Here is a 114745-nt window from a genome sequence, read left to right as displayed (position 1 = left end):
GTCCGTCAGCAGGGCTGCCTGCTCAGGTTGCTGCCGGGCGTGCTCGGGGGAGGGAGTCAGCATCACGACCACCTTGCCGAGGCGTGAGGCGCAGGCCTGCTGAACGATTCTGCGCAGCATGCGCGAGTAGAGGCGTGCCGCCCCCTCGGGACCGAGGGCAGGGATCAGCCGCGTCTTGCATTGTCCGGCCAGTGGCAGGCGGCCGAAGATGATGAGCGTCGGGCGCATGTCATACGCGGTCGTGTCGGTTTCCCTGTCAGCAAGCGAGGCTTCAGGCATGAGGCAAGCCACGCTGTTCACAGGCCTGAGCGGCGGCACCATAACCATAGAGACGCGCCAGACGGACAGGAGATACGCCACCCCAAGCTGCCAGGCGCAGCCCCCACATCTTGAGGATGGTGCGACAGACGCCATGGGTTTCCCAGCGTCTTCCACTGGTAGTGACTCTGGCGGAGAGGTTCAGCGGCGAGGTCAGTCGCTTGAGCCTGACGCTCAGCTGGATGTCCTCCATCAGGGGCACGGCGGGAAAGCCCTCGATGGCCTCGAAGGTGGAGCGTCGTACGAACTGGGTCTGATCACCTGTGCTGATGCTGGTCAGGCGTGAGCGCAGATTCATCAGCGTGGCGATCACGGGCAGCAGCGGAGAATCCCCTTCGATGTCGACATCGAAGCGACCCCAGTCGCACTCGCGATGCTCGGCGAGGGTCTCTGACAGTACCGAGAGGACATGTGCCGGCAGGCGCGTGTCAGCATGCAGGAACAGCAGCCATTGGCCACGAGCCTGAGAGGCACCGGCGTTCATCTGCGTTGCCCGGCCCGGATCACTGCTCAGGCAGCGATCGCACAGCGGCGTTGCCAGCTCGCGGATAGTATCCGTGGAGCCGCCATCGACCACGATGACCTCGCAATCCCCGCTCGCGCGCATTGGGCTCAAGGCGATCAAGGCCGAGACGATACCGGATGCCTCGTTGTGGACTGGCATGATGATGCTCAGCCACGGGGGGCGCGTCAGGGCGCTGCCCGAACGGACAGCCCCGGGGGTAGGGCTGGCAACTGGCGAGAAGATGGAGGGCTTTGTCATGGCGCAGGCTCCGGCGATGGCGTCGTCCTGAGAGCATACGCATGTGATCACCCCATGGATGCAGAGCGTCGAGACGCTCGCTCAACGCTTGGGCGAAGAATCAACGCGTGAGCCGCCGTGTCGAGTCAGAGGCGGCTGGAGGTCACTGAGAGAAGGTGATCCGATAGAGTCCTGAGGCTCCGGTATCGCTGGTCAGGTAGAGGCTGCCATCCTTGCCGAATGCTACATCCAGTGGGCGTATCCAGCGCTCGCCGCTGGCCGCATCCTGCAGGCCGGTCAGTACCGGCACTAGGTGTGCTTCAGTGTCTGGCGTCGCCAGCTTGAGGCCCAGCAGGCGAGGCTCACGACGACTGGCGGGGGCTCCCCACGCCTTGCCGGAGGGTGCCGTGCCCCAGCTGCCGTGGACTGCCACCACGACATCCATGTCAGCAGCCAATGGATGCCCAGGCGGCACCACCGCGATACCCATCGGCGCACTGCGAGCGGGGATCTCGGCCAGTGGCGGTGCAATCTCGTCACGTTCGCGCGGTGAATCGCTCGTGATGCAATCATCTGCCTGCCAGCGGCCATCGATCCACTGATACCAGGGCATGCCATGGAAGCTGCCTTCGCGGGCAGCGACCACCAGCTCGCGAGGATGCTCGTAGCCCCAGTGGTCCGGTCCGTTGTTGGTGGCCAGCAGGCGCGTCTCTCCTGTCGCCTGTGCCTGCCAGGTCAGGCCGACGGGGTTGCGCAGACCACTCGCCCACGCACGCCACTCGGGAGGCTCGCCACTTTCCTCAAGGCGCATCACTCCCCCACGGCGCTGTTGCTGTGGATAGCGAGGCGAGGTGCCCGCCAGATATTGATCGGAGCAGTTACCCTGGATCCCCAGCGCCAGATACAGGCCATTGTCGGGGCCCAGGCTCAGCGTACGCGAGTTGTGGCCACCGCCGCCGGGAATCGCGATCACGCGCTGGAAGTCGCTCGGGGCAAGGGAGATCCCGGGATGGTAGTCCGCGACCAGCAGGGCGTCCGTGGTCGCGACATACAGGCGCGCATCGCGGACGACGACAGAGTGGGGATAGCCTTCCAGCTCGACCAGCACTTCCATGCGCTTGAGGCTGCCATCATCGGCCAGCTGGCCTCGATAGAGCTTGCCGGCCCGCGAGCCAATCAAGACCTCATCGTGAGCGGTGAGGTGCAGCATGCGAGGTGCCTGAATCGATGCCAGCCGAGTCATGCCGGCCCCTGGTGGCAGCCTCAGGGAGGGGGCGTCCTCAGGAACCGAGCTTGCCGCCTGCAATGCCAGAGCCGGGGCATGAGCAGAGGTCTCGCCATCGAGGGTGTCGTTGCTCCTTGCCTCGCTCCAGGCAGGAGAGGACGCGCAGAGACAGCCGATGAGTGCCGTCCCCATCAGCTGTCTGATGCTTGCGCATCCACGGATTTCCTGTTGGCGCTTGCTCATGTGCTCCACTGCCTCCCTGGCCTGTCGCCGCTACCTCGGCAAGTCGACTGGCATCGCTCGCCGCCGTGCAGGAAAGTCTGGAAGCTTGTGCCGGTTTGCGCCAGTGCTGCCCTGTCCCTGGAGAGTCAGGAGCGCTTCGCGTTGCGGCGGCGGTACTTGAGGTGGCGGCGCCAGCCCTTGAGGGAAAGCCAGGAATCGTCCCGGGGATAGAAGCGCTTCTCACGCCAGCCCGGCTGCTCGTCCAGTTCTTCCGGGCTCTTGCGCCAGCGCTTGTATTCCCATTGATACTGCGCGGGCGCCAGGGCGATCGCGGCTTCCACTGAGGCATTCACTCCCCGCGCCGAGATGACCTCGTCTTCGGCGTAGACCGCCTCATCCGCCGCAAGGAAGTGGATGGCGAAGCCATGGCCATCTTCCAGGCGTTGAGCGACACCGGTCACCACGCGGGCGTCGGTTCTCGCCACCAGCTTGGGGAGCAGAGTGGCGGTGTAGGCGGGGCGGCCGTAGAAGTCGGCGAAGACACCGCTGCCGCGTCCCGGTTCCTGGTCCGGCAGGATGCCGATCGCCTCGGCGCGCTTGAGCGCCTTCAGCAACGCTGCCACGCCGCGGGAGTTGGTAGGCACCAGTCTCGCCCCCATGCGCTCACGCCCGTTGCGAATGATCGGGTCGAGCCGCTCGAACTTGGGCGGCTCGTACATGGCAGTGAAGGGGAAATGGCTCGAGAGCCAGAAATTGAGCACTTCCCAGTTGCCGAAGTGCGGCGCCAGCACGATCACGCCACGTCCCTCGGCACGGGCTTCGTCGAGCAGATTGCGACCGTGCACCTCGAGAATCGAATCGCGCACCGCGTCTTCATCGCCCAGCCATACCTTGCCCAGCTCCAGCATGGTGGCGGTGGAGTGCGCGAGGCTCTCGGTCACGAGGCGTGCGCGTGCCTCACGCGGCTGATGAGGGAAGGCCTGGCCAAGATTTCTGCGCGTGACGCGCCGTTCCCGCGGATTGAGCAGTTGCACGAGACGCGCGACCGGGCGCGCCATCCACCACAGCTGGCGGGTGGTCAGGCCCGAGAGTCGCTGCCATAGCCAGGCGACGGCATTGGCCTTGAGGGGTAAAAGGCGTTGTTCCAGGGCCTTTTCAAAACGCTTGAGAGTCTTTTCCATCGTCACACATGAAGTTCCGGTGGTCTGGCGTGAGATACCGCACTGGTCAGAGGGCGAGTCCTGCGCTGCCCGTCGCGCCCCATTGTGCCAGAGGGGCGAACGTCATGCAGGTTCGAGGCATCGGGGGGCACGCACTGACCTTCGTCGTGTGTGGCACGGGGCGTGCGGCCCGTTTCCTCTGCCAGTATCATGCTGGCATCGGCACATCCGGGGTCACGTCGCTGGCGTGGTCCCGAGGCGCTCTGTCAGACAGTCAGACCACGGCACTGCCCGAGCGGTTCTCGTGTGCCGTGCTTTCCAGTAGTGCTTTGCCTGATGCGCTTTCCCTGATGTGCTCGTCCTGTCATGTCTTGTGCCTGTCGTGTCCCTTGCCCTGTGCGGAGCCCTGATGTCATCTTCCCCCATTGCCCCCGAGTCCCCGGCACAGGCATTGCCTGAATCCGACCATCAATGCCCGTTATGCGCGACGCATGACAGTCAACCGGTGCTTCATCTGGTGCAACGACGCAAGCCATGTCCGCAGACCGGTCAGCGTCCGCCTGCCGACGAGCGTGATTACCTGCGGTGTGGCGAATGCCATCTGCTGTATCTCGCACCCTCTCAACGACTGGATGCCCGCGCAGAGCAGGACATCTACGACCAGCATCAGAATGACCCAGCAGACCCGCGCTATCGCACCTTCCTGTCCAGGCTGTTCACGCCGATGTGCGAGCGGCTGGCGGCCGGTGCCAGCGGGCTCGATTTCGGTTGTGGGCCGGGGCCAGCCCTGGCACGGATGTTCGAGGAAGTCGGCCACCCGATGGCATTGCATGATCTGTATTACCACCCGAACCCGGCAGCGCTCGCCCGTCAGCATGATTTCATCGTCAGTACCGAGGTGATCGAGCATCTCTACGCGCCCGGCGATGTCTTCCGTCAGTGGCTTGGGTGTCTCAAACCCGGTGGCCTGCTGGGGATCATGACGCAACCCGCCGCGGATGATCTGGATGCGCTCAAGCGTTGGCACTATCTGCGTGACCCGACCCATGTCTGCCTGTTCAGCCCGACGACCTTCGCCTGGCTGGCGCGGACCCATGGCCTGGCCTTCGAGCAGATTGCGAGCGATAGCGTCATCTTCCGTGTTCCGATGTCCTGAAGGGCTCGCGTGGCAGGTGTGGAGGGAGGATGCCTCGCTACCGAGGCATGATCCAGCCGCCCCACGCGTGTGCGCCTGACCGGGCTGGCCGCGAGATTCGGGGCGAGACAATGAACGATGTCGCGAAATGACGTGAAGCTGACGCAAAAACACTTGGATTTGGCGCAGACTGTCACTATATTGCCCGCGCCTTGCGAGATTCCTGCAGGGCGCTTCCCTCTCCCGTAGCTCTCCGCACCTTGCGGCATTGGCCGAACGCAGTCCTGCGCCTGGCCGAGGAACTGGTCATGCCCCGTCATCTGTTGTTGATGTCTCTCGCGCCCTTGCTGGGCCTTGCCTTGCTGGGGATCGGCAATGCCATGCTGACTTCGCTGGTCCCCCTGCGGCTGTCTGCCGCCGGTGTCTCGAGCGAGGCGATCGGCCTGATCAGCTCCGCCTACTATCTGGGGCTTGGACTGGGAGCGCTGGTCAACGACCGCCTGCTGCTGCGCATCGGACACATCCGAGCCTACGCCGGCTTCGCCTCGCTGGTGGCAGTCGCCGCCCTGGCCATGGGACTGGGAGATCATCCCGTGGTGTGGTTCCTGCTGCGCATGATGATCGGCTGGTCGCTGGTCGGCGTCTATCTGGTCATCGAGAGCTGGCTGCTGAGTGCCGCCGACCCTGCCGTACGCGGACGCCTGCTGGCGCTCTACATGATCGTGCTTTATGGCGCGGGCGTGCTGGGGCAGCTGCTGCTGGGAGTAACCGCCATGCTGAGTCTCGAGGCGGCCTTCATGCTGGTGGCGATGCTGGCGGCGGCGTCCGTATTGCCGCTGGTGCTGCTGCCGCGCGTATCACCGCTGATCGAGCAATCCGAGCCGTTGAGTCCCTGGCGTCTGATTCGCATCACACCGACCGGCGTGTTCGGCTGCCTGGCTTCGGGGCTGGTGGTGGCAGTGCTCTACAGCCTGCTGCCCTTGGCATTGGGGGAGGGCGGCGTGCTGGACACCGCGGAGATCGGGCAGCGCATGGCGCTGGTGATTCTCGGCGGCATGCTGCTGCAGTATCCCATCGGGCGCTGGTCTGACAGTCATGATCGTCAGCAGGTATTGATCATCCTGTCGGTGGCCATCATCGGGTTCGCCGCCTTGCTGATGGGGCCGGCACGCGAAGGCATCGCGCAGTTGACGGTGTTGTTCCTGCTCGGCGGCGCGGCCTTCACGCTCTATCCGGTCGCGGTCAGCCATGCGGCAGACCGTGCCCCCGCCGGGGCGCTGGTGCGCATGAGTCAGGGATTGTTGCTGATCAATGCCGTGGGCTCGACCCTGTCACCGCCGGCCGTATCACTGCCGATGGCCGAGATGGGTGCCATGCCCGGCATGGCGCTGAGTCTGGCGGTGATGGGCGGTGGCATGCTGGCCTTCTTCGTCTGGCGACGCGTGATGCGTCCGGCGCCGCAGCCGCTGGCCCCCTTCGAGACCCATGCGCCACAGACGCCCCTGGGAACGGAGCTTGCCGTCGGGCCGGAACTGGTCGAGGCCGCCGAGGAGCACCTGCGGGATGCCGAGGTCAATGACCCGCTGGTCGAGGTGACTCGCGAGCTGGCCGTCGACATGCCGGAGCTGATCACCGAGGCGTCCCTGGATAGTCTCGAGGAGATCGAGACTCATGAGGGTGAAAGCCTGCGCCAGACGCCCCACCATGGCGAGGCATCCGACGGGCGCAACGCAGATTGAGGCCTTGTGTGAGCGGCATGCCTCACATACGTCGCAAGGGGGGAGGTGAGGGTAGAGGAGTAGGTCGCACTAGCGGGAGGGGTCGACCAGGTTGCCCTGCGAGGCGTTGCGGCGGAACCAGCCGGTCACGCTGGCGCGCGCCTGTTTCGTCGGCAGCACCTCGTGGGGGATCCGTTCGGAAAGAAAGCACACGAAGGTCCCGGCCTCGGGGGTGACACGCCGGATTTCACGGCTGTCATCTTCGGGGTCGTAGAGCACGATCTCGCCACCGGCGTCCGCCGGCCAGTCGGCATTGAGATAGAGCACGCTGGAAATCAGGCGATTGCCACGCCCGCGGAAGCTGTCCAGGTGCTTGCGATAGAAGCTGCCGACCGGATAGTGGGCAAAATGCGCCTCGTACTCGAACAGCCCCAGATAGAGGGCACGGTTGAGTTCATCCTTGAGGACATTCATCGCCTCCAGGTAGGCACGCTGGGCACGCGAATCGCGATCCAGCCAGCGAATCGCATCCCCGCGGATGTCCGGGCGAAGGTCATGCTCTCGCCCGCGTCCGATTCCCGCAGCCGTCAGTCGCTGATGGCTTTCCAGCGCCCGCAACTCGTCATTGAGATGGCGGATCAGGTGTACCGGCAGAAAGTCCGGGCGCACGCTGTAGCCATGCTCGACCAGTTCATCGATCAGCAGGTTGAGCGCGGTGGGGTCCAGCAGTGGGGCGGGTGCAGCGGGCATCGGGCGCTCCGGAAAAAGGGCAGAAGGCATCAAGGCGCAGTGTTATAGAGCAGCACGCGCAGGGGCGCAATGCCTTGAGTGAAGGCCTGGCAATCCTCAGCCCGCGAGACATGCGTCAATCACGCCAGAGGCTCATGCCCGTGGTGCATGGGGGCGAGGTGGCAGGTGGCGCAACGGAGCCCCGGGCGGTGGCGGGGAGGACAGGCTGATGGTGTGTCCGAACCCGATGGCCATCATCTCCACCAGCATCATCGCGGAAAGCCCCCACAGCAGCTGCCCGGCCACCTGATAGCCGGGCACGTACCAGGTGTCATCGCCCACGCGGATGACGTCGGTGTGGGCGCGTTCATCGCGCAGCAGCATGCTCAGTGGCATCTCGAAGATATGCGCTATCTCGCCGGGGTCGGCGCGCAGCGGCAGGTCGGGAGCGATGCGTCCCACGAAAGGCGTCACGGTCATGCCGTGCAGCGAGATCACATCGCTCAGTTGCCCGTATATCTCCACTTCGCCGGAGGGCAGGGCCACTTCCTCCTCGGCCTCACGCAGCGCCGTGGCCAGCAGACTGATATCCTCCGGCTCCGCCTTGCCACCGGGGAAGGCGACCTGGCCGGCATGCTGACTCAGGTGACTGGCGCGTTGCGTGAGCAGCAGCGTCGGTTCCGGGCGGTCGATCAACGCGATGAGTACCGCAGCGCGTGGCTGGTCGTTGCTCACGATACGGGGGTGATGGGATTGCAGGCGCTGGCGCAGAGCTTCTAGCATGTCGGGTCCTCGTTGACCTTCATCTTGTGGCGTGGGATGTGAGGCGGTCAAGATGTGAGGTGACAGCCGGCCGAGTCAGCGGCACCATTTCCAGAAGCCGAGCCCGGGCATCGGCGTTCAAGAGTTTCACGGGAGAGCGAATGAACTACTGCAGCCATTGTGGTGAGACCGTGCGTCTGGCGGTGCCACAAGGAGATGATCGACTGCGCTACCTGTGTGATAGCTGCGGCACCATCCATTATCAGAATCCACGCATCATCGCCGGTACCCTGCCGATACGCGATGGCAAGGTGCTGCTGTGTCGCCGCGCCATCGAACCGCGCCTGGGGTACTGGACACTGCCGGCCGGTTTCATGGAGAACGCGGAGACCACCAGTGAGGCCGCTGCCCGCGAGACGCGTGAGGAAGCGGGGGCCGAGGTCAATCTCCAGGGCCTCTACACCCTGATTGATCTGCCACACATCAATCAGGTCTACATGCTGTTTCGCGCCGAATTGACCAGTGATTTCTCCGCGGGTATCGAGAGTCTCGAGGTGGCGCTGTTCGCCGAAGAGGAGATTCCCTGGCAGTCACTGGCCTTCCCGACCATGGAAGTGACGCTGAGGCGCTATTTCGAGGACCGTCGTGCCCGCCAGGGAGAAGGCGAATTCCCGTTGCATCTGGAACAGATCGATCTCGAGACGCGCGAGCGCTTCTTCAAGACGACACATCTGCCCAAGCACTGAGCGGGCCGTGGTCAGGCTTCACCCCGGGACCTGCCGTCGCTTGACGGCGTGACCGGGGTGGGCATCGCACCTTCAGAAGCTTTCCAGTCGCCAGCAGTCAATCGGCACTTCCTCGTAGGGGTGCGCCTCGCGCAGTGCGGCCACTGCCGTGCGAATCAGCGCGTCCTCACACACCATCTCGACCTTGACCTCCTCGACACGTTCCAGCGTGCCGCGTTCGCCGATATGCGGATTGGCACCGGCCAGCGGACGAAACTGCCCCGTGCCGCGCGTCTCGAAGCAGCAGGCCTCGTACTCGCCCATGCGTCCGGCACCCGTGGCGAAAAGCGCTTCCTTGACACCTTCCAGTGCTTCGTGTGGAACGAAGAATGCCAGTTTGTACATGGTGGGCCTCCTTGAGGGACGTGACGGGCGATGAGCGCCAGGGCGCCAATCGCCCCGAGGAAAGACGTGCGCTGGCGAGGACGCAGTCAAGCGTGGCAGAGCCTGCGCGGCGTCCCCTGATGATGGCATAATGCCCGCTGCAACGGCCAAGGACACTGCCATGCTCAAATGGATCAATATCTCACTGCTGCTACTGCTGGCTCTGCTCCAGTACCGGCTGTGGTGGGGCGAAAATGGCGTCACCGAATTGTTCGACATCCGTGCCCGCGTGCAGCAGCTCTCCAAGGAAGCGGCGCAGCTGGACAACCGCAATCAACGCCTGGGCGCTGAAGTGGTCGACCTCAAGAATGGTCTGGCGGCCATCGAGGAGCGTGCGCGCAACGATCTCGGCATGGTGCGCAAGGATGAGCAGTTCCTGTGGGTGCCCAACGTCGAGGTACCCAAGCGCCAGGTCTCGTCCGCGGATGAAGTGGCGGAAGGGGCGCTGGAAGGCAAGGGACTGGAAGAGGGCCTGCCCAAGGTGCTCAACCCATGACTCGCATGAATGATGCCCCGGCGCCGCGTCTCTGGTATCTGGTACCCGCCGCAGGCGTGGGCAGCCGCATGCAGGCTGACCGTCCCAAGCAGTATCTGGAACTGACGCCCGGCGGCAGTGTCCTGGAGGCGACCCTCACCACCCTCAGGCGCGCATTGCCCGAGGCCGGGTTGTGTCTGGTGCTGGGCGCGGAGGATGCCTATTTCACGCCGACGATGGTGCCATGGCAGGAGTGGCTGCGCGCCGATGGTGGCAGCGAGCGTGCCGACAGCGTGCTGGCGGGACTCGAGTGTCTGAGCCGAGTGGCGAGTGATGATGACCTCGTGCTGGTACACGATGTGGCGCGTCCCTGTGTCCGCGAGAGCGACATTCTGGCGCTGGTCGAGGCGGCACGCGAGAGTGATGACGGCGCCATCCTGGCCGCTCCCGCCAGTGACACCATGAAGCGGGCCGCTGCGCTGAGCCATGGCGTGGAACGTACCGAGGGCTCAGCGCAGCGCATCGCGCATACCGAATCCCGGACAGGGCTGTGGCATGCCTTCACGCCCCAGGCATTTCCGCTGGGCCTGTTGCGCACGGCGCTGCGTGCCGCCCTCGCGGAGCAGCCCGAGCGCATCACCGATGAGGCCTCGGCACTCGAGGCCTGTGGACGATCCCCCGTGCTGGTGCCCGCGGCGCGCGACAATCTCAAGATCACCCATCCGGAAGACCTCGCCATGGCGCGCCTGTTGCTGGCGGCCCGCGAGGATCACGCCGACAGACCCCGGACACCTGCCTGACATGATGGATCATCCCGTGACCCCCGACACTTCGAGTTCCACGACCTCCCCCGCGACCTCCGGGCATGTCCCGATGTCACTGCGCATCGGGCATGGCTTCGATGTCCACCGTTTCGGCGACGGCGATCATCTGATGATCGGCGGCGTGAAGATCCCCTACGAACACGGTTTCGTGGCGCATTCCGATGGCGATGTATTGCTGCATGCGTTGTGCGATGCGCTGCTCGGGGCCTGCGGGATGGGCGACATCGGCAAGCATTTCCCGGATACCGACAGCGAGTGGTCCGGGGCGGACAGTCGCGGCCTGCTGCGCCACGTCGTCGGGCTGATCAATGCCGCTGGTTTCGGGGTCGGCAATGTCGATCTCACCGTGATGGCGCAGGCCCCCAAGATGGCGCCGCACATCCAGGCGATGCGTGAGGTGATCGCCGAGGACCTGCGTGTGCCGGTGGCGGTCGTCAACGTCAAGGCCACCACTACCGAGCGTCTCGGTTTCACCGGTCGCAAGGAAGGCATCGCCGCCGAAGCCGTGGCGGTGCTTGGCAGGCTGCCCGCCGCGGGTGGAGCCGAGCATGTCTGAAGTGAATGCCATGTCTGAGCCGCCCGAGTCCGATGCGCTGTCTGTCGCGGCGCGAACGGCACTGGAAGCCGCCGGCAGCGAGCCATGGGTCAAGGAAGCCGAGCTGATGCAGCGCTGGCCGCATGCCCATGGGGGCCCGCTGGGCGCAGGTGACTTCCGACACACGCCGGAAGACTTTCGCGTCACGGAATTGATGGACTTCGTGCCCGAAGGTCACGGGGAGCACCAGTGGCTCTGGATCGAGAAGCGCGGTCTGACCACTGACGAGCTGTGCCGCGAACTGGCAGGTCTTTGCGACGTGGCACCGCGTGACATCGGCGTGGCGGGACTCAAGGACAAGCAGGCGATTACCCAACAGTGGGTCTCGGTATGGTTGCCGGGGCGTGAAGCCCCTGAGCATCTGAGTGAGGCCTTGGCCGAGAAGGGGGCCCGCGTGCTGGCCAGCGTGCGGCACCCGCGCAAGCTCAAGCGTGGCGTGCATCGCGGCAATCGCTTTGCGCTGCGAGTGAGCGGCGAGGCCGTGGCCCATCCGGATTTCGAGACTCGCTGGCAGACATTGATACGCGATGGGGTGCCCAACTATTTCGGTCCGCAGCGTTTCGGGCACCAGGGGCATAATCTGGGGCGTGCACGCGCCGTACTGATACGTGGCTGGCGCAAGCGTGATGATCGCAGCGGCATGCTGCTGTCCACCGCGCGCAGCTTCCTGTTCAACGAAGTGCTGGCCGCGCGCCTCAAGGCTGGCTGCTGGGCGACGGCGTTGAGCGGTGAGGTGTTCGCGCTCGACGGGACGGGATCGCGCTTCGTCACCGATGGCAGCGAAGCTGTCGAGACGCTGACCCGGCGCCTTGCCGACGGGGATATCCACCCCACGGGCCCGCTGTGGGGCACCGGCCGTGGCGAGTCCCATGCGCAGGTCGCGGCGCTTGAGCAGGTGCTGGCGTCCAGCTGGCCCCAGCTCTGTGACGGCCTCGAGAAGGCTGGCGTGAAGGCCGAGCGTCGGCCACTGCGCCTGATGCCTGCCAATGCCCGCCTGGAGTGGGCCATCACGCCGACCCAGGCCGATGCCGAGGCGACTGCGGCCAGTGCGTGGCTGCATTTCGATCTTCCGCGCGGCAGCTTCGCCACCGGCCTGTTGCGTGAGCTGATTGCCCACCCGCTGCTGTAGCGGCCTGCCCAGCGTGCGCCACGACATGACACCGCGATGAACATGAACAGGTGAGACGATGCGCAAGATTCTGCTTTCCAATGATGATGGGGTACATGCCCCCGGGCTCAAGGCCCTGCATGATGCGCTGTGTGATCACGCGCGAATTCGCGTGGTGGCACCGGACCGTGATCGTTCGGGTGCCAGCAACTCCCTGACCCTGAGTCGCCCGCTGATGCTGTCCGCGATGGACAACGGTTTCTACAGTGTCGACGGCACCCCTGCCGATTGCGTCTATCTGGGGGTCAACGGTGTCTGGGACGAGAAACCGGATATCGTGATCTCCGGCATCAACCACGGTGCCAACCTGGGAGACGATGTGCTGTATTCCGGCACTGTGGCAGCGGCGATGGAAGGCCGCTCGCTGGGCATGTCGGCGATCGCGATGTCGCTGTGTGGCAAGACCCATTTCGAGACGGCAGGGCGTGTAGCGGCGAGTCTGGTCGGCGCGGCCGAGACGCTGGCCTTGCCGCCGCGTTCGCTGCTCAACGTCAATGTGCCGGATGTTCCCTGGCACGAGATCCGCGGATTTCGCGTCACGCGTCAGGGGCATCGTGGTCCGGCGGGCGCACCGATCGCCGTGCAGGACCCTCGCGGGCGCACCCGGTACTGGATCGCGCTGGCCGGGGACGGAGTCGACGATGGTGAGGACACCGATTTCGCGGCCATCGCGGCCGGCTATGTGTCCATCACGCCGTTGATGACCGACCTGACCTCCCATGCGGCGCGTCAGGATGTGGAGCAGTGGCTGGAAGCACTGAGTTGACCTCGCGCGCCACCGCCTGGCGGTCAGGGGGGTCGGGGATCGATCAGCAAGCCGGCGCAGGCGCGTCGGTCGACAGGATGTAATTCGATGTCATGAAGGACGTGTATCAGAACGGTTTTCCCGCCGCGCAGTCTGAGAGTGGGCAAGCCATGGCGGATTCGTCGGCCACTCGAACCTCATCGCCACCGGTGCCCATGCGCCTGGAGCGCCCGAATGCCGCGCAGTTGAGCGGTATCGGCATGACCTCTCAACGAACGCGTGATCGCATGGCCACGCGATTGGAAGAGGCTGGCATCCAGGACGAGCGGGTACTGGATCTGATGGCGGCGGAACCGCGCCATCTGTTTCTCGATGAGGCGCTGGCGCATCGCGCCTATGAGGATACCGCCCTGCCGCTGGGGCAGGGGCAGACATTGTCGCAGCCCTACATGCATGCCCGCATGACGGAGCTGGCTCTGGCCTCGGCACCGCGCCCGCGCGAGCAGTGTCGAGTGCTGGAGGTCGGCACCGGTTCGGGCTACCAGACCCTGCTGCTGGCGCGGCTGTTCGGTCAGGTGGCCTCGCTGGAGCGCATCGCCTTGTTGCATCTGCGTGCCCGGCAGCGGCTTGAGTGGTTCGGGCTGGACAATGTCCAGCTGCGTCACGCCGATGGCGGGCACGGCTGGCAGACCACGGCGCGTGAGACGGCCGCACAGGAGTCGGTGACCCTGCCGGGGTTTGATCTGGTGGTGGTGACGGCATGTGCCTCGCACTTGCCACAGGCATTGCTCCAGCAGCTGGCACCGGAGGGAGTGATGATCGTGCCATTGGCGGAAGACGGCAGTGATCGTCAATGGCTGACACGAGTGCGCCACGTCGGCGACACTCAGGATATTCAGCGGCTCGAGGCTGTGCGCTTCGTGCCGTTGCTCGAGGGAGTGATCAGGTGAAACGAGCATTGAGCGTGTTCTTCAAGGGGGCGGGCATGGGCGCTGCCGATGCCGTGCCCGGCGTCTCGGGAGGCACGATAGCCTTCGTGACGGGCATCTATGAAGAATTGATCGAAACCATCAAGCGCTTCGGACCTTCCGCCATCGGTGTCTGGCGTCAACAGGGCGTCAAGGCGTTGTGGCAGCACTTGAATCTGGCGTTCTTGCTACCGCTTGCCGCCGGCATTCTCGCCAGCCTGATCAGCGTGGCGCACCTCGTCACCTGGCTGATGGAGGCGCAGCCGCTGCTGCTCAATGCCTTCTTCTTCGGTCTGGTGGTGTGTTCCGGTGTGGTCGTGGCGCGGCGCATTACCGGCTTCAGGGTCGGGTATCTGGTGTGGCTGGTGCTGGGGCTGGTACTGGCCAGTCAGCTGCCCAGCCTTCTGCCAGCGGGCACTGATGCGCCCTGGGTCATCGTCGCCGGGGGGGCCATCGCCATCAGTGCCATGTTGCTGCCGGGTGTTTCCGGCAGCTTCCTGCTGTTGACCATGGGCCTCTACGGCACCGTGATGACAGGCATCAAGAGCTTCGATCTGACGCTGATCCTGTTGTTCGGAAGTGGCTGCGCCATCGGACTGTTCACCTTCTCGCGTGTACTGTCATGGTTGTTTCGTCACCATCACACCGCGACACTGATGCTGCTGGTCGGCTTCATCCTCGGCTCGCTGCCGGTGCTGTGGCCCTGGCGCACGATCACCGATTATCGACTGGGGCCCAAGGGGGAGCAGGTACCGCTAGATTATCAATTCATGATGCCGGAGACCTATACCAGCGTGACAGGTGAGCCTGCCCAGTTGTGGGCGGCGCTTGCCCTGATGCTGGCAGGTATCCTGCTGGTCTGGTTCGCGGGTGAGCGCTCAGGACCGGATGATTCTTCCAGTGATTCCCGCAAGGAGCAGGAACATGCCTGACATGATGGACAAGGGATTCAAGCTGGCGCTGGCGGGTCTGGCGCTGGGCGCTCTGACGGCGTGCAGTACCGCCACGACGCGTCCGCAGATCCAGGATCTCAGTGGTGGCACGACACGCATCACTGCAGACAGCTATACGGTCCAGCGCGGTGACACGCTCTATGGCATCGCCTGGCAGAGTGGCCAGGACTTCCGTGACGTGGCGCGCATGAATGGCCTGCGCCCGCCCTACACCTTGCAGCCCGGGCAGACTCTGCGCCTCGACCCTCAGGCACCGTTGCCCGCGAATGCCGGCAACTCCCGTACGGCCGGCACGGCATCGGGGTCGGCATCAGGCACGGGCGTGGTGGCGACCGGGCTTGGCGGCAGCGACGACGCCATCGCCAGCGGCGGCGAGGTGCCGGACTGGCTGGCTCCGGATGAGTCGGCCATTGCTCAGCAGAAGCAGCGTGCTTCCCAGGCGCAGTCCCTGACCACCGGTAGCGGCGGCGTCGCGGCGGCTGCCACGGGCGCGGCCGCTGCTGCGGGCGTCGGCCCGGGGCCCGTGTATCAGGAAGGCAGTGAAGAGGCGCTGGCGGAGTCTGCGCGTGCACAGGCCGCGGACGATGCTTCCCGAGCCGGCGAGGCACTGGAGAGTGCCGGCAGCAATGCCCAGGCCAGGGCGAGTGAGGCCGAGGCTGCTGCTCGCAAGGCGGCGCAGGAGACGGCGGATCGCGAGAAGGCCGAGCAGCTGGCAGCGGCCAAGGCCGAGCGTGACAAGGCGGCGGCAAACGTGAAAAGTGCCTCCGACAAGGTTGAAAAGGGGACCAACGTTGCGGGCGCCACACCCGAGGCGGCACCGGCCAAGAAAACCTATGTGCCGGTAAAAAACGTTGACTGGCAGTGGCCTACGCAAGGCGAGATCATCGGCAAATTCGGTGAGTCCGAGAGTGTGACGGGCGGCATTGATATCGCTGGTCAAAAGGGGCAACCTGTCAAGGCAGCAGGGCCGGGGATTGTGGTCTACGCGGGGAGTGGAGTGCGCGGTTACGGCAACCTCATCATCCTCAAGCACAATGACCGTTACCTGAGTGCCTACGCCCACAACGACAGCCTCCGCGTCTCGGAGAACGATGTTGTCGAGGCCGGACAGGTAATCGCCACTCTGGGAGCCACTGACGCCGAACGTGCGCAGCTGCATTTCGAGATCCGCGAGGATGGGCAGCCGAAGGATCCCTTGAAGTTCCTGCCCAAGCGCTGACGTCCACCGCTGCCACAACAAGAAGTTCCTGGCACCAGACCAGAGACAACGGGGTATCGACATGAGCATGCTGGAAAAGGATATCGATCAGGCCGAGGTGGAGCTGTCCCTCGATGATGTCGAGGAAGACGATACGCTTGAGGCTGAAGCGGAAGAGGCGGCATTCGAACGCGCCCTGAACCGTGAAGAGCGCAAGCACTACCAGAGCCTGGATGCAACGCAGATCTACCTCAACGAGATCGGCTTCTCGCCATTGCTCAAACCCGAAGAGGAAGTCTATTTCGGGCGACTGGCGCAGGCGGGAGACCCTGCCGGTCGGCAGCGCATGATCGAATCCAACCTGCGTCTGGTGGTCAAGATCGCACGGCGCTATCTGAATCGCGGATTGTCACTGCTCGACCTGATCGAGGAGGGCAATCTGGGCCTGATACGCGCGGTGGAGAAATTCGACCCCGAGCGCGGTTTCCGCTTCTCGACCTACGCCACCTGGTGGATCCGTCAGACCATCGAGCGCGCGTTGATGAATCAGACGCGCACCATCCGGTTGCCGATTCATGTCGTGAAGGAGCTCAACATCTATCTGCGCGCTGCTCGCCAGTTGACGCAGAAGCTTGACCACGAGGCGACGGCCGAGGAAATCGCCGATTTCCTCGACAAGCCGGTGGAGACGGTCAAGAAGATGCTGGGGCTCAATGAGCGAGTGTCCTCGGTGGACTATCCGATGGGCGGCGAGAGTGACAAGCCGTTGATCGAGACGATCGCCGATGAAAATGACACCAGCCCCGAGTCCAGTCTGGTCGATGTCGACGTCAAGGCACATGTCGATGAGTGGCTGGCGGAGCTGACCGACAAGCAGATGGAAGTGGTGGTACGCCGCTTCGGGCTGCGGGGTCACGAAGCCGCCACGCTGGAGGAGGTCGGCGAGGAGATCGGTCTGACGCGTGAGCGAGTGCGTCAGATTCAGGTCGAGGCGCTCAAGAAACTGCGTCGCATGCTCGAGAAACAGGGCCTGTCGCTGGAATCCATCTTCGAATGATTCGCTGACATGTCATCGACGGGACTGGCAGCTGTCATCGTCTGGCCCGATATCCGTGACATCCTGCTGGATAGTGGACGCAACACGACATGAAAACGGCCCCCCGCTTGCGGGCGGGCCGTTTTCATATTTTCTGAGCATTGGTTTGGCAGGCTATGGGGTTGGCAGAAAGATGACGGTGCATATGATTCGACACCGGGGCCGTGTTGCATTGTTGCTGGGATGGAAACGCTGTAAGGCAAATGAAGTTAGCCAACTAACTGGACGCCTTGCAAGGCGACGATTAGACTGAGTCCTTTTTCCACGACCCGCCCCCGAAGGGGCTGATGCCGTCATCAGCCGGCCCGTGAAACGACCTTATCTCCCCTTGCCTTGGTGCCTTTGGCGCATCATGCAGGTCACGACTGACTGTTACCGATCAGGAATACGCATACATGGCCAACATACGCATACTGCCTCTGGTGCTGGCGATGGGTTTCGCGACCCAGGCCCAGGCTGCCGATCTGCTCGACATTACCCGTGATGCGCTGACCCACAATGCCAGCCTGTCGTCCTCTCGCTCTCTGTATCAGAGCGTCGAGGACAACGAGCGGATCGAGCTTTCGGATCTGCTGCCACAGATCTCGGCCACCGGCACCGTGTCACGCACCGATGTCACGGGCAATTCCCAGAGCGGTGTGGAAGGGGATTACACCGACAGCAACATCGTGCTCAACGTGAATCAGCAGCTGTTCGACGCTGCCGACTGGTATGAGCTGGCGACCAGCAAGGACAGTACCGAGCAGCAGAAACTGCTGCTGGATTCCGATCAGCAGCAGCTGTTGTACGATGTGGCTTCCGCATACTTCACCATCCTCAACAACCGGGATGTGCTGGATGCGCGCATCGCGCAGGAGAAGGCCTTTTCCCGTCAGCTGGATCAGGCCAATCAGCAGTTCGAGGTCGGGCTGATCGCGATCACCGATGTCCAGGAGGCCAGAGCGTCCTTTGATGACGCACGCGCCCAGCGGATTGCCGCGGAAGCCGACCTGCAGGTCAGCTTCGAGGCACTTCAGCAATTGACCGGCCAGCAATACGATTCCATCGATGGGCTGGAAGAGGATCTCGCCATCGAAGCGCCGGTGCCCGCCAGTCGTGGCAAGTGGGTCGAGATGGCGTTGGTCAACAATCCCTTGATCGGTGCCGCGCAGAAGGGTGTCGATGTCGCCAAGGGTGACGTCAAGACCTCGCGTGCCGGTCATCTGCCGGAAGTCGGTGCCTTCGCGACCTACTCCTATGATGAAACCGACGTCGCATCCTCCGGGGGATATCAGGAATACAACCAGATCGGTATCCAGGCGTCATTGCCGATCTATACCGGTGGTCGCACATCCGCGCAGGTACGCCAGAGCACGCACCTGCTGGAGCAGAGCCAGTACGACCTGCTGGACCAGCAGCGTTCCACCACCCAGAGCGTGCGTTCGCTCTACAGTCAGGTCCGCAGCGACGTCCTGACGGTCAAGGCGCGCAAGCAGGCCATCGTCTCCAGCCGCAGCGCGCTGGAAGCCACGCGCTCGGGGTATGAAGTCGGTACCCGTAACATCGTCGATGTGCTGGATGCCGAGCAGGCGCTCTATCAGGCCCTGGCGGACTATGCCTCCTCGCGTTACACCTACGTGCTGGATCTGCTCAACCTGCGCCAGGCGGCGGGCATCATCGACGTCAACACCGTGCGCGATCTGAACGAGAGCCTCAAGCGCGATCGTCAGGTATCACTGGTTCTGCAGGACGAAGACGATACCGAGCTGGATGGCCCGGCCCAGTGATCTGATACTGGCCTGACCGGCTTCTCCTGACACCCCCATCGGCCATTGCCGGTGGGGGTGTTCGCGTATCGGGGGGCAGAAATCTCGCCGTGAAGCGTGAATGACAACAGCTGTGATGCTTGTCTGGAGGAATATGCCATTGATTTGATGAAAACCAGAGATAACGTCAAGAAGTTGGCTTGATGTTTGGTGGTTTTCACCGTGACCTTGGCGCGATGATGGAAAATAATTGATGGCTGGAGAACGCCTGCTCCGGTTGGCCGCCTCCTTTTCATGGTGCGTGCCTTGCTCGCTCGTTGGCAGGTCCCAACTTGCTGCGTCACCCGTGCGTGATTCGTCGTGTCTGTCCCTCTTTCTCATTGTCTGGAGTTGCCTCATGTCCCGCCCGTTGCGTGCTGATATTGATCTGGATGCCCTGCGCCACAATTATCAGCTGGCCTGTGAGCTGGCGCCGAATTCCCGCTCGCTCGCCGTGATCAAGGCTGACGCCTATGGCCACGGGGCCGTGGCATGTGCCCGTGCGTTGGCAGATCTGGCACCGGCATTTGCCGTCGCGACCATCGAAGAAGCGCTCGCGCTGCGGGAAGGCGGTATCACGCATCCGGTGGTATTGCTCGAAGGTGTCTTCGAGGCATCGGAATACCAGCTGGCGGCGCAGCATGACTTCTGGTGTGCCATCCACAGTGAATGGCAGCTGGCCGCCCTGGAGGCGGCAACGCTCCCCGGGCCGATATCCTGCTGGATCAAGTTCGATTCCGGCATGCATCGTCTCGGCTTCGATGCCGAGCAGGCCAGGGCGGTCAAGGAACGCCTGGTGGCGAGTGGCAAGGCGCAGGACCTTCACCTGATGACGCATTTCGCCACGGCCGACAGCCTGACGCCCGATTATTTCCAGCATCAGATGGCGGCAGTGGAAGCGCTGGCCGCTGAGCTTGCCCTGCCACTCTGTCTGGCCAACTCCCCGGCGACGCTTGCCTGGCCGCAATCGCATGCCGCCTGGAATCGTCCCGGCATCATGCTGTACGGCGCGGACCCGCTGGAAGGGGCCAATGATGCCAGCCGCCGTCTGAAGCCGGTGATGACCCTGTCTTCCGCCATCATTGCCGTACGCGAGATCGCCATCGGCGAGCCGGTGGGCTATGCCGGACGTTTCGTGGCGACGCGTCCGACACGTATCGGTGTCGTCGCCTGTGGCTATGGGGATGGCTACGATCGCCATGCGGTGGACGGGACCCCCGTACTGGTCGATGGCCAGGAAACCGTGCTGGCCGGCAAGGTGTCGATGGACATGCTGACGGTGGATATCACCGACCTGCCGGAAGCGGGCGTCGGTTCTCGCGTGGTGCTGTGGGGCGAGGGGTTGGAGGTCAATCGCGTGGCCGCCAGTTGTGACACCATCAGCTATACCCTGCTGACAGGGATCCTGCCGCGTGTTCCCAAGCATTATCACGGTGGTCAGGCACGCGAGGCGGGCCCGATGGCCTCTCAGGCAGTGGATACGTGCGCCTGACCTGACGGCAGGGCTCGGGCGGTCTACAATGGCCGCCGTTGCCCGTTGAACGAGAGAGTCATGGCCAAGAAGACCTACCCCGAGAGTTTTGCGCATCCCCGTTACTGGCCGGCCTGGCTGGGAATCGGGGCCATGAAGGCCTCGGCCTTCCTGCCCTGGTGCGCCAAGCTGTGGCTGGGGCGCGGCATCGGTGAGCTGGCATGGCGTTTCGGCAAGCGTCGTCGCCATATCACGGACACCAATCTCAAGCTGTGCTTCCCCGAATGGAGCGAAGCGGAGCGTGCGCGTCAGGTACGCAAGACCTTCCATGCCAACGGTATCGGCATCTTCGAGACCGCCACGGGGTGGTGTCGAGACCCGGAGCACATGCGCGACCGCGTGACCTTCAAGGGTCAGGAGCACATGGAGCGCGCCATGGCGCAGGGCAAGGGCGCGCTCATCGTGGGCATCCATTTCTCGACACTGGATCTCGGTGGCGCACTGCACTCGCTGTTCTTCCCGGCCGATGTCGTCTATCGCCCGCATGACAACCCGCTGTTCGAGCGTTTCATGACGCGCGCGCGCAATGGCATCTTCGGCACCGCCATCGACCGTCATGACCTGCGGGGTGTGGTGCGCCGCATCAAGAGCGGGCATGGCGTGTGGTATTCGCCGGATCAGGATTTCGGTCGGGACGTCAGCGTCTTCGCGCCGTTCTTCGGTATCGATGCCGCCTCCATCAAGCTGACGGCCAAGATCGCCCGCATGACAGGGGCGCCGGTGATGCCCTTGATGTTCCATCGCAATCCGGACAATCGTACCTATACGCTGGAGTATCTCCCGGCACTCGACAACTTCCCGAGTGGCGATGATGTCGCGGATGCCACGCGCATCAATGCCTTCATCGAGGGGGCGATCCGCAAGCATCCCGAGCAGTACCTGTGGTTGCATCGCCGTTTCAAGACTCGTCCAGAGAAATCCGATCCGTCCCTGTATTGAGGTGAACCATGAGCAATGACACGTCTTCTCTCGCCACTCTGGCCGATGTCGAAGCACGCCTGGCGGCCGGCGATACCTTCGTCCTCAATCAGATTGCGCAGTGGTGCCCGGACTGCACCGTGCGTCAGCGTCCGGCGCTGCCGGCCTTCGAGGCGGCCCTGGCGCGAGGTGGTCTGCCGCTGGTGAGTCTGTGCGTGCAGGAGACTCGCGGAGTCTATCTGAGTGAGGCACATGCGCAGCTGAGCGAGCGCATCGGTGGGGCGGGCTATCCGCGTACGCTGCTGGTGAAGGAAGGGCGGCCTGCCAGCGTGGACAGTGGCCTGAATCGGGTCGAGGTCATGAGCGAGCCGGAGCTCATCGCCTATGCCGAGGCCATGATCGCGGCGTTGTAAACGTCACTTGAGCCCATGTGTGAGCCGACGAGATCTGCCGTGACGCGACACGCATGGGCATCATCGAAAACGCCCCGCCAGGAACTTCCTGGCGGGGCGTTTTCGATGGAGATCAGGCGGCACCCGACAAGCAGCGCCACTTGTCCGAGCTGCATGCGTGCGGCCAACCGGATGCCGCCTGCCGTGTGCCTGAAAATAGACCTGCGGATGATGAGGGAGGCTTTCAACCCGCGCGGGAAAATCTTTTACCGATTCGAGACATGGCCTTGACTTTACTTGTATTGATTACCATCTTCACATGGACAAGGTGATCAAGCGGTCTGTCGTGACTCCGCCCTCTGGCAATCACGTCAGCAGCCACACCTGATGAGCGAAGGGCGAGCGCGTCGAATGAGGCGCCACATGCAGAGGCAGTCGTCGTGCCGCTGCGGTCGTCGCCCACTACCGGTTCTCCATGACATAAGGAATTGCCATGCTCAACTATGCCATCATCTTTCTGATCGTTGCCGTGATTGCCGCCGTACTCGGCTTTGGCGGTATCGCGGGTACTGCGGCCACCATCGCCAAGGTACTGTTCGTCGTCTTCCTGGTGCTGTTCCTGGTGTCGTTCTTCAAGGGGCGTCGCAAGCCCTGATACGGACGGCTTTCATCACGACGCAAACGCCCGCAGACGGTAGCGACCGCTGCGGGCGTTTGCGTGTTCATCAGGCCATCAGGCCTTCAGGTCAGCAAGCCATCAAGTCATCAGGCCAGCAGCAAGTCATCAGGCCAGCAAGTTACCACGGGGTACCTGGCAGCGTCAGACGATGATGCCCGGCCTTGAGGCCCTGCTCGATGAAGCGCCTGTCCACCTCGAACTGTGCCTGGGCAAGGATGGCCTCCACCACCTTGTCGGCATGTTGTTGCAGCAATGCCAGTTGCGCGTCATCGCTGCCCAGCAGTGACAGTGTCTTGAGCAGCGAGAGCAGCGCCAGACAGATCGAGAGGTCATCACGACCATAGTGCAGGATGGGGGAGATGCTGCGGTAGAGCAGACTGTCGAAGCTCTCCATCTCCCAGCTGACCCGTATGTGGTCTTCCTCATCCACGCAGCAGTTGCACAGGGGCAGCTGCATGCGCTCACTGAGCAGTTCGGTGAGTTGATGCAGGCACAGGCGTGCGGTGCCCGGATCATTGATGCCGGGGGACAGCGCCTTGATGGCGACTTCCATCAGCTGGGTCAGGCCGTGCTCGTGAAGGTCATCGACGGATTCCCCATCCAGATAGCCCAGTGCCGCGCGCAGCTTCTTGATCAGTTCTGCCTGATGATGCTCATCGAGCTCATCACCCGCCGAGACGCCTTCGGGCAGGCCCGCAGGCCATTCGATGCGCATCAGCGGCATGCCACTGACGATGAAGGCCCCGAGCGCGAAGTCCAGGTGCACGATCATGTCGTGGTCGATGGCCAGCTGGCGAAGGGCCGCGAAATCGACCTGCTGCACATAGCCGCGTCGCTTTGCTCTCAGCAGCTGGCAGCGTGACGTGTCGCGAGTGATCTGGCGCTCGCCGAAACCGTCGTGGCGATTGCGCTCTCGCAGTCGTTCAAGCGAGACCCGCGTGCGCCCGGACAGGCGGCGAGCCACGGCATTGATCTGCACGGACTGTGATGCCTGGTGGATGAAGTAGATGAACATCCCCAGGCAATTGACCATCATCAACACGCCCAGATAGACCGCGATGGAGCGCCATAGCGTTGGCGAATCGCCGGTATTGGGTACCATCAGGTTGATGAGCAGGAACAGCAGACTGCCCAGATAATGTCCCAGCACCAGCTGATGGTGACGCTCGGTCACCAGCCCCAGCAGCAGCTTGTGGGAGAACTGTGCGCCCGCCTGGGTCAGCACGCTCATCACCATGGTGAAACTGAAGACCATCAGCGAAATGAGCCCCCCGACCAGTGCCGCCAGCAGGGTGCGCGGCGTGTCGTGCTCCTTGAAGGTCAGGGCATTCAGCATCTCGCTGGCTGGCAGTTCATGTGGCTCGGGGAGGCCGGAAGGCAGCACCGAGATCAAGCCAAGCAGGATATAGAGCGTCGCCAGCAGGCTTGGCAGATAGGCTATGCTGGTGGTGAAGGTGCGTAACCACATCAGCGGCTGTTGCAGCCAGCGATTCATGGGCAATTCCTGATCCTGTGAGTGGCGCGACGGCGTGTGCGACGGACGGCCGTGAGTGACGGCAAGCATTCGCTCCGTTATCTCCCGTGTTCGGCCTGACTGCAAGTGCCAGAGGCGAAGCGGGAGCGCCCTTGTGAGGCTTGCCTCAAACGCAGGACGCCCTTGCGGCGTCAGCGGCAAGGGCGTCCTGGTCAATCCAGCGGTTCAGATCACCGGATCAGGCATCGATACGCTTGTACTTCATGCGCTTGGGCGCATCGTTGCCGACACGCGCATGGTAATCCTCTTCGTACTCGCTGTAGCTGCCCTCGAAGAACACCACGTTGGAGTCCCCTTCGTAGGCGAGGATGTGGGTCGCGATGCGATCCAGGAACCAGCGGTCGTGCGAGATGACCAGTGCACAGCCCGGGAAGGCGAGCAGCGCCTCTTCCAGTGCACGCAGGGTCTCGATGTCCAGATCGTTGGACGGCTCATCCAGCAGCAGCACGTTGGCGGCCTGCTTGAGCGTCTGCGCCAGCTGCAGACGACCACGCTCACCACCGGACAGATCAGACAGACGCTTCTGCTGATCCGTGCCCTTGAAGTTGAAGCGGCCGACATAGGCGCGCGAGGAGACTTCATGGCCATTGATGTTGAGCATGTCCTGGCCGCCGGAGACGGCTTCCCAGACAGTCTGATTGTCTTCCAGGCCATCACGCAGCTGCTCGACGTAGGCGATCTTGACGGTCTCGCCCAGCACCACTTCGCCGCTGTCCGGGGTTTCCTTGCCGGTCACCAGCTTGAACAGCGTGGACTTGCCCGCACCGTTGCCGCCGACGATACCGACGATGGCACCCTGGGGAATGGTGAAGGACAGGTCGTCGAACAGCAGCTTGTCCTCGAAACGCTTGGTGACGTTGTGCAGCTCGATGACCTTGTCGCCCAGACGCGGTCCCGGCGGAATGTAGATCTCGTTGGTCTCGTTGCGCTTCTGGAAATCACCGGACTGCATTTCCTCGAAGCGGTTGAGACGCGCCTTGCTCTTGGCCTGACGACCCTTGGGATTCTGGCGAACCCACTCGAGCTCCTGCTGGATGGCCTTGTTGCGTGAGGCTTCCTGCTTGGCTTCCTGCTGCAGGCGAGCGTCCTTCTGCTCCAGCCACGAGGAATAGTTGCCTTCGAAGGGAATGCCCTGGCCACGGTCGAGCTCGAGAATCCAGCCCGCGACATTGTCGAGGAAGTAACGGTCGTGGGTGATGGCGACCACGGTGCCGGCGTAATCGTGCAGGAAGCGCTCCAGCCAGGCGACGGACTCGGCGTCCAGGTGGTTGGTCGGCTCATCCAGCAGCAGCATGTCCGGGCTCGAGAGCAGCAGACGGCAGAGGGCGACACGGCGACGCTCACCACCGGACAGCACGCCGACATTGGCATCCCACGGCGGCAGGCGCAGCGCTTCGGCGGCCACTTCCAGCTTGCGCTCGAGGTTGTGGGCGTCGGAGGCCTGGATCAGGTCCTCGAGCTTGGCCTGACGCGCGGCGAGGGCGTCGAAGTCGGCGTCCGGCTCGGCGTAGGCGGCATAGACTTCATCCAGCTCCGCCTGGGCATTCTTGATGTGGGCCAGAGATTCCTCGACGCACTCGCGCACGTTCTTGGAATCATCGAGCTCCGGCTCCTGGGGCAGGTAGCCGACATTGAGGCCCGGCATGGGACGCGCTTCGCCGTTGTAGTCCTGATCCACGCCGGCCATGATGCGCAGCAGCGAGGACTTGCCCGAGCCGTTGAGACCGAGCACACCGATCTTGGCACCCGGGAAGAAGGACAGCGAGATGTCCTTGAGAATCTCGCGCTTCGGGGGGACGACCTTGCCCACCCGGTTCATGGTATAGACGTATTGCGCCATGGAATCCCAATTTGGTTGGAGAATGGAATGACGCGCTGATGATAGTGCCCGTGGTCACGCTTGACCAGTCAGGGCCATCGTTGGCGTGACGGCGGCCATTCCATGGCCGGTTCGCTGACGGGGCCGCAACCCCCTGGTCTTCATCGAGAAGCGGTGTGGCGAACCTTCCCTGAAGGGGCATCTCGAGGCCAGCCCCGGCCTCATCGCGAGGCGCTCACTCCTCCTCTCCCCAGTCACTGGCGTCCAGCAGGTCATCATCATCCGCTTCATCGTCCCAGCCTTCACGGATGGAGCGTGCCAGCGCACGTTCTTCCAGCAGGGCTTCGAGGCGCTGGCGCGAGTCGCTGCGCTGGGGTCTGGCGGGGGTGGAGCTGGAAGACAGTTCGAAGTCCACGTCGTTGGTGGCTTCCTCCGCCAGGGCGGTAGCATCGATATCGTCGAGGAATTGTTCGCGGGCCATGGGCGGACCTCCCGATCATGAATCAGTCTGCCAGACGCGAGGCGTCAGACACCGCCTGCGGCGACCTGCCGAAGGCTCCTTCGCTATATAGCGCTGGAGAAGTTCGATGACAAGTCCTGTGTGCGTGGAAGCATGCTCTGGTGGGTCGCGGGGAAGTTTTCGTCTGCGCACGAACGCCAACGCCCACCGGGTGGTGGGCGTTGGAGAGTCGTTCATGACCGAAAGGAGGGGAGCGTGTCAGTGGTCACTCGACATCGCTCTTGCGGGCTTCCCGCAGGCGCTCCAGCTCCTCATGCGCGGTCATCAGGCTGGTGACATCCTTCTGGACTCCGACGAAGTACTGGAGATTGTCGTGCTCGTCGAAGACCGGTGTCATGGAGAGTTCGTTCCAGAACAGGCTGCCATCCTTGCGATAGTTGCGCAGTATCTCGCGGCACGGGCGCTTGTCGCGCAGCGCGGCACGGATGTTGTCCAGCTGTGGCTGGTCACGGTCGTCATTCTGCAGAAAACGGCAATCGCGGTAGAGAATCTCGTCGGCGCTGTAACCGGTAAGGCGCTCGAAGCCCTGATTCACGTAGATCAGGATGTTCTCGTCACCTTCCTGTTCGGCCACCACGATGCCATCGTCCGAGGCATTCACCACTCTCTCGAGCAGCTCGGGGCTGATCATGTGGGGTCTTTTCATCTGGCACTGATCCTTGCGGCTAAAGAACCCGGCCCTTGTGACCGAGCCCGAGAGTACGGGTATCGGGTGCCTGTCCGTGTGCCCGGACATTCCAGCACCATCATCGGTTTCACTATGGCGGGGAGACGCGGCTTATGCAATCGCAGCCGCTAATGTGTCGGGGGCCAGCGCCTGTCCCGGGCCCCCGTCGCGAGGTTTGGCAGACCGCTCTGTCCGGTATCAGTCGTCTTCCACTTCCGGCAGACGTTGCGCACACAGGGCGGCCGCCGTGGCGACACCGGCCAGAATCAGCAGCAGCCACTCGCTACCCAGCCATTGGGCCAGACCGCCGATGGCCAGACCCAGCACCAGCATCAGCACGCCGGTGAGGGTGTTGGACAGAGCCACGTAGAGCGCGCGATTGTCAGCGCTGGCGAGATCCACCACGTAAGTCTTGCGTCCCAGGCGGATGCCGGAATGTGCGATCACCAGCAGCCCGTAGACCACGGCATAACTCCAGACGCTGTCGGAAAGCGCTCCGGGCCACCACACCATGCTGCCGGCCAGCGCGCAGCACACGGCGGCACCGGCGCCGGCGTTGCGCATCACGCGCCGACTCGAGGTATCGGCAAGCTTGCCCCAGATGGGGCTGGCGACCATGCCCGCCAGGCCTGACACGACCACCAGTACCCCGAGTCCGCCGAGGCTTTCGCCACTCTGCTGCTGGCCCAGCAGCGCGATGTAGGGGAGGGCCAGGGCACTTGAGAGCAACAGCGCACGCGCCAGATTGAAATTGCGGAAGGCGGCGTCATGGCGCAGCTGGCTGAACCCCTGGCGCACGGTGTCCCAGGCATTGGCACCGCCGCTGGTGGCGCCGCGATCTTCCTTGATCTGCGCCGCGCAGAAAGCATTCAGACTCCAGCCCAGTGCCGCGATCGCCATCAGGGTGGCAAGCACCTGTTGACCGGGCTGCTCGCCCAGCAGCATCAGAACACCCCCCGCGAGCAACGTCATGGCGCCGGCCAGGCTGCCACTCCATCCCATCAGGCGGCCACGGCGCTGCTTGGCGATCGTCTTGCCCAGCACGTCCTTGGTGGCGATGGAGGCCACGCCACGCCCCAGTGACAGCACGACCAGACACCCCAGCACCAGGCCACCGGCCAGGCTGCCGCCCAGGCCACTGTCACCGTCGCCTCGAGAGAGCAGCGTGATGATCACCAGGCTGAAGGCCATCAGCGCTTGCAGCACGGACCCCGCGACCCAGACCCATTTGCGCCGCGGGAGCGGGCGGATGAAGCCCGCCACCACCAGTTGCGGCAGCAGGGCGCCGGCTTCACGAATCGGCACCAGCAGCCCCACCATCCACACCGGGGCGCCGATCAATCCCAGCAGCCAGGGCAGCACCAGGCGTGCACTCGCCAGTTCGTCGGCCAGCTTGGTCCCCAGCGAGGCCAGCAGGTGACGCCAGACATTGCCGGGCTGCTGATGGCAGGCATCCTCGGAGATATCCTTGCACATGCGCGAGTCTTCATCGCCGGTCATGCGCTCGAAGAAGCGGCTCTGGGCGCCGCTGGTGGTGTCCTTGACCTGGTCCTGCTCCGGGCGTTGTCCCGTGGCGTGCTCCTTCTGGGGGCCAGGCGTCCCTGTCGTCGTGGCCTCCGTCGAGGCATCTGACGAGGGCCTTGAGGCCGAGCGCGAGGAGGGAGACGATGGGGACGAGGACGATGACGGGTCTGACATGCATGGCTCCGAAGGTCGGCGGCTGAATCCTCATTATTCCGTGCCCGTGCGGGGATGCCCAGTGCCAGTTGTCGACGCTCTCATCCCTGCACGCATTTCGGCATTGACCCGAACGCCTCGCTGCAGTGAAGTGGGAACGGCAACTCTTCACTCACGATTGGAACGCTCGCTCTCATGGATCAACCGTCCACGCTCAAGATTCGCATTCACTACTGCACCGGCTGCAACTGGCTGCTGCGCGCGGCCTGGTATGCCCAGGAACTGCTCTCCACCTTCGGGGAAGCGTTGGATGAGGTCGCTCTCGCGCCCAGTCACGGCGGGCACTTCGAGGTGCTCTGCCAGCCTGCGCCTGACGCCGAATGGCAGGTGCTCTGGGAGCGCAAGCGGGATGGCGGCTTCCCGGACAGCCGTGACCTCAAGCAACGCGTGCGTGATGTGCTCGACCCGGAGCGCGATCTCGGCCATATCGACCGCGCCAGCCGCGAACAGGGCACTCCGACACCGTGACGAGTGCCCCGATCCGCGTCACCACCATTTCTTGCGCTTGAGCAGCCACATCTGCATCGCGACCACCCCAAGCGTCATGCCGACGAACAGCGTGAAGCCCCATGGGCTCTCGCTGCCGGGAATCCCGCCGACATTGACGCCCAGCAGGCCGGTGAGGAAGCCCAGCGGCAGGAAGACGGCGGTGATGACCGACAGCAGATACATGCGCTGGTTGAGCTGCTCGTTGTGCTCGCTCATGCGCTGCTCGTGAAGGATCAGGGCGCGTTCCTGCATGGCTTGAAAGTCCTCCACGTAACGCGACAGCTGGTTGGCGATCTCGCGCAGGTCCAGTCGCGCCTGCTCATCGATCCACAAGGGCCCCTGAGCCAGCTGGGCCAGGCAGTCGCGCTGAGGCCCCATGAAGCGCCGCAGGGTGATCAACGGGCGGCGCAGCCGCGTGATGTCGTCGGGATCGATCTCCACGTCATTGAGCTGATCCTCCTCGAGGATCGCCAGTTGATCGTCAAGGCGGTGGCTGAGCTCGGCGACGCGATCGACCAGCGCATCGCTGATCATCGCCAGCAGCCAGGAGATGTTTTCGGCTCCCTGGCCGGCTTCCAGCTGCTCGCGTACCTGGGTGATCGACTGGAAGGGGCGTCGGCGCAGGGTGATCAGGCGAGTCGGGCTCATCCACAGGCGCAGTGACAGCAGGTCTTCCGGCGCGGCACCCGGGTTGAGATTGATGCCGCGCAGGGTGGTGACGATGCCGCCGCCGAAACGTGCGACGCGTGGGCGTGTGTCCAGCTCGGTGAGGGCCTCGATGCTGGGATCATCCAGCTGCGCGATGCCGGCGAGATAATCATTGACGTCGCCTCGCGTGTAATCGAGGTGCATCCAGATCAAGGCCTCCGGCTCCTGCCAGGCCTGGCGCAGCTCATCATCGCTCAAGAGGGCCGCGCTGCCCTTGCCGTCGAGACGGTAGGCGCTGACCAGCGCCGTGGAGGGGGGATCGGGCTGCGGGTTGGCGTGCGGTAGCTGCGAGGAGGGGCTGGTCGTCATCGTAAGGCGTCCTTTGCGTACACGGGCTTGCAGCTGCACGCCACGCGCGCGATGCTCAAGCCTGCGACGCGCATGGCGGGCATGGGCGTCAGGTCGACACCGCCAGGATGGCGGTGTCCGAATTGCGAGGAAGCATGCCATGAGTCAGGACAGGGAGGCCATGCTCTATGGTCTGGGAGCGGTCGGGTTGTGGTCGACCGTGGCAACGGCCTTCAAGCTGGCGCTGGCGCAGATGTCGCCGCTGGAGCTGGTGTGGCTGGCAGCGCTGGTCTCCTGGCTGTTGATCGGCGTGCTGATGTGGCGTCAGGGTCGGCTGCGCGAGGCGCTCGCCAGCGGCTGGAAAGGCGGCTGGCGGACAGCGGCCTGGGCCGGACTGATGAACCCGGTCGGCTATTATCTGGTGCTGTTCGGCGCCTATGCACGTCTGCCGGGGCAGGAGGCCATGGCGCTCAACTATACCTGGGCACTGGCGATGGCCTTTCTTGCCGTGCCGATCCTCGCGCAGCGCCTGACGCGCATCGATGTCGCGGCAGGGCTGATCGCCTACGCCGGGGTGTGGACCATCGCCACCCGCGGGCAGGTGTTCGATGTCGCCTTCGCCGACCCCCTCGGCGTCGGACTGGCGCTGGGCTCGACCCTGCTGTGGGCCCTCTACTGGCTGCTGAACGCGCGGGATGCCCGCGCCCCGCTGGTCGCCCAGTGGCAGAACTTCAGCGTCGCCTTGCCGGTCCTGACCTTGCTGGTGGCCATCGGGCCGGGGTTTGGCAACTTCATCGGGGAAGACGCCAATCCTCAGGCGCTGATGGCCGGGCTCTATGTCGGTCTGTGCGAGATGGGCATCGCCTTCGTGCTCTGGCAGCTGGCGGTCCACAAGGTGTCGCGTACCGCCAAGGTCTCCAATCTGATCTTCCTGTCTCCCCCCGTGTCGTTGACGCTGCTGCACTTCATCGTCGGCGAGCCGATCCTGACCTCGACACTCGCGGGGCTGGTGCTGATTCTGGCAGGCCTGGGCCTGCAGCAGCTGCAGAAGGCGCCGGAGGCACTGTCACACACGACATGAGCGCGCTCCGCCCGCGTCTGCATCCTCAGGGCGTGCTAGCCCGTGGGCAGGATCAGACGGCCGGCATCCACCACGATCAATGGGTCCGGTGTGCCGATCAGCCGTGTGTCCTTGCCGGGGTAGTCGAGCTGGCTGAGCACATGGCGCAGTGCGCCGATGCGAGCACGACGCTTGTCATCGGAGCGAATCAGCGTCCAGGGCGCGTGGCGACTGTGGGTACGCGCGAACATCGCCTCGGCCGCGGTGGTGTAGTCGTCCCACTTCTCCTGGGCCACGGCGTCCATCGGTGACAGTTTCCAGCGCGTCAGCGGGTCGGCGGCGCGCTTGGCGAAACGATTGGACTGCTCTTCCCGGGAGACCGAGAAATAGAGCTTGACCAGATGCAGGCCATCCTCGACCCACAGGCGCTCCTGCTGTGGCACCTGGATGAGAAAACGCTCGACCTCGTCAGGGCTGGCGAAGCCCATCACCGCCTCGACTCCTGCACGGTTGTACCAGCTGCGATCGAACAGCACGACTTCACCACTGGTGGGAAAGCGCGAGACGTAGCGCTGGAAGTACCACTGTCCCTTCTCCGTCTCGTTGGGCTTGTCCAGTGCCACGATGCGCGCGAAACGCGGGTTGAGGTATTCCATGAAGCGCTTGATGGTGCCGCCCTTGCCGGCGGCGTCACGCCCCTCGAACACGATGGCCAGCCGCTCGCCACTGTCACGCAGCCAATGCTGGACCTTGAGCAGCTCGATCTGCAGGGCCCGCTTCTCGGCCTCGTAGACCTTGCGCTTGAGCCGCTTGTCGTAAGGGTAGGCGTCGCTGGAGACCGGCCCGAGCGTCATGTGGGGAGTCTCGGGGGCCGACGGGGGCTGCCCGGTTGCCGCATGCGCGGGTGTCGCTGTGGGGGCGGACTTGCCGGGGACTGCCTTGCGGGACTGGCTCATGGTGGAATCCTCAGTGCTCTGAAGGGCGAGGCGCCCCGGGCGGGGCACGATGGACGAGCGTGATGAAAAGCGTGGCGGCAGGGCATGACAAGAGGGCTTGTCGGGAGGGCTTGTCGAGAGGGCGTATCGAGAGGACACGCCTTTCGGGAAGCCACCGTCACCTTTGATTCTGACCGGGATGCCCCATGTCATGTTCAGGCAAGGTAGACACGTGCAGGGTCATTGTGTGGCAGGTAGCGCGAGCGGCTCGAGCGTCGGCCAGATGTTGTCCAGCAACCTCGGCTGGGCCTTGGCCGTCGGGTGGATACGGTCCTGTTGCATCAGTTTCTGGCCGGCCGGTGCCGTGGCGATGCCCTCGAGAATGAAGGGCACCAACGGCACGGAGTATTCGTCGGCCAGCGCCCGATAGACCTGGCGGAAGGCGTCGGTATAGGCCGGGCCATAGTTGGGCGGGATCTCGATCCCCAGCAGCACGGGCTGGGCGCCGGCATCTTCCACGGCATCGATCATGCTGGCCAGATTGGATTGCATGCGCGCAGGCGGAAGGCCGCGCAGGCCATCGTTGCCGCCCAGTTCGATCATCACCAGCGAAGGGTCGTGTCGGTCGAGCAGTGCCGGCAGGCGATTCAGGCCGCCTTCGGTGGTATCGCCGCTGATGCTGGCATTGATGACCTCAGGCGCATCGTTGCCCAGGGTGTCCTCGAGGCGCTCGTCGAGCAACGCGACCCAACCCCGGCTGCTGTCGATGCCGTAGCCGGCCGAGAGGGAGTCGCCGACCACCAGCCAGGGAGCCGGCGCCTCTGCCAGCGCCACCTGAGGCGCCAGCACGGCCACAAGGGTCAGTGCCGTACTGGCAAGCGCATTGCGCAGCCGCGTGAGTCCGGCAGTCTTGCGCGTGACGCGCGGTTCGGCGACTCGGGACAGACGTTGCGTTTCACGGCGATTCACCAGCCATCTCTGCATTCCTCATCTCCATCATCTGCACACGTTTCACATCCGTTTCGGGGACTGGCGTTCATGGCCATCCCGTTCACTACCATAAGCGAGCAGACACGATGTCACATAACGCCTCCATTAACGACGCCCCCTTTGCGTCGGATCAAGCGTCAGTCGCGGCACCGTCAGCAGCGAATCCGCAGGCGCCGACGGCAGTCCTCAATGTCACGGGTCTGACCCAGCGTGTCGCCAGCGGTGACGGCCAGTTGACCATTCTTGAAGATCTAGAGCTTGCCGTGGCAGCCGGCGAGAGCGTGGCGATCATCGGGGCCAGCGGTTCCGGAAAATCCACGCTGCTGGGGTTGCTGGCGGGGCTGGACAGTCCGACCCAGGGCGATATTCGCCTGTTCGGCACCTCGCTTGCCGGATTGGATGAAGACGGGCGTGCAGCGCTGCGCGCGGGGCAGGTGGGCTTCGTGTTCCAGAACTTCCAGCTGCTGCCGACGCTGACGGCGCTGGAGAACGTGCTGATGCCGCTGGAGCTGGCGCCCCGGGGCGATATCGAGGCCAGGGCACGTGATTGGCTGGCGCGAGTGGGGCTGGCGGAGCGTCTTGATCACCTGCCGCGTCATCTGTCCGGTGGCGAGCAGCAGCGGGTGGCGATCGCCCGCGCCTTCGTGGCGGGACCGGGGCTGGTGTTCGCCGATGAGCCCACCGGCAATCTGGATACCGCTACCGGTGATCGCATCGCGGAGCTGCTGTTCACCCTCAACCGTGAGCGCGGCACCACGCTGATTCTGGTCACCCATGATCTGACCCTGGCCAGACGCTGTGATCGCTGTCTGACGCTGGAAGCCGGCAAGCTGGTCGAATGGCGGGACGATGCCTCGGCACCTGCGGTGGCCACACCGCAAGGAGGGCAGCATGACTGATGCCAGCATGACATCTGACGCGCGATCGCCGCGCGGGGGCGCCATGCGTCTGCCGCTTGCGTTACGTGGCCTGCTGCGGGACCTGCGTGCCAGTGATGTGCGGGCGCTGTTTCTGGCGTTGATGCTGGCGGTGGCCGCGACCACCATGATCGGCTTCTTTCTGGATCGTCTGGATCGTGGCCTCACGCGCCAGGCGGGACAGCTGCTGGGGGGAGATCTGGTGCTGGAGTCCAGCAACCCACTGGACCCGCGTTTCCGACAGGCCTTCGAGGAGGCCGGGCTCGAGATGTCGCCGCAGCTGGGCATGGTCTCGATGGCCTCGCATGGCGACAGCTTCGTGCTCTCGAGCCTCAAGGCAGTCTCGCCGGGGTATCCGCTGATGGGGCAGGTCGAGCTTGCCTCCGATACGCCCGAGACCCGAATCGCGGGGGCGGACGGCAAGCCTGCCGACGACGGGTCGGCTGATGGCGAGAGAGCCGCCACGCGCCCCGCCATCCCGCCACCCGGGGAGGCCTGGCTGGTGCCACGCCTGGCCACGGCGCTGGGAGTGTCGCCGGGGGATACCCTCACCGTGGGACGCAAGACCCTGACCCTGACCGGCCTGATCACTCGTGAGCCGGACCAGCAGGGCGGTTTTTCCGAATTCAGCCCGCGCCTGATGTTCAACATGGCGGATCTCGAGGCGACCGGTCTGATCCAGCCCGGTTCACGCATGGAATATCGCCTGCTGGCCGCTGGCGATCCGGCGGCGGTGCAGCAGGCGCGCGATGCCATCGCGCCGCTGCTGGCGAGTGCCGACAATGCCGAGGTGCGCCTCAAGGACGTGCGCGAGGATCGCCCGCGACTGGGGCGCTCACTGGAGCGTGCCGACAAGTATCTGAGTCTGGCCGGGCTGGTGGCGGTGCTGCTGGCCGGGGTCGCGGTGGCGATGTCGACGCGCCGCTATGTGGAACGCCATCTGGACAGTGCCGCGCTATGGCGCTGCTTCGGGGCTTCCCAGCGTCAGCTGTCACGGTTGTTTGCCGCTCAGCTTGGCTGGCTGGCGCTGCTGGCCAGCACCCTGGGGGCCGTGTTGGGGCTGCTGGGGCAGATGGGGCTGGTGGCACTGCTGGAGCGCTTCCTGCCGCTGGAGCTGCCGGCGCCGGGCCCCTTGCCGCTGGCATTGGGGATTCTGACGGCACTGGCGGTGCTGGCCGGCTTCGCCGGTCCGATGCTGCTGCGCCTGCGTCAGGTCAGTGCGCTCAAGGTGCTGCGGCGTGAACTGGCCCCGCTGCCGGCCTCGGCGTGGGTGGTGGTGGCGATGGCCAGTCTGGTGTTCGGCGCCTTGATGTGGCTCTACTCGGGCGATCTCATGCTGGCGGCCGGGTTGCTGGTCGGCGGCATCACCGGGCTGGGTCTGTTGCTGGTGGTGGGGCAGCTGCTGCTGTCACTGATGGTCAAGGTGGTGGCGCGTACGCGGGGACAGGGCGGCTGGAGTCGGCCGGTCCGTCTGGCGGGCGGGCTGCTGGCGCGGCGTCGCGGCGCCAGTCTCGGTCAGCTGGTGGCCTTCGCCGTCACCTTCGCGGCCGTGGCACTGATCGCGCTGGTGCGTGGTGATCTGATCAGCCGCTGGCAGGCGCAGATTCCGGCCAATGCCCCCAACCACTTCGCCATCAACATCCAGCCGGGCCAGCAGCAGGCCTTCGGCGAGGAGCTGTCGGCCATCGTGGAGGCGCAAGGGGCGGAGTCGCCCCAAGACGGCCTGAGTGAGCTCTATCCGATGGTGCGGGGGCGCATCACCGCCCTGAAAGGCGAATCCTTGCTGGGTCGCTCACAGCAGCGGGCGCTGGAAAATGCCGCTACCCGTGAACGTCAGCCGGACACGGAACAGGCGGCCGGTGGCATGCAGGAAGGCACCGGGGAGGCTGAATCCTCACGCGGCGTGCCCCAGCGCGAGCTCAATCTCACCTGGCATCGTGATCTGCCTGATCACAATCGCGTGACGGCAGGTGACTGGGCGCCGCTCGAGGACTTCGCGGATGCCGAACCCTCGCGGCGTCAGGCCATCGCCGAGGCGCAGGGGGTGCCGGTCTCGATGGAGGAAGACCTGGCGCAGCGCATGGGACTGTCCATCGGCGATAGCCTGTCGTTCACCATCGGCAGCGAGACCCTCAAGGCGCAGGTGGTCAATCTGCGCCATGTGGACTGGGATAGCTTCATGCCCAACTTCTATGTGATCTTCCCGCCCGGGGCGCTCGAGAGCTTCGCCCACAGCTACATGACGGCGTTTCATCTCGAGGAGGAGGGAGCGCTGGCACCGCTGGTGCGCGATTACCCCAGCGTGTCCCTGATCAACATCGACGCGATTCTCACGCGGGTGCAGGAGCTTATCGCCCAGGTCTCGCGGGCCGTCGAGCTGATTCTCGGTCTGGTACTGCTGGCCGGAGCCAGCGTGCTCTACGCGGCCCTGGTGGCCAGCCGCCCCGCACGAGAACACGAAGGCGCGCTCTACAAGGTATTCGGTGCCGGGCAGAGCCTGCTGGCCCGCCTGCAGGCTGCCGAGTTCGTACTGCTGGGGGCGTTGAGCGGTCTGCTGGGTGCGATGCTGGCGGAAGGCGCGGCGGTCGGGCTCTATTCCGGCTGGCTGGGCCTGCCGGTGGTGCTGCATCCGTGGCTGTGGCTCGGCCTGCCGCTGATCGGCGCTGTGCTGGTCGGCGGGCTGGGCTTCTGGCTGTCGCGGGAAGTGCGCCGCCAGCCGCCCATGGCGGGGCTGCGCGCCCTGCAGTGAGCACGGAAAGGCAGCGTCAGCGCAGTGCATGACGCCGCCGCAGGATGGCCTCGGGATCGTCGTGTCGATCGTGAGGCCATCTTGCGTTAACAATGATGCTGATTCATGTGAATCGGACCGCCGGCTGAGGTATCATGCTGGTCCTGATCTTACCCCTAGATGGCGATCCGGCCGCGCCGGAATTCGCTGTCGTCATCACCCTTCAGGCGAGGACACCCGATGTTCACCCGTGACATGCAGATTGCCGGTTTTGATGATGCGCTCCTGAGCGCCATGGACGACGAAGTCGTTCGCCAGGAAGCTCACATCGAGCTGATCGCCTCCGAGAACTACGCCAGCCCCCGCGTCATGCAGGCGCAAGGCTCCCAGCTGACCAACAAGTACGCGGAAGGCTACCCGGGCAAGCGTTACTACGGCGGTTGCGAGTTCGTCGACAAGGTCGAGCAGCTGGCCATCGATCGTGCCTGCGAACTGTTCGGTGCCACCTACGCCAACGTTCAGCCGCACGCCGGTTCCCAGGCCAACAGTGCCGTCTTCCAGGCGCTGGTCTCGCCGGGCGACACCATTCTGGGCATGAGCCTGGACGCGGGTGGTCACCTGACTCACGGTGCACGTCCGAACTTCTCCGGCAAGCACTACAATGCCGTGCAGTACGGTCTGGGCGAGAACGGCCTGATCGACTACGCCGAAGTCGCGCGTCTGGCGCGTGAGCACAAGCCGAAGATGATCATCGCTGGCTTCTCCGCCTACTCCCAGATCATCGACTGGGCCGAGTTCCGCAAGATCGCCGACGAAGTCGGTGCCTACCTGCTGGTTGACATGGCCCACGTGGCCGGTCTGGTCGCCGCCGGTGTCTACCCGAGCCCGCTGCCCCACGCCCATGTCGTCACCACCACCACGCACAAGACCCTGCGCGGTCCGCGTGGCGGCCTGATCCTGTCTGCCGAAGGCAATGCCGACATCGAGAAGAAGCTGAACTCCGCCGTCTTCCCGGGTGGCCAGGGTGGCCCGCTGATGCACGTCATCGCGGCCAAGGCGATCTGCTTCAAGGAAGCGATGGATCCGTCCTTCAAGACCTACCAGCAGCAGGTCGTCAAGAACGCCCAGGCCATGGCGTCCGTGTTCCTGGAGCGTGGCTTCGAAGTCGTCTCCGGCGGCACCGAGGATCACCTGTTCCTGCTGTCACTGGTCAAGCAGGGCCTGACCGGCAAGGACGCTGACGCGGCACTGGGTCGTGCCCACATCACCGTCAACAAGAATGCCGTGCCGGGTGACCCGCAGTCGCCGTTCGTCACCTCCGGTCTGCGTATCGGCACCCCGGCTGTCACCACGCGCGGCTTCAAGGAGCAGGAGTGTCTGGATCTGGCGGGCTGGATCTGCGACATCCTCGAGGCGATGGTCGCCGGCGATTCCGCCGCTGCCGAAGCCGAGGTACAGGCCAAGGTCTCCGAGGTCTGTGCACGTCTGCCGGTCTACGCCTGAGTTCCTGACGGATGGCGCTCGCCGACACATGATGTTCGCATCATGAGGGAGCTGGCCACCGGTTCGGAGTGAGGTGCTCGAGAACGCCTGTCGCGAAAGCGGCAGGCGTTTTTTTGTGCCCGGCTCACGTCCAGATGGGGCGACATGTCGTTGATCCGTGGTCCACAAGCGCTCAGAAAGATCAGTCCTGATGCTCGCGGGGACACGCTAGGCTTCTTGATGCGTGATCCATCTCGTGGTGAGGAGACTTTCATGGCCGTGAAGACGCACGACGTTATGCACCATGCCTTCCTGATTCTGGTCGAGCACAGTGGCAATACCTCGCTGAGCAGCCAGGGGAGCGGGGAGATGCGACTCTCCGTCGCCACACTGGGCTCGCTCAAGGCGGCCGAGCGACTGGTCAGTGAGCTGATCGCCCAGGGGGTCAGTCAGATCGAGCTCTCGGCAAGCTTCGGCGCGGCAGGTGAGGCCGCGGTGAGAACGGTGGTGGCCGACAGCGGCGCCGAGCGAACGGTGATGATCGGTCGTGTCCGGTTCGCGATGTGAGCGAAGATGGCGCGAAGTCTGGTGAAGTTGAATAATCCTTGCGCAACATGGAGTTGCGTAAAGGTGTGACCAAAGTCGGGTCTCACCCTTGGTCTAAGGTGTCTTGTTGGCATGTCTGACATGGGCTATTCCTTGACGGACAAGAGCGCACCGCGACCCATCCTGCGAGGGAGGTGAGCGAGCCACAATTGACGCGCCACGCCATCAAGGAACGTTCGATCATGCCCACGCCACCCAGGAGTGCTGCAGGCGGCCACCCGCGCGCCAGCACGTCATCCCCAACGTCAGCGACCGCCAGTGAATCGTCGACCACCGCCCGTGTCGATGTGGCGGAATGGCTGGCGCAGGCCATCTTCGAGAATCGGTATCCGCCGGGCAGTCTGATCCCTCGTGAGCTGGATCTCTGCGATCAGCACGCCCAGAGCCGCGCCACCGTACGCACCGCGATCCAGAGTCTGGTCAATGCCGGCATCCTGACCCGCACCACCGGGCAGGGCACGCGCGTCAATCCGCTCAGCGAGTGGCATCTGCTCGACCCACGCGTCACCGGCTGGATGACACGCTATGCGATGCCGCATCCGCAGCTGGCACGGGATATCTACGCCTTCCGCATTTCCATCGAACCCTTCGTTGCCGCACTGGCGGCCACCGAGGCCACCGCCCAGGACCTGTCCGCCATCGAGCAGGCCTACGACGGCATGGCGGCGGCGGTGCATGGCGGCAGCGCCATGGAGGAGTTCGATCGCGCCGATATCGCCTTCCATGACGCCATCTTCGCCGCGACCCACAACGTCATCTGGGCGCAGCTCGGCCATGTGCTCAAGCCCTCGATCAGCCTGCTGGTGGCGACCTCCAACCACAACGCCTCGGAGCTGGGCGACAGTCTCGGTCGCCATCGTGCGGTGATGGAGGCGATTCGTCTGCGCCAGCCGGAGGCGGCCCATGCCGCAACCCTGCATGTGCTGGATCGCACCGGGCGCGATCTCGGGCTCGCCATGCCCGAGGTGGCCGATGGGCCGCACGGTGTCGGGCGCGCCCAGGAGCCGCTGGAGCTGCTGCGTCGTTTCGGTCAGCTGCCCAGTCTCTCCGCCCCCCTGTCAAGAGAGTGACCCGCGCCCTGGGCGTCGCCACGCCGGGAAGTGTCTGCACGTCTTCCCTCCGCCAAAGAACGTCATAACACGTCATAACAACACGCCAGGAGTTCCACCATGCCGCATTCCACCACGTCCCACCGTCCGTCCCTCGCCTCCGGGCGTTTCGCGCTCAAGGCGCTTGCCCTTTCCACGGCGCTGGCCGCCAGTGCGATGGCCGCGCCCAGCTGGGCGGCCGAGTACGAATGGACCTTCCAGACCTCGGAAACGGCCGGTGAGCCGCAGTTCGAGGTCAAGAAGGCCTGGGCCGAGAACATCAAGACCATGTCGGATGGGCGTATCGCCATCGAGATCCTGCCGGTCAATGCCGTGGTACAGGCCAACCAGACGCTGGACGCCGTCAGCGCCGGCATCCTGCAGGGCCACCTGACGGACCCGTCCTACTTCTCGGGCCAGAATCCGGCCTTCGGCATGCTGGGCAACCTGGTGGGTGCCTGGGGGGATCCACTGGAATATCTCGAGTACATGCAGCACGGCGGTGGTGAGGCGCTCTACAACGAGCTGGTCGAGCCCTACGGCGTGCATCTGATCGGCGCAGGCGCCACCGGGCTTGAGTCCTTCGTCTCCAAGAAGCCGGTGCGTACCGTCGATGATCTCAAGGGCCTCAAGGTGCGTGCGCCGGAAGGCATGGTCTACAACATCTTCCAGAAGGCCGGTGCAGCCCCCGTCAACCTGCCGGGCTCCGAGGTCTACACCGGTCTCGAGAAGGGCGTGATCGACGCGGCGGATTACACCGTGTTCGCCACCAATGATGACCAGGGCCTGCACAGCTTCGCCAAGTACCCGTCCTATCCGGGCTTCCACTCGCTGCCGATGGTGGCGGTGTCGATGAACAAGGACATCTGGGACGGCCTGCCGGCGGATCTCAAGGCGATCATGGAGACCGCGACTGACTCGATGGCCTACGACATGGTCTTCACCCTCAAGGCGCGTGACCTCAAGGCGGTGAGCGCGGCGCGAGCCAATCCGGATATCGAGGTGATCGACATGGCGCCGGAAGAACGCGCCAAGTTCCGTCGCATCGCCCAGCAGGAATGGAAGGTATGGGCCGAGAAGAACGAGCTGACCGGCAAGGTCTACGAGTCCGTGGTCACCTTCCTCACCGACCGCAACCTGATGTAAGCGTCCACTCGCTGTCATCGGCCGCGTGACAAGAGTCGCCGGGGCGAGACGTCGACAGGATCAAGACGATCAGGAAAGACGCGGGAGATGATGATCGGCGTGCTCACTGGGCGCGCCGATCCTCCTTGAGCAAGCCAGTTAGCAAGGAATTCGATATGGCAGAACATGATGTGGCGTCGCCGGGCCTGCCGGAGGCGTCGGATGACCACGACCCGAATCTGGGCACGCGCACGCCGCTGGACCGACTGGTCGGCAAGGGCACGCGCGCTGCGGCGTGGCTGGTATTGCTGGCGATGGCGATCAGCGTGTTCGAGGTGGTGATGCGCTATGGCCTCGACTCGCCGACCTCCTGGGTCCACGAGACGGTGATCTTTCTGGTCGCGACCAGCTTCGCGCTGGGCGGGCCGGCGGCGCTGGCCAACAACCGCCATATTCGCGTGCGTGTGCTCTACGACCTGGTCGGCACGCGCTTTCGCTACGTGCTGGACTGCTTCAATGACGTGATGACGCTCGTGTTCTGCATGGCGATGAGTTACGCAGGCTGGGTGATGTTCTGGCGCGCCTCGCACAGCCCGCTGGGCGAATGGCAGCTGGAGCGCTCCGGTACCTCGTGGAACCCGCCGTTTCCAGCGCTGACCAAGGGCGTGATCCTGTTCGCGCTGGCGGTGATGACCCTGCAGGCGCTGTGGCATCTCTACCAGACCTTCTTCTCTCCCCGTCCGCCCGAAGGGGAAAGTGACGCCGCTGCCCACACGGCACAAGAGACGCGTACCACGTCAGACAAGGAGCAGCGCTGATGGATATCGCAACGGCTACCATGCTGCTGGTCGGCGGCATCTTCGCGCTGCTGGTCACGGGCCTGCCGCTGGCCTTCGTCACCGGGCTGGTGGCATTGGCCTACACCTTCGGCTGGTTCGGCCCGATGGCGCTGCCGCTGGTCACCAGTCGTGTCTATGGCTTCGTCACCGAGTATTCGCTGGTGGCGGTGCCGATGTTCGTGTTGATGGCCTCGCTGCTGGATCGCTCCGGCATCGCCAAGGACCTGTTCAATGCCATGCGCGTGATGGCCGGACGCCTGCCGGGTGGTGTGGCGATCCAGACCATCGTGGTGGCGTTCTTCCTGGCGGCGATGTCCGGCATCATCGGCGGCGAGATCGTGCTGCTGGGGATTCTGGCGCTGCCGCAGATGCTCCGGCTCGGCTATGACAAGCACATCGCCATCGGCGTGGTGTGTGCCGGGGGCTCGCTGGGCACCATGATGCCGCCCTCCATCGTGCTGATCATCTATGGCCTGATCGCCAACCAGTCGATTGCCGATCTGTTCACCGCGGCGATCACCCCGGCCATCGTGCTGATGGCAAGCTATATCCTCTATGTGCTGATCCGCTGCCTGCGCAATCCCGCGCTGGGGCCGGTGATGCCCGAGGAGGAACGGCGTGCCAGCTTCCAGAGCAAGCGTGAGCTGCTCAAGGCCGTCGGCGTGCCGGCAATCATCGCGGGACTGGTGCTGGGTTCCATCTATGGCGGGGTGGCCTCGGTGACGGAGGCAGCGGCGATGGGCAGCTTCGGCGTGCTGGTGGCGGTGATGCTGCGGGGTGAATTCTCCATCACCCTGATGCAGCGTGCGCTGTCCCAGACCATGAACACCTGCGGCATGATCATCTGGATCGGTATCGGGGCGGCGGCGCTGGTCGGGGTCTACAACCTGATGGGCGGCAACCGCTTCGTGTCGAGCATGATTCTCGGCCTCGATATCCCGCCGCTGGCGATCATCATGGTGATGATGGCGATCCTGCTGCTGCTGGGGCTGTTCCTCGACTGGATCGGCATCGCGATGCTGACCCTGCCGATCTTCGTGCCGATCATCATCCAACTTGGCTATGACCCGGTATGGTTCGGCGTGCTGTTCGCGGTCAACATGCAGGTGTCCTTCCTGTCGCCTCCCTTCGGGCCTGCCGCCTTCTATCTGAAAGGCGTGGCACCGGAAGGCATCAGTCTCAAGGATATCTTCGTCTCGCTGCTGCCGTTCATCGCCATCCAGCTGTGCGTGCTGGCGATGTTGCTGCTGTGGCCGCAACTGTCACTGTGGCTGGTCTAGTCTCAACAGATGTTGCTGATGGCCGAAGACTCGACGCCCTCGCAGATGCGAGGGCGTCGTCGTTCGTGACGACAGGTCTGCGCTGCAATGTGGCGACGCGACATGCATCAGGGGATTTGTGCTCATTGTTGGTGCAAGCAAGCCGGCAGTGAATCAGAGTTGAGAGTTGAGAGGCCAGACTGTCATTGCGACTGCACCATCTTGGCACATTCCCTGCAATGCTCTTGGCAGGCTTGCCTGGCGCAACGAGACCGCACCGCGGGGATGCCTGGCACGCTGCAGCACTTCATGAGGAGAGTTCACATGTCAGAGACTCAAGCACCGCTGTTGTTGCTGACCGACCTGGATGGCTCGCTGCTGGACCATCACGATTACTCGCCGGGTCCGGCGCGCAGCTGGCTGACCCGCCTGCGTGCTCGCGGCGCCTGGGTCGTGCCCAATACCTCCAAGACCGCGGCTGAACTCACGCCCTTGATGCGCTCGCTGGGGCTGGCGGGTCAGCCCTGGATCGCCGAGAACGGAGGCGTCGTGGCGCTGCCGGCCTCCTGGCTCAGTGCCTATCCACTGGAGGAGGCCAGTGCCCCGGATGCGCACGGCCTGTGCCGTATCGCGGTGGCCATGCCGCGCCGCGCGATTCTCGAGGTGCTGGAGGGATTGAGGGAGGAGTTCGCCTTTGAAGGCTTTGCCGCGATGTCGGTGGCAAGAATCAGCGAGCTGACGGGGCTGGGGGAGGCGGATGCGGCGCTGGCGGGGGAGCGTGATGCCAGTGAACCGCTGGTATGGCAGGACGCGCCGGAGCGCCTCGAGGAATTCCGCACGCGCCTGGCCAGCTATGGCCTCAAGCTGACGCGGGGCGGGCGTTTCCATCATGTGACGGGCGACACTGACAAGGGGGTGGCGGCGCGCTATCTGATCGCGCGCTACCGGCTCTGTGAGCGGGTGCGTCCCTGGACACTGGGCTTCGGTGATGGCGCCAATGACCTGCCACTGCTGGCCGCGGTCGACAACGCTGTCCTGATCCCCGGCGTCGGTGATACCTCACAGCGCGATCGGGAGCTTGCCGAGTATCCGCTACTGGCGGATGAACGCCGCTGTTTTCGCGCCAATCACCCCGGGCCGCAGGGATGGGTCGAGGGATTGCGTCACTGGCTGGCCAATGGCCAGCCGGAAGAATGGACATCCAGAGGCCTGCGCGCCTGACGCCTGCCTGATGCGTGTCTTCGGTATGACAAGGAGCTGACATGAGCGATTTTTACCAGAATGGCATCATCACCAACTTCCATAACCTGACCGACCGTCCGGTGGAGGACCTTGAAGCGGATCTGATGCGCTTCTCCCGCAAGCGGCCGATGAGCCTGATTCTGCCGTCGCTGTATTCCGAGCTGGAAGGCCCCGCGCTCAAGCACATCGTCGATGAGCTGGCGCAGGTGCCGTATCTCAGCGAGATCGTGATCGGGCTGGATCGTGCCGACCGCGACCAGTTCGAGCATGCCAAGGAGTTCTTCTCTCACCTGCCACAGCATCACCGTATCCTGTGGAACGACGGGCCGCGCCTGCGTGCACTAGATGAAGAGCTGACCGAGCATGGTCTGGCACCGATGGAGGCCGGCAAGGGGCGCAACGTCTGGTATTGCTCCGGTTACGTGCAGTCATCAGGCATCGCCGAGGCGGTGGCACTGCATGACTGCGATATCGTCACCTATGATCGCGGCCTGCTAGCGCGCCTGATCTACCCGGTCGCCCATCCGCAGTTCAACTACGAATTCTGCAAGGGCTACTATTCGCGCATCGCTCAGGGCAAGCTCAATGGGCGCGTGGCACGTCTGATGGTCACGCCGTTGATCCGAGCGCTCAAGAAGGTCTATGGCCCGCTGCCGTATCTGGATTATCTCGACAGCTATCGTTATCCGCTGTCCGGTGAGTTCTCGATGCGCACCGACGTGCTGGCGGACATTCGCATCCCCAGCGACTGGGGGCTGGAGATCGGCGTGCTTTCCGAGGTGCATCGCAACTATTCCACCAAGCGTCTGTGTCAGGTGGACATCGCCGATGCCTATGATCACAAGCATCAGCCGCTGTCCGAGGAAGATGCGCTGGGCGGCCTCAATCGCATGAGTCTGGATATCGCCAAGGCCATGTATCGCAAGCTGGCGACGCTGGGGGTCGAGATTCACGGCGAGACTTTCCGCACCATCAAGGCGACCTACTATCGTATCGCGCTGGATCTGATCGAGACCTATTACAACGACGCCGTCATGAATGGCCTGACGGTGGATCGTCACAGCGAGGAAGCGGCAGTGGAGCTGTTCGCCGCCAACATCATGGATGCCGGCAGCGCCTTCCTCGACAACCCGCGTGACAAGCCCTTCATTCCGAGCTGGAACCGGGTGCAGTCCGCGGTGCCGGACCTGCTCGAGCGCATGCATGAAGCGGTGGAGCTGGACAACCAGTAACGACACCTTTCACCAACCGCTCACGTGGGTCACGCACGTTGCGGCAGACACGGGAAGGTAAAACGACAACGGGGCTGCCACTGGCAGCCCCGTTGTCGTTGGCGGGCACGTCGTCAGGTCAGACGACCTCGATGGCCGGTGGGCGCACCGACTGCTCCATCAGCCAGGCTGCCTGATAGGGGCGGCGCGCCATGGCGGGGTCGAAGGCCTTGTCATGACACAGGTGGTCGGTCAATGCGAGGCCCTGCCAGCTTTCCGGCAAGGGCAGCACACGCGGCTGATCGGTGACATTGAGAGCGAACAGCAGGCGGCGTCCCTCGTGGGTGACGCGCTCGAAGACGAAGAAGTCCGGCCCCAGGTCGAACACCTGCTGATGGGCATCGGGGTGAAAGCACGGCTCCTCGCGGCGCAGCGTCATGCGACGCTTCAAGGCATGGAAGACCTCATGGGTCGCGGTGTTGGGGCTGGACAGCAGGGCTTCCAGTTCATCGCGCTGCCACTTGCGGCGGTTGATGGCGCGCAGATGCCCGTCGCGTTCGACCCCTTCCTGGTGATTGGGGGTGGCGGTCAGTGAATGAAGATAGAGGCCGGGAATGCCCTGCAGGCTCAGCATCAGGGTCTGACTGGCGATGAAGCGCTCGATCTGCCACGGGTCCCGTCCACGCCGCGTGCCCTTGAGGGCATCGAAATAGCTGATGTTCAGCTCATAGGGGGTGTCGGCGCGTCCCGGGTTGGCGCGCATGCTGACGTAGCCACCGAAGTCGTGCACCAGTCGCACGAGGGTATCGCGCTCATGGTCCGGCAGCAGGCCTTCCAGCGCACGCACGCCGATGCCATCGTGGCTGGCCGTGAAGTTGAAGTAGCTGCATCCCGCCGGCAGAGAGGGCAGGCTGGCGGCCCACTCGGTCAGTGCACTGGCATCTCCGGAGGTCAGGGTATGCAGAGTCAGCGGCGGCAGCGTGAACTGATAGATCATGTGGGCTTCATCGGCCTGGGCGCTGCCCTCGAGGGAGGTCAGGTCCTGCTCGGAAAGGCGGTCGAGGCCGAAATACGACATGTTCTCGGCGTGGGGCACGTTGGTTTCCGTGATCAGCAGGCTGCCGGGGGCCAGATGATCTACGATGGCGCGCAGCAGGCGGACCACGGCATGCGTCTCCGGCAGATGCACGCAGGAGGTGCCCAGACGCTTCCACAGGAAGGCCACGGCATCGAGGCGGATCATGCGCGCGCCCTGCTCGAGGTAATAGAGCAGGATACCGATGAACTCCAGCAGGACGTCGGGGTTGGCGAAGTTGAGGTCGATCTGGTCATCCGAGAAGGTTGCCCACAGATGACGCAGGCCACGACGGGTATGCACCGGCGTGAGCAGGGCCGAGGGGCGTGGTCGCACCACGCTGGAGACGTCCGTTTCCGGGTCCATCTCGATGAAGTAATCGCGGCCGGGTTGCACGCCGGCCAGATAATCGGCGAACCACAGCGATTCCCGCGAGCAGTGGTTGATGACGAGGTCCGCCATCAGGTCACGTTGCTCGCTCAGACGCTGGATGTCCTGCCAGTCGCCGAGGGCCGGATTGACCTCACGGTAGTGGATGACGCTGAAGCCGTCGTCGCTGCTCCAGGGGAAGAAGGGCAGGACGTGCACCCCGGAGAGGCAGTCACCCAGACGGCTCGCGAGGAAGTCATTCAGGGTGGCCAGCGGAGCCTCGCCTTCCTGTTGCACGCTGTCGCCGTAGGTGATCAGCCACTGATCGCGTTCGCTCCACAGCGGTTCGCCCTCGGGAACCCGGGGGGCAAGACGCGAACGATGCAGCTCCATCAGTGTCTCGAGACGCCGCAGCACCTCATCCTTGCGCTCGGGATAGATCACCGCCAGCAGCGTCTCGGCGTGGCGGGCGAAGGCATCGTTCGAGAGCGGGTGTGACAGGGAGCGTGGGCCCGGTCGAGCGGCGTGTGAGGAAGAGGTGGAAGGATCGGGAGGTGGCATGTCGGGCATGAGCGGTCCTCGAAGTCATCAGTGCATGTGACTTGACCATGCAAGACGACGGCCAGCCCACTGGTGCAGGCTGGCCGTCGTCGAGTCATGGCGGGTGAAACCGGCGGGGAAAGCCATGTGATCAGCTCCTGTCAGGCCATGGAGCCGATCAGGCCCACCCGCACTGCTAGCGAAGTGCTCGCGAATCGCTCGCGAAGTGCCTGCGAAGTGCCTGCGAGCGGGTCGCGGGCTACCTGCGAACGACTCGATACAGGATCAGCAGGATGATGGCACCGAGCACGGCGATGACGAAGCTTGCCAGATTGAAGCCGGTGACATCTCCGAAGCCGAGCTGCGTGCCGATCCATCCCCCTACCACGGCACCCAGGATGCCGATGATGCTGGTGACGATGATGCCACCGGGGTCCTTGCCGGGCATGATGACCTTGGCGATGATGCCGGCGATCAGTCCGAAGATGATCCAGGCGATGATTCCCATGTCGCGTCTCCTTGCGTCATTAGTAAGCACTTGGTCGTGAAGATCATTCACTCATGTGGCGAGCATCCTTGTGGGAGTTTCTCGCCGGCCTCGGTTCTCGGGAGTCTATGCGGATTCCTCTTCCGCTCCTCAAGGCTAACGCAGATAGGATCTGACTGACATAGGCTCCCGTGCACGAGTCTTAACGGTTACAATGGCGCCCATTCCATGTCTTTCGGCTGTGCTGCCGTGGCCCGACGCTGCTCGGCAGTACCGGAAGCCGAAGTACGCAACGCCGCCACCTCGCACTCAAGCAGGCTCCCAACAATGCACTGTCCCTTCTGTGGAACTCATGAAACCAAGGTCACGGATTCCCGGCTGGTGGTCGAGGGTGACCAGGTGCGTCGTCGTCGCCAGTGCGCGGCCTGCGGCGAGCGTTTCACGACCTACGAGACGGCAGAGCTGGTCATGCCGCGAGTGGTCAAGGGTGACGGTTCCCGTGAGAGCTTCGATGAGCACAAGCTGCGGGCAGGCATGTTGCGCGCGCTGGAGAAGCGTCCTGTCTCCTCGGAGCTGATCGAGGCGGCTGTCGAGCGTATCCGTCAGCGTCTGCGCGCCACGGGGGAACGTGAGATCGAGGCGCGCCGGATCGGCGACGAAGTGATGCAGCAGCTCAAGCGGCTGGATCAGGTCGCCTATATCCGCTTTGCCTCCGTCTATCGCCGGTTTCAGGATCTGGACGAATTCCGTGCCGAGATCGACCGCCTCGCCCAGGAGCCCAGTTTCCTGCCCGGCGAGGAAGACAGCCGCTCCTGATCCGCGCATCGCCCGACCGTCCTGCGGTCCGACTGTCGGGGCGGTCCATGTTGTCGTCACACGCCGATAGGTATTGCATGTCCCTCACCTCTCATGACACCGCAGTCGGCCAGGAGCCTGGTCGCGATATTCGCCACATGGCGCATGCCTTGCGCCTTGCGCGTCTGGGAAGCTACACCACCCATCCCAATCCACGGGTCGGGTGCGTGCTGGTCGACCCCGTCACTGACAAGGTGATCGCCACCGGCTTTCATGTGCGCGCCGGGGAAGGGCATGCCGAGGTCAACGCCTTGGCCGCCGCCGGTGAGCAAGCCTTGGGCTGCGTGGCCTACGTGACGCTGGAGCCCTGCTCGCACACCGGGCGAACCGGACCATGCTCACGCGCCTTGATCGCGGCGGGCATCTCGCGGGTGGTGATCGCCATGCGGGACCCGAATCCGCAGGTGGCCGGGCGTGGCATCGCCATGCTTCAGGGCGCTGGCATCGCCGTGACGGTGGGCGTGCTGGAGCAGGAGGCGCGTGCGCTCAATCCCGGCTTCCTGTCGCGCATGGAGCGCGGGCGCCCCTTCGTGCGTCTCAAGCAGGCCATGAGTCTGGACGGTCGCACCGCGATGGCCTCCGGTGAATCCCAGTGGATCACTGGCCCGGAAGCGCGCAGCGCCGTTCAGCGACTGCGCGCACGCTCCAGCGTGGTGATGAGCGGTATCGAGTCGGTCATCTTCGATGATTCGCGCCTCAACGTGCGCGCCGAGCAGCTGGGGCTGGAGGCGCATCCGCTGGGGCTCGAGGCGCTGGTGGCGCGTCAGCCGTTGCGCGTGGTGGTGGATACGCATCTGCGCCTGCCACTGGCGGCGCGAATCCTTGAGCAGGACGGCAGAACCCTGGTGGTCTGTGTCGCGGATGAGACAGCGGCTCAGGCAGAACGGCGCAGACTGTTGGAAGCGGCCGGCGCCGAGGTGCTGGCGTTGCCGGCGGGCCCGGAGGGTCGTGTGGATCTCGAGGCGCTGTTGCGCCATCTGGCCGAGCATGAGCAGGCCAATGAGGTCCTGCTGGAGACCGGTGCGGTGCTTGCCGGTGCCATGCTCAGCGCCGGGCTGGTGGATGAGATGCAGCTGTTCATGGCGCCGACGCTGCTGGGCGGGGAGGCGCGTCCGTTGCTGGCCCTGCCCGGACTCGAGCACATGGCGCAGCAGCGGCGGGTCGAGATCCGCGAGATTCGTGCCGTGGGGCGCGACTGGCGCATCACGGCAGTGCCCGACAACGGCGAGCCTGTCGGCTGAACTGACTGAGAGAAATTGCCTGCCAGCGCAAGGACTTGCCGCTGTCTGGCGACAGTGGCGTCGCGGGGCGCTGGCGCAAAACCGGGTGGCGGGGTACCCTGACGCCCGACTTTTTGATAACACGCGTGGGCCGGGCAACCGTCGGCGCGGTCCGAAATGTGGAGCAAGCATGGCGCTATCAGGCATCGCAGCACTCGTCGAGGATATCCGGCAGGGCAAGATGGTCATCCTCATGGATGACGAGGATCGTGAGAACGAAGGCGACATCATCATCGCCGCGGAAGCCGTGACAGCCGAGCACATCAACTTCATGGCGCGTCATGCGCGTGGCTTGATCTGCATGCCGATGTCGCGTGAGCATTGCGAGCAGCTCCAGCTGCCCTTGATGGTGCAGGCCAACGGTTCCGGCTTCGGTACCAAGTTCACGCTCTCCATCGAAGCCACCGAAGGCGTCACCACCGGTATCTCCGCTGCTGATCGCGCACGTACCGTGCAGGCGGCTGCCGCCCGCAACGCCCGTCCGCAGGATATCGTCCAGCCGGGGCATATCTTCCCGCTGATGGCGGAACCGGGTGGCGTGCTGCGTCGTGCCGGCCACACCGAGGCGGCCTGTGATCTGGCCTCCATGGCGGGCTTTGGCGCGACCGGCGTGATCTGTGAGGTCATGAACGACGATGGCAGCATGGCGCGTCGTGAGGAGCTCGAGCGCTTTGCCGCCGAGCATGATCTCAAGGTCGGCACTATCGCGGACCTGATCGAATACCGCATCCACAACGAACAGACCGTGGAAGTGCTGGACAGCGAGCAGGTCGAGACGGCCTTCGGCGAGCTGACGCTGCACTGCTTCAGCGATCGCATCCAGGGCCGTCATCATCTGGCGCTGGTCAAGGGCACGCCGACGCCTGACGCCTTGACCACCGTGCGTGTGCATGTGGAGGACCCGATGCGTGACCTCCTGACCCTGCGTCAGCCGGGCAGCAGCAGCTGGGCGCTCCATGATGCACTGTCACAGGTCGCTGCCGCTGATGCGGGCGTGCTGGTGCTGCTGGACACCGGCAGTGATTCACAGGATTACAAGGAACGTCTCGATGTCTTCCTCGGACGACGTCGTACGCCGCGCACCAACGAATCCGATGGTGCGGGCAACTATCTGACTACCGGTACCGGTGCTCAGATCCTCAGGGATCTCGGCGTCGGCCGGATGCGTCTGCTCAGCTCGCCGTGGAAGTTCTCTGCGCTGTCCGGTTTCGGCCTCGAAGTGGTCGAGCTGATCGGCAGTGATGACGCGGCCAGTGGCACAGACACCGTGGGTGCATAAGGCCCCGGCACTACCCAAATGGCGGGAGTGGGGACCAGTCGCGGTCGTCGCTCCCGGTATGATTGATATCTCCGCCCCGGTTCGCCGGGGCGCTAGCATTGTGGACTGACCATGCAACCGATTGCTCAACTCGAAGGCACCTTCACCAATGTCGATGGCCGTTACGTCATCGTCGTCGGGCGTTTCAACCACCACGTCGTCGATAGCCTGGTGGAAGGCGCGGTCGATTCCCTCGTACGCCACGGCGTCGATGAGGAAAACATCGACCTGATCCACGTGCCGGGCGCCTGGGAAATCCCGCTGGCCGTCAAGGCCGTGCTGGCCAAGGTCAAGCCGCACGCCGTCATCACGCTGGGCGCGGTGATTCGTGGTGGCACGCCGCACTTTGAATATGTCGCCGGTGAATGCAACTCCGCCCTGTCTCGTCTGCAGCTCGAGTTCGACACGCCGGTGGCCAATGGCGTGCTGACGGTCAACTCCATCGAGCAGGCCATCGAGCGTGCGGGCACCAAGGCCGGCAACAAGGGCACTGAAGCCGCGATGGCCGCCATGGAAATGGTCTCGCTGCTCAAGGCCATGGGAGGTGATGCATGAGCGAACGTCAGCAACGTTCCGAGCGTGAGCCGTCCAAGCAGCAGCAGGCACGCCGTGCCGCGCGCGAGCTGGCGGTCCAGGGCATCTACCAGTGGCAGATGACCGGCAAGAGCATGACCACCATCGAAGCCGAGTTTCGCGGTCAGCAGGTCGATGACGATGTCGAGCTGCACGAGAACTGGGTCGAGGTGATGCGCATCGCTGACCAGGCGCTGTTCCATGAGCTGCTGCACAACGTGCCGCGTTTCCAGAAAGAGCTGGATGCCAGCATCAGCCCGCTGCTGGATCGTCGTCTTCAGGATCTCGACGAGATCGAGCTGGCCATCCTGCGTCTGGGCGCCTACGAGCTCTCCAAGCGCATGGAAGTGCCGTACCGTGTCGCCATCAACGAAGGGGTCGAGCTGGCCAAGACCTTCGGTGCCACCGATGGTCACAAGTACGTCAACGGGATCCTCGACAAGCTGGCAGTCAAGCTGCGCAGCGCCGAGGTGACCCAGGCCCGCCTGCGCTGACATGCCGGGCGAATTCGAGTTGATCGCCCGCTACTTCCAGCGCGATCTGTCCGGGGCTCCGGGCGTGCTGCTGGGGCCGGGTGACGACTGTGCGCTCCTCGCCGCCGGTGATGGCATGCAGCTGGCGATCAGTGTCGATACCTCCGTGGCGGGCGTTCACTTCCCGCCGGATGCTCCGGCGTCCTCGATCGGGCATCGCGCCCTGGCGGTCAATCTTTCCGATCTGGCCGCCATGGGTGCGACGCCGCGCTGGGCGTTGCTGGCCTTGACGCTGCCGGAGGTCGACGAGGACTGGCTGCATGGCTTCGCTGCCGGCTTCCATGCGCTGGCCGAACGTCATGGCATCGCCCTGGTCGGGGGCGATGTCACACGCGGCCCGCTCTCCATCACGATCACCGTGCATGGCGAGCTGCCGCTGGTGCTGGAGGATGCAGTCCATCCGGATAGCGTATCCCGCCCCATCCTGCGACGTGATGGTGCCCGTGAAGGCGACCTGGTGGTCATCACGGGCGCACCGGGAATGGCGCATGCCGGTCTGAAGGCATGGCAGTCCGGCACGCGGGATGTGCTGGACCCGTGTCTGGCCGCCTATCTGCGTCCGGAGCCGCGTGTGGAGGCGGGCCTCGCACTGCGCCAGCTGGCCAGTGCGGGCCTGGATGTCTCCGATGGCGTGATGGGTGACCTGGCACACATCTGTCGTGCCAGTCAGCTGTCGGCGGCGCTGGAGCTTGGCGAACTGCCGCTGGCGCCGGAGCTGATGGCGGCGCTGGGCGAGCAGGGCGCGCGCGAGGCGGTCCTCAATGGCGGTGATGATTACGAGCTGCTGTTGACGATGCCGGAAGAGCATCTCGAGAGCGCCATCAACGCGCTGCGCCCCCTGAATCTGTCCTTGAGCGTCATCGGGCGCATGCAGGCAGTGGAGGGAAGCGAGCCGCGTGTCATCCTCGAGCAGGAAGGGGTCGAGCAGGCCGCCGCGGGACGCAGCTGGCAGCACTTCCCACCGGCGGATGCCACGGAGGTGAGCTCATGAATCGTGCACCTGCCAGTGTCTGGCGTCGTCCCGTCCATTTCCTGGCCTTCGGGCTCGGCAGTGGCACGGCGCCCTTTGCGCCCGGCACCTTCGGCACCCTGGCCGCCATTCCGTTCTATTGGATGATGGCGGGACTGGGGCTCTGGCCCTACATCGCCATCGTGGTGGCCGCCTCCGTTCTCGGGATCTGGATCTGTGATCGCACCTCGAAGGATCTGGGCGTCCACGATCATTCCGGCATCGTCTGGGATGAATTCGTCGGCTACTGGATCACCATGGTCGCCGTGCCGTTTTCATGGCAGGCTGCCCTCTGGGGGTTCGTGGTCTTCCGGGTCTTCGACATTCTCAAGCCATGGCCGATCCGCTGGGCTGACCGTCGTGTGGCGGGGGGATTCGGCATCATGCTCGATGACATCTTCGCCGGCATCTTCGCCTGGTCGACCATGCATCTATGGCTGTGGCTGCATTGAACAGGAAGCGAGGCACTGCGTGGTGGGTGTGACGCTTCAACAATGATAAACAAGGGATAACAACGATGGGCAAGGGACTCGTAACTGCGGCGGCTGTCGTCGTCATCGGTGCTGCCGGCTATGTCGGTGGCGTGGCGTATTCCAGTCAGCGTTTCGAAGACGAGATGGCGCGAATGGTGGCGGAGCTCGACAGCAGCGCCGACATCAAGGCCAGCCGCGATGACGTGCAGAGCGGCTGGTTCGACTCGAGCGGTCGACTCAAGATGGAGCTTGCCACGGGGGAGCAGCAAGGGCCCGTGCGTGTCGTGCTGCCTTATGAAGCCGGTCATGGCCTGCTCTCCACCAGCATGAAGGGCAACATCAAGCTGCAGTACGGTACACCGGCCCGCGATGTGCTTTCCGAGGTCATCGGGGATGGAAAGGCCATCGCCTTCGATGGCAGCGTCGACAATTTCAGCGGTGCCAGTGATACCACGGTGACACTGCCTGTCTTTGAATGGCAGGACCCGGAAAGCGGCACGCGCTTCGACTTCAAGGGCGGCGAGCTGACGGCGTCACATGATGGCGGTGATACTCCCGAGATCACCGTCGACGGCGAGGTCTCTCCCTTCGAGATCACCAATGGTGACGAGAAGATCAGCGTCGGTACCCTGAGCCTGAACGGTCTTTATCGTGGTGCGGACAACGACTTCCGCCAGGATGACAAGATCGAGCTGGATACGTTGACCATCGACAATGGCATGGGGCAGCCGCCGGTGGTGGCGACCGATATCAGCTATTCCGGCGAGACGCGGCTCGACCCGACCGAGCTTCGCTATCTGATGAAGCTGGCCGTGCAGGACGTGAGTGCCGGTGATCAGCAGATGGCCAGCGGCAGTCTGGCGCTGTCGATCGACCGTCTTCAGGGCGCGGCGGTCTATGATTTCATCACTCAGCTGCAGGGCCTGCTGGAAGAGGCCGGCAAGCCGTTTGAAGAGCTGACGGAAGATCAGCAGGTCGCCATGCTCGAGAAGGTCGAGGCGCCGCTGTTCACCATGCTGAGCACGTCTCCTCGTCTGACGCTGGAGTCCCTCAAGGCGCGCAGCGAAGTCTTCGGTGTCGACATGCAGGGTGAGGGGCAGCTGATTCTCGATGGGGCCGGCATGACCGATCTGAGCATCGCCGAACTGCAGACCATCGAAGGGCAGCGTGCCTTCCTGGATCGCATGAGTGGACGTTTCGAGTTCCGCAATGTGCCGCCGATGCTGGCGATGATGGCGGGCATCCCGCCGGACTCCGCTGACAAGAACCTGGTGCTGACCATCGATGGGGATGCGCTGCTCGTCAATGGCAAGCCGATCTATTGAGCCAGCCTGACTGAGCCGGTCAGATTGAGTCGGTCTGACTGAGCCGGACTGACTGAGCCGGCCTGTCTTTCACAGGTGGCTGAGCCACCTTCGGATCTGACCGTCCCCTTCTGTCTGCCATCGTGCTGGACAGCTGACAAGGCCCGCCTTCTGGCGGGCCTTGTCGTATCCGTCGGCAGGTGGCGAACCGGTGCCGATAGACAGGCATCCCGTCAGACAAGTGCCCGACAGTACTTGATAAAGTGCCCGACAGACCACATTGGTGAAGATGATCGCCTCAACCGAGGCCCGGTTTCACGAGGGTTGCATGTCACGTCACGAAGATACCTCCGATCACGACAACGTTCTGTCCGGTTTTGAAGATGCCAGTCAGGAAGAGCCTGAGCATTCCCCGGGGGCTGGTGGGCTGGTACCCAGTGGTGATCAGCTGCCTGAGCGCCTTTACCTGCTGCCGATCCACAATCGTCCCTTCTTTCCGGCTCAGGTCCAGCCGCTGGTCATCAACAAGCAGCGCTGGGCAGAGACCATGGAGCGGGTCGGCAACACGCCACACCATGCAGTGGGGCTGGCCTTCGTCGGTGATGTCGAAGTCGACGAGATGGGGGCTGAGCATTTTCCCGAGATCGGTTCGGCAGTGCGTGTCCACAAGCCCGAAGATGGCCAGGATCAGGTCCAGTTCATCGCTCAAGGGTTGCGCCGCTTCCGGATCACCCGCTGGTTGTCACGCAAGCCGCCCTATCTGGTCGAGGTGACCTATCCGCGCGAGCCGGTGGATGCCGAGAGCGACGAGGCGCGTGCCTACGCGATGGCGATGATCAATGGCATCAAGGAGCTGCTGCCGATCAATCCGCTGTACGGCGAAGAGCTCAAGCAGTACCTCAATCGCTTCAGCCCGCATGAACCCGGCCCGCTGACCGACTTTGCCGCTGCCATCACCTCGGCCAAGGGGCCGGAGTTGCAGGAGGTGCTGGAATCGTTGCCGGTGATGGAGCGCATGCAGAAGGTACTGCCGCTGCTGCGCAAGGAGATCGAGGTCGCCCAGCTGCAGACCGAGATCTCCCAGCAGGTCAACGCGCAGATGGAAAAGCATCAGCGTGAATTCTTCCTGCGTGAGCAGCTCAAGGTCATCCAGCGTGAACTGGGCATCTCCAAGGATGATCGCGAGAATGATGTGGATACCTTCCGCGGACGCCTCGATGAGCTCAAGGTTCCCGAACGGGTGCAATCGCGCATCGACGACGAACTCGACAAGCTCTCGGTGCTGGAGACCGGCTCGCCGGAGTACGGCACCACGCGCAACTATCTGGACTGGCTGACCTCGCTTCCCTGGGGCATCACCTCCACCGACCAGCTGGATCTCGCCCATGCGCGCAAGGTGCTCAATCGCGACCATGACGGGCTGGATGACGTGAAATCACGCATCATCGAGTTCCTGGCCGAAGGCACCTTCAAGGGCGATGTCGGTGGCTCGATCCTGCTGCTGGTGGGCCCGCCCGGTGTGGGCAAGACCTCGATCGGGCGCTCCATCGCTCAGGCACTGGGGCGCGAGTTCTACCGCTTCTCGGTCGGCGGCATGCGCGATGAATCGGAGATCAAGGGCCATCGCCGTACCTACGTGGGTGCCATGCCCGGCAAGCTGGTGCAGGCACTCAAGGAGGTCAAGGTTGAGAACCCGGTGATCATGCTGGATGAGATCGACAAGCTGGGGCAGTCCTTCCAGGGCGATCCGGCCTCGGCGCTGCTCGAGGTGCTGGACCCGGAGCAGAACGTCGACTTCCTCGATCACTACCTCGACGTGCGTCTCGATCTGTCCAAGGTGCTGTTCGTATGTACCGCCAACACGCTGGATAGCATCCCGGGGCCGCTGCTGGACCGCATGGAGCAGATACGCCTCTCCGGTTACATCGCCGAAGAGAAGATGGCGATCGCCAAGCATCACCTGTGGCCGAAGCTGCTGACACGCGACAACATTCCCAAGAAGCGCATCAATCTGAGTGACGCCGCGCTGCGTCAGGTGATCGAGGGCTATGCTCGCGAGGCGGGCGTACGTCAGCTGGAGAAGCAGCTGCACCGCATCGTGCGCAAGGCGGCGGTCAAGCTGCTCGAGGAGGACCTGCCGACGGTCAAGGTCTCGGTCAAGAATCTCGAGGAATTCCTGGGGGCGCCAATCTTCCGTCGCGAGAAGGTCCTAGCCGGCGAAGGCGTGGTGACCGGGCTTGCCTGGACCAGCATGGGCGGCGCGACCCTGCCCATCGAGGCCACACGTGTGCACGGCCTGACGCGTGGCTTGAAGCTGACCGGCAAGCTTGGGGAAGTGATGCAGGAATCGGCCAATATCGCCTATTCCTATACCCTGGCGAATCTTGAGGCCTACGATGCCGAGGCTGACTTCTTCAATGAATCCTTCATTCACCTGCACGTGCCGGAAGGGGCGACGCCCAAGGATGGCCCGAGCGCTGGCGTGACCATGACCACGGCGTTGATGTCGTTGGCCAGGCATCAGGCGCCGCGCAAGGGACTGGCGATGACCGGTGAGCTGACATTGACCGGGCAGGTGCTGCCGGTGGGCGGTATCCGTGAGAAGGTCATTGCCGCACGCCGCAGTGACATCTTCGAACTGATCCTGCCACAGGCCAATCAGCGGGATTATGATGAGCTGCCGGACTATCTGAAGGAGGGCATGATCGTCCACTTCGCGGCCCGCTACGCGGATGTGGCACGAGTGGTCTTTGACAGCGACAACGCGCAGCGCCACTGACAACGCACGGCGCAGAATGGATGGCGACATCCGACGAAAAGCAGAAGCCCCGCCAATCGGCGGGGCTTCTGCTTTTCCGTGGGGCGTCGTGTGCATGCAGACGTCACGCTCGCGGGCATTCAGGCGGTATCGAGCTGTTCCAGCACGGCGGCTTCCGGTGCATTGCGTCCGACACTGGCAATGCCGTTGTCGCGGCCGGATTCCGACTTGTACATCTGGCTGCGGCCGATCTGCTGGCTGTTGGCGGCCAGCAGCGTGAAATAGAAGCGACCATCCTTGGCGACTTCCTTCGTGAAGCGTTTTTCCTCGGCGGCGTTCTTGCGCACGGATTCCACGCCGTTCAGGCAGCCGCGCTTGTCGGCATAGCCTTGGCTCTGGAGGATCTTTTCACCGTTGCCGGCCTTGAGCGCAAAATAGAACTTGCTGTCCTTGCCGCGGGTGATGACGAATTTTCCGGCCATGGGTGACTCCTGTTCCTTGAGGGATGTCTGACACTGCCTGATATGTCGTCTTCCAGTGTAAACAGCGCCTCTCGGGGGAAACCCACGCTAGGAGTTGCGGCATTCAACGTTCGGGAGCCATCGCGGCGTCTTTCACGCTGCCGCCGCGTACATGCGATGCTATCTGGTAGGCAAGCAGGGGCGGGACATGACAGAATTGAGCTCAGGCAGATAGCGGTGGCTCACATGTCCCGCATCTCCACTGGACACCAGGTCTGCGTCTTTTCACAAGCGAAGCGCAGCCTGATCAAAACAGAAGCCACTCCCGTGCGAAGGATCACCCGGACAAGCCCCGCGCTAGGGGATGTTCTCCGTCGATCGTTCTGCACAGGAGAGTGGCCAAGCATCATTGACGAGGACACCATGCCAGAGTATCGCTCCCGTACGACCACCGCAGGTCGTAACATGGCCGGCGCCCGCGCCCTGTGGCGCGCCACCGGCATGAAAGATGGTGACTTCCAGAAGCCGATCATCGCCGTTGCCAACTCCTTCACCCAGTTCGTGCCCGGCCACGTCCACCTCAAGGACATGGGGCAGCTGGTAGCGCGCGAAATCGAGAAGGCCGGCGGTGTCGCCAAGGAATTCAACACCATCGCGGTGGACGATGGCATCGCGATGGGGCACGACGGCATGCTGTATTCGCTGCCGTCGCGTGACCTGATCGCCGACAGCGTCGAATACATGGTCAATGCCCACTGTGCGGATGCGCTGGTGTGCATCTCCAACTGCGACAAGATCACCCCCGGGATGCTGATGGCCGCCATGCGCCTCAACATCCCGGTCATCTTCGTCTCCGGCGGCCCGATGGAAGCCGGCAAGACCAAGCTGCTGGACCACGGTCTCGACCTGGTCGATGCGATGGTCATCGCGGCCGATGACAGCGTCGACGACGAGACGGTCGCCGAGATCGAGCGCAGCGCCTGCCCGACCTGTGGCAGCTGCTCGGGCATGTTCACGGCCAACTCCATGAACTGCCTGATGGAAGCGCTGGGTCTGGCGTTGCCGGGCAACGGTACGGTGCTGGCGACTCACTCCGATCGTCGTCGCCTGTTCGAGAACGCCGGGCATCGTATCGTCGAGCTGGCACGCCGTTACTACGAAGGCAACGAAGAGCACCTGTTGCCGCGTGCCATCGGTTCACGGGCGGCGTTTGCCAACGCGATGACGCTGGATATCGCCATGGGGGGCTCGACCAACACCATCCTGCACCTGCTGGCCGCCGCTCAGGAGGCCGGTGTCGACTTCACCATGTCCGACATCGACAAGCTGTCCCACAGCGTGCCGCAGATGTGCAAGGTGGCGCCGAACACCCAGAAGTATCACATCGAGGATGTCCATCGTGCCGGTGGCATCATGGGGATTCTGGGCGAGCTGGACCGCGCCGGCGTGCTGGATACCTCGGTGCCGACCGTCTATGGCGACTCGTTGTCTGCGGCGCTGGAAGAGTGGGACATCATGCGCTCGCCCACCGATGAGGTGATCGAGTTCTATCGTGCAGGTCCGGGGGGGATCCCGACCCAGACCGCCTTCTCCCAGAGCGCGCGCTGGCCGAGCCTGGATGGTGACCGCGCCCAGGGCTGCATCCGCGATTACGATCACTGCTTCTCCACCCAGGGCGGCCTGGCTGTGCTCTACGGCAATATTGCGCTGGATGGTTGCGTGGTGAAGACGGCAGGCGTCGATGACTCCATCCTCGTCTTCGAAGGCCGTGCCTATGTCTGCGAATCTCAGGATCAGGCGGTGGAAGACATCCTGGCCGACAAGGTCAAGGAAGGCGATGTCGTGATCATCCGCTACGAAGGGCCGAAGGGCGGTCCGGGCATGCAGGAAATGCTCTACCCGACGTCCTATCTCAAGTCCAAGGGACTGGGCAAGGCGTGCGCGCTGCTCACCGATGGTCGTTTCTCCGGCGGCACCTCTGGCCTGTCCATCGGCCATGCGTCTCCGGAAGCGGCGGCGGGTGGCGCCATCGGCCTGGTCGAGCATGGTGACACCATCCTGATCGACATCCCCAATCGCACCATCAATGTCCAGCTGAGCGATAGCGAGCTACATGCGCGTCGTGAAGCGATGGATGCGCGCGGCAAGGATGCCTGGAAGCCGAGCATCCAGCGCAATCGTCGTGTCTCCGCCGCGCTCAAGGCCTATGCCTTGCTGGCGACCTCGGCTGACAAGGGCGCCGTGCGTGATCTGAGCAAGCTGGATTGATCCCGTCCGCTCCGTCCGCCAGTGCCGTCGTGAAGGTGCTGGCGGTCAGTGCCTGTTGAAGACCGGCAGCACTGATTCACCAGGCAGGACGCCAATGACATGCAAACGGCCACCCCGAGGGGTGGCCGTTTGCATGTCTGGCATTCGAAGTGGTTGCCGTGCATTTCAGCCTCCTCGGGCCCTGAGTCAGTCAGTACCGGCAGGCTTTGGCGGCAGGTTGGTCAGTGTACCGGCGTCAAGCGGCATGACCGGGTCTGGGTCGAGAAACCGTACCCGGTTGCATCCCTGGCGCTGGGCTTTCTTGAGCGCCTGCTGGGCACGGTCCATCAACTCGAGTCGATTGGCCAGTCTCATGGTATCGGGGGCCGGATGATAGCCGGTCAGGCCGACACTGCAGGTGATCGGCCGATCCAGCCCTGACAGTTCGGCGGCGGCATGGCGGACGCGTTCGGCAAGGATGATCGCGCCGCTGGCATCGGTACTGGTGAGGATCGCCATCAAGGAGTTGTCCTCACGCATGCACAGGAGATCGCTCTTGCGGCTGGCGTTGCGCAGGATGGATGCCACCTGCTGCAGAGGGCGTTCTCCCGCCACGTGGCCATATTCGCGCGTGTAATCCTCAAGGTCATCCACGCTGAGGATCAGGATGCACAATGGCTGGCCATGGCGTGCACTGCGCGCGATCTCGTTGTCCAGCTGTTGCTCGATCAATTCGAACGGCATCAGCTTGTCGAGTGTCGAGCCGGGGAGTCGGCCAGCGGCAGGTGAGCGAGTTTCCAGTTGGTGGCGCAGCTTGGTCAGGCTCGCTTCATGAGCACGGCGCTCGCTGATGTCTTCATGCTGGGAGAGAATGATCCCGGCGCGACTGTCGATCACCTTCAGCTCCAGCATCACGTCGATCATCTGGCCATGACGCCCGAGATAACGGTGTGGCTGCCGATATTCGCTGATGTCGCCCGTCCGCATGGCGCTCAATGCCTCGCGGCACGTCAGCATGTCCTGTGGGTGCGAGATGTCTTCCAGGGCACTGCATGTCAGTTCCTTTGGCTCCATGCCCAGCAGTCGGGAAAAGGCCGGATTCATGCGGGTCCAGTGGCCATGAAAGTCCATCAGGGCCATGGGCAGGCTGCAATGGGAGAACAGTCCTTCCATTTTCTGGTAGGCGAGACGCAGGTTGTCGAGCTCACTGCGTGTGCGCTCTTTCGCGCGCTGGACATCCAGCAGCTGGCCCAGTGCCGTGGCAAGCGTTTCCACCAGGGCTCGCTCACTGGCGGTGAAGTCCTGTTGGCGCGGTGTTTCATCGCCGAAGCACAGCGTGCCGGTCAGGCGACCTTCAGACCAGAGTGGCGCTGCCACATAGCTTTCAAAGGGCATGCAGGAATAGGCAGCGTGGGCGCGAGTGTCTTCTTCAGCGCTGATGTGGCGATGAGCCACGCAGGCAGCCTGCGCGATGACGCTGGAACACCAGGTCTCTTCCAGTGGGCATTCGCCTCCGACTTCTCGCCCAGCAGGGGGATTGACCGCCGCCATGATCTCATAGCGACTGGATTCTGCATGTCCGAGGATGGCGGTGGTCATGCCAAGCAGACGGCAACCGGCATCCAGATGGGCTTCCACGTGGCGTTCGTGGGAGGGCTCAGGTGTCAGGCTGAGCGCCAGCAGTGCCTGCAGGTGCTCTGGCAGCAGGGAATCATGGGGGTGTCCGGCGTTGCCCGAAGGCAAGGGCACGGCAGAGAATGAGCTTGGCATCATGCGATATCCTTATCTGACATGCTGCAGGAGAGGGAGGCTTTCCATACCACACCTCAATATACGACTTGCCGTGAGACGTGACAGGCGAGGAAATCGATTGTCTCAACCTTTCGCAAACGCAGCGGGCAGTCTTTACAGGCTGACAAGGGCAGAGCCCCTCAGCGAGGGTCTCGATGAGGGGCTCCGAAATGAGGGCTCCTTGCCTTCGCCATGGGTTGGCGTGTCTTCGCAAGGACGTCGATGGCGGTCTGCTGGTACTGCTCACGAGTCGTGGGCGGGAGTCAGGCCGCCTCGGCCAGCGGTGGTGCCGGCTGCTGCTGAGCTTCCAGGTCTTCCAGTGCCAGTTCGATACTGAACCAGTTGCTGTCAAGCCAGTGATCGATCACTTCTTCGTTCATGCACATCGTGAAGCCTCCCCGAGAGTGTTGGCGAGCCATTGAGTGTATGGGTGTGCTGCCGGTAAGCAGCACTCTCCAGTATGGCTGGTTCCGGGAAGACGCGAGTGAAGATCGTGTGATGCCTTGATGTCAGTCAAAGACAGGCAAACCTGCAGGACATTGACCATGTATGCCTACCCATGCCGAAGCGTGGGCAGCCCTTCGTGGCAGCTGGAAGGGCGAGGCGGTCATTGTCTTGCCCGGTCAGCGCGTCAACGACGTGTGAATGAGCGAAGGAGGCTGCGAATCAGGGAGCGTCCCAGCTGCGACCCCAGCGCGCGCATCACCGATTTCAGCAAGGTTTCCATGACGCCCTGGCGCTTGCGACCACCTCCGGTGTCCCGAGAGGGCCTGGCGGCAGCGGGCGGCCGGGTGGCTTGCGCCCCTTCAGACCGGGCTTCTTCAGAATCAACGTTTTCCGATGGACGCTGGCTTGGATCACGGTCTGCCTCCCCGAGCCTGGTCTTGTCAGGCTCACGGGGATTCGTGGCATGTGAGGCTTGCGCCTGGACGGCAAGTCGCGCCTCCAGTCGCTCATGGGCGGACTCACGATCCACGCGCTCGTCGTAGCGCCCGGCCAGGGAGGAGTCGGCCAGCAGCGTGGCACGCTCCGCGTCGCTCAATGGACCGATGCGTCCTCGCGGCGGGGCGATCAGCGTGCGTTCCACCTGCGTCGGTGTGCCGTTGGCATCGAGTACCGAGACCAGAGCTTCGCCTACGCCCAGTTCCGTGATCACCTGCGCCGTATCGAGTTCCGGATTGGGGCGGAAGGTGTCGGCGGCCGTCTTGACGGCCTTCTGGTCACGCGGTGTGAAGGCGCGCAGCGCATGCTGGATGCGATTGCCCAGCTGACCGAGCACCTCATCGGGGATGTCGGCGGGTGACTGGGTCACGAAATAGACACCGACGCCCTTGGAGCGAATCAGGCGGACCGTCTGCTCCAGGCGCGTCAGCAGTGCCTTGGGGGCTGAATCGAACAACAGGTGCGCTTCATCGAAGAAGAACACCAGTACTGGCCGGTCGGCATCCCCGCGCTCGGGAAGCTCGCGGAACAGGGTGGACAGGAACCACAGCAGGAAGGTGGTGTAGAGGCGAGGGCTCTGCATCAGCTCGCGACCGTCGAGCAGATTGATATAGCCACGGGCCTGCTCTGCATGCCCGCGCGTCGCCAGCATGTCGTGGATATCCAGTGCCGGTTCGGCAAAGAAGCGTTCGCCGCCCTGCGTGGCCAGGACGTGGACCCGACGCAGCATCGCCCCCAGGCTCTGGGGACTGACGCTGCCGTAACGCGCCTCGAAGCTGTCACGCTCGCGCTCGATGTGCTTCAGCAGGCTGATCAGGTCCTTGAGGTCGACCAGCTCCAGACCCTCACGCTCGGCGTGATCGAAGGCCAGATGCATCAGGCCGCCTTGGGTCTCGTTGAGCTCCAGCAGACTAGCCATCAGCTCGGGCCCCATCGATGCCACGCTTGCGCGAACCGCGTGACCGCTCTTGCCATGGAGGTCCCATAGTCTGACGGGGGCGGCGTGCGGCTGCCAATCATCGATTCCCAGGCTGTTCAAGCGCTCATCGATGCGAGGATGGGGAGTGCCGGCGGCAGCGATGCCGGAAAGATCGCCCTTGATGTCGGCAGTGAACACCGGCACCCCCATGCGCGAGAATTCCTCGGCCAGTACCTGCAGGGTGACGGTCTTGCCGGTGCCCGTCGCGCCCGCCACCAGCCCATGGCGATTGGCCAATGCTGCGTCCAGCGTGATGTGGCCTGCCGAACCTTGTCCCGCGCGGCCCCCTATCAGCACATCTGGCATGTGATTCTCCTGTCGTGGTCAGCATGTCGGTGGCGGTGCCCGTAGAGAGGATGGTGCTGTGCACTGCGAGTGGCCGCGAGGAAGTGTCCTTGATTCTCAAACAGAGTTACAAAATGTTTCGTTGAGTAAAATACTGCAAGCGAATCCTGGGCATCCGATCGCACTGGATGGCTGCATCGTCGGGCTGGAGCCTGCTGCCGTGCTGTCCTGGAGCGGGGTAGGCGCTAATTAAACGCGACGCGATGATTCACTCTTGTACAAGTAATTCCCTGGCAGATCATTTTTCTTTCCTTCCAGTGCTTGAAACTCAGCCCAAGTAGTTCCATATCTGTAGGCATCAGACGCTGTGTGATGGAACACGCTCGATCAGATCAATGTCATCACTCGCCAGCTCGTCACGCTTTCACGGTACAACTCTAGTGACGGTTTTCGAGTGATCACGAGCTCTGACGATGTCTCGACAGGATGTCTTGGCAACCCTTATCCGCAAGACGCAGGTGAATCGCTCGCCCGTCGTCTTGCCTGGCCCGGATGACAGAGGATCACTTCGATCCTGATGCATGCCGCGGCTCAACGGCAACGGTCGAGTGAATCATCTGCTCGCCTTTTGCATCAGACCGCTACTGGAGGATGGATCATGAACAAGCTGACTGCTGCACTCATCGCAACTGCCTTTGCACTGCCGACCGCCGCTGCCTATGCCGATCACCACGAATCCAGCAACACCGGTTCCGCCAATACCGGTGCTCACTCCACCAAGGTAGAGGGTGGCACTGCCGCTGGCCATGAAGGTGGCATGGTGCAAGACGATGCCGAACGCAATACCGAAAGTGGTTCTGCCAACACCAAGAAGGATTCCATGATGGTGGAAGGCGGGACCGCACAGTCTGAATCCGCCAAGCACGGCAAGGTGATGGACGAAGGCGAGGACCACATGGGTGTGAGCCCGGAGTCCGGCTCGGCCAACACTGCCGATGGCAGCATGAAGACCGAGTGAACGTCTTCTGATCCCGAGGACGACTCGGGTACGGCATGATCTCGTGGTGTGTCCGGGCAGGTCGCCAGCACGATCCGTCCACTGACATCACGGGTGAAACGACAAGCCCCCGCCATTGGCGGGGGCTTGTCGTTGTCTGAAGAACAGCGCGAGAGGGCAGGACCAGGGCACGCCCGACGCCTTACCACCAGTCGGGGCTATGGAGCTCCTCGCCGGCCAGCAGGCGCTCCCTGGCCATGAAGAGAGCGGCGATGGCCCGCGCCTCATGGAAGTCCTCGCGTGCCAGCAATGCCGGCAGCTCGTCGAGGCGGTGGCGCTCGACGACCAGAGGTTCCGGCTCATCCCCCGGCAGACGCTTCTCGTACAGGTCACGCGCCAGCATGACGTTCATGCGGTGATCCATGTAGTTGGGCGCCAGGCTCAGTTCGGCCAGCGGCTCGATGTCGTGAGCGCCGAAACCGCACTCCTCCATCAGTTCACGGTTGGCGGCGGTCACCGGGTCTTCGCCGGGGTCGATCAGCCCCTTGGGCAGGGTCAGCACGTACTGCTCCGGCCCGGCGGCATATTCACGGATCAGCAGTACGTGATCCGGGTCTGGCATGGCGACGATCATCACCGCACCATGGCCACCACTCTTGAGACGCTCGAAGCTGCGCGTCGCGCCATTCGAGAAGGTCAGTTCCAGCGCCTCGACGGTAAACAGCCGCGAGCGAGCCACCTCGCGTCGCGAGTCGATACGGGGGGGTGTCAGCGCGTCTCCATCGGCGTAGTGCCCGATGGTCGAGTGATCGGGGCGTGGCGCATCATCCATCGGAAGTCCTCAAGGCAGAGATCAAGAAGCGGGCGCCGGGCAGGCGGTCATGCCCGAGCATCGAGCTGTCGCGCCCATCGTGGCAGGCTGTGCCGGGCAGGGCAATTGTCGTGAGCTTGCCGGCATCGCTGATGTCCCATGTGGGCACATGCGCAGCGCAGGACCATGCTTTACACTATACAACCCCAAATTCCCCGCCGGCTGACAGACTACCGATGATTGACTGGACCACGATCGACACCGTGCTGCTCGACATGGATGGCACCTTGCTGGACCTGCATTTCGACAGCCACTTCTGGCTGGAGCACCTGCCACGCCGCTACTGTGAGCTGCATCGTCTCGATAGCGCGCTGCAGGCGGACCTCAAGGCGCGCATCATCAGCGAATCCGGCACGCTCAACTGGTACAGCCTCGATTACTGGAGCCGCGAGCTGAAGCTGGATGTTGTCGCGCTCAAGCGTGAGGTGCAGCATCTGATCGGGTATCGCCACGAGGCAGAGGACTTTCTCGCCTGGCTACGGGATCAACCGCAGCGCGTGGTACTGGCGACCAACGCGGACCGTCACGGGATCGAGCTCAAGTTCGGTCTGACCGGCATGGGCGATTACTTCGATGCCGTCGTCTCCTCGGCGGATCTCGGACACGCCAAGGAGGAGCAGGCCTTCTGGCATCGGCTCAACGAGATCGAGCCCTTCGAGCCGGCACGTACCCTGTTCATCGATGACAATCCCCAGGTGCTGGAGAGTGCGCGCACCTATGGTATCGCGCATCTGCTGGGCGTGCGTCAGCCGGACTCGAAGCGCGAAGCGCGTGACTTCGAGCACGTGCACGGACTGGACGGTTTTGCCGTGCTGACGGCGGGTGGCGGCCTTCATCTGGAACACGAGGAGCGCAAGGAGTCTTGATGAGTGACCAGGTACGCATCGACAAGTGGCTGTGGGCGGCGCGATTCTTCAAGACGCGCGGCATGGCCAAGAAAGCCATTGAAGGTGGCAAGATCCAGTACAACGGCAGCAAGGTGAAGACGTCCAAGACCGTCGAGGTCGGCGCCTTGATCGAAGTGCCGCAAGGTTGGGATCGGCTGGTGGTCGAAGTGCTGGCACTCAGCGACCAGCGCCGTGGCGCGCCCCAGGCGCAGGCACTCTATCAGGAGACGCAGGAGTCGCGTGCGCGCCGCGAACGGGAGGCCGAGGTGCGTCGCCTTGGCAATCAGGGCATGAGCCCGCCCGTGGGACGTCCCGACAAGAAGCAGCGGCGCAGCATCCACCGCTTCCAGCGCCAGGATTCCGAAAGCTGACGACACAGGCTCTCGCCACCCTTGCGGGGGGAAAGCCTGTGGACGTCACGTTGATACTTACCCAATTCATGACGCACGGCCCGGCCTTCGGTGCCGAAGCCGAGGCAGGCCTGCGTCGTCGCCGAGGTTCATCGCGGTCCGTCGCTCGTGGTCCACGAGCTGATGGCCGCGATGGCTCGGTTCGAGGAGCCCCCAATGAGTGATCACGACATGCAAGACCCTGACAAGCAAGCCGGCGACGCCCACGAAGAGACGGCGCCGAATTTCGATCAGATCCAGCGATTCCTGTTCGACGCCACCAATGTGCGCGGCGAGATCGTCACCCTGGACAAGGCCTATGCCGAAGTCCTTGATCGTCATGCCTATCCCCAGGCCATCTCGCGCCAGCTGGGCGAGATGCTGGCAGCGGTGGCGCTGCTGACCGAGACCATCAAGCTGGATGGCACCATGACATTGGAAGTGCGCGGCACGGGGATCGTGCGTCAGCTGATGGCCGAGTCCAATCCCGGCGGTGAGCTGCGTGCCATTGCCCGTCTCAGTGACGAGGACGTGCTGCCGACCGATGAAGCCACGCTGCAGGCCCTGGTGGGGCAGGGGCAGATCGTCATCACGCTGGACCCGCGTGACGGCAAGCGTTACCAGGGGATCGTGGCGATCGATCAGGACAGCCTCGCCGGTTGCCTGGAAAGCTACTTCAGTCAGTCCGAGCAGCTGCCGACGCGTCTGTGGTTGATGGCCGATGCACAGCGTGCCGGTGGCGTGATGCTCCAGCAGCTGCCTGACGACGATGCCAACAAGGACCCCGATGCCTGGGAGCGAGTCGTCCATCTCGCCGACACCCTCAAGGCCGAAGAACTGCTGGCGCTTGATCAGCAGGACGTGCTGCACCGTCTCTATCACGAAGAGACCGTGCGCATCTTCGAACCCAAGGCGCTGCGTTTCGGTTGTACCTGTTCTCGTGAGCGTCTCGGCGCGGCACTGCACAGCATCGCCGCGGACGAGTTGCGCCAGATCGTCGCCGAACATGGTGAGCTGGCCACGCAATGCCACTTCTGCCATACCCGGTATTCCTTCAATGCCGCGGAAGTCGAAGCCATCATCGAAGACCCGGCCGCAGGCAGCCCGATCGTCCACTGAGTCCAGCAATCGCGCTGGCGCCAGCGCGGCCTGGTGGCCTGCCTTGCGTCAGCTCGGGCAGTGTTGGCCGAAGTCTCGGGCGGAGACTGTCGATGCGCAGCAGCTGTCGATGGGCAGGTGCTGTCGACGATGGGCAGGAGGGGCAGGAGTGCAGGAGGGACGCCCATCATGAGGCCAGCGGCAGGGGTGGGCAGCCGAGCGATGTGAAATTGTCGGACATTTCGCGTCTCGAGTGTCAGTCAATGCGCTGTCGGGCGTTGCAGCAATCAGCGTTTCCGCCCGAGTCCCTTTTTGCCATAATGCCTTGCCAGTACGGGGCTGGACGCTCCGTTGCGGCAACATGGCCTGTAGGCCATGGTCGATTCCGGCAGCATCGTTCGATACCCCAAAATAAGCCTGCGGCATGTACCGCCGGCATCTGGCAAGAGCCATCAAGAGAGAGGGCGGCCCTGAGCCGCGGAGACGCGAATGAGCAAGCATCAAGACAGTGCGGTGACCACTCACACCAATCTCAGCAGCGCAGAGCTGATCGAGCTGGCAGTGGCTCGCGGCGAAGGACGTCTGGCCGACAACGGCGCGCTGGTCGTGGAGACGGGGGCTCGCAGTGGTCGCTCCCCGAACGACCGCTTCATCGTCGATGAGCCGTCCACCTCGGACGCCATTGACTGGGGAAGCGTCAACCGCCCGTTCAGCCCTGAGCGTTTCGACGCGCTGTGGGACCGGGTCGAGGACTACCTCGGTGCGCAGACAAGCTTCGTGTCCGAACTGCACGTCGGCGCCGATCTCGAGCATTACCTGCCGATTCGTGTCACCACGGAAACGGCGTGGCACAACCTGTTTGCGCGTACCATGTTCGTGCGTCCGGACAGCTTCAATGCCAAGGACAAGAGCGAGTGGACCATCCTCAACGCGCCGCACTTCGTGTGTGAGCCCGAGCGCGATGGCACCAACTCCGATGGCGTGGTGCTGATCAACTTCGCACGTCGTCGCGTTCTGCTGGCTGGCATGCGCTATGCCGGCGAGATGAAGAAGGCCATGTTCTCGGTGCAGAACTTCCTGCTGCCGGAAAAGGACGTGCTGCCGATGCATTGCTCCGCCAATGTCGGTGATGACGGCGAGACCACGCTGTTCTTCGGTCTTTCCGGCACCGGCAAGACCACTCTGTCCGCCGATCCGGCGCGCCATCTGATCGGCGATGACGAGCACGGCTGGGGCGAAGGCACCGTCTTCAACATCGAAGGGGGCTGCTACGCCAAGTGCATCGACCTCTCCGAGAAGAACGAGCCGGTCATCTGGAATGCCATCAAGTTCGGCGCCGTGCTGGAAAACGTGGTGCTGGATGACCGTCGCGGTGCGGATTACGGCGACGACACTCTCAGCCAGAACTCGCGTGCGGCCTACCCGCTGGAGCACATCGAGAAGCGCGTGCCGGAAAATCGTGCCGGTGAGCCGAATGCCATCGTCTTCCTGACCTGCGACATGTCCGGTGTGCTGCCTCCGGTGTCCGTGCTCAGCAAGCAGGCGGCCGCCTATCACTTCCTGTCCGGCTACACCGCCAAGGTCGGCTCCACCGAGATGGGCTCCACCGCCGGCCTCGAGGCGACCTTCTCCACCTGCTTCGGCGCGCCGTTCTTCCCGCGCCCGGCGCGTGAGTACGCGGATCTGCTGATCAAGCGCATCGAGGCGTTCGGCTCGCGCGTCTATCTGGTCAACACCGGCTGGACCGGTGGTGCCTACGGAGAGGGCGGCTCACGCTTCTCCATCCCGACCACCCGCAGCATCATCAGCGCGATCCAGAACGGCGCACTCGCCGATATCGAGACGCGTCACATCGACGTGCTCAACCTGGATGTGCCGGTGAGTGTGCCGGGCGTCGATTCCAGCCTGCTCGACCCGCGCGAGACCTGGGAAGACCGCGCTGCCTATGACAGCAAGGCGCGTGACCTGTCCGCCAAGTTCGTCGAGAACTTCAAGAAGTTCGCCGGTGTGGATGAGGCGATCATCGCGGCGGGCCCGGCGCTGGTCTGATCGACCACCGTTCTCGCGATACGCCAGATGAAAACGCCTCGCTCGGGTGACCGAGCGAGGCGTTTTCATGTCCGGACAGCGATGACACCGCCTTCGGATCACGGCTGCGACATGGCGTGGCTCAGGGGCTGCCACCGGCGGCCAGAGAGCGACTGGCAGGCGCATCCAGCGCCTCTTCGTCTGACAGCGGGTTGCCGGTGGTATTGGCGCTCAGGATGGCCTCCGTCGCCAAGGCGTCCTGTGGTGCCACCCTGCGCTCGTCGTGGGCCGTATCAGGAAGCTCGGGCGTGTTCTCTCCGGGCATTTCATTGTCCGGCAGGCGCTCGGCGACGAAGGGAGCGGGGGCCTGATACCACCAGCGGGTGGTCCAGGCGCGCATCACCCGTTCCGGGTACCAGGTCTTGCCGAGGCTGCCATTGTAGCGGGCCAGTGCATCGGTGATGTCGCCCTTCTCACGCTTGAGGTAGTGGGCGAGGATGGTGGCGCCGTAGCGCAGGCTGGTGTCCTGGTCGAGCAGGTTGTCGCCCGGCTCGCCGATCTCGCGCTTCCAGAATGGCATCACCTGCATCAGCCCTCGTGCGCCGGCATGGGATACCGCCGTCGGCTTGAAGGCGCTTTCCACCTGGATCACGGCCAGAATCAGCTCCGGTGCCAGCCCCGTGCGGGTGGCTTCGCGGCGGATCTTGCGCAGCAGGTCGATCCGGGCGGCGCGATCGGGCATGTAGCGCTCCAGACGCTGCTGCATGCTCAGCACCCAGTGCAGGGCATCGATGGGGTCGTCGAAGGCTTCAGGCTCTGCCAGCGCTTCTCTCAGGCTTTCACGCAGTGCCGGAGAGAGGCCGTGCTCGGGGATGGCGGCCGCAGCATGGAGGGGCGCGCTCTGCAGCATGGCCACCATGCTGCCCACCACGAGACAGGCTGCTCCCGCCAGGTGGCGGAGCAGGCGTTGATGGTGTGGAGTACGAGCGCCTTCGGGGCGTGGTGTGGTCATGCGCAGTCCCTGCGTATCGGTCATGCCGGCATTATGCCGTGTTCGCGGCGTTGACGTTAATGACCCAGTCAATCAGCCGCCTGAAACGACGACAGCCCGCCCCCGAGAGGGGAGCGGGCTGTCGTGCTTCGCGTCAAGGGAGCACCCTGGGCGGCAGCTGAGACTTACTTGCCGCTGCGCTCGGCCAGGAAGTCCATCAGGTTGTCGACGGGGACCATGGTCGCGTCCGCGTCCGTGCGGCCCTTGTACTCATACTCGCCGTTGTCGAGACCGCGATCACCGATCACCAGACGATGCGGAATGCCCAGCAATTCGCCATCGGCGAACTTGTTGCCCGGACGCAGGTCACGATCATCCAGCAGGACATCGTAGCCTGCGGCGGTCAGCGCCTGATAGACGCGCTCGGAGGTCTCGCTGACGCGCACGGACTTGTGGGCATTCATCGGCACGATGGCGATCTGGAAGGGTGCGATGGCTTCCGGCAGCACGATGCCGCCCTTGTCGTTGCCCTGTTCGATGGCCGCGGCCACCACGCGGGTCACGCCGATGCCATAGCAGCCCATCCACAGCGGCTTGGCCTTGCCGTTCTCGTCGAGTACGGTGGCGTTCATGGCATCGGAGTACTTGGTGCCCAGCTGGAAGATATGACCCACTTCGATACCGCGCGCGATGTCGATCACGCCGTGACCGTCCGGTGACGGGTCACCCGCGACGACATTGCGGATATCGGCGACTTCCGGCAGCGGCAGGTCGCGCTCCCAGTTGAGGCCGAAGTGGTGCTTGCCTTCGATGTTGGCACCGGCACCGAAGTCGCTCATCAGAGCGACGCTGCGATCGATGATGATCGGCATCTCGAGTCCCACCGGACCCAGCGAGCCGAAGCCGGCGCCGACGGCGGCACGCACTTCCTCGTCGCTGGCCATGGTCAGCGGCTCGGCGACCTGTGGCAGGTGTTCGGCCTTGATCTCGTTGAGCTCGTGATCACCGCGTACCATCAGCGCGACCAGCCCTCCCTCGACACCTTCGGCCGCCTTGACGATCAGCGTCTTGACGGTCTTCTCGATGGCCAGGCCATGCTGCTCGACGAGGGCGGCGATGGTCTTGGCATTCGGCGTATCGACCAGCTGCATGTCCTGAGTCGGTGCGGCGCGTTGCGGCGTCTCGCCCAGCGGTGCGGGCAGAGCCTCGCACTTCTCGATGTTGGCAGCGAAGTCGGAGCCGGTAGAGAAGGCGATGGCGTCTTCTCCGGAATCGGCCAGCACGTGGAATTCGTGGGAGCCGGTACCACCGATGGAGCCGTTGTCGGCGATGACGGGGCGGAAGTCGAGACCCAGGCGCGTGAAGATGCGCACGTAGGTGTCGTACATTACCTGATAGGTGTCCTTCAGCGAGTCTTCGCTCAGGTGGAAGGAATAGGCATCCTTCATGATGAACTCACGGGAGCGCATCACACCGAAGCGCGGACGAATCTCGTCACGGAACTTGGTCTGGATCTGATAGAAGTTGGCCGGCAGCTGCTTGTAGCTGTTCAGCTCGCGACGCGCGAGGTCGGTGATGACTTCCTCGTGGGTCGGGCCGACGCAGTAGTCGCGCTGATGACGATCAACGACACGCAGCAGCTCCGGGCCGTACTGTTCCCAGCGACCGGATTCCTGCCAGAGCTCGGCAGGTTGCACGGCGGGCATCAGCACTTCCTGGCCGCCGGCGCGGTCCATCTCTTCACGGACGATGCGCTCGACCTTGCGCATGGTGCGCAGACCCAGCGGCATCCAGGTGTAGAGCCCGGAGGTCAGGCGACGAATGAAGCCGGCACGCAGCATCAGCTGGTGGCTTATGACTTCAGCATCGGACGGGGTTTCCTTGAGAGTGGAAATCAGCAGTTGACTGGCACGCATGGGCTCAGCGATCCCTCGACTTGTCGCTTTGATCGGTACGCTTCGCAATCGCGAAGCAAGAACAGGCAGGACTTCGGCACGCCAACGGCGGGCGTATCAGCGAAGCAGACTGGGGGCATTGTACTGCCGCGAGGCTTTGTGGGGCAAAGTGCTGCGACAGACTGGAAAAAAGTGCGCCGGCCTGCCGATACTGGTGCAGGGCGCAGGGCGTCCTGTGTCAGAGGCATGAGGGCACTGCAGGACGAAGACTGCCTCGTCAGGTGACGGGGAGGGTCGCACAAGGAGAGGTGGACATGGCGTCACAGGATCATCACGCAGGATGCGCGCCCGTCAGACGACACCCGCGGTGGCGGACCGCTCTGGTGCTGATGGTGCTGGTGTCATGTCTGGGGCTTTCCCTGTGGCTGGTGAGCCGCCATCTGCCGATTCCCTTCGTCGATGAGGGAGTCCATTTCGCGCAGATCCGCCAGTTTCTGGAGGGCGACTGGCATCAGCATCCCAAGCTGACCACGCTGACGCTCTATCACGCCAGCATGGCGCTGGTACTGATGACGCTCCAGACGCTCGGGGACTGGCTGAATCTGCCGCTGGCGACAGCCACCATGACGGGACGCTGGCCACAGATGCCGTCGGTGGACTGGGTGCGCGGTCTTTCGCTGGTGGGCTTCAGCGTCATGGCGTTCCTCCTCTGGCGGGCATTGCCGCAGGGCTACCGGCGTCTCGCTCCTTCGCTGGAGGCGCACGACGCTCGTCACCAGGCCAGCCGTCAGTGCTGGCAGTGGCTGTGGCTGCCGATCATCTTTCCCTATCTGGCGCTGGTGTATACCGACCCCTGGATCATCGCGCTGGTCGCGTTGCAGCTCGTCGCACTGGTGCGAGAACAGCGTCTGCTGCTGCTGGTATTGATCATGGCGGGATTGGGGTTGCGTCAGGACAGCATCGTGCTGCTGGGGTTGTGGGGCGGCCTGCTGCTGTGTCTGACCCATCACAAGGCCGTGAGCGAGGCGCGGATGGCAGGACTGGCGACTCCCTTGCGCGCGCCGCTCTCTCGGCTCTCCACCTGGTGGGCACTGTTCATCAACTGGTGGTGGGTGCTCGGGCTACCGGTGGTCGCCTTTCTCGGCTTCCTTCTCTGGAATGGCGGCATCGCCATGGGAGACACCACGCGCCATCAGGCCGGTTGGCACACCGGCAATCTCGGCTATTACCTGGCGGTGATCGGCATGGTGTTCCTGCCGCTGTGGCTTTCGGACCTGCCGCGTCAATGGCAGGGGGTGAAGCGTGCATGTTCGCGGGAGGGATGGCGGCGAGGAATGCCGTTGCTGCTGCTGGCGGTCGGCCTGTGGCTGGTGCTGGCAATGAGCTTCGAGCTGACCCATGACTACAACTTCCAGCGCTGGACGATTCGCAATGTCTGGCTGATGTGGTGGAACGAGCACCCGGTCGCGCGCTGGATCACCCTGCTGATGTCCACCAGCGTGGCCTTCTGGTGGCTGAGAGCACCGTTGAGACTGGGGCATGGTGGGCTGCTGCTGGTGATGCTCGCGCTGATGATCTGCACGCGGGAATTGATCGAGACGCGCTACATGCTGCCGTTGATCACCGTGTACCAGCTGCTGCGTGTGCCTGAGCGTCCCGCCGTGGAGCGCGCGATGACGCTGTGGGCCATGGCGATGGGAGTGATGCTGCTGGCGGGACTGGTGCTGACCCGCACCTTGCCCTGAAAGCCGTAGGGCGAGGGAGCAAGGTGCGGACTGGAGGCTGTCAGGCCTCGTCGTGCTGATGGCGGGCTTCTGCCGAGGCGTGCGGATCGGTGCTCGGAGTGCTGCCACGGGGTGACTCGGCCACCCAGGCATAGGCGGCTTCTCGCTCGGCAGGCGAGAAGTGGCGGACTTCGATGGAGCGCACCAGATGCTTGCTGAATTCGGTGACGTGACGCAACCACTCGGCCTTGCTGATGATGGCCTCGCGTTCGAAGTCGCCAAGATGACGCAGGGCGTAGCCGATATCGTTGAGCAGCGCGGCCGGCGTGATCAGCCCGAAGCGCTCGATTTCCACCAGCAACGAGATGCGCTCATGGCGCGCGAGGCGCTCATCACATTCGCGGATCACGGGAGCGAGCGACGCCTGATCGATGCTGCCTTCCAGCCGCAGGGCGACGACGTGATCAGCGGGACTCTTGAGCAATGTCAGCATGTTGGGCTCCTGCACGTGAGCGTGGTGGGGGAGTGGGTCACACAGCCACTCTGACAGCGATGTGACACATTTCAGTGTAGTCGCATGTAGCCATCGAAGCAGGCGCATCTGCGCGCCAGCATCACGGGGAGAGCGCCATGACGGCGTACCCCGGCCTGTCACTCACACCGTTTCGGACGCAGTCCGTACCACAATGGCAGCGCGACCAGCAGGCTGCCGCCCAGCAGGTTGCCGATGCCTGCCGGCAGGATGTTCCAGCGCATGGCGTCCCACCAGCCGGGGCCTTCTCCCGTCGGCATGATCATCGAGAAATAGGCCATGTTGGCCGGGCTGTGCTGGAAGTTGCCTGCCACGAACAGACTGACGGCCAGCACGATGGGCACGAACTTGTCGATGATGGTCCTGCCCATCACGGCGAGAAATGCCGCCATCCCGACCATCCAGTTGCCCAGCATTCCCGACAGCACCAGCGAGAACCAGCCTTCGGCACCTCCTGTCTGTTGATAGTGCATCTTCTTCGCCACCAGTTCGGCCAGCAGCTGATAGTGCTGGGGGGAGTAGACCTGTGCCACCGAGATCACCCAGCCTGTCAGCATCGTGCCGAGCAGATTGCCTATCCAGGCCAGTACCCAGAACTTCAGACCGTGTCGCAGCATGTCACTGCGGGAGCAGTTGAGCGCACTGACCGGCAGAATGACATTGGCCTCGGTAAAGAGGGCGGCGCCGGTCAGGATGACGAGGAAGAAGCCGACCGAGAACCCGACCCCCTGAAGCAGCAGCTGCAAGCCATGCGTCTCGACCCCGGTCGACAGCAGGATGGAAAACAGCGCCCCCATGGTGATGAAGGCGCCGCCCAGCATGGCCAGTACCAGAATGCGGGGGGCTGACAGGGTATGGATGTGTTCGCAGGCTTCTCGACAGATTTCCTGTGCCACATCACGGGAAGCGATGAACTGGGCGGCAGGGCGGTGGGGCGAATCGTCGGACATGGGGAGTTCCTTCGGCCATTTCATGAGGCGGCAATGAGGTGGGCGGCAATGAGGTGATGCGGCAATGAGATGATGCACACTCACGTGGGCTCAGAGGAAATAGACCTTGGGGAGCAGAGAAGCCAATTCAATCGCACAGGGCACCTGGCGGTGAGTATCGAGCAGGTAATGGCAGCTCAGCAGGGGGTGGCATCTGGCGAGGTTTCTGGACGACAGGCATGAAAAAGCGCCGCCCGGACATGATGAACATGACATGGCGACGCTCTTGAATGCTGCTTGAGTCTGTCCTGCTTGGCGTGGTGCTGCCTGAAGCGATGGTACGGCCAGCCGGACTCGAACCGGCACGCCCGAAGGCAGGAGATTTTAAGTCTCCGGTGTCTACCGATTCCACCATGGCCGCGCAGACTGGCGCATAACTTAGCATATTTCAGAACAAGGTCAACTTTAATGCGTGACATACGAGGGTTAACTGTTTGTTCTGCAATCCCTTTGCCTCATCACTGAGGGCAGTGGTGCACATGACGCGCGTTCGGGCATCAGAGCGGACAGGCGCAATGAATCCTCTGCGCAAGACGTGTGCGACAGGGGCTCAGGCAAGGATGAGGGATGAAAAGACCAGCGGGAAATGATGCAGGTACTGAAGGCGAAAATCAGAGAAGACCGACAGGGAGTGTCAGTGATTCAACAGATGAAACGAGATGGATAAAGTAGAAAAGCAAGACGACCAGGAGGTAAGGTGTCTTGTCCATTTCAGTGCAGGACAGGGGATGTCAGGCGTTCTGAAATGGAGGCTGGAGTCGGAATCGAACCGGCGTACACGGAGTTGCAGTCCGCTGCATGACCACTCTGCCATCCAGCCTCAATGATCGAGATGTCAGTCGAAACTGATGTCTGATCCGAGGTTTCTCTGCGCATTGCACAAGAGAATTGAGTCAATGTCGAAGTGCCGTCAAGGCCACCTGTTTCATTGGAGCGGGAAACGAGATTCGAACTCGCGACCCCAACCTTGGCAAGGTTGTGCTCTACCACTGAGCTATTCCCGCTGAACTCGAGGTCGAATTATACGGATAATTCCCATGCTGTCAAACAGTTAATGAAAAAATGTCTCGCAGACCTGGTGGCCGGAAACGACGACGCCCACCTGCCGAAAGGGCGGGTGGGCGTCTCGAGAACTGGCCTCTGCCAGTCGGGCAACTTGCTGGGCCCGTGTCGTACTGAACATTCGTCATGCTGAACATGTGCCACGTGTCAGACGGAACGTATCAGTTCCGGCCATGCCGCACGCAGGTAACTGATCATCGACCACAACGTCAGGGCAGCGGAGATATACAGCAGGCCGAGGCCGGCATCGCCCCCGAGACTGCCTGGGGAGAAGTACAGCAGCATGAACAGGGCGAGCATCTGGGCAGCGGTCTTCAGCTTGCCGACCCACGAGACTGCCACGCTGCCGCGCTTGCCGATCTCGGCCATCCATTCGCGCAGTGCAGAGATGACGATCTCGCGACCGATGATGATCAAGCTGGGAATCGTCATCCACAGGCTGTCGTAGCGTTCGATCAACAGTCCCAATGCCACGGCGACCATCAGCTTGTCAGCCACCGGGTCCAGGAAGGCGCCGAAGGGCGTCGTCTGATTCCAGCGTCGCGCGAGATAGCCATCGAACCAGTCGGTCACTGCCGCCAGGGCGAACAGCAGGGCGGTGACGGGCAGGCTCCAGTCATATGGCAGATAGAAGCACACCACCAGCAGCGGAATGAACAGGATGCGGATCAGAGTCAGGATATTGGGAATGCTCATCGTGACGGCACGAGTCCTTGCATGAAGCGTCGGGTGGCTGGGCGAAATCAAGGGCGACGCCCCGAAAGGGCAGATCGCTCCGCTAGCGCCGCACAAGTCGTCTATTCTAGCCTGCCGGTGAGGTATTCAGCCATGCCAAACCGCAGGATATTCAAGCCGACTTCCGTTACCCCTGCCTGTGCGGCAGGCTGAGGGCGACAGAGGTCGGCGTGGGGTGTCGATGCATCCCCTGCTGCATGATCGGTCAGCCGTGCAGTGCCTGATGGATCACCTCGGCAAGGGATTCGCTGATGCCGGGCACCCGCGCCAGTTCCGGCTTGGAGGCCTGCTTGACCCCCTGGAGTCCCCCGAAGAACTTGAGCAGTTCCCGGCGGCGCTTGGGCCCGACCCCCGCGATGCCCTCGAGGCTCGAGGTGCGGCGCGCCTTGTCACGCTTGGCGCGGTGGCCGGCAATCGCGAAGCGGTGCGATTCATCACGGATATGCTGGATCAAGTGCAGCGCCGGTGAATGGCTGTCGAGATCCAGGGTGTCATGCACCGTCTCGATGAACAGCGTCTCCAGGCCGGCCTTGCGCGTGGTGCCCTTGGCGACCCCGAGCAGGATGATGTCGGTCACGCCGAGCGACACGAAGACCTCACGCGCCATGTTGAGCTGACCCTTGCCGCCATCGACCAGCAGGATGTCAGGGCGCTTGCCTTCTCCCTCCTGCAGACGCTTGAAACGTCGCGTCAGCGCCTGCTGCATGGCGGCGTAGTCATCACCGGCCGTCACTCCCTCGATGTTGAAGCGTCGATAATCCGACTTGATGGGGCCCTCGTGATCGAACACCACGCAGCTGGCCACGGTCGCCTCGCCGTGGCTGTGGGAGATGTCGAAGCACTCCAGGCGCTTGGGCACTTCCGCGAGTCCCAGAGCATCGCGCAATGACAGAAAGCGATTGGAGAGCTGCTGGCGGCTGGCCAGCTGAGTGGCCAGATACTGCTCGGCGTTGGTCTGTGCCAGCGTGAGCCACTGGGCGCGATGGCCACGTACCTGGTGTGCCACGCGAACGCGGCGACCGGCTTTCTCGCTCAGTGCACCTTCCACCAGCGGGGCATCCTCGAGTGCCAGTGAGGTGAGTACCTCATCGGGCATCTCGCGATCCTGACCCAAGTAGTACTGACTGACGAAGCCGGTCAACAGCTCGCTGCTGGTGAGGTCCAGTCCGTTGCCCGGCGAGAAATGACGCGCTCCGAGCATGCGCCCCTGGCGGACTGACAGCACGCTGATGCACAGTCCACCCGGGCGCTCGGCGAGTGCCAGAATGTCGGCATTGCCGGTGCCGGTATCGACATATTGCTTCTCCTGCATCCGACGCAGCTGGGCGACCTGATCGCGCAGGCGTGCCGCCTCCTCGAATTCCAGGCGCATGGCCGCATCTTCCATCGCCCGACTCAGCTCATCGGTGACCTGATCGCTCTGGCCGTTCAGGCACATCACCGCGTGTTCCATGTCGCGACGATAATCCTGCTTGCTGATGTAATCGACGCACGGCGCAGTGCAGCGGTTGATCTGATATTGCAGGCACGGACGCTCACGATGCGCGAATACCGAATCCTCGCAATTGCGCAGCCGGAAGATCTTCTGCATCAACGTCAGCGATTCCCGCACTGCCACGCTGCTGGGATAGGGGCCGAAATACCGGCCATCGTTGCGCTTGTGGCGCACGCGCTTGAACTCCAGCGCCGGATAGTCGTGATGCTGGCTGATGAAGACGTAAGGGTAGGACTTGTCGTCGCGCAGCAGGATGTTGTACGGCGGGCGCAGCTCCTTGATCAGGGTCTGCTCAAGCAGCAGCGCTTCCGTTTCGCTGCGAGTGATGGTGACCTGGACATCCGCGATGCGCCCGACCAGTGCCTGGGTCTTTGCATTCAGGCCGGTATTGCGGAAATAGCTGGAGAGGCGTGCCTTCAAGCGCTTTGCCTTGCCGACATAGAGCACCTCGCCGGCGGTATCCAGCATGCGATAGATGCCGGGCGCATCACTGACATGCTTGAGGAAGTGGCGCGGATCGAAATCATTCGCCTCGGCCGCCGGGGCGGAGGCATCGCTGGTGATCAGACGACTGGACACCCGAGCGGCGTCACTGCGCTCGCGGTTCGCGTTGGACTCGTTGGCGGATTCCGGTGGCGTGGAATCGGGATGCTGCTTGGCCATGGGGTTCCTCGTTCGGAGATGTCGCCAGTCTATCAAACAAGCCGAAGGCCCGATCAAGGGAGCTGCATGTCCATCTTCAGGTGCCGTGGCTGTCTTCAGGGGCAATGCGCATCGGCAGGCAAACAGATCAGATTGGGGCGGGTGTCCCGCGCAGCAAGGGGGCAGGAGACGCGGCGGGGTGGGATGCCCGGCGATGTCGGGCGCCGCCATGCCCATCGAGAGATGCCAGGCGAGCGATGCCCGTGGAGAGATGCCAGTGGAGAGATGCCAGTGGAGAGATGCCAGTGGAGAGAAGGAAAGGCCAGCAAGACGATCGGAAAAAAGCCCACGGCCCGACGATGCCTCCCCTGGGGGATGGTGTCATCGGGCCGTGGGCTTTCCCGTCAGCGAATCACTTCGCTGTCGCCTGCGTGGCTCAATCCGACAGCGGCCGAGCCTCGAGAGCATAGTCGTCGAGCAATTGATGGCGCATGGCCAGATGCGTCATCTCGACGTCACTGGTCACGCCCAGCTTCTCGAAGATGCGATAGCGATAGGTATTGACGGTCTTGGGGCTCAGGTGAAGGCGGTCGGAGATCTCGTTGACGCGATGACAGTTGACGATCATCAGCGCCACCTGCATCTCGCGGGTCGAGAGCTGCTCGAAGGGATTGCTGCACCCGGTGTCCATGCCCGAGAACACCAGGCGTTGCGCGATCTCCGGGGTCAGGTAGCGTTCGCCACCGGCGACTCGGCGAATGGCGCGAATCATTTCATCGAAGGGCGTGCCCTTGGAGATGAAACCGAAGGCCCCTGCTTCCAGCAGGCGTTTGGCGAAGGATTCCTCGAGATAGGCGGTCAGGACGATCACGCGAACTTCCGGCAGGCTGCGAACGATCTTGCGCGTGGCTTCAAGTCCATCGACGCCGGGCATGCGAATGTCCATCAGCACGATATCCGGACTGTGCTCACGGCAGAGTTTGATCGCGGTTTCGCCATCCGAGGCTTCTGCAATCACCTTGAGCCCATCCTCTAGCTCAATGGTACGGACGATGCTGGTACGCACCAGGTGGTGGTCATCAGCGACAAGAACCTTGATCAAGGCGGCTCCAGTAAAGATGTCATCAGGCGTGTTAGTTAGTATGGCTTTCAATGTACCCATTGGCCATGGGCTTGTCGATGCCACTGTCATCCCGTGCGTCGCATGCAAGATGACCACCCTTCATCAGCGTGCTTCGTGACGGTGAACGCGGGAAATCGCTGCAAAAATAAGGGGTTGACGGCTTGTCATGTGGTCTGTAGTATTCGCTGCATCGTGAGCAAGGGGCCTTAGCTCAGCTGGGAGAGCGCAACACTGGCAGTGTTGAGGTCAGCGGTTCGATCCCGCTAGGCTCCACCATGTCACGAGATGCCAGCATACCGGCATGCAGGGTCAACTCTGCGAAGTATGGCGCGCAACTTGAGCGCGCAGTGGGGCCTTAGCTCAGCTGGGAGAGCGCAACACTGGCAGTGTTGAGGTCAGCGGTTCGATCCCGCTAGGCTCCACCAGAATATGGAAAAAGCGGCCATCCTTCGGGGTGGCCGCTTTTTTTGGTTCATTGCCTCTTGCCCTTCACAGGGCCATCCCCGCCGTCGGCCGCCTTCGGTGACGCAGGCATCAGCAGCGCACTGCTGGCTGTCAAGCGTTCACATTCCCGCGTCGCTGTCTTCCAGTCGTTCGAACAGAATCAGGTGATCGGCCTGAATGCGCAGACTGACGTCTTCCCCCGGGTGATAGTCGTGATGGCTGTTGAAGGCCGCCTCGACCTCACGACCTGACGGCAAGGCCAGGCGATACAGGGTGCTGGTGCCGGCAAAGGTCGCGCTGAGCACGCGCGCCTTGAGATCACTTGTTTCCGCCTCTCCTTCAGCCAGCACCAGATCATCCGGACGCAGCAGCACGTCCACCGGTGTCCCGGCGTCATACGGATAGGCACGGTTGCCGCGGATCACCCCGAGTTCGGTGGAGACGCTTTCGTTGTCCGCCAGTGTGCCGGGGATGAAGTAGCCCTGACCGATGAAGTTGGCGACGAAGCGCGTGGCCGGCTCGTGATACAGATTGAACGGCGTATCCCATTGCTGCAGGTGCCCGGCATGGATGACGCCGATCTGGTCCGCCATCGCGAAGGCTTCGTTCTGATCATGGGTGACCAGTACCGCGCTGATGCCGAGGTGCTTGAGAATCCGGCGCACCTCCTGGCTCAGCTGGCGGCGCAGCTCCACGTCCAGATTCGAGAACGGCTCGTCGAGTAGCAGGATGCGTGGCTCCGGCGCCAGCGCGCGTGCCAGGGCCACGCGCTGCTGCTGTCCGCCCGAGAGTTCATGCGGAAAACGCTCGCCCAGATGCCCCAGACCGACCAGCGTCAGCAGTTCCGCCACCTTGGCATTGCGCTCGGCCTTCGGCATGCGGCGTACGCCGAACGCCACGTTGTCCGCCACGCTCAGGTGCGGAAACAGGGCGTAATCCTGAAAGACCATGCCGACATGGCGCTCTTCCGGCGCCGTCAGCTGGGTGGCGCTGGAGAGTACTTCTCCCTCGAGGCGAATCTCGCCGACCGCCACCGGTTCGAAGCCGGCGATCGCGCGCAGCAGGGTCGTCTTGCCGCAGCCGGACGGGCCGAGCAGGCAGGCGATATCCCCCTTGTTGAGAGAGAAATTGATGTCACGGGTCACCACGGTGGTGTCGTAGCGACATTCCAGAGAATCAATCTGCAGGAGCGGTTGCATGATGGCGGGTCGGTCCAGAAAACGAGAAGGGCAGCGAGTGGAACAGCCGGCGAGGGCATCAGGGGCGGGCGCTGAGCTCACGCGCCCGCCTGTCTGTGCATACGATGTCGCCGCCGGCATGGATGCAGGCGGCGACAGGCAGGGCTGATTCAGTCCTGACGACCCAGCATCAGGAATTCGAGCAATGCCTTCTGGGCGTGCAGACGGTTGCCGGCTTCCTGCCAGACGACGGCGCGCGGGTCATCCAGCAGTCCCATGCTGATCTCTTCGCCGCGGTGTGCCGGCAGGCAGTGCAGGAAGATGACGTCATCGGCGGCCTTGTCGAGCATGGCTTCATCGACCTGGTAGCCGGCGAAGTCGGCTTCGCGCTTGAGCTGCTCCTCTTCCTGGCCCATGGAGGCCCAGACATCGGTGGTCACCAGATCCGCGCCCTGGACAGCTTCCTGCGGGTCGCGGTGGATGCTGACGCGCTGACCGGCTGCCGCGACGATCTCGCTGTCCGGCTCGTAGCCTTCCGGGCAGCAGATGCGCAGGATGAAGTCGAACTGGCGTGCGGCGTTGATCCAGGAATGGCACATGTTGTTGCCATCACCGATCCAGACCGCTGTCTTGCCCTTCACGGAGCCACGGCACTCGGTCCAGGTCATCACGTCAGCCAGCAGCTGGCACGGATGGTAGTCATCGGTGAGTGCATTGATGACCGGCACGCTGGAGGCATCGGCGAAGGCTTCGATATCGGAGTGCGCGAAGGTGCGGATCATCACGCCATCCACCATCTCGGAGAGCACGCGCGCGGTGTCACCGATCGGCTCACCACGGCCCAGCTGGGTATCGCGCGGCGACAGGAACAGGGCATGGCCGCCGAACTGGGCCATCGCCGTCTCGAAGGACACACGGGTGCGCGTGGAGGACTTCTCGAAGATCATCGCCAGGGTACGGTTGGCGAACGGCGTGTAGACCGGACCTTCCTTCTTCAAGCCATCCTTGATGGTGATGGCGCGCTGAATCAGGTAATCGAGTTCTTCCGGAGAAAGGTCAAGCAGAGTCAGAAAGTGCCGGGTGGCCATCGAGCGGGCTCCTGTCAGGGTCTCGGGCAGCACCATCGAAAAGGGCGCCATGCGTCGGAGGGAAGGAAGTCGCCGACGATCACGGCGCCCGATTGGCGCTGCCTGTCAAAAGAGCCATCCTAGCCAGCTGAGCGGGCGGGCGCAACGCCGAGGCGTCTCGCGAGGCATCGAGAGCCCTTGCCTCGCCCCGCGCGTGCGCCGGTCAGCCTGCCGACAGCGACATCGCCGGCCTGCCCTGCAGACACCAATCTCGCCCTGGGGCAATATCGGGGGCTGAATTCGTGGCTCACCCTCAGTAGAATGAGGGAATGACACTCACGGGCCTTGCGCCCACCGTCCGAGGATTGCACATGAGCACCACCATCGAATCGATCGAGAAGCAGATTGGCGAGAACCCCATCCTGCTGTACATGAAGGGCACGCCGCAGCTGCCGCAGTGCGGTTTCTCCGCCCAGACCGTCCAGGCCGTGATGGCGTGCGGCGAGCGTTTCGCCTTCGTCAACATCCTGGACAACCCGGACATCCGTGCGGAGCTGCCGAAGTACGCCAACTGGCCGACCTTCCCGCAGCTGTGGATCAACGGCGAGCTGGTCGGCGGCTGCGACATCGTGGTCGAGATGTACCAGAACGGCGAGCTGGAACCGATGATCAAGCAGGCCGCTCAGGAAGCGGCTGCCGAGTGATCGGTCTCCTCGGGTCAGACATGTTCTGATCTGAGCGGAGCCTGTCAGACAAAACGCCCCCGCAGCCAGGCTGCGGGGGCGTTTTCGTGTGGCGATTTCGCAGGGCTGTCATGCACGGCCGGGCCGGGCAAGCCCCTGGCTGTCAGGTGGCAGGCGTCTCGAGCGAGGCGGGCACCTCGTCGTTCATGCCCTGTTCCTTCATCGCCAGATCCCAGCCGCCCAGGTCCTTGAAGCGATTGACCATCGCGCAGAACAGCTCCGCGGTGCGCTCGGTGTCATAGCGCGCCGAGTGGGCGGAGGCGTTGTCGAACTCGATGCCGGCGGCGCGGCAGGCGCGGGCCAGAACCGTCTGGCCGTAGACCAGACCCGCAAGCGAGGCGGTATCGAAGCACGAGAACGGGTGGAACGGATTGCGCTTGATACCGCAACGCTCCACCGCCGCGTTCAGGAAGCCCTGATCGAAGGCCGCGTTGTGACCGACCAGCACCGCACGTGTGCAGCCGTGTGCCTTGATGGCCTTGCGTATCGGGCTGAAGATTTCGCCCAGTGCCTGATTCTCGGCCACGGCCACCTGCTTGCGTACCGGGTTGTCCAGATCGATCCCGGTGAAGTCCAGTGCCGACTGCTCGATATTGGCCCCTTCAAAGGGCGCCACGTGAAAGGCGTAGGTGGCATCCGGCACCATGTTGCCGTCGTCATCCATGGTCAGCGTGACGGCAGCGATCTCGAGCAGTGCATCTCCGGCGGCATTGAATCCACCTGTCTCGAGGTCCACCACCACTGGCAGGAAGCCACGGAAGCGTTGTGCCATCAGCGTGCGCTCGCTCGCCTGGGTCATCAAGATCTCCAATCCCGTCATTGCGTCTCGTGCTGCGCCGTGCGTCTCGCCGGCGCTCAAGGAGAGCAATTGTAGCAGGGCGATACGGACACGTCGCGGCGCAGGCGTCAGGGCGGCCCCGGCAGGGGGGCGCCAGGTCCCGTTCTGCCCATGACAGCGCCTGTCAGCAGTATCGGTGAGGTGCCAGCCTCGCTATAATCGGCCCCACATCGTGATTCGAGTGGCAACGGGCGGCCACCTGCTGGGCAGGCCTTCCTCGCGACCGTACGATCCATCCCCACCTGCGTCCCCGTCCTCGGGCGGTGGCATCGCGGGAACTACAAGCATCAACTCAGGAGTCAAGCATGTCCGACGTGCAAAAGGTCGTTCTCGCCTACTCCGGCGGCCTGGACACTTCAGTCATCGTCAAGTGGCTGCAGGAAACCTACAACTGTGAAGTCGTGACCTTCACCGCTGATCTCGGTCAGGGCGAGGAAGTCGAGCCGGCGCGTGCCAAGGCGGAAGCCCTCGGCGTTAAGGAGATCTACATCGAGGATCTGCGCGAGACCTTCGTCCGCGATTACGTCTTCCCGATGTTCCGTGCCAACGCCATCTACGAAGGCGAGTACCTGCTGGGCACCTCCATCGCACGTCCGCTGATCGCGCGTCGCCTGGTCGAGATCGCCAACGAGACCGGCGCTGACGCCATCTCCCACGGTGCGACCGGCAAGGGCAACGACCAGGTGCGTTTCGAGCTGGGCGCCTACGCGCTGAAGCCGGGCATCCAGGTCATCGCGCCGTGGCGTGAGTGGGACCTGAACTCCCGCGAGAAGTTGATGGAATACTGCGAGCAGCACGGTATCGAAGTCGACTACGCCAAGAACAAGAAGAAGTCGCCGTACTCCATGGACGCGAACCTTCTGCACATCTCCTATGAAGGTGGCGTGCTGGAAGACCCGTGGACCGAGTGCGAAGAAGAGATGTGGCGCTGGAGCGTCAGCCCGGAGCAGGCGCCGAACGAGGCGACCTATATCGACCTGACCTACACCAAGGGCGACATCACTGCCATCGATGGCAAGGAAATGGCCGCTCACGAAGTGCTCGAGTACCTGAACAAGGTCGGCGGCGCCAACGGCATCGGCCGTCTCGACATCGTCGAGAACCGTTATGTCGGCATGAAGTCCCGTGGCTGCTACGAAACACCGGGCGGCACCATCATGATGCGTGCTCACCGTGCCATCGAATCCATCACCCTGGACCGCGAAGCGGCTCATCTGAAGGACGAGATGATGCCCAAGTACGCTGAGCTTGTGTACAACGGCTACTGGTGGAGCCCGGAGCGTCGCATGCTGCAGGCGGCCATCGATGAGTCCCAGAAGGTCGTCAACGGCGTCGTGCGTCTCAAGCTCTACAAGGGCAACGTCATCGTCGTGGGTCGTCAGTCCGAGGATTCACTGTTCGACGCCTCCATCGCGACCTTCGAGGACGATGCAGGCGCCTACGACCAGAAAGACGCTGCCGGCTTCATCAAGCTGAACTCCCTGCGCCTGCGTATCGCGGCCAGCAAGGGACGTGGCATCGAGTAAGGCATCACCGGATGCGCATGCTGAGAGATCGCCTGCCCATCTGACCCGATGACGATGTCTGTCGGGTCATCAAGACGCCGGCCCTGGTGGCAGTCCCCGGACTGCTGACGGGGCCGGCGTTCTGCCATCTGTGCCATGCAAGCGGCCAGCGCGACGCCCGTACGCGTGCCCCGGATGGCATGCGGCTTAGTGTCTGGTGGGAAGGTCGCATTTCCCCCGGCACGGGGGCGTGGCATGCTGAGGGTCTCATCATAAACTCTCATTTCTTTCACTTTTTCCAGGTGAATGCCGGTGACACTAGAGGCCGGCCACCGAAGGATCCTTCAACATGCTGGGAATGCTCAAGAAACTGTTTTCCGCAGGCGAGCCTGCGCCGGTCAAGGAACCGGAGGCCGTCGAATACAATGGTTACCTCATCGTCGCCATGCCACAGAAGCACGAAGGGCAGTACCGGGTCTCCGGCGTGATTCGCAAGCCACTGGAAGGGGGCGCGACGCTGGAGCATCGCTTCGAGCGCTCCGACACCGTGCCGGGAGAAGACGGCGCCGTGGAGCTGACCGTGCTCAAGGCGAAACGCACCATCGATGATCTGGGCGACACGATCTTCGAACGCTGAGCCGACGTGATGGGTACCCGGCGGGTATCCTCGTCGAACTCGGCATCGAAGCCTGCGTTCAGGAAGCACGATTCAGGGAGACGACATGATCACGGTGCACCATCTGGAAAACTCACGCTCGCAGCGCATTCTGTGGCTGTTGGAAGAGCTGAATCTGGAATACCGCCTGGAAATCCATGCCCGTGACGCCGGGAACATGCGTGCGCCCCGGGCACTCAAGGACATCCACCCGCTGGGCAAGGCGCCGGTGATCACCGACACCACGCTGTCCGGTGACACGGGAGCACCTGTCGTGGTCGCGGAGTCCGGCGCCATCATCGAATACCTCATCGATGTCTATGGCTCGCAGGGCAGTGGGGAGAGTGCCCACCTCAGGCCAGCCCCCGGAACTCAGGCCGAGCGCGACTACCGTTTCTGGCTGCACTTCGCCGAAGGCTCCGCCATGTTGCCGCTGATGCTCAGGCTGGTGTTCTCGCGTCTCGACAAGCCACCGGTGCCATGGTTGATCCGTCCGGTCGCCCGCCTGCTGGCCAAGGGAGTCAATGACAAGTTCATCAGCCCGGAAATCAAGGCGCACCTCACCTACATGGATACCTGTCTCGAACGTCGCCCCTGGCTTGCCGGTGACGCCCTGACCGGTGCCGATATCCAGATGAGCTTCCCGATCCAGGCGCTCGATACGCGTCAGGGGCTCAAGAATCATCCGAACATCCAGGACTGGCTGGCGCGCATCCGGGCGCGCGCCGCCTTCCAGCGCGCCGTGGACAAGGGTGGCGAACTGGCCCTCTGATCCCCGAGCGACCGGGGCGACACGTCGCCCCTGCACCCCCTGCGCAGACAGGGCATGTGAACAGGGCGTGTGGGCCGGGCGTGTGAACAGGGCATGCAGACCGGCATGCAGGCAGCAAAGGCCGAGGTGGTGCGACATCGGGATGTCGCCTGGGCCATCACGCGGGGGATCGGGAATGTGATTCCCCCGCGAGGCTATCCGGGTGGGTGACGGGTAGCGGGACAGGGAGTCAACCGGGGACGAGGGAATGACACGCAAGAGTCTACGTGAGCAGTCGCTTGAGGCCACGATCCAGCAGATGGAGCGCGACAAGGCACGTCTGGAGCGCCGTGTCGCGAGTCTGGAGGAGAAGTTGTCGTCGACCCTCGACGGCACGGGCCTGCGTCTCTGGCAGCTGGAAGTTCCCACCGGCAAGCTCACCATCTTCAACTATCGCTGGGGGCGCATGCTGGGTTATCAGCCCGGCGAGTTGAACGCTCACTTCGATGTCTGGCGAGATCACCTCCACCCGGAAGACCGCGACGAGGTGCTCGCCAATCTCGAGGACCATCTCGCCGGGCGCACCGAAGTCTATCAGGTGGTGCATCGCATGCTGGCCCGAGACGGCAGCATCACCTGGGTCGCGGACAGGGGGCGAGTCGTCGAACGTGACGCGAATGGCAAGGCGCTGCGGCTGCTGGGCACCCATACCGACATCAGCCACGAGAAGGATTACGAGACTCGCCTCAATGCCCTGGCCAGCACCGATGCACTGACGGGACTTTCCAATCGCCAGGCCATCAATGGCTGGTTCAAGCGCCAGCTGGCGGACGACAGTGCGCTGTTGTTCATCGACGTGGATGGCTTCAAGCAGGTCAATGATGCGCTGGGACATCGTGCTGGCGATGAAGTGCTGGTATTGCTCGCCCACGGTCTCAATGAAGAGCTGCATCATCTGGGCGTCCATCACCACCTGGCCGCGCGCTTCGGTGGGGATGAGTTCCTGTTCCAGCTGCCGCGCATGACACCGGCGCGTATCGAGATGATCGTGCGGCGCTGGCTGGCACGCTTCGGCCAGCCCCTCGAGATCAGCACGGGGCAGGCCAGCATCGGCCTGAGCATCGGGGTCTGCTTCGGCCGAGACGCCACCGGCAACTTCGCGGCCGCACTGGAATATGCCGATCAGGCGATGTATCGCGTCAAGCGCAGCGGCAAGCACGGCTACCATCTGCATGCCCCCTTGCGGCACGGCGAGGCGCCCCGCATCAGCGCTTTGCAGGACTCCTCCTCCAGAGCGCGTCACGCCGCCGGCACCTCCCCACGGCTGCCTCCCGAGATCCCCGTCGCCTCGCCGCTGGACACCCTGGCCCAGGCCTCCGCCGCGACACGTGCAGACAGCGCCATCCCTCTCACGCCTGCGCGTGACCTCGCCACCCGCCCGGTCATCGACGAGTGACAGCGCGGATGGCAGGCTGACGCCGCATTGCCATGTGCTTGTGCTATCACTGCCTCTCAGAACTTCTGACATCTCGGAGCTTCTGTCATCTCGGAGCTTCTGTCAGCTCGGTATCGCCCTGTCGTCTCTGCCTGCTTCGGGACTGATCGTCATGTCGGATGGCAATCCCGCATGGGCAATGGTTGACTGACACTGGCAGAGAGATGACAGGCGTCATGTCACCAGCAGGGCGAGGGTCCTCAAGGAGTGAAGGATGAGTCACAACGAGACAGGCCGACAGTGCGTCAATCAGTTCTTCCATCAGTCGGGCGATATCATCGGCGCGGCGCTTTCCGGCAGTGCCCAGTTGCAGCACCCTGATGGCAGCGGCCTGCGTCTGTCCGCGCCGGACAGCGGCATGCGCCTGGTGGTGCGCGATGACTGGCAGCGCGATCAGGTCGCGCTGATTTCCGGCGGGGGTTCCGGGCATGAGCCCGCGCATGCCGGCTTCGTCGGGGCCGGCATGCTCACCGCGGCGGTATGTGGCGAGCTGTTCGCCTCACCGACGGTGGAGGCGGTGCTCGCGGCGCTCAGAGAGGTGACCGGTGACGCGGGCACCCTGTTGATCGTCAAGAACTACACCGGAGACCGCCTCAATTTCGGTCTGGCGGCCGAACGGGCACGTCAGGAAGGACTCAAGGTCGAGATGGTCATCGTCGCCGATGATGTGGCGCTGCCTGACAACCCGCAGCCGCGCGGGCTGGCTGGCACCTTGCTGGTCCACAAGATCGCCGGGGCACTGGCGGCAGGCGGCGCGGATCTCGAGGAGGTCACCGCCGTGGCGCGCCGGGTGGCGGACAGCTGCTCGACCCTGGGCATGGCACTCGATGTCGGGCGTCATCCCGGCAAGCCGCGTGAGCCACGGGCGCCGGAGCTGGGGCTCGGCATTCATGGCGAGCCGGGCGCCACCACGCTGGAGTTCGCCAGCCACGACGGAGACTGCGACGTGCATGCCCTGATGGATCAGGTAGTGGAGGCGCTGATACAGGGGCACTCGCGCAAGGAGGCCGGGGGTGACCTGCCCGCCACCGGCCATCTGCTGATGATCAATGATCTGGGTGGCTGCTCGGCATTGGAGCGCGCGGTCCTGCTCGACGAGGCGCTGGCGCATCCGTCGCTCAAGGCGCTGGGCATTCACGCCGTGGTGGGGCCGCAGCAGCTGATGACCTCACTGGACATGCACGGCTTCTCGCTGACGCTGTTGCCGCTGGACGGCTTGCTGGAAGAGGCACTGGATGCCCGCTGTGCGCCGCGTGCCTGGCCCGGTGTTCAGCGGGTGGTGCCGCTGGCGCATTTCACGCCTCGTCAGGAGGGGGGGCGCGCTGTTCAAGACGCCTCCACGCTTGCCGAGCGCGCCCGAGCCAAGGCCGATTGCCAGGCGCGTGCTGCCCGGGAAGGCCGGGCGAGGGTAGCGCTGCCGGGCGACCCTCAGGTCGAGCAGCGGCTGCGTGCTGTGCTGGAAGTCCTGCTGGCCAGTGAGGTGGATCTCGATCGTCTCGATGCCATCAGCGGGGACGGGGATACCGGCACCACCTTTGCCGGCGGTGCCCGTGCCGTGCTGGAAGCGCTGGAGGACTGTGAGCTGGCCTGTGGTGACAGTGGCGAGCTGATGACCTCCATCGGCAAGCAGCTGGCCTACGGCATGGGCGGTTCCAGTGGCGTGCTGCTCTCGACCCTGTTCACCGCGGCGGCGACGCGGTGGAAGACGCAAGCCAGCGAGGCAGACGCCCGTGCACCTGCCTCGCTGGGGCAGCGCTGGCATGAGGCGCTCGATCACGGCGTGGGGCGGATGCAGCATTACGGCGGCGCCGTGCGCGGGGACCGCAGCCTGCTGGATGCGCTATTGCCGGCGTTGGACGCACTGCAGGCGTCGGTGCAGGGTGAGCAGCAGGCGTCGATGCAGGGCGAGCGCATCGACTGGGCCGCGATGGCACGCGCCGCCCGCCAAGGGGCGGATGCCACCGCGGAGATGGCCAAGGCACGCGCCGGACGCTCCGCCTATGTGCCCGCCGCCCATCTGGTCGGCCACAACGACCCGGGCGCGGAAGCCGTGGCGCGTGTCTTCGAAGCGCTGGCGGACGCCGCCGAGGAAGCGGCGGGCTGATTCGATTGACCCGAATGACCCGCGTCTGAGCTCCCCAGATCCACAAAGCACTAAAACCGGAAGGCCCGCCCATGAACCTCACGTTCAGGGGCGGGCCTTCTGGCATTGCGCGGCAGCCGTCAGGCGACGTTCTGGCGAGTCGGCAGGCGAATCAGACGCGTGGCGATGGCGGTGCCCAGCAGGGTGATGCCCATGCCGGTGAGGATGCGCGCATCGATCACCTCATCGAGCAGCATGTTGCCCCACAGCAGGGCGCTGACCGGTACCAGGAAGGTGACGGAAGTGGTCGCGGTGGCGCCGGCGCTGGCCAGCAGGCGGAAGAAGATCAGGAAGGCGAGGCTGGTGCTGAGTACCGCCAGCGCGATGGCGCTGCCCCAGGCCTCCAGGCTGACGCTGGTTGTCGGCCACATCCACAGGCCCGGAATCAGCAACAGCAGGGACGACATCAGCGAGCTGCCCGCGGCCAGCACCGGTGAGGGCAGGTGACTCAGACGCTGGCGCGAGAAATTGGAGGCGAAGCCATAGCAGAAGGTCGCCCCCAGGGCGGCGAGGATGAACCAGCCATCGCCGCCGAGCTGGAAATCGAGGCGGTCACTCGACAGCACATAGACCCCGCTGAAGGCCACGGCCAGTCCCAGATACTGTTGCTTCTGGATCGGCGTGGCGAACAGCGCCATGCCCAGCAGCGCGGTGAACAGTGGCGTGGTGGCGTTGATCAGCGAGGTGAAGCCGGCCTCCAGCTGGGTGGTGGCCAGCGCCAGCAGGCAGAAGGGCAGTGCCTGACTGGTCAGGCCCAGCACCGCAAGCGGGCCCTTGTGTTCCCACAGCATCTTCAGGCGGCCCGCGCCCAGCAGCAGCGGGGCCAGCACCAGCGCGCCGATGCCCATGCGCAGCAGAATCAATGTGGTCGGGCCGAATTCCGGCGCGGCCACGCGCATGAAGATGAAAGACATGCCCCACAGGGTGGAAAGCAGGACAAGACGCAAGGCATCGCTGGCGGACATGGTGTTCTCGACGTGGCGTGTGGAAGGCAGTCCGCTAGGCTAGCCCCTCACGCGCATCACGGGAAGCACGACCTTGTGTCTGTCGCTGTCCAGCTTCTGCCGAGCTTCTGCCGAGCTCCAGCCCAGTCCAGCCCAGTCCAACCCAGCCCAGCCCGCTGGCCTCAGGAGGACGGAATCGCCCCACGCTGGATGGCGGCGATGTCCCGGGCGGCGCGCTCGAGTGCCGGCAGATGCTTGAGCATGTCCTCGCGCGACTGACGCATCACCGGCGCCTGGATCGCCACGCCGATGTTGGACGGCCCGTCCGGGTTGGGTGCCAGCACCGCGATGCACACCAGCCCGGGCAGGAATTCCTCATCATCGAGTGCATAGCCCTGCCGGCGGACCTGCTCGATCTCGGCCTCGACGGAGTCGATGTCGGTCAGGGTATTGCGCGTCATCGCGTTCAGCGGTGTGCCCTTGAGCAGGCGGCGGCGCTGGGCGGGCGGCATCTGGGCCAGAAACAGCTTGCCGCTGGCGGAGCAATGCACCGGCACCCGGGAACCGGGATGCAGATAGAAGCGCAGCGGCGCCTGGGTCTCGACGCGATCCAGATACAGCACCTCGCTGCCCGACAGCGCGGTGATGTTGCAGCTTTCCCCCACCTCTTCCATCAGCCGGCTGAGCACGCCGTGGCGCGCGCCCTGCACGGTATCGTTGAGCAGCAGATTTTCCGCCAGACGGCGCAGCCGACTGCCCTTGCTGTAATGGCGGTTGTCCGCCTCGCGCTGCAGCATGCCGCTGCCTTCCAGCTGCTGGAGCATGCGATGCAGCGTCGGCTTGGGCAGGCCGGTCTCTTCCACCAGTCCCTGCAGCGTGAAGAACTGATCCTTGGCGGCGATCACCTCCAGCAGCGCCAGCAGGCGCTGGGCAGGTGTATCACCCTCTATCTTGCTGCCTTCCTTGCCGGTGTCCTTGTCAGCGTCCTTGCTGGCACGCGGCAGGCTTGCCTGGGGCTGGGTGGCACTGTTCATGGGCTGTTCCCTCCTTCAATCCGTGCGCTGGGCAGTGTGGCGCCGAAACGCTCGGCCCGTCAGTGCCTTGCGTTGCTGTGCCTACTTTAACAGTACTCCATAGGACGGAAGAAGTTTCTAAAAAAGACACGTTTTCTATCATTTTATGAAATCTAGCTTGACGGGCGCCATGGTGAGGGCTAATTTTGGTCACATGTTTCGGTAATCGGAACTAAATGTACCAATAAACATAAAATTGATAGTTGGAGACGCCATGAGCACTCAAGACAGCGCAGACAACCGCAAGGTCGTGCAGGGCAAGCAGAAGATGACGCCCTCCGAGGCTTTCGTGGAAACCATGGTCGCCAATGGCGTCACCGACATGTTCGGTATCATGGGTTCCGCCTTCATGGATGCGATGGACATCTTCGCGCCGGCCGGCATCCGTCTGATCCCGGTGGTGCATGAGCAGGGCGCCGCTCACATGGCCGACGGCTATGCGCGTGTCTCCGGTCGTCATGGCATGGTCATCGGCCAGAACGGCCCGGGCATCTCCAACTGCGTCACCGGCATCGCGGCCGCTTACTGGGCGCACAGCCCGGTGGTCATCGTCACCCCGGAAGCCGGCACCACCGGCATCGGCCTGGGCGGCTTCCAGGAATGCAAGCAGCTGCCGATGTTCCAGGAATTCACCAAGTACCAGGGCCACGTGACCCACCCGTCGCGCATGGCGGAATACACCGGTCGCTGCTTTGATCGCGCCATGTCCGAGATGGGCCCGACCCAGCTCAACATTCCGCGTGACTACTTCTACGGCGAGATCGAGTGCGAGATTCCCAAGCCGGCACGCGTGGACCGTGGCCCGGGTGGCAGCAAGAGTCTGGATGAGGCAGCCGAGCTGCTGGCCAGCGCCAGGTTCCCGGTCATCGTCTCCGGTGGCGGTGTGGTGATGGCGGATGGCGTCGAGGAGTGCAAGGCACTGGCAGAGCGTCTCGGCGCGCCGGTGGTCAACAGCTACCAGCACAACGATTCCTTCCCGGCCAGCCACCCGCTGTGGTGTGGTCCGCTCGGGTATCAGGGCTCCAAGGCGGGCATGAAGCTGATCGCGCAGGCCGATGTCGTCATCGCGCTGGGCACGCGTCTCGGGCCGTTCGGTACCCTGCCGCAGCACGGCATGGACTACTGGCCGAAGGACGCGAAGATCATCCAGATCGACGCCGACCACAAGATGCTGGGCCTGGTGAAGAAGATCTCCGTCGGCATCTGCGGTGACGCGCGTGAAGCGGCCATCGCCCTGACCGAGCGTCTGTCCGGTCGCAATCTGGAATGCGATGCCACCAAGGATTCGCGCCTCAGCACCATCCGCGAAGAGAAGGCTGCCTGGGAAGCCGAGCTTGACGAGTGGACCCACGAGAAGGACGCCTTCAGCCTCGATGCCATCGACGAGGCCAAGGACGAGAAGCCGTTCTCCGGCGGTGAATACCTGCACCCGCGTCAGGTCCTGCGCGAGCTGGAAAAGGCGATGCCGGAAGATGTCATGGTCTCCACCGACATCGGCAACATCAATTCCGTGGCCCACAGCTATCTGCGCTTCGACAAGCCGCGCAGCTTCTTCGCCCCGATGAGCTTCGGCAACTGCGGCTACGCTCTGCCGACCATCATGGGTGCCAAGACCGCCGCGCCGGAACGTCCGGCCATCGCCTACGCCGGTGACGGTGCCTGGGGCATGAGCCTGATGGAAATCATGACCGCCGTGCGTCACGACATTCCGGTCACGGCCGTCGTCTTCCACAACCGTCAGTGGGGCGCCGAGAAGAAGAACCAGGTCGAGTTCTACAACCGTCGCTTCGTCGCCGGTGAGCTGGACAACCAGAGCTTCGCCGAGATCGCACGCTCCATGGGGGCCGAAGGCATCACCGTCGACCGTCTGGAAGACGTGGGCCCGGCGCTCAAGAAGGCCATCGACATGCAGATGAACGAAGGCAAGACCTGCGTCATCGAGGTGATGTGTACGCGCGAACTGGGCGACCCGTTCCGCCGCGACGCCCTCAAGAAGCCGGTGCGTCTGCTCGAGAAGTATCAGGATTACGTGTAACGCCCATCGCTGATCGCGCTGTGCAGGTCATGGATGGCAGCGCGATGAAGCGGGTGTAGCGCGACGCGCAAGCAGGACTGGAACTCTCCCTTGCCCCGGCCATTTCAGATGTCCGGGGCTTTTTGGATGTGTCGGCTGCCTGCAAGGGCAGCGAGGAGACAGACATGAAGGCACTCAACAACATTCTGGCGCGGGCCAAGGCAGACCCGCGCCGTATCGTGCTCTGTGAAGGGCAGGACATGCGGGTGGTGCAGGCGGCGGTGAGCGCGGCGGAGCAGGGCCTGGCGCAGGTGATGCTGGTGGGCGACCCGACCGTCATCGCCGCCACCGCCAGAGAAGCCGGGCTCGAGGATGGCTCGCTGGGAAGGTGTGAGCTGATCGACCCCGCCACCTCCGAGCACACCGCCAGGCTTGCCGAGGCGCTGCACGCGCATCGCGCGGCCAAGGGCATGACGGCGGAGCAGGCCGCCGAGAAGATTCGTGATCCGCTGACGTTTGCCAACATGCTCGTGCGCGAAGGGCTGGCGGATGGCTCGGTGGCGGGGGCGGTGAATACCACTGCCGATGTGGTGCGCAGCGCCATCCAGTTACTGGGCCTGGCGCCGGGCAGCAAGCTGGTCTCCAGCTTCTTTCTGATGATGCTGTGCAAGCCGTTCCACAACCTGAAGGGTGGGATGATCTTCTCGGACTGTGGGCTGGTGATCGACCCCGACGCGGAAGAGCTTTCGCAGATCGCGCTGGCCGCCGCCGACAGCGCTCAGGCCCTGCTCGGGGAAGACCCACGGGTGGCGATGCTGTCGTTCTCCACCAATGGCAGCGCGCATCACGCTTCGGTGGACAAGGTGGTTCAGGCCGCGCATCTCGTGCGGGAGCAACGCCCGGAAATCGCCATCGATGAAGACGTGCAGCTCGACGCCGCCATCGTGGCGGAAATCGCCGAGCGCAAGCTGCCCACCTCACGCGTCAAAGGCACCTCCAACGTGCTGGTGTTCCCCAATCTGGAAGCCGGCAACATCGGCTACAAGCTCGCCGAACGCATCGGCGGTGCTGAAGCCATCGGCCCGCTGCTCCAGGGCCTCGCCAAACCCGCCAACGACCTCTCACGCGGCTGCTCCACCGCCGACATCCTCAATGTCATTGCGGTCACTGTCGTTCAGGCGCAGCAGCGCACCCCGTAAGACTGATTTCTCCTTCTTTTCCTTCTGTTAGCCGCTCACGGCGGATAGGGCAGGCGAAAGCCTGCCTTATGCAAATTAATAATCTTGGCTACTATTAACTTTGTTGTTGTCTTCTATGTGGTATCGCATGTTTAAACATCAATGTGTAATAAGTGAGGTGCAATTATGGCTAGGAAATTTGTTGAGCAGGTTGATAAATCAAATACAGAAATGTTTGATTCCCTAGTCTGTAATGCAATTGACTTTCTTAGATCTTCTATAGATGACCTAGATCATAGGCCTAAAAATTCTATTGTAGATTTCTATACGGCTATTGAGCTTATATTTAAAGCTAGATTGATGAGTGAGCACTGGACTCTTATCCTTAGCAAGCCAGAGCTAGCACGATTAGATAATTTCAGGACTGGAGACTTTCACTCTGTATCATTGAAAGGTTCTGTGGATAGGCTTCATAATATTTTAGGAGAAAAGATTGATCGTAAAGTAATAAATACTTTTGAGGTGTTGGGGGAACATCGTAATCAGATAGTTCACTTTTCACATACTTCATATGATAATGCATCATCTACTAAAGCTAAGGTTGTAGTAGAGCAATGGAGGTCGTGGCATCATTTATATTTTCTTTTAACCTCGAAATGGAATGAGATTTTTTATAAACATATTGAAGAGATAGAAGATATTCAAAGGTTGATGCTTACTAAGAGGGATTATCTAAGGGTGAGGTTTACTGAGTTAGAGAAAGATATCGATATCAAGTGTAAGCGAGGAGAAGTGATAATTGCTTGTAATGCGTGTGGATTTGTTGCTGCTATCGTAGAGAAAACTAATGAATGGGGAGATAATTATCACTGTTTAATCTGTGACGATAGAGGTATATCGATAAAGCCTACTGATGCTACTATTGAGTGTCCTGAATGCTCTTCTTTAGTTCAGTTTTTTAATAAAAGCCCTGTAATCTGTACTGCTTGTAATTATCCTTTGACTACAGAAGATGTTATAGCTAAGTGTGCTGACGAATACTCTAATGGAGATGATTACTGCTGTGATGGAAGGGACGAGTGGATCGCTGAATGTCATCAATGTAGGTCAACAATTCCCTCGGTTTTTTTCATCGATGGTTTGTGGAGTTGTGTGGTTTGTCATGATCGAGGTTGGCGAGCTGTAATCTGTCCTCACTGTGATGAGTTTGTTACAGGTGATCCGGAAGCAATTGAATATTGTGCTTGCTTTAAATGTGAAGATGTATTTAGAAATAAAATGAAAAGAATGTTTGATTCTGTTGATTGATTTCGAGATTCTATTGTTTTTAAGGAGGGTTGTTTTGGTTGGTTCTTCTTGGATATCGTTTTTTATGCATGATTGTCGATCATTAACTTTGCTTATGGATTAGTGCTTAATAGTTTTTAGAGAGTCGTAGGATCTGACTTGAATCATGCGACTATATTCTTAAAGACAGGTTGGTTAAGTTTTATTAAATGGCTACTGTGTTAGTATTAAATGAGTTGGTGCGACTAGACGCTAACTACGTATTGAAATACTGTCAGAGGTGTTGGATGTGGCTTTAATTAATGTCTTCAGTAAGAGGAAATGACGTGAGCGACGAATATACTGCCGATAAAGTCAATGATGACCATATGGTTATTCCAAGATTTGTATTTTTTCTCGTAGGGGTTATTGCTATTGTGATAACTTTAAGTAAAGTTATCGTCTTTGGATCTGATAGAGATCTGAGTTTAGCTTTTGCGTTGTTTGGTATAATATTTACAGCACTGCCGGCAACTTTTGGTATGGGTAAAAGTAGATCTAATGTATGTGCGCTTATTAGTATGATTCTGGTTGCTGTCTCAATTATAGTAACATAGTCTCGCTTTATAAATAAATAGCGACTGAGGGATTAAAGTTCTTCGATTAGTTTTAAGGTTTTTGATTTGAAGGCTTTGTTGTAACTAATATACGTACGTTAGTTACATCCACTGACGTCGGCACGTCAGCGTCATATGATTAACGGTGTCATCGGCGTGGGCGTTGTCGAGGGTGCATTCGGGATTGACGATACCCTGCTCGCGCGGGTGATCTAGGAATGATTCGAAATTAGCAGTGCACCATCGCGTGCTCGCAGCAGCTCACATCCCCTGATGCCGGCACGCCAGCGCCATGTGATAGACGATTTCATCGGCGAGGGCGTTGTCGAGGGTGCGCTCAAGATCGATGATCAGCTGATTGGGGTAGTAGGCGCTGAGGTCCAGCCCGACGCCGAGGCCGAGGATGGCCTGGCGGCCGGAGCGGGTCTGTTGCGCGACGACCTGCTTGAGGTGGCTGTCGAGATACTGTTCGTCATTGGCGGTGTTGGTGGCGCTGTCACAGGGGCTGCCATCGGAGATGACGACCAGCAGGCGGCGCGCGCCTTCGTCGGCAGGAGTGTTGTCCGCGAGGCGTGAGCAGGCCCATTGCACGGCTTCGCCATCCACGCCTTCGCGGTAGAGATCGGCCTTGAGCAGGGCGCCGAAGTGGCGGCGCGCACGTCGCCACGCCAGTGAGGCGGGCTTGAAGATCAGATACTGCACTTCATTCAGGCGGCCCGGACGCGCGGGCTTGCCGGCGCGTCGCCAGTCCTTCAGGGCGCGGCCACCATTCCAGGCGCCAGTGGTGAAGCCGAGCACCTCGGTGGGCACACCGGCCATGTCCAGCGCACGGGTGAGTATCTCGATCAGCATCGCCACCGCCTCGCCATGCACCTTCATCGAACCGGAGCAGTCGATCAGGAAACTGACCTGCGCACTGGCTTCGGGCACCCAGCGCTCGCGCTGGAAGACCCGCCGCTCGGCCGGCGAGGAAATCACCTGACTCAGCCGCCGCCCATCGATGATTCCTTCCTCCTCCCCGAAGTGCCATCCCTCACGCTGTGGCGAGCTGAAATGCCGCGCCAGCTGACGTGCCAGGCGCCGCACGTTGATCTTCTGTTCCGCCAGACGCGTATCCAGCGCCTGACGATACTCATCGAGCAGCGCGGCGCGCATGCGCCTGGCCGGTTCCAGCTCGCGGTCATAGGCCGTGGTGAACACCTGATAGGGCAGCAATTCCTCCGGCGCGCCACGCCGATGACTCGGCAGCGGCGATGCCGCCTGCTCCTCGAGCAGACTCGCTTCTTCATCCTCGTTTTCCAGAAACAGCGCGAAGCGTTGTCTGGCATCCAATTCGTCATCTTCCTCGCCGTCCTGCTCCTCCAGCGACTCGGCCAGTTCCTGCTCCAGCCACAGGCTGATGTTCAGCGCGTGCTGCTGATAGGCCGCCTGATCGAAACGCGTGCGTCTCAGCCCCGCCATGTCAGCGCCCAGTGCCTGATAGAAGGAGGCGCGCGTCGTCTCGATGTAATCCTCCGTCTCGTGGATCACCGCACAGGCCATCAGGCGCGACCAGCACGACTGGATGACGCTGTAGATCAGGATGCCGCTGCTCGTCTCGGTCAGGCCCGCGTGATAGAAGGCCAGGCACCAGTCGGTGAAGCGCCGCGCCAGATTCTCCTTCACGCCGGGCATGTCAGGATCGACCAGCGCCTCGACGCGCAGCTGCTCCAGCAGGTCATAGATCAGGCGGGTTTCCGGCAGCGCCGGGCGCGCCGCCAGATGCAGCGCCTCGTCGGTGTGGAGCAGGCGCAGCGCGATGGCATCGCTGACCGCGCGATAGTTGTCGAGCGTGCAGTCATCCTCCTCAAGACGCAGATGCGGCGTGCGCAATGGCAGCGCCTGCGCATGCCGACTCAGGCGCCGCCCCCGATAGGCCCAGCCGGCCTGACCGCTGAGTGCCCCGAGACTCGCCGCCGCAAGCTCCTCGAGATACTGCTGACGACGGCGTACCTGCTGGGCCGCACTCATGCCCGGGCTCCCTTGTCGCTGTCCTGTTCATTCATCAGATCGCTCTCCATCAGCGCCGCGGATTCCTCAAGCTCCCTGGCGAAGCAGCGCTGATAGAACTCGGCGACCAGCGGACGCTCATGCTCATCGCACTTGTTGAGATAGGAGAGGCGGAAGGCCAGCGCCGGGTTGCGGAAGATCTCGCAGTTCTCCGCCCAGGTGATCACGGTACGCGGCGACATCAGGCTCGACAGATCACCATTGGCGAAGCCCTTGCGGGTGAGGTCCGCCACCGCGACCATCGCGCGAATCAGCGCCTGGCCACGCTCGTTGTCCTTGGCCGGCACGCGGGCCAGCACGATCTTCACTTCCTCATCACGCGGCAGGTAATCCAGCTTGGCGACGATGTTCCAGCGGTCGATCTGCGCATGGTTGAGCAGCTGGGTGCCGTGATAGAGCCCATCCTGATTGCCAAGCCCCACGGTATTGGCGGTGGCGAACAGCCGGAACTGCGGGTGCGGGCGAATCACGCGGTTCTGATCCAGCAGCGTGAAGTGGCCGTCGCGCTCCAGAATGCGCTGGATGACGAACATCACGTCCGGGCGGCCGGCATCGTACTCATCGAAGATCAGCGCGATGGGGCGAGTCAGTGACCACGGCACGATGCCTTCCTGGAATTCGGTGACCTGCACGCCGTCGCGAATCACGATGGCGTCCTTGCCGACCAGATCCAGCCGGCTGACATGGCCATCGAGATTGACGCGCAGGCACGGCCAGTTGAGGCGCGCGGCGATCTGCTCGATATGGGTCGATTTGCCGGTGCCGTGCAGGCCCTGAACCATCACGCGACGGTTGTTGGTGAAGCCGGCGAGGATGGCGAGGGTGACATCGGGATTGAAGCGATAGGCCGTATCGATTTCCGGCACGTGGGCGTCGCGCTCCAGAAAGACCGGCACCTTGAGGTCACTGTCGATGCCGAACAGCTCGCGCACGCCGCGCAGCTCAGTGGGCTGCAACTGACCGGCGGGCAGTGGCTGCTCGGCAGTGGCCTGGTCATTGCGCGGGTCGGCGCTGGCATGATGCATCGTGGTGGCGTCGCTCACGGGGTGTCTCCCTCGTCATTCTTGTCGGTGGCTGCCAGGCAGACCTGTATCGGGGAGGTCGGCAGACCTGTCACAGGGAGTCAGGAAAACCGGGCAGCGGCAATGGCTTGAATATAGCTTTGTTTCTAAAAATAATGCAAATCGTATCGAAATATGAGATTTGTGATTATTCATTCCCCCGCAGGAGCAAGGCAGATGAGCGATACCCTGATCATTGGTGGCGGCGTGATGGGCATGATGATGGCGTGGCAGCTGGCCGAGGCCGGCCAGACCGTCACGCTGCTGGAGCGCGGCCAATGCGGGCGCGAGGCGTCGTGGGCCGGGGGCGGCATCGTCTCGCCGCTGTATCCGTGGCGCTACTCGAGTGCCATCTCGTCGCTGTCACGCTGGTCAGAAGGCGAATACCCCAGGCTTGCCGAGGCGCTCAAGGATGCCACCGGCATCGACCCCGAATACCGCCAGAAGGGCTTGATCTACCTGCGGGTGGAGGATGAGGCACTGGCGCTGGACTGGGCGCACACCCAGCACAAGCCGTTGGAGGTGATCGGGCGGGAGGCGCTCTACGCGCGCGAGCCGCATCTGGCGGCGGGTCATCAGCAGGCGCTGTGGATGCCGACGCTGGGCAGTATCCGCAATCCGCGCCTCGGACAGGCGCTGCGCGCGCGTCTGCTGGCGCATGTGCGTGTCGAGGTGCGCGAAGGCTGCGAGGTGCAGGAGCTGATGATCGGCGCGGATCACCGCGTCACGGGCGTCCGGCTGGTTGATGAGACCGTCAGCGCAGACAACGTCGTGGTATGTGGCGGCGCCTGGAGCGGCAGGCTGTTGGCCGCGGCCGGCGTGCTGCTGCCGGTGCGCCCGGTGAAGGGCCAGATGATGGTCTTCAATCCGGTGGCGGCGGGGCTTTGCTGCGTGGAAGACCCGCTGCTGTCGCGGGTGGTGCTGTGCGATGGCCGCTACGTGATTCCGCGCGCCGATGGGCGGATTCTGATCGGCTCGACCCTGGAGCATCAGGACTTCGACAAGTCCACCACCTTAGAGGCACGCGAGTCACTGCATGCCAGCGCCGCGAGCATTCTGCCAGCACTCGGCGAGCTTGAACCGGAGCATCACTGGGCGGGCCTGCGCCCGGGCACGCCGGATGGCACGCCCTTCATCGGCGCGGTGCCGGGGCTTGCAGGGCTTTATGTGAATGCGGGCCACTACCGTAACGGCCTGGTGCTGGCGCCGGCTGCCACGCGTCTGCTCAGTGACATTCTGCTGGGCCGCGAGAGCTTCATGTCGGCTCAGGCCTTCACGCCGCCGGGAGTCGAGATCGCCACCGCTCTGGCGAGTTGACCCCGCTGTCTCGTGCGGGCTTGGGGGGACGATGGGTCCAGTTGGCACCAGGCACGCCGCAATGGCGCCAACTGGCCCAATCGCTGGCCGCCAACTGGTGCTAAAGGGCAATGATGGCAGGGGCGTAGTCTCGGGGCATGGCGCAGCGATCGCTGATGCCCTTGCTCAAACGACACGCTCGAACCACAAGCCCAACAACAAGACTGCGGAGCCCGACCCATGACCCACCAAGCCACCATCGAACTGCTGAGTGCCTTCTGCGATGCCCTCAACCGTCACGACATCGACGACTGCCTGTCGATGATGACCGATGACTGCGAATTCCTCGCCATCGCCGGGCCGGAACTCGAAGGCAAGACCTTCGCCGGTCAGGACGCAGTGCGCGCGGGCCTCTCCGCTGCCTGGCAGAACGCGCCGGATGCCCAGTGGATCGACGCGGAAATCTTCGCCGATGGCGAACGTGGCTTCGTCATCAGCACCTACACCGGCACCACCGCCGATGGTGCGCGCAGCGAAGCGCGCATGATCGATGCCTTCACGCTGCGTGACGGCAAGATCGCGATCAAGAACGCCTTCCGCAAGAATCGTCCGCCCGTCAATGTCTGAGCGCCAGCGGCGCATCGATCAGGGAAGCGGTTTCTGAAGCTGTCTTTGCCCCTGGGGCAGCACGTCATGGTGTCAGGTCATGGCGTGCGCGCCCTGCGGGTGAGAGGAGGTGTTCGAGATGGAAACTATCGTGCAGCACGGCGCCCGGCCAGATGAGGTGGGCAGCGAGTCAGAGCAGCGCCCGGCCACTCAGGCCTCCCGGCCGTATGACCCGGCCTATGACCCGCTGGTGAGCGCCACCCCCGGCGAAGGGCGCGACTACGCGCCGACCTACTGGGTCGCCACCGCCGGTGAGCCGCCGCAGGATGATGGCCCGGTGATGGGCGATATCGACGCGGATGTGGTGATCGTCGGCTCCGGCTTCACCGGACTCACCGCCGCCATCGTGCTGGCCGAGAAGTACGGCATCAAGGCCACCGTGCTGGAGGCCAATCGGGTCAGCTGGGGCTGCTCGACCCGCAATGGCGGTCAGGCGCAGTGCGCCACCGGGCGCCTCAAGCGCTCGCAGTGGATCGAGCGCTACGGGCTCGAGGCCGCCCACGGCCTGCACCGTGAGTGCGTCGAGGGCATGGAGAATTTCAAGGAGCTGATCAAGGACATCGACTGCGATCCGCAGCCGGGCGGTCATCTGTATATCGCCCACCGCGAGCGCATGATGCCGGGGCTGGAGAAGGAAGCGCGCCTGTTGCGCGAGACCTTCCATTACGATGCCCGCATCATCGATGGCGCTACGGTGCGCAATGAGTGGGTCGGTGACGAAGAGGCCTGCGGCGCGATGCACGAGCCGGAAGGCATCGGCGTACACCCGGGCAAGTTGGCCTTCGGCTATCTGCGCAAGGCGCGCCGCCTGGGCGTCAAGGTGCACCCGGCAAGCCCGGTGGAGAGTTGGGAGACCCGTGATGGCGTGCACTATCTGAGAACGCCGGGTGGTGTGGTCAAGGCGCGCTCGGTGGGCATGGCTACTGGCGGTTACACCTCCGGCAAGCTGCATCCGGAGCTCGACAAGCGCCTGATGCCGGTGCTCTCCAACTCGCTGGTGACGCGCCCGCTGACGGCGCAGGAAATCGAGGCGACACGCTTTCATACCCACCAGGTGCTCACCGACACTCGCGTGCTGCGCCACTACTACCGTCTGCTGCCGGACAACCGCCTGCAGATCGGCAGCCGCAGTGCCGTGTCAGGCCGTGACGCGCCCAAGGCGCAATACGAGCAGCTGCTGATCGCCGACATGCATCGCAAGTTCCCGGCGCTGACCGGCATCGAGGTCGATTACTCCTGGTGGGGCTGGGTGGATGTCAGTCACGACATGATGCCGCGCATCCATCAGCCGGACCCGAAGCAGAGCGTCTATTACGCCATGGGCTATGGCGGCAACGGCGTGATGTATTCCGCCCAGGCGGGCAAGCGTCTCGCCCAGTGGATCGCCAGGGACGCGGCGGATCTGGTGCTGCCGATCTTCCAGTCGCGCCTGCCGTATCCCAATGTGCTCAACAAGGTGGAGTCGCCGCTGTTCGCGCCATTCCGCCGTACCGGCCAGCGTTGCCTGTATCGCTGGTATGCGATGAAGGACGAGGCGCAGTAGCCTGCAAGTGAGGTTGCCTGAAGGACAAGAGGCTCCCTGATTGCCACGTCTTGCTGGCCAGTCAGGGAGCCTTTTTTTAGCTATAGGGTAATAGTTTGCCATTAGTGCCTGTCGAGAATCAGGCGCTCATGTCAGTGACCCTTTCGGGTGCCTGCATCGCCAGTGGCACCAGCTCGGCCAGTTTCATGATGCCGGCTTCGATACGCGATTCCGGAATCGCCGAGAAGCCGAGGCGGAAGTAGTGGCGATGACGGTCGCGATCGCAGAAGAAGTGCAGATCGCCCACCTCGATCAGAATGCTCTGCTGGCGGGCGAGGGCGGCCAGTCGATGGGCATCCAGACTGGTCGGCCCGTGCATCCAGAAGCAGGAACCGCCATAGGTGGAGGGCGTGCTCATCATCGGCAGGTGACGCAGGATGGCGTCGCGCATCACCAGGAAGCGGCGCTGCATCACCTGATGCATCTGGTTGAGCAGGCTGTCGTGATAGCCCCGCGCGATGAAGAGTCCCACCGCGCGCTGATTGTTGGTCGGCGGATGGCGCAGCATCAGGCGGCGCAGTGCACGCGCCTCACGAATCAGCGTGGGGTGCGCGACCATGTAGCCCAGGCGCAGGCCGGGGGCGAGGGTCTTGGAGAGGCTGCCGACATAGATGACCCGCTTGTGGCGATCGAGGCTCTTCAGTGCGGGCGTCGGGTTGTCGGCGTAGTTGCTCTCGCTCTCGTAGTCGTCCTCGATGATCAGGAAATTGCCTGTCTCGGCCATGTCCAGCAGCTGGCGGCGGCGCTCCAGCGGCAAGGTCACGCCGGTGGGCGACTGGTGACTGGGCGAGACGAACACCAGTCGGCAGTCCTTGAGCGATTCCACTGGCTGCAGGCCCTTGCCGTCGATGGGCAGCAGCTGGATGTCGTCCGTGAAGGTACGCGCGATGTTGTACATGTCGACGTAGCCCGGGTTTTCCATCGCGAACCGCTGGCCCTGCTTGAGCAGCAGCATGCAGCTGATCCACAGCGCCTGCTGCGCCCCCACCGTGATCAGGATCTCCTCCGGGCTTGCCCAGACCCCCCGGCGTGGCAACAGCCGCTGGTGAATCTGCTCGACCAGCAACGGGTCATCATGATTGATGTGGTCCACCGACCAGCTGCGAATCGACGGCACGCTCATCGAGTCCCGGCTGCATTCCCGCCAGTGCTGGGTGGGGAAGAATTCCGGGTCCAGCTGGCCATACAGGAAGGGGTAGTCGTACTGGTGCCAGTCGCCGGGTTTCTCGATGGCACGTTGCACGGAGGGCTTGATGGCCAGGCGCTCATCCCAGTCGAGGCTGTCGGCATCGATGTCATTGAGGCGTACCGGCGTGTCGGCGCGGCCCTTGAGAATGTCGGGGTTGATGAAATAGCCGCTGCGCTGGCGCGCGATCAGGAAGCCGTCATCCAGCAGCTGGTCATAGGCCAGCATCACGGTATTGCGCGCGACATTCAGCTCGCGGGCCAGCTTGCGGCTGGAGGGCAGTGCCTCATCGCGGGGCAGATGGCCCTCGAGAATGGCTTGCGAGATCTGCTCGCGTATCTGGAACTGCAGACTTTCCTTGCGCGAGGCATCGAGGTGAAACAGCGGGTGGCTCATGCATCTTCTCTGTTGTTGTCGCGGGGATCTTCGTGGAAGTCCCCGTTTTTCATGCATTTTTCATACCTGCCTGTCCCGTCATGTCCAGGGCGAGCGGTGAGCTTGATCGCCTCGTCATGCGTCGGGAATGCCCTCATTGAGGCAGACGGCGCGGGGCAGGGCAAGCGCCTGGCGAGACTGGCCCCATCGATGGGAGTGGACTGGTTCTATGGAGGTCTGGCGCAGGGGAAGAAAGTGAAGTGGCAAGCACAGTGACAGCACGACGCGACTTCCCACTCCCTCTCTTGAGGGCTGCAGATGAGTGTGTGATGGACCTCGTGAATGACAGACCGACACTGCTGGAGGTGGGAGGCAGAGAGGGCGTCATTGACGAGTGCCGGTGCAGTGCCACGCTCGCGGTCACACGCAGCCGTCAGGAGCCCGCAACAACAATAACGACGGGACAGACAAGATGATCGACTCGACACAGATCCAATCAGCAGACCTCCGCGACTTCTCTGGCGCCAGCGCGCTCAAGGCGTCATTGGCCGTCGCGGTGATGGCCGCGAGTCTGGCCATGGCCGGGGGCGCCAATGCCGCGACCTGGAAGATGGCCCTGGGGGACGCCGCCGGTGGCACCCAGTACGAGCTGGGCAAGACCTTCGCAAGCCTGGTGGAAGAGAAGTCCGGCGGTGACATCAAGGTTGACCTCTTCCCCAACGGCCAGCTGGGCAGCGAGCAGGACACCGTCAACAACGCCAGCATGGGCCTGGTGGATCTGTCAGTGGTGGCGATCAACAACCTGACGCCCTTCTCGCCGACCGTCGGCGTGCTGACCCTGCCGTATGTCATCCACGGCCCTGACGATGCCAAGGCGCTGACCCACGGCAAGATCGGCGATGAGCTGCGTGACAATACCCTGCGCGATTCCGGTATCCGCATTCTGGGCTGGGCCTATTCCGGCTGCCGTCGTCTGACCAATTCCAAGCAGGCCGTCGCCTCACCCGAGGACCTGGCCGGCATGGTCATCCGCGTGCCCAAGAACGAGATCATGATCTCCTCCTACCAGTCCTGGGGCGTCAATCCCAACCCGCTGGCGTGGTCCGAGACCTTCACCGCCCTGCAACAGGGTGTCGTCGATGGTCAGGACAATCCCTACATCACCATCGATGCCATGAAGTTCTACGAAGTACAGAACCACGTCACCGACAGCTGTTACGTGTTCTCGATGGAACCGCTGATCATGGGCGAAGGCACCTTCCAGAGCTTGAGCGAAGAGCAGCAGACGCTGGTGCTGGCGGCGGGTGAAGAGGCGACGTCCCACAGCTACGACTACCTGCTGGCCACCGAGGATTCCATCAAGAAATCACTGGTGGAAGAGCACGGCATGACCATCACCCAGCCCGCCAATGACGAAAAGGAATGGATCGCCAAGGCGTCCAGCATCTGGCCGGACTTCTACGACAGCATCGGTGGGCGCGACAAGCTGGTGGAAGTGCTCGAGACACTCGGGCGTGATCCGTCCACCGCTCCCTGATGACGCGCTGAGCTGCTGAGGCTTTCAACGGCCCGTCCGTCATTCCCCTGTCTGTCGTCCTGCGAAGGGCGCCAGGCAGGGGGTGGCGAACGCCATCGATGTCAGGAGACGTATCTGCATGCGGATATTTCTGAAGTGTCTGGACAATCTCGAGAATTATCTCTGCCAGTTCCTGCTGGTGGTGTTCGTCATCATTCTCTTTGCGCAGATCATGCTGCGTAACCTTTTCAGCTACTCGATTCCCTGGGGAGACGAGCTGGCGACCTATGCCTTCGTGTGGTTTGCCTATCTCGGGGCGGTCTATGCCACCCGCATGTCGGCGCACAACCGCGTGACCTTCCAGTTCCGTTTTCTGCCGCGCTGGGTGGAAACCGCCTGTGGCGTGCTCACCGATATCATCTGGATCGCCTTCAATGCGGTGTTCATCTATTACAGCTACGACTTCGTGTTCAACAAGATGAACCTGTTCTGGAAGTCGCAGACGATGGGCGTGCCGATGAAGTACTTCTATCTGATTCTGCCGCTGGCCTTTACCGCCATGACGGTGCGCATTCTCCAGACCAACTATCTCAAGTTCGTGCGCAAGGAAGACATCGTGGACCCGGATTCCCAGGCAATGCAGGAGCTGAAGCAGACAGGCCCATCCGTCAATGATGACGACCAGCGCGGGAGCGGGACACCATGATCGATTCCACCATCATCTATATCCTGTTTGGCGTCTTCTTCCTGCTGCTGGTGCTTGGCGCACCGATCACCGTCTCGCTGGGGGTCGCGGCACTGGCGACCTACCTGAGCATCGGCGAGAACCCGATGGCCTTCGTGCAGATCGCCTTTACCTCGGTGGGCGCCTTCCCGCTGATGGCATTGCCGGCCTTCATTCTGGCCGGGGCGCTGATGGAGGCCGCCGGCATCTCGCGGCGTCTTGTCGATATCGCCGAGGCCTTTGCCGGCCCGGTGACCGGGGGACTTGCCGCTGCCACGGTGTTTGCCTGCATGTTCTTCGGTGCGATTTCCGGCTCCGGACCTGCCACCACGGCGGCGGTCGGCATGCTGATGATTCCGGCGATGGCCAAGCGCGGCTATGACCGGGGATATGCCTCGGCGGTCACGGCGTCTTCGGGTGGACTTGGCGTGGTGATTCCGCCCTCGATCCCGATGGTGATCTTCGGGATTTCCGGCATGGGGCTGCAGCCACCTCCCGAAGCGGTGGCGCTGCATGGCGATTTCCAGACACTCTCCATCCCGAAGCTGTTCATCGCGGGCGTCATGCCCGGCGTGGTGATCGCCGGCTTCCTGCTGATGATCAACTACGTGATCTCGAAGAAACGCGGCTATCGCGGGCTGACCAACAGCTGGTCGTGGACACATATCCGCGCCACCTTGAGGAAGGGGATCTGGTCGATGCTGGCGCCCTTCATCATCCTCGGCGGCATCTACAGCGGCCTGTTCACGCCGACCGAATCCGCCATCGTCGCCATCGTCTACACCCTGATCGTCGGCATCTTCCTGCACAAGGAACTCAAGTGGAAGCCGACGCTGCGCACTCTGGAAACCACTACCTGGATCACCGGTCGCGTGCTGCTGATCCTGTTCACGGCGACGGTGTTCGGGCGGCTGCTGGTCGAGCAACGCGTGCCGGCCCATATCGCCGAGGGCATGCTGGCGATGACCGACAACCTCTATCTCATCTGGGCGATGATCATCGTCTTCCTGCTGTTCGTCGGCATGTTCATGGAGACACTGGCCGCGATCATGATTCTCACCCCGGTGCTGCTGCCGATCATGTACATGCTGGGCATGGACCCGGTGCACGTCGGCATCGTGGTGGTCTGCGCGCTGGCCATCGGCTTCCAGACGCCGCCATTGGGCGAGAACCTGTTCGTGGCCTCGGGGATAGGCGGAGCCTCCATCGAGGAGATTTCGCTCAAGGCATTGCCCTTTGCGGCAGGGTCGGTGGCGGCCATCTTCCTGATCGCCTATGTACCTGAGATCTCGCTGTGGCTACCCAGGGTGATGGGTTACTGAAAGGCCAGCGGCACCTGATGCCTCTCATCAACGGCAAGGAGAGTGGATATGCCGGCAGTCAGACGAATCCTGTGTTGTGTGGGCCTGCGCGGAGACTGTGAGCGGGTACTGGCGCGCTCGGTATGGTTGGCGGGCGCGACGGGCGCCGAGCTGCATGTGCTGCATGCGGTGAAGGCGCTGTCGGATGACGTGATGAACACCCTCAAGGTCAACATCCGTCACAAGCCGACGCTGGAGGGCCTGATGCAGCAACGGCTCGATCAGGCGAGGGAGAACCTGGAAAAGATGATGGAGGACTTCTGGAGCACCCATGACGACGGCGATCCACGCCCGGTGATCGCCGGGTTGAATGTGGTGGAGGGCTATCCGGCCTCGGAGATCATCCGCTACGCCACGCGCCATGACTGCGACATGATCATCATGGCCACCAACAAGCGCGGCTTCGTGGCCTCCTATGCGGGCAAGGTCACCAAGGGGGTGATCAAGCGCGCCAGCATTCCGGTGGTGGTGGTACCGACGCCCTGAGCCCAGGGGGAGAGACGCCCCGAAAGAGACGCCTAGAAAGAGACGCCTTGGAAACAGGCGGAGGCAGCAAGGCGGCATATGAAACAGCTCGCCCCCACAGGACAGCAGACTGTCTGCGGGGGCGAGCTGTTTGAGTGTTATGCAACTCGAGCGATGCCAGTCGAGCGATGCCAGTCGGGCGATGTCTTTCGGGCGATGTCTTTCGGGCGATGCAGCGGGGAAGCCACGGTCTATAGCGTACCTTCCAGTTCAGTGGCGATCTGGCGCATCAGTGGTGCCCATTCCAGCAAGGACTCGATGGAGTGGCGCAGGCGTGGCGCGTGGATCGCCAGGGTGGCCTGGATCTGGCCGACCTCATCGAAGACCGGCACGGCAATCGCCACCATGCCCTGGATGAACTCCTCGTCGTCGGTGCTCAGCTGATTGCGCACCACGGTGTCGAGTGCCTCTTCCAGCGTAGCCCGGGAGGTCAGCGTGCAGGGTGTATGGGCCTCGAGCGCGAGACTCTGCAGCAGCGCGCGGCGACGGTGCAGCGGCATCAGTGCCAGAAACAGCTTGCCGCTCGCGGTGCAGTGCAAGGGCAGGTGCGAGCCGGGGGCCAGCTGGATACGCACCGGCCAGTTGGTTTCCACGCGGTCGTAGTACATCACCTCGTGGCCATCCAGCAGGGTCAGGTTGCAGGTCTCGCCGACCTTCCCGGCCAGTTTCTCCAGCAGCACGCGGCGTGGCGCCTTGAGGCCCTCATTGGCCAGTGCGCCCAGCGACATGCGCCGGAAACGCTGGCCGGGCAACAGGTGACGGCCATCCAGATCCCGGCTGATCAGCTGCTGTTCTTCCAGCTGCTTGAGCAGACGGTGCACGGTGGGCTTGGGAATCTCGAAGCGCTTCTCGAGATCCGCGGCGCTGATGGGGTGCTGAGCGGTGACGACCTCTTCCAGCAGGCCCAGCGCGCGAAAGAGCGTCGAATTCGTGGGAGTGTCCTTGCTCATCTAGTGTCCTCATCCTGCCTGTCGGTGCATGTCGCGGAAGGTCTCAAGGAACATGTCGGCCGTCAGGTGCAGGTCGGCAGGGCGTCAGTGCATCGATTCATCACGTCACCCGGGAAGGGGGTGTCCGCAGCGGCAATGAGACGAAGACAGCCCCTCGCGGGGCTGTCGATGAGGCTAGTGTTACAGGTTTACCAGGAACAGGGAAAGAGACGGAATCAGACAGATGGCCAGCCAGCAGGCCATCAGGGCGATGAAGTAGGGAATCACGTACTTCACCAGTCTGACGTAGGAGATGCCGGTGATGCTGCTGGCGACATACAGATTGAGCCCGAAGGGGGGCGTGACGAAGCCGATGGCCGCACCGACCAGGAAGATGACCGAGAAGTGGATCGGGTCCACGCCGGCCTGCTGGGCGATGGGGGCGAGAATCGGCGCCAGGATGATGGTCACTGGCAGGCTTTCCAGAATCATGCCGGCCAGCAGGATGATCAGCATGCAGGTGCCAAGCGTCAGATAGTAGTTGTCGATACCGCTGAGCATGTCGCTGAGCGCCTGACCGGCTCCCAGTACCGACAGCAGCTGCTGCATGACCACCGAGATGGCGATCAGCGGTGCCAGCATGCCGGCGATCTGGCCTGAGCGCAGCATGATGGTGGGCAGCTTCTTCAGGCTGATTTCCCGTGTGATCAGCAGTCCCGCGATCATGGTGAAGCCCACGGTGATGGCGGCGGCTTCCGTCGGCGAGAACTTGCCCGAGTAGATGCCGTAGACCACCACGCCGATGGTCGCGAAGCCCAGATAGGCCTTGCGTGCCAGCCTCGCGCTGACGCCCGCCTTGAAGGGTTGCAGCTGACCCCAGCCATTTTGGCGGGCCACCAGATAGCAGGCGACCATCATCGCGATGACCATCAGGGCGCCCGGCACCATGCCGGCGATGAACAGGTCGCTGATCGACAGATTCATCATGAAGCCGTAGACGATGAAGATGATGCTGGGCGGAATGATGATGCCCACGGTCCCGCCGGAGGCGGCCGTGGCGGCCGCGAAGCGTTCGTC

The 114745-nt window shown here is 63.3% G+C and carries 100 protein-coding genes and 5 tRNA genes (2 of these 105 cut by a window edge); 64 read left to right on the top strand and 41 right to left on the bottom strand.

The annotated features are described in order from the left end of the window. The 4 genes from QD172_RS07540 to QD172_RS07525 all read right to left on the bottom strand — a co-directional run. Window positions 1-228: the beginning of a TIGR04282 family arsenosugar biosynthesis glycosyltransferase gene (locus QD172_RS07540; protein WP_279855370.1), read on the bottom strand. The gene continues 465 nt to the left of window position 1, outside the view; only the first 228 of its 693 coding nucleotides appear in the window; the start codon lies at window positions 226-228; the stop codon falls past the left edge of the window. A 43-nt stretch (window positions 229-271) separates the two neighbouring features. Then, window positions 272-1081 (bottom strand): TIGR04283 family arsenosugar biosynthesis glycosyltransferase, encoded by an 810-nt coding sequence (locus QD172_RS07535; RefSeq protein WP_279855369.1) that lies wholly within the window; start codon window positions 1079-1081, stop codon window positions 272-274. A gap of 142 nt (window positions 1082-1223) precedes the next feature. Next, window positions 1224-2270 (bottom strand): sugar dehydrogenase, encoded by a 1047-nt coding sequence (locus QD172_RS07530; protein ID WP_279855368.1) that lies wholly within the window; start codon window positions 2268-2270, stop codon window positions 1224-1226. A gap of 383 nt (window positions 2271-2653) precedes the next feature. Then, entirely contained in the window at window positions 2654-3688 is a 1035-nt protein-coding gene (locus QD172_RS07525) for a lysophospholipid acyltransferase family protein (RefSeq protein ID WP_279855367.1), read from the bottom strand. 388 nt (window positions 3689-4076) lie between these two features. Here QD172_RS07525 and QD172_RS07520 point away from each other — a divergent pair, with 388 nt between their 5' ends. Continuing rightward, window positions 4077-4823 carry a class I SAM-dependent methyltransferase gene (locus QD172_RS07520; RefSeq protein ID WP_279855366.1) on the top strand — a complete coding sequence of 249 codons (747 nt, stop codon included), beginning with the start codon at window positions 4077-4079 and terminating at the stop codon, window positions 4821-4823. A 287-nt stretch (window positions 4824-5110) separates the two neighbouring features. After that, window positions 5111-6541, top strand: coding sequence for an MFS transporter (locus tag QD172_RS07515; protein WP_279855365.1), 1431 nt, complete (start codon window positions 5111-5113; stop codon window positions 6539-6541). A 69-nt stretch (window positions 6542-6610) separates the two neighbouring features. Here the strand turns inward: QD172_RS07515 and QD172_RS07510 are convergent, their stop codons facing one another. Both QD172_RS07510 and QD172_RS07505 read right to left on the bottom strand, forming a co-directional pair. Further along, window positions 6611-7270 (bottom strand): 2OG-Fe(II) oxygenase, encoded by a 660-nt coding sequence (locus QD172_RS07510; protein WP_279855364.1) that lies wholly within the window; start codon window positions 7268-7270, stop codon window positions 6611-6613. 132 nt (window positions 7271-7402) lie between these two features. Continuing rightward, window positions 7403-8032 (bottom strand): CoA pyrophosphatase, encoded by a 630-nt coding sequence (locus tag QD172_RS07505; RefSeq protein ID WP_136938781.1) that lies wholly within the window; start codon window positions 8030-8032, stop codon window positions 7403-7405. Between the two features lie 140 nt (window positions 8033-8172). On the opposite strand from QD172_RS07505, the gene QD172_RS07500 reads away from it, so the two are divergent. Next, window positions 8173-8757 carry an NUDIX hydrolase gene (locus QD172_RS07500; protein ID WP_084208042.1) on the top strand — a complete coding sequence of 195 codons (585 nt, stop codon included), beginning with the start codon at window positions 8173-8175 and terminating at the stop codon, window positions 8755-8757. A gap of 72 nt (window positions 8758-8829) precedes the next feature. Here QD172_RS07500 and QD172_RS07495 read toward each other — a convergent pair whose 3' ends face one another. Next, window positions 8830-9141 (bottom strand): NGG1p interacting factor NIF3, encoded by a 312-nt coding sequence (locus QD172_RS07495; RefSeq protein ID WP_084208043.1) that lies wholly within the window; start codon window positions 9139-9141, stop codon window positions 8830-8832. Between the two features lie 160 nt (window positions 9142-9301). Here QD172_RS07495 and ftsB point away from each other — a divergent pair, with 160 nt between their 5' ends. From ftsB to QD172_RS07425, 14 genes are all read left to right on the top strand, one after another. Further along, window positions 9302-9676 carry a cell division protein FtsB gene (ftsB, locus tag QD172_RS07490; protein ID WP_279855363.1) on the top strand — a complete coding sequence of 125 codons (375 nt, stop codon included), beginning with the start codon at window positions 9302-9304 and terminating at the stop codon, window positions 9674-9676. Then, window positions 9673-10455, top strand: a complete 783-nt coding sequence (gene ispD / locus QD172_RS07485; protein WP_279855362.1) for a 2-C-methyl-D-erythritol 4-phosphate cytidylyltransferase — start codon at window positions 9673-9675, stop codon at window positions 10453-10455. The genes ftsB and ispD overlap by 4 nt, the downstream gene beginning before the upstream one ends. Window positions 10456-10528: 73 nt before the next feature. After that, a complete protein-coding gene (gene ispF / locus QD172_RS07480) occupies window positions 10529-11035 on the top strand; it encodes a 2-C-methyl-D-erythritol 2,4-cyclodiphosphate synthase (protein WP_169477230.1) in 507 nt (168 codons plus the stop codon). Next, window positions 11028-12203 (top strand): tRNA pseudouridine(13) synthase TruD, encoded by a 1176-nt coding sequence (locus QD172_RS07475; RefSeq protein WP_307722818.1) that lies wholly within the window; start codon window positions 11028-11030, stop codon window positions 12201-12203. Before ispF ends, QD172_RS07475 begins: the two co-directional genes overlap by 8 nt. A gap of 58 nt (window positions 12204-12261) precedes the next feature. Further along, complete coding sequence (surE, locus tag QD172_RS07470; RefSeq protein ID WP_136938778.1) at window positions 12262-13008, top strand: 5'/3'-nucleotidase SurE; 747 nt, start codon at window positions 12262-12264, stop codon at window positions 13006-13008. Window positions 13009-13202: 194 nt separating this feature from the next. Further along, window positions 13203-13937, top strand: a complete 735-nt coding sequence (locus QD172_RS07465) for a protein-L-isoaspartate(D-aspartate) O-methyltransferase (protein WP_279855444.1) — start codon at window positions 13203-13205, stop codon at window positions 13935-13937. Then, window positions 13934-14887, top strand: a complete 954-nt coding sequence (locus tag QD172_RS07460) for a DUF368 domain-containing protein (protein WP_240499669.1) — start codon at window positions 13934-13936, stop codon at window positions 14885-14887. The genes QD172_RS07465 and QD172_RS07460 overlap by 4 nt, the downstream gene beginning before the upstream one ends. Next, window positions 14880-16127 carry a peptidoglycan DD-metalloendopeptidase family protein gene (locus tag QD172_RS07455; protein ID WP_254696544.1) on the top strand — a complete coding sequence of 416 codons (1248 nt, stop codon included), beginning with the start codon at window positions 14880-14882 and terminating at the stop codon, window positions 16125-16127. Before QD172_RS07460 ends, QD172_RS07455 begins: the two co-directional genes overlap by 8 nt. Window positions 16128-16188: 61 nt before the next feature. Then, window positions 16189-17163, top strand: coding sequence for an RNA polymerase sigma factor RpoS (gene rpoS, locus QD172_RS07450; RefSeq protein WP_077375080.1), 975 nt, complete (start codon window positions 16189-16191; stop codon window positions 17161-17163). 434 nt (window positions 17164-17597) lie between these two features. Then, on the top strand, window positions 17598-18968 hold the full coding sequence (locus tag QD172_RS07445) for a TolC family outer membrane protein (protein WP_077375077.1): 1371 nt from the start codon (window positions 17598-17600) through the stop codon (window positions 18966-18968). 376 nt (window positions 18969-19344) lie between these two features. Then, window positions 19345-20478: an alanine racemase gene (alr, locus tag QD172_RS07440; RefSeq protein WP_279855361.1), complete on the top strand. Its 1134-nt coding sequence runs from the start codon at window positions 19345-19347 to the stop codon at window positions 20476-20478. 60 nt (window positions 20479-20538) lie between these two features. Continuing rightward, window positions 20539-21456, top strand: coding sequence for an LpxL/LpxP family Kdo(2)-lipid IV(A) lauroyl/palmitoleoyl acyltransferase (gene lpxL / locus QD172_RS07435; protein ID WP_077375072.1), 918 nt, complete (start codon window positions 20539-20541; stop codon window positions 21454-21456). 8 nt (window positions 21457-21464) lie between these two features. Then, a complete protein-coding gene (locus QD172_RS07430; RefSeq protein ID WP_084208046.1) occupies window positions 21465-21848 on the top strand; it encodes a hypothetical protein in 384 nt (127 codons plus the stop codon). Between the two features lie 472 nt (window positions 21849-22320). Further along, a complete protein-coding gene (locus tag QD172_RS07425; RefSeq protein WP_084208047.1) occupies window positions 22321-22482 on the top strand; it encodes a DUF1328 domain-containing protein in 162 nt (53 codons plus the stop codon). A 142-nt stretch (window positions 22483-22624) separates the two neighbouring features. Here QD172_RS07425 and QD172_RS07420 read toward each other — a convergent pair whose 3' ends face one another. The 5 genes from QD172_RS07420 to QD172_RS07400 form a co-directional block, all read right to left on the bottom strand. Next, on the bottom strand, window positions 22625-24001 hold the full coding sequence (locus tag QD172_RS07420; RefSeq protein WP_279855360.1) for a DUF2254 domain-containing protein: 1377 nt from the start codon (window positions 23999-24001) through the stop codon (window positions 22625-22627). 217 nt (window positions 24002-24218) lie between these two features. Continuing rightward, on the bottom strand, window positions 24219-25880 hold the full coding sequence (gene ettA, locus QD172_RS07415; protein ID WP_077375059.1) for an energy-dependent translational throttle protein EttA: 1662 nt from the start codon (window positions 25878-25880) through the stop codon (window positions 24219-24221). A gap of 214 nt (window positions 25881-26094) precedes the next feature. Further along, window positions 26095-26340 (bottom strand): hypothetical protein, encoded by a 246-nt coding sequence (locus tag QD172_RS07410; RefSeq protein WP_077375056.1) that lies wholly within the window; start codon window positions 26338-26340, stop codon window positions 26095-26097. 244 nt (window positions 26341-26584) lie between these two features. Next, window positions 26585-27025 carry a PAS domain-containing protein gene (locus tag QD172_RS07405; protein WP_077375053.1) on the bottom strand — a complete coding sequence of 147 codons (441 nt, stop codon included), beginning with the start codon at window positions 27023-27025 and terminating at the stop codon, window positions 26585-26587. A 219-nt stretch (window positions 27026-27244) separates the two neighbouring features. Then, window positions 27245-28546, bottom strand: a complete 1302-nt coding sequence (locus QD172_RS07400) for an MFS transporter (protein WP_279855443.1) — start codon at window positions 28544-28546, stop codon at window positions 27245-27247. A 372-nt stretch (window positions 28547-28918) separates the two neighbouring features. On the opposite strand from QD172_RS07400, the gene QD172_RS07395 reads away from it, so the two are divergent. Further along, window positions 28919-29251, top strand: a complete 333-nt coding sequence (locus QD172_RS07395) for a SelT/SelW/SelH family protein (protein WP_077375047.1) — start codon at window positions 28919-28921, stop codon at window positions 29249-29251. An 18-nt stretch (window positions 29252-29269) separates the two neighbouring features. Here QD172_RS07395 and QD172_RS07390 read toward each other — a convergent pair whose 3' ends face one another. Continuing rightward, window positions 29270-30289 carry a zinc transporter ZntB gene (locus QD172_RS07390; protein WP_279855357.1) on the bottom strand — a complete coding sequence of 340 codons (1020 nt, stop codon included), beginning with the start codon at window positions 30287-30289 and terminating at the stop codon, window positions 29270-29272. 139 nt (window positions 30290-30428) lie between these two features. On the opposite strand from QD172_RS07390, the gene QD172_RS07385 reads away from it, so the two are divergent. After that, a complete protein-coding gene (locus QD172_RS07385) occupies window positions 30429-31349 on the top strand; it encodes a DMT family transporter (protein ID WP_279855356.1) in 921 nt (306 codons plus the stop codon). A 35-nt stretch (window positions 31350-31384) separates the two neighbouring features. Here QD172_RS07385 and ppk2 read toward each other — a convergent pair whose 3' ends face one another. Then, window positions 31385-32284: a polyphosphate kinase 2 gene (gene ppk2 / locus QD172_RS07380; RefSeq protein WP_279855355.1), complete on the bottom strand. Its 900-nt coding sequence runs from the start codon at window positions 32282-32284 to the stop codon at window positions 31385-31387. Window positions 32285-32503: 219 nt separating this feature from the next. Then, on the bottom strand, window positions 32504-33247 hold the full coding sequence (locus QD172_RS07375) for an arylesterase (RefSeq protein WP_279855354.1): 744 nt from the start codon (window positions 33245-33247) through the stop codon (window positions 32504-32506). Between the two features lie 92 nt (window positions 33248-33339). On the opposite strand from QD172_RS07375, the gene QD172_RS07370 reads away from it, so the two are divergent. From QD172_RS07370 to QD172_RS07325, 10 genes are all read left to right on the top strand, one after another. After that, window positions 33340-34152: an ABC transporter ATP-binding protein gene (locus tag QD172_RS07370; RefSeq protein ID WP_279855353.1), complete on the top strand. Its 813-nt coding sequence runs from the start codon at window positions 33340-33342 to the stop codon at window positions 34150-34152. A 43-nt stretch (window positions 34153-34195) separates the two neighbouring features. Then, window positions 34196-36919, top strand: a complete 2724-nt coding sequence (locus QD172_RS07365) for an FtsX-like permease family protein (protein ID WP_279855442.1) — start codon at window positions 34196-34198, stop codon at window positions 36917-36919. Window positions 36920-37138: 219 nt separating this feature from the next. Further along, window positions 37139-38401, top strand: coding sequence for a serine hydroxymethyltransferase (gene glyA, locus QD172_RS07360; protein ID WP_077375029.1), 1263 nt, complete (start codon window positions 37139-37141; stop codon window positions 38399-38401). Between the two features lie 252 nt (window positions 38402-38653). Continuing rightward, window positions 38654-38947, top strand: a complete 294-nt coding sequence (locus QD172_RS07355) for a DUF6506 family protein (RefSeq protein ID WP_279855352.1) — start codon at window positions 38654-38656, stop codon at window positions 38945-38947. Window positions 38948-39168: 221 nt separating this feature from the next. After that, window positions 39169-40056 carry an FCD domain-containing protein gene (locus QD172_RS07350; RefSeq protein WP_141392136.1) on the top strand — a complete coding sequence of 296 codons (888 nt, stop codon included), beginning with the start codon at window positions 39169-39171 and terminating at the stop codon, window positions 40054-40056. Between the two features lie 195 nt (window positions 40057-40251). After that, window positions 40252-41220, top strand: coding sequence for a TRAP transporter substrate-binding protein (locus QD172_RS07345; RefSeq protein WP_205700493.1), 969 nt, complete (start codon window positions 40252-40254; stop codon window positions 41218-41220). A gap of 155 nt (window positions 41221-41375) precedes the next feature. Then, on the top strand, window positions 41376-42017 hold the full coding sequence (locus tag QD172_RS07340) for a TRAP transporter small permease (RefSeq protein WP_136938765.1): 642 nt from the start codon (window positions 41376-41378) through the stop codon (window positions 42015-42017). Continuing rightward, window positions 42017-43318, top strand: a complete 1302-nt coding sequence (locus QD172_RS07335) for a TRAP transporter large permease subunit (protein WP_077375014.1) — start codon at window positions 42017-42019, stop codon at window positions 43316-43318. The genes QD172_RS07340 and QD172_RS07335 overlap by 1 nt, the downstream gene beginning before the upstream one ends. A gap of 303 nt (window positions 43319-43621) precedes the next feature. Beyond that, a complete protein-coding gene (locus QD172_RS07330; RefSeq protein WP_279855351.1) occupies window positions 43622-44518 on the top strand; it encodes an HAD-IIB family hydrolase in 897 nt (298 codons plus the stop codon). 41 nt (window positions 44519-44559) lie between these two features. Beyond that, window positions 44560-45771: a glycosyl transferase gene (locus tag QD172_RS07325; RefSeq protein ID WP_077375009.1), complete on the top strand. Its 1212-nt coding sequence runs from the start codon at window positions 44560-44562 to the stop codon at window positions 45769-45771. Between the two features lie 118 nt (window positions 45772-45889). Here QD172_RS07325 and QD172_RS07320 read toward each other — a convergent pair whose 3' ends face one another. Beyond that, complete coding sequence (locus tag QD172_RS07320) at window positions 45890-47764, bottom strand: sugar phosphorylase (RefSeq protein ID WP_254696543.1); 1875 nt, start codon at window positions 47762-47764, stop codon at window positions 45890-45892. Window positions 47765-47993: 229 nt separating this feature from the next. Continuing rightward, on the bottom strand, window positions 47994-48242 hold the full coding sequence (locus QD172_RS07315) for a GlsB/YeaQ/YmgE family stress response membrane protein (RefSeq protein WP_077375006.1): 249 nt from the start codon (window positions 48240-48242) through the stop codon (window positions 47994-47996). Window positions 48243-48548: 306 nt separating this feature from the next. On the opposite strand from QD172_RS07315, the gene nrdR reads away from it, so the two are divergent. From nrdR to lon, 9 genes are all read left to right on the top strand, one after another. Beyond that, a complete protein-coding gene (gene nrdR / locus QD172_RS07310; protein ID WP_077375003.1) occupies window positions 48549-49037 on the top strand; it encodes a transcriptional regulator NrdR in 489 nt (162 codons plus the stop codon). Between the two features lie 77 nt (window positions 49038-49114). Beyond that, window positions 49115-50317: a bifunctional diaminohydroxyphosphoribosylaminopyrimidine deaminase/5-amino-6-(5-phosphoribosylamino)uracil reductase RibD gene (gene ribD, locus QD172_RS07305; protein ID WP_279855350.1), complete on the top strand. Its 1203-nt coding sequence runs from the start codon at window positions 49115-49117 to the stop codon at window positions 50315-50317. Between the two features lie 169 nt (window positions 50318-50486). Then, the gene (gene ribBA / locus QD172_RS07300; protein ID WP_077374998.1) at window positions 50487-51635 is read left to right on the top strand and encodes a bifunctional 3,4-dihydroxy-2-butanone-4-phosphate synthase/GTP cyclohydrolase II; all 1149 of its coding nucleotides are present in this window, start codon (window positions 50487-50489) and stop codon (window positions 51633-51635) included. Between the two features lie 111 nt (window positions 51636-51746). After that, window positions 51747-52229, top strand: coding sequence for a 6,7-dimethyl-8-ribityllumazine synthase (ribE, locus tag QD172_RS07295; RefSeq protein ID WP_043331374.1), 483 nt, complete (start codon window positions 51747-51749; stop codon window positions 52227-52229). Further along, window positions 52226-52741 carry a transcription antitermination factor NusB gene (nusB, locus tag QD172_RS07290; protein ID WP_084208057.1) on the top strand — a complete coding sequence of 172 codons (516 nt, stop codon included), beginning with the start codon at window positions 52226-52228 and terminating at the stop codon, window positions 52739-52741. The genes ribE and nusB overlap by 4 nt, the downstream gene beginning before the upstream one ends. 1 nt (window position 52742) lies before the next feature. Then, on the top strand, window positions 52743-53771 hold the full coding sequence (gene thiL / locus QD172_RS07285; protein WP_176493459.1) for a thiamine-phosphate kinase: 1029 nt from the start codon (window positions 52743-52745) through the stop codon (window positions 53769-53771). Beyond that, window positions 53768-54241, top strand: coding sequence for a phosphatidylglycerophosphatase A (locus QD172_RS07280; RefSeq protein ID WP_077374989.1), 474 nt, complete (start codon window positions 53768-53770; stop codon window positions 54239-54241). Before thiL ends, QD172_RS07280 begins: the two co-directional genes overlap by 4 nt. Before the next feature lie 65 nt (window positions 54242-54306). After that, the gene (locus QD172_RS07275) at window positions 54307-55587 is read left to right on the top strand and encodes a DUF945 family protein (protein WP_077374986.1); all 1281 of its coding nucleotides are present in this window, start codon (window positions 54307-54309) and stop codon (window positions 55585-55587) included. Window positions 55588-55894: 307 nt separating this feature from the next. Further along, entirely contained in the window at window positions 55895-58345 is a 2451-nt protein-coding gene (gene lon, locus QD172_RS07270) for an endopeptidase La (RefSeq protein ID WP_077374983.1), read from the top strand. A gap of 119 nt (window positions 58346-58464) precedes the next feature. On the opposite strand, the gene QD172_RS07265 is transcribed toward lon, so the two are convergent. Continuing rightward, the gene (locus QD172_RS07265) at window positions 58465-58806 is read right to left on the bottom strand and encodes a YegP family protein (RefSeq protein ID WP_077374980.1); all 342 of its coding nucleotides are present in this window, start codon (window positions 58804-58806) and stop codon (window positions 58465-58467) included. Between the two features lie 402 nt (window positions 58807-59208). Here QD172_RS07265 and ilvD point away from each other — a divergent pair, with 402 nt between their 5' ends. After that, window positions 59209-61053, top strand: a complete 1845-nt coding sequence (gene ilvD / locus QD172_RS07260; RefSeq protein ID WP_136938759.1) for a dihydroxy-acid dehydratase — start codon at window positions 59209-59211, stop codon at window positions 61051-61053. 186 nt (window positions 61054-61239) lie between these two features. Here ilvD and QD172_RS07255 read toward each other — a convergent pair whose 3' ends face one another. Then, window positions 61240-62805, bottom strand: coding sequence for a sensor domain-containing diguanylate cyclase (locus QD172_RS07255; RefSeq protein ID WP_084208060.1), 1566 nt, complete (start codon window positions 62803-62805; stop codon window positions 61240-61242). Window positions 62806-63454: 649 nt separating this feature from the next. Beyond that, complete coding sequence (locus QD172_RS07250) at window positions 63455-65050, bottom strand: helicase HerA-like domain-containing protein (protein ID WP_279855349.1); 1596 nt, start codon at window positions 65048-65050, stop codon at window positions 63455-63457. Between the two features lie 637 nt (window positions 65051-65687). Between QD172_RS07250 and QD172_RS07245 the strand changes: the two genes are divergently transcribed. Continuing rightward, on the top strand, window positions 65688-66047 hold the full coding sequence (locus tag QD172_RS07245) for a hypothetical protein (RefSeq protein ID WP_065392586.1): 360 nt from the start codon (window positions 65688-65690) through the stop codon (window positions 66045-66047). Between the two features lie 181 nt (window positions 66048-66228). On the opposite strand, the gene nudE is transcribed toward QD172_RS07245, so the two are convergent. After that, window positions 66229-66858, bottom strand: coding sequence for an ADP compounds hydrolase NudE (nudE, locus tag QD172_RS07240; protein ID WP_077374968.1), 630 nt, complete (start codon window positions 66856-66858; stop codon window positions 66229-66231). A gap of 215 nt (window positions 66859-67073) precedes the next feature. Here nudE and QD172_RS07235 point away from each other — a divergent pair, with 215 nt between their 5' ends. The 4 genes from QD172_RS07235 (at window position 67074) to QD172_RS07220 (ending at window position 71320) form a co-directional block, all read left to right on the top strand. Beyond that, entirely contained in the window at window positions 67074-67763 is a 690-nt protein-coding gene (locus QD172_RS07235) for an HAD-IA family hydrolase (RefSeq protein WP_077374965.1), read from the top strand. Further along, window positions 67763-68155, top strand: a complete 393-nt coding sequence (locus QD172_RS07230) for a S4 domain-containing protein (protein ID WP_077374962.1) — start codon at window positions 67763-67765, stop codon at window positions 68153-68155. Before QD172_RS07235 ends, QD172_RS07230 begins: the two co-directional genes overlap by 1 nt. A gap of 210 nt (window positions 68156-68365) precedes the next feature. Then, a complete protein-coding gene (hslO, locus tag QD172_RS07225) occupies window positions 68366-69292 on the top strand; it encodes an Hsp33 family molecular chaperone HslO (protein ID WP_077375661.1) in 927 nt (308 codons plus the stop codon). Between the two features lie 468 nt (window positions 69293-69760). Beyond that, on the top strand, window positions 69761-71320 hold the full coding sequence (locus QD172_RS07220; protein ID WP_279855348.1) for a phosphoenolpyruvate carboxykinase: 1560 nt from the start codon (window positions 69761-69763) through the stop codon (window positions 71318-71320). A gap of 121 nt (window positions 71321-71441) precedes the next feature. Here QD172_RS07220 and QD172_RS17350 read toward each other — a convergent pair whose 3' ends face one another. Together QD172_RS17350 and QD172_RS07210 are read right to left on the bottom strand one after the other, a co-directional pair. Next, complete coding sequence (locus tag QD172_RS17350) at window positions 71442-72311, bottom strand: lytic transglycosylase domain-containing protein (RefSeq protein WP_347882027.1); 870 nt, start codon at window positions 72309-72311, stop codon at window positions 71442-71444. 164 nt (window positions 72312-72475) lie between these two features. Continuing rightward, entirely contained in the window at window positions 72476-74206 is a 1731-nt protein-coding gene (locus QD172_RS07210) for a proline--tRNA ligase (protein ID WP_077374956.1), read from the bottom strand. Between the two features lie 293 nt (window positions 74207-74499). On the opposite strand from QD172_RS07210, the gene QD172_RS07205 reads away from it, so the two are divergent. Continuing rightward, a complete protein-coding gene (locus tag QD172_RS07205; RefSeq protein WP_279855347.1) occupies window positions 74500-75930 on the top strand; it encodes a hypothetical protein in 1431 nt (476 codons plus the stop codon). A gap of 40 nt (window positions 75931-75970) precedes the next feature. Here QD172_RS07205 and QD172_RS07200 read toward each other — a convergent pair whose 3' ends face one another. The 8 genes from QD172_RS07200 to uvrY all read right to left on the bottom strand — a co-directional run bounded on the left by QD172_RS07200 (window position 75971) and on the right by uvrY (window position 82466). Beyond that, the gene (locus tag QD172_RS07200) at window positions 75971-76402 is read right to left on the bottom strand and encodes an STAS/SEC14 domain-containing protein (RefSeq protein ID WP_167592971.1); all 432 of its coding nucleotides are present in this window, start codon (window positions 76400-76402) and stop codon (window positions 75971-75973) included. 158 nt (window positions 76403-76560) lie between these two features. Beyond that, window positions 76561-77391: a formate/nitrite transporter family protein gene (locus tag QD172_RS07195; RefSeq protein WP_279855346.1), complete on the bottom strand. Its 831-nt coding sequence runs from the start codon at window positions 77389-77391 to the stop codon at window positions 76561-76563. A 315-nt stretch (window positions 77392-77706) separates the two neighbouring features. Next, window positions 77707-77791 (bottom strand) — tRNA-Leu (locus QD172_RS07190). A gap of 385 nt (window positions 77792-78176) precedes the next feature. After that, window positions 78177-78250, bottom strand: a tRNA-Cys gene (locus QD172_RS07185). 109 nt (window positions 78251-78359) lie between these two features. Further along, a tRNA-Gly gene (locus tag QD172_RS07180) sits at window positions 78360-78434 on the bottom strand. A 205-nt stretch (window positions 78435-78639) separates the two neighbouring features. After that, window positions 78640-79188: a CDP-diacylglycerol--glycerol-3-phosphate 3-phosphatidyltransferase gene (pgsA, locus tag QD172_RS07175; protein ID WP_077374945.1), complete on the bottom strand. Its 549-nt coding sequence runs from the start codon at window positions 79186-79188 to the stop codon at window positions 78640-78642. 244 nt (window positions 79189-79432) lie between these two features. Then, window positions 79433-81385 (bottom strand): excinuclease ABC subunit UvrC, encoded by a 1953-nt coding sequence (uvrC, locus tag QD172_RS07170; RefSeq protein WP_077374942.1) that lies wholly within the window; start codon window positions 81383-81385, stop codon window positions 79433-79435. Between the two features lie 415 nt (window positions 81386-81800). Next, window positions 81801-82466 (bottom strand): UvrY/SirA/GacA family response regulator transcription factor, encoded by a 666-nt coding sequence (gene uvrY, locus QD172_RS07165; RefSeq protein ID WP_077374938.1) that lies wholly within the window; start codon window positions 82464-82466, stop codon window positions 81801-81803. A gap of 221 nt (window positions 82467-82687) precedes the next feature. Between uvrY and QD172_RS07160 the strand changes: the two genes are divergently transcribed. Next, a tRNA-Ala gene (locus tag QD172_RS07160) sits at window positions 82688-82763 on the top strand. 73 nt (window positions 82764-82836) lie between these two features. Further along, window positions 82837-82912, top strand: a tRNA-Ala gene (locus tag QD172_RS07155). A 138-nt stretch (window positions 82913-83050) separates the two neighbouring features. Here QD172_RS07155 and QD172_RS07150 read toward each other — a convergent pair. Both QD172_RS07150 and argF read right to left on the bottom strand, forming a co-directional pair. Further along, window positions 83051-84130, bottom strand: a complete 1080-nt coding sequence (locus tag QD172_RS07150) for an ABC transporter ATP-binding protein (protein WP_217622058.1) — start codon at window positions 84128-84130, stop codon at window positions 83051-83053. A 149-nt stretch (window positions 84131-84279) separates the two neighbouring features. Further along, window positions 84280-85197, bottom strand: a complete 918-nt coding sequence (gene argF / locus QD172_RS07145) for an ornithine carbamoyltransferase (protein WP_077374935.1) — start codon at window positions 85195-85197, stop codon at window positions 84280-84282. Window positions 85198-85547: 350 nt separating this feature from the next. Here argF and grxD point away from each other — a divergent pair, with 350 nt between their 5' ends. After that, window positions 85548-85880: a Grx4 family monothiol glutaredoxin gene (gene grxD, locus QD172_RS07140; RefSeq protein WP_077374932.1), complete on the top strand. Its 333-nt coding sequence runs from the start codon at window positions 85548-85550 to the stop codon at window positions 85878-85880. Window positions 85881-86022: 142 nt separating this feature from the next. On the opposite strand, the gene rnt is transcribed toward grxD, so the two are convergent. Further along, on the bottom strand, window positions 86023-86718 hold the full coding sequence (rnt, locus tag QD172_RS07135) for a ribonuclease T (protein ID WP_077375652.1): 696 nt from the start codon (window positions 86716-86718) through the stop codon (window positions 86023-86025). A 302-nt stretch (window positions 86719-87020) separates the two neighbouring features. Between rnt and QD172_RS07130 the strand changes: the two genes are divergently transcribed. The 5 genes from QD172_RS07130 (at window position 87021) to QD172_RS07110 (ending at window position 93267) form a co-directional block, all read left to right on the top strand. Next, window positions 87021-88283: an argininosuccinate synthase gene (locus QD172_RS07130; protein ID WP_255303132.1), complete on the top strand. Its 1263-nt coding sequence runs from the start codon at window positions 87021-87023 to the stop codon at window positions 88281-88283. Between the two features lie 328 nt (window positions 88284-88611). After that, a complete protein-coding gene (locus tag QD172_RS07125) occupies window positions 88612-88899 on the top strand; it encodes an HlyU family transcriptional regulator (protein WP_347882026.1) in 288 nt (95 codons plus the stop codon). Window positions 88900-88984: 85 nt separating this feature from the next. Further along, window positions 88985-89689 (top strand): glutathione S-transferase, encoded by a 705-nt coding sequence (locus tag QD172_RS07120; RefSeq protein ID WP_279855345.1) that lies wholly within the window; start codon window positions 88985-88987, stop codon window positions 89687-89689. A gap of 247 nt (window positions 89690-89936) precedes the next feature. Next, window positions 89937-91124 (top strand): sensor domain-containing diguanylate cyclase, encoded by a 1188-nt coding sequence (locus tag QD172_RS07115; RefSeq protein ID WP_279855344.1) that lies wholly within the window; start codon window positions 89937-89939, stop codon window positions 91122-91124. Between the two features lie 253 nt (window positions 91125-91377). Further along, a complete protein-coding gene (locus tag QD172_RS07110) occupies window positions 91378-93267 on the top strand; it encodes a dihydroxyacetone kinase subunit DhaK (RefSeq protein ID WP_279855343.1) in 1890 nt (629 codons plus the stop codon). Between the two features lie 119 nt (window positions 93268-93386). Here QD172_RS07110 and QD172_RS07105 read toward each other — a convergent pair whose 3' ends face one another. Beyond that, a complete protein-coding gene (locus QD172_RS07105) occupies window positions 93387-94271 on the bottom strand; it encodes a DMT family transporter (RefSeq protein WP_279855342.1) in 885 nt (294 codons plus the stop codon). A 161-nt stretch (window positions 94272-94432) separates the two neighbouring features. Further along, the gene (locus QD172_RS07100; RefSeq protein ID WP_077374914.1) at window positions 94433-95284 is read right to left on the bottom strand and encodes an IclR family transcriptional regulator; all 852 of its coding nucleotides are present in this window, start codon (window positions 95282-95284) and stop codon (window positions 94433-94435) included. Between the two features lie 253 nt (window positions 95285-95537). Here QD172_RS07100 and xsc point away from each other — a divergent pair, with 253 nt between their 5' ends. From xsc to QD172_RS07080, 4 genes are all read left to right on the top strand, one after another. Then, complete coding sequence (xsc, locus tag QD172_RS07095; RefSeq protein ID WP_084208074.1) at window positions 95538-97358, top strand: sulfoacetaldehyde acetyltransferase; 1821 nt, start codon at window positions 95538-95540, stop codon at window positions 97356-97358. A 164-nt stretch (window positions 97359-97522) separates the two neighbouring features. Further along, on the top strand, window positions 97523-98536 hold the full coding sequence (pta, locus tag QD172_RS07090; protein WP_279855341.1) for a phosphate acetyltransferase: 1014 nt from the start codon (window positions 97523-97525) through the stop codon (window positions 98534-98536). Between the two features lie 165 nt (window positions 98537-98701). Beyond that, complete coding sequence (locus QD172_RS07085) at window positions 98702-99823, top strand: hypothetical protein (protein ID WP_279855340.1); 1122 nt, start codon at window positions 98702-98704, stop codon at window positions 99821-99823. A 305-nt stretch (window positions 99824-100128) separates the two neighbouring features. Then, window positions 100129-100398 carry a hypothetical protein gene (locus QD172_RS07080; RefSeq protein ID WP_279855339.1) on the top strand — a complete coding sequence of 90 codons (270 nt, stop codon included), beginning with the start codon at window positions 100129-100131 and terminating at the stop codon, window positions 100396-100398. 261 nt (window positions 100399-100659) lie between these two features. On the opposite strand, the gene QD172_RS07075 is transcribed toward QD172_RS07080, so the two are convergent. Both QD172_RS07075 and QD172_RS07070 read right to left on the bottom strand, forming a co-directional pair. Next, window positions 100660-102408, bottom strand: a complete 1749-nt coding sequence (locus QD172_RS07075) for a cobalamin biosynthesis protein CobT (RefSeq protein ID WP_279855338.1) — start codon at window positions 102406-102408, stop codon at window positions 100660-100662. Continuing rightward, a complete protein-coding gene (locus tag QD172_RS07070; protein WP_279855337.1) occupies window positions 102405-103490 on the bottom strand; it encodes an AAA family ATPase in 1086 nt (361 codons plus the stop codon). The genes QD172_RS07075 and QD172_RS07070 overlap by 4 nt, the downstream gene beginning before the upstream one ends. A gap of 195 nt (window positions 103491-103685) precedes the next feature. Between QD172_RS07070 and thiO the strand changes: the two genes are divergently transcribed. The 3 genes from thiO to QD172_RS07055 all read left to right on the top strand — a co-directional run bounded on the left by thiO (window position 103686) and on the right by QD172_RS07055 (window position 107013). After that, window positions 103686-104825, top strand: a complete 1140-nt coding sequence (thiO, locus tag QD172_RS07065) for a glycine oxidase ThiO (RefSeq protein WP_279855336.1) — start codon at window positions 103686-103688, stop codon at window positions 104823-104825. Between the two features lie 219 nt (window positions 104826-105044). Continuing rightward, on the top strand, window positions 105045-105431 hold the full coding sequence (locus QD172_RS07060) for a nuclear transport factor 2 family protein (protein ID WP_077374898.1): 387 nt from the start codon (window positions 105045-105047) through the stop codon (window positions 105429-105431). Between the two features lie 118 nt (window positions 105432-105549). Further along, window positions 105550-107013 (top strand): FAD-binding oxidoreductase, encoded by a 1464-nt coding sequence (locus QD172_RS07055; RefSeq protein WP_279855335.1) that lies wholly within the window; start codon window positions 105550-105552, stop codon window positions 107011-107013. 118 nt (window positions 107014-107131) lie between these two features. Here QD172_RS07055 and QD172_RS07050 read toward each other — a convergent pair whose 3' ends face one another. Next, window positions 107132-108634, bottom strand: coding sequence for a PLP-dependent aminotransferase family protein (locus tag QD172_RS07050; RefSeq protein ID WP_279855334.1), 1503 nt, complete (start codon window positions 108632-108634; stop codon window positions 107132-107134). A gap of 451 nt (window positions 108635-109085) precedes the next feature. Here QD172_RS07050 and QD172_RS07045 point away from each other — a divergent pair, with 451 nt between their 5' ends. The 4 genes from QD172_RS07045 to QD172_RS07030 all read left to right on the top strand — a co-directional run bounded on the left by QD172_RS07045 (window position 109086) and on the right by QD172_RS07030 (window position 112700). Continuing rightward, window positions 109086-110150, top strand: a complete 1065-nt coding sequence (locus QD172_RS07045; protein ID WP_279855333.1) for a TRAP transporter substrate-binding protein — start codon at window positions 109086-109088, stop codon at window positions 110148-110150. 118 nt (window positions 110151-110268) lie between these two features. Further along, window positions 110269-110835 carry a TRAP transporter small permease gene (locus QD172_RS07040; RefSeq protein ID WP_279855332.1) on the top strand — a complete coding sequence of 189 codons (567 nt, stop codon included), beginning with the start codon at window positions 110269-110271 and terminating at the stop codon, window positions 110833-110835. Beyond that, window positions 110832-112175: a TRAP transporter large permease gene (locus QD172_RS07035; RefSeq protein ID WP_205632734.1), complete on the top strand. Its 1344-nt coding sequence runs from the start codon at window positions 110832-110834 to the stop codon at window positions 112173-112175. Before QD172_RS07040 ends, QD172_RS07035 begins: the two co-directional genes overlap by 4 nt. A 48-nt stretch (window positions 112176-112223) precedes the next feature. After that, complete coding sequence (locus tag QD172_RS07030) at window positions 112224-112700, top strand: universal stress protein (RefSeq protein ID WP_136938739.1); 477 nt, start codon at window positions 112224-112226, stop codon at window positions 112698-112700. Window positions 112701-112930: 230 nt separating this feature from the next. Here QD172_RS07030 and QD172_RS07025 read toward each other — a convergent pair whose 3' ends face one another. Next, window positions 112931-113689, bottom strand: coding sequence for an IclR family transcriptional regulator (locus QD172_RS07025; RefSeq protein WP_084208082.1), 759 nt, complete (start codon window positions 113687-113689; stop codon window positions 112931-112933). Window positions 113690-113869: 180 nt separating this feature from the next. Further along, window positions 113870-114745, bottom strand: the 3' portion of a protein-coding gene (locus QD172_RS07020) for a TRAP transporter large permease (RefSeq protein ID WP_077374881.1). The gene runs 402 nt beyond the window's last position; only the last 876 of its 1278 coding nucleotides appear in the window; the start codon falls outside the window, past its right edge; its stop codon occupies window positions 113870-113872.

This window comes from Cobetia sp. 10Alg 146, assembly GCF_029846385.1.
GTDB lineage: Bacteria > Pseudomonadota > Gammaproteobacteria > Pseudomonadales > Halomonadaceae > Cobetia > Cobetia marina.
This window is presented reverse-complemented; position numbering and strand designations above follow the sequence as displayed.

Excerpts from the sequence above, each read along its gene's own strand:
- QD172_RS07535 (WP_279855369.1), bottom strand. The coding sequence starts at position 1,081 with ATGACAAAGCCCTCCATCTTCTCGCCAGTTGCCAGCCCTACCCCCGGG.
- QD172_RS07530 (WP_279855368.1), bottom strand. The coding sequence starts at position 2,270 with ATGCTGCACCTCACCGCTCACGATGAGGTCTTGATTGGCTCGCGGGCC.
- QD172_RS07525 (WP_279855367.1), bottom strand. The coding sequence starts at position 3,688 with ATGGAAAAGACTCTCAAGCGTTTTGAAAAGGCCCTGGAACAACGCCTT.
- QD172_RS07520 (WP_279855366.1), top strand. The coding sequence starts at position 4,077 with ATGTCATCTTCCCCCATTGCCCCCGAGTCCCCGGCACAGGCATTGCCT.
- QD172_RS07515 (WP_279855365.1), top strand. The coding sequence starts at position 5,111 with ATGCCCCGTCATCTGTTGTTGATGTCTCTCGCGCCCTTGCTGGGCCTT.
- QD172_RS07510 (WP_279855364.1), bottom strand. The coding sequence starts at position 7,270 with ATGCCCGCTGCACCCGCCCCACTGCTGGACCCCACCGCGCTCAACCTG.
- QD172_RS07505 (WP_136938781.1), bottom strand. The coding sequence starts at position 8,032 with ATGCTAGAAGCTCTGCGCCAGCGCCTGCAATCCCATCACCCCCGTATC.
- QD172_RS07500 (WP_084208042.1), top strand. The coding sequence starts at position 8,173 with ATGAACTACTGCAGCCATTGTGGTGAGACCGTGCGTCTGGCGGTGCCA.
- QD172_RS07495 (WP_084208043.1), bottom strand. The coding sequence starts at position 9,141 with ATGTACAAACTGGCATTCTTCGTTCCACACGAAGCACTGGAAGGTGTC.
- ftsB (WP_279855363.1), top strand. The coding sequence starts at position 9,302 with ATGCTCAAATGGATCAATATCTCACTGCTGCTACTGCTGGCTCTGCTC.
- ispD (WP_279855362.1), top strand. The coding sequence starts at position 9,673 with ATGACTCGCATGAATGATGCCCCGGCGCCGCGTCTCTGGTATCTGGTA.
- ispF (WP_169477230.1), top strand. The coding sequence starts at position 10,529 with ATGTCACTGCGCATCGGGCATGGCTTCGATGTCCACCGTTTCGGCGAC.
- QD172_RS07475 (WP_307722818.1), top strand. The coding sequence starts at position 11,028 with ATGTCTGAAGTGAATGCCATGTCTGAGCCGCCCGAGTCCGATGCGCTG.
- surE (WP_136938778.1), top strand. The coding sequence starts at position 12,262 with ATGCGCAAGATTCTGCTTTCCAATGATGATGGGGTACATGCCCCCGGG.
- QD172_RS07465 (WP_279855444.1), top strand. The coding sequence starts at position 13,203 with ATGCGCCTGGAGCGCCCGAATGCCGCGCAGTTGAGCGGTATCGGCATG.
- QD172_RS07455 (WP_254696544.1), top strand. The coding sequence starts at position 14,880 with ATGCCTGACATGATGGACAAGGGATTCAAGCTGGCGCTGGCGGGTCTG.
- rpoS (WP_077375080.1), top strand. The coding sequence starts at position 16,189 with ATGAGCATGCTGGAAAAGGATATCGATCAGGCCGAGGTGGAGCTGTCC.
- QD172_RS07445 (WP_077375077.1), top strand. The coding sequence starts at position 17,598 with ATGGCCAACATACGCATACTGCCTCTGGTGCTGGCGATGGGTTTCGCG.
- alr (WP_279855361.1), top strand. The coding sequence starts at position 19,345 with ATGTCCCGCCCGTTGCGTGCTGATATTGATCTGGATGCCCTGCGCCAC.
- lpxL (WP_077375072.1), top strand. The coding sequence starts at position 20,539 with ATGGCCAAGAAGACCTACCCCGAGAGTTTTGCGCATCCCCGTTACTGG.
- QD172_RS07430 (WP_084208046.1), top strand. The coding sequence starts at position 21,465 with ATGAGCAATGACACGTCTTCTCTCGCCACTCTGGCCGATGTCGAAGCA.
- QD172_RS07425 (WP_084208047.1), top strand. The coding sequence starts at position 22,321 with ATGCTCAACTATGCCATCATCTTTCTGATCGTTGCCGTGATTGCCGCC.
- QD172_RS07420 (WP_279855360.1), bottom strand. The coding sequence starts at position 24,001 with ATGAATCGCTGGCTGCAACAGCCGCTGATGTGGTTACGCACCTTCACC.
- ettA (WP_077375059.1), bottom strand. The coding sequence starts at position 25,880 with ATGGCGCAATACGTCTATACCATGAACCGGGTGGGCAAGGTCGTCCCC.
- QD172_RS07410 (WP_077375056.1), bottom strand. The coding sequence starts at position 26,340 with ATGGCCCGCGAACAATTCCTCGACGATATCGATGCTACCGCCCTGGCG.
- QD172_RS07405 (WP_077375053.1), bottom strand. The coding sequence starts at position 27,025 with ATGAAAAGACCCCACATGATCAGCCCCGAGCTGCTCGAGAGAGTGGTG.
- QD172_RS07400 (WP_279855443.1), bottom strand. The coding sequence starts at position 28,546 with ATGACCGGCGATGAAGACTCGCGCATGTGCAAGGATATCTCCGAGGAT.
- QD172_RS07395 (WP_077375047.1), top strand. The coding sequence starts at position 28,919 with ATGGATCAACCGTCCACGCTCAAGATTCGCATTCACTACTGCACCGGC.
- QD172_RS07390 (WP_279855357.1), bottom strand. The coding sequence starts at position 30,289 with ATGACGACCAGCCCCTCCTCGCAGCTACCGCACGCCAACCCGCAGCCC.
- QD172_RS07385 (WP_279855356.1), top strand. The coding sequence starts at position 30,429 with ATGAGTCAGGACAGGGAGGCCATGCTCTATGGTCTGGGAGCGGTCGGG.
- ppk2 (WP_279855355.1), bottom strand. The coding sequence starts at position 32,284 with ATGAGCCAGTCCCGCAAGGCAGTCCCCGGCAAGTCCGCCCCCACAGCG.
- QD172_RS07375 (WP_279855354.1), bottom strand. The coding sequence starts at position 33,247 with ATGCAGAGATGGCTGGTGAATCGCCGTGAAACGCAACGTCTGTCCCGA.
- QD172_RS07370 (WP_279855353.1), top strand. The coding sequence starts at position 33,340 with ATGTCACATAACGCCTCCATTAACGACGCCCCCTTTGCGTCGGATCAA.
- QD172_RS07365 (WP_279855442.1), top strand. The coding sequence starts at position 34,196 with ATGCGTCTGCCGCTTGCGTTACGTGGCCTGCTGCGGGACCTGCGTGCC.
- glyA (WP_077375029.1), top strand. The coding sequence starts at position 37,139 with ATGTTCACCCGTGACATGCAGATTGCCGGTTTTGATGATGCGCTCCTG.
- QD172_RS07355 (WP_279855352.1), top strand. The coding sequence starts at position 38,654 with ATGGCCGTGAAGACGCACGACGTTATGCACCATGCCTTCCTGATTCTG.
- QD172_RS07350 (WP_141392136.1), top strand. The coding sequence starts at position 39,169 with ATGCCCACGCCACCCAGGAGTGCTGCAGGCGGCCACCCGCGCGCCAGC.
- QD172_RS07345 (WP_205700493.1), top strand. The coding sequence starts at position 40,252 with ATGGCCGCGCCCAGCTGGGCGGCCGAGTACGAATGGACCTTCCAGACC.
- QD172_RS07340 (WP_136938765.1), top strand. The coding sequence starts at position 41,376 with ATGGCAGAACATGATGTGGCGTCGCCGGGCCTGCCGGAGGCGTCGGAT.
- QD172_RS07335 (WP_077375014.1), top strand. The coding sequence starts at position 42,017 with ATGGATATCGCAACGGCTACCATGCTGCTGGTCGGCGGCATCTTCGCG.
- QD172_RS07330 (WP_279855351.1), top strand. The coding sequence starts at position 43,622 with ATGTCAGAGACTCAAGCACCGCTGTTGTTGCTGACCGACCTGGATGGC.
- QD172_RS07325 (WP_077375009.1), top strand. The coding sequence starts at position 44,560 with ATGAGCGATTTTTACCAGAATGGCATCATCACCAACTTCCATAACCTG.
- QD172_RS07320 (WP_254696543.1), bottom strand. The coding sequence starts at position 47,764 with ATGCCCGACATGCCACCTCCCGATCCTTCCACCTCTTCCTCACACGCC.
- QD172_RS07315 (WP_077375006.1), bottom strand. The coding sequence starts at position 48,242 with ATGGGAATCATCGCCTGGATCATCTTCGGACTGATCGCCGGCATCATC.
- nrdR (WP_077375003.1), top strand. The coding sequence starts at position 48,549 with ATGCACTGTCCCTTCTGTGGAACTCATGAAACCAAGGTCACGGATTCC.
- ribD (WP_279855350.1), top strand. The coding sequence starts at position 49,115 with ATGTCCCTCACCTCTCATGACACCGCAGTCGGCCAGGAGCCTGGTCGC.
- ribBA (WP_077374998.1), top strand. The coding sequence starts at position 50,487 with ATGGCGCTATCAGGCATCGCAGCACTCGTCGAGGATATCCGGCAGGGC.
- ribE (WP_043331374.1), top strand. The coding sequence starts at position 51,747 with ATGCAACCGATTGCTCAACTCGAAGGCACCTTCACCAATGTCGATGGC.
- nusB (WP_084208057.1), top strand. The coding sequence starts at position 52,226 with ATGAGCGAACGTCAGCAACGTTCCGAGCGTGAGCCGTCCAAGCAGCAG.
- thiL (WP_176493459.1), top strand. The coding sequence starts at position 52,743 with ATGCCGGGCGAATTCGAGTTGATCGCCCGCTACTTCCAGCGCGATCTG.
- QD172_RS07280 (WP_077374989.1), top strand. The coding sequence starts at position 53,768 with ATGAATCGTGCACCTGCCAGTGTCTGGCGTCGTCCCGTCCATTTCCTG.
- QD172_RS07275 (WP_077374986.1), top strand. The coding sequence starts at position 54,307 with ATGGGCAAGGGACTCGTAACTGCGGCGGCTGTCGTCGTCATCGGTGCT.
- lon (WP_077374983.1), top strand. The coding sequence starts at position 55,895 with ATGTCACGTCACGAAGATACCTCCGATCACGACAACGTTCTGTCCGGT.
- QD172_RS07265 (WP_077374980.1), bottom strand. The coding sequence starts at position 58,806 with ATGGCCGGAAAATTCGTCATCACCCGCGGCAAGGACAGCAAGTTCTAT.
- ilvD (WP_136938759.1), top strand. The coding sequence starts at position 59,209 with ATGCCAGAGTATCGCTCCCGTACGACCACCGCAGGTCGTAACATGGCC.
- QD172_RS07255 (WP_084208060.1), bottom strand. The coding sequence starts at position 62,805 with ATGATGCCAAGCTCATTCTCTGCCGTGCCCTTGCCTTCGGGCAACGCC.
- QD172_RS07250 (WP_279855349.1), bottom strand. The coding sequence starts at position 65,050 with ATGCCAGATGTGCTGATAGGGGGCCGCGCGGGACAAGGTTCGGCAGGC.
- QD172_RS07245 (WP_065392586.1), top strand. The coding sequence starts at position 65,688 with ATGAACAAGCTGACTGCTGCACTCATCGCAACTGCCTTTGCACTGCCG.
- nudE (WP_077374968.1), bottom strand. The coding sequence starts at position 66,858 with ATGGATGATGCGCCACGCCCCGATCACTCGACCATCGGGCACTACGCC.
- QD172_RS07235 (WP_077374965.1), top strand. The coding sequence starts at position 67,074 with ATGATTGACTGGACCACGATCGACACCGTGCTGCTCGACATGGATGGC.
- QD172_RS07230 (WP_077374962.1), top strand. The coding sequence starts at position 67,763 with ATGAGTGACCAGGTACGCATCGACAAGTGGCTGTGGGCGGCGCGATTC.
- hslO (WP_077375661.1), top strand. The coding sequence starts at position 68,366 with ATGCAAGACCCTGACAAGCAAGCCGGCGACGCCCACGAAGAGACGGCG.
- QD172_RS07220 (WP_279855348.1), top strand. The coding sequence starts at position 69,761 with ATGAGCAAGCATCAAGACAGTGCGGTGACCACTCACACCAATCTCAGC.
- QD172_RS17350 (WP_347882027.1), bottom strand. The coding sequence starts at position 72,311 with ATGACCACACCACGCCCCGAAGGCGCTCGTACTCCACACCATCAACGC.
- QD172_RS07210 (WP_077374956.1), bottom strand. The coding sequence starts at position 74,206 with ATGCGTGCCAGTCAACTGCTGATTTCCACTCTCAAGGAAACCCCGTCC.
- QD172_RS07205 (WP_279855347.1), top strand. The coding sequence starts at position 74,500 with ATGGCGTCACAGGATCATCACGCAGGATGCGCGCCCGTCAGACGACAC.
- QD172_RS07200 (WP_167592971.1), bottom strand. The coding sequence starts at position 76,402 with ATGCTGACATTGCTCAAGAGTCCCGCTGATCACGTCGTCGCCCTGCGG.
- QD172_RS07195 (WP_279855346.1), bottom strand. The coding sequence starts at position 77,391 with ATGTCCGACGATTCGCCCCACCGCCCTGCCGCCCAGTTCATCGCTTCC.
- pgsA (WP_077374945.1), bottom strand. The coding sequence starts at position 79,188 with ATGAGCATTCCCAATATCCTGACTCTGATCCGCATCCTGTTCATTCCG.
- uvrC (WP_077374942.1), bottom strand. The coding sequence starts at position 81,385 with ATGGCCAAGCAGCATCCCGATTCCACGCCACCGGAATCCGCCAACGAG.
- QD172_RS07150 (WP_217622058.1), bottom strand. The coding sequence starts at position 84,130 with ATGCAACCGCTCCTGCAGATTGATTCTCTGGAATGTCGCTACGACACC.
- argF (WP_077374935.1), bottom strand. The coding sequence starts at position 85,197 with ATGGCCACCCGGCACTTTCTGACTCTGCTTGACCTTTCTCCGGAAGAA.
- grxD (WP_077374932.1), top strand. The coding sequence starts at position 85,548 with ATGAGCACCACCATCGAATCGATCGAGAAGCAGATTGGCGAGAACCCC.
- rnt (WP_077375652.1), bottom strand. The coding sequence starts at position 86,718 with ATGACCCAGGCGAGCGAGCGCACGCTGATGGCACAACGCTTCCGTGGC.
- QD172_RS07125 (WP_347882026.1), top strand. The coding sequence starts at position 88,612 with ATGCTGGGAATGCTCAAGAAACTGTTTTCCGCAGGCGAGCCTGCGCCG.
- QD172_RS07120 (WP_279855345.1), top strand. The coding sequence starts at position 88,985 with ATGATCACGGTGCACCATCTGGAAAACTCACGCTCGCAGCGCATTCTG.
- QD172_RS07115 (WP_279855344.1), top strand. The coding sequence starts at position 89,937 with ATGACACGCAAGAGTCTACGTGAGCAGTCGCTTGAGGCCACGATCCAG.
- QD172_RS07110 (WP_279855343.1), top strand. The coding sequence starts at position 91,378 with ATGAGTCACAACGAGACAGGCCGACAGTGCGTCAATCAGTTCTTCCAT.
- QD172_RS07105 (WP_279855342.1), bottom strand. The coding sequence starts at position 94,271 with ATGTCCGCCAGCGATGCCTTGCGTCTTGTCCTGCTTTCCACCCTGTGG.
- QD172_RS07100 (WP_077374914.1), bottom strand. The coding sequence starts at position 95,284 with ATGAACAGTGCCACCCAGCCCCAGGCAAGCCTGCCGCGTGCCAGCAAG.
- xsc (WP_084208074.1), top strand. The coding sequence starts at position 95,538 with ATGAGCACTCAAGACAGCGCAGACAACCGCAAGGTCGTGCAGGGCAAG.
- pta (WP_279855341.1), top strand. The coding sequence starts at position 97,523 with ATGAAGGCACTCAACAACATTCTGGCGCGGGCCAAGGCAGACCCGCGC.
- QD172_RS07085 (WP_279855340.1), top strand. The coding sequence starts at position 98,702 with ATGGCTAGGAAATTTGTTGAGCAGGTTGATAAATCAAATACAGAAATG.
- QD172_RS07075 (WP_279855338.1), bottom strand. The coding sequence starts at position 102,408 with ATGAGTGCGGCCCAGCAGGTACGCCGTCGTCAGCAGTATCTCGAGGAG.
- thiO (WP_279855336.1), top strand. The coding sequence starts at position 103,686 with ATGAGCGATACCCTGATCATTGGTGGCGGCGTGATGGGCATGATGATG.
- QD172_RS07060 (WP_077374898.1), top strand. The coding sequence starts at position 105,045 with ATGACCCACCAAGCCACCATCGAACTGCTGAGTGCCTTCTGCGATGCC.
- QD172_RS07055 (WP_279855335.1), top strand. The coding sequence starts at position 105,550 with ATGGAAACTATCGTGCAGCACGGCGCCCGGCCAGATGAGGTGGGCAGC.
- QD172_RS07050 (WP_279855334.1), bottom strand. The coding sequence starts at position 108,634 with ATGAGCCACCCGCTGTTTCACCTCGATGCCTCGCGCAAGGAAAGTCTG.
- QD172_RS07045 (WP_279855333.1), top strand. The coding sequence starts at position 109,086 with ATGATCGACTCGACACAGATCCAATCAGCAGACCTCCGCGACTTCTCT.
- QD172_RS07040 (WP_279855332.1), top strand. The coding sequence starts at position 110,269 with ATGCGGATATTTCTGAAGTGTCTGGACAATCTCGAGAATTATCTCTGC.
- QD172_RS07035 (WP_205632734.1), top strand. The coding sequence starts at position 110,832 with ATGATCGATTCCACCATCATCTATATCCTGTTTGGCGTCTTCTTCCTG.
- QD172_RS07030 (WP_136938739.1), top strand. The coding sequence starts at position 112,224 with ATGCCGGCAGTCAGACGAATCCTGTGTTGTGTGGGCCTGCGCGGAGAC.
- QD172_RS07025 (WP_084208082.1), bottom strand. The coding sequence starts at position 113,689 with ATGAGCAAGGACACTCCCACGAATTCGACGCTCTTTCGCGCGCTGGGC.